This is a genomic window from Staphylococcus condimenti, from assembly GCF_001618885.1.
Lineage (GTDB): Bacteria > Bacillota > Bacilli > Staphylococcales > Staphylococcaceae > Staphylococcus > Staphylococcus condimenti.
This window is the reverse complement of record NZ_CP015114.1, coordinates 1,440,496-1,555,838: the sequence shown is the minus strand read 5'-3', so window position 1 is coordinate 1,555,838 and position 115,343 is coordinate 1,440,496. Positions and strand designations below refer to the sequence as shown.

The window sequence follows — 115,343 nt, the reverse complement described above, 5'->3', positions numbered from 1 at the left end:
TCAGTTCAGTTGTGATCGCTTCGTTTTGTAATCTTGAATAGGCGATAACTCTTGTAAGTGCGCCTTCTAATTCACGAATATTGGATTGAATTTGATTCGCAATATAAGTGAGTGATTCAAGCGGAATATCCACATCTTCTTCTTCTAACTTTTTCTGTAAAATCGCCATTCTTGTTTCATAATCAGGTGGTGTGATGTCTACGATAAGTCCCCATTCAAAACGTGAACGCAGACGATCTTCTAATTTTGCGATTTCTTTTGGTGGTCGATCACTTGAAATGACGATTTGTTTTCCAGTTTGATGCAAGTCATTGAAAGTATGGAAAAACTCTTCTTGTGTTTGTTCTTTGTTTTGGATGAATTGAATATCGTCGATTAGGAGTACATCGATATTACGATATTTTTCACGGAATTGCTCTGTTTCATTGTCACGAATAGATTTAATGAATTCATTTGTAAATTTTTCACTTGATGTATAAATCACTTTTGCATCGTGATTATTTTCTAAGACATAATGTCCGATTGCATGCATCAAATGGGTTTTTCCTAAACCTACGCCTCCATAAATAAAGAGCGGATTGTAGGCTTTAGCTGGCGCTTCAGCTACTGCAAGACTTGCAGCGTGCGGGAAGCGGTTGCCCGGGCCGATGACAAAAGTTTCAAATGTATTATGTACATTAAATTGATCTTCGCTGCTGTTTTGAGGCGTTTGAACATCGGGTTTAGCTTCAGATTTTGCTTTTGCAGAATCTTTCACTTGCTTGTCTTCAGTCAAATCTTTTTGAATTACGAAATTAGGCACCAATTTTGTGCCGATTGCTTTTTCAATTAAATCAGCAATGATATCGGTATATTGCTTCTTTAAAAAATCTTGAACAAAATTTGATTCAACCAAAATAATAGCTGTATTTTCTTGGATATCGATTAATTCCGTTTTTGGCGGCTCAAACCAAGTGATATAGCTAATAGGGGTCAATTCATTCTTTGCTAATTCCAGAACTTTGTCCCAAATTTCTTCTTTAGACATATAAACTCCATCTTTCTATAAAATTTTTTAGACTTATTCACAAAATCACACCCAGTGGATAATCAAGTACACAGTATGTTAATAATTATCCACAAGTTAATCACAATCGGTGGATAACTTTGCTTAAATCTTAATTACACACAGGAAAATTGTTGATAAATAACCATACTAAATTGAGTCCTGCCAAAGTTTAGAGGACTTATCCACATAATTATACTTATTAACAAACTTTCCTGTCAAACCTATGTGGATATGTTGTTTTTATGTGTAAGAGTCTGTGTATCGTAACATATTTATCCACAGAATGTCACGTTTATATTGTGTATAAGTGGATAACTTTATTGAGAGATGACACTTAAAATGTACTTGCTTTATAAGGTTGAATTTGTTATATTTTAGTAGTTGCTTGAAATATGACTAAGATATTTATTAATTTAACTAAGCGAGGAAGAACTTTTAAATGTTCCAACCTCTCAACGACACCGTAGATTCATGCGGAGCAGCTTGGCAGAAAGTCTGTAATATCTCAGTTATATATAAATAGGCTGAAGATGCAGATCTTTTTCCAAGAAATCTCATTAATGTAAATGTGAGAAAGCGACTATAAATGAAAAGAAGAATCAATATGGAGGTGTTTTTACATGGTAAAACGTACTTATCAACCAAATAAACGTAAACACAGTAAAGTTCATGGTTTCAGAAAACGCATGAGCACTAAAAACGGACGTAAAGTATTAGCGCGTCGTCGTCGTAAAGGCCGTAAAGTTTTATCAGCATAAGATCACTGACCTATCAGTGGTCTTTTTTTTGCTTTAAATCATAAAAAAGAAGATTGAGTTGGAACATTTTAAATATGACCCTTAAACTGTAAAGGTGAAATGCAGGGTAGGGGAGTTAAATACGAAAAGAACATATAAGTGAGTGATGGAAGTGGAAAAAGCATACCGTATTAAGAAGAACAGCGATTTCCAAGCGATATATAGAAGAGGAAAGTCGGTAGCAAATCGCCAGTTTGTTATTTATATGATGCCGGATAAGGGATTGACTCATTTTAAATTAGGTATTAGTGTTTCAAAGAAGCTGGGTAATGCTGTGACGCGCAATCGTATCAAAAGAGCGATCAGAGAAAATTTTAAAGTACATAAAGATGATATATTGCCTAGAAATATTATTGTCATTGCCAGACATCCTGCTAAAGACATGACAGTACTCGAAATACAAAAAAGCTTAGAACACGTTTTAAAAGTTGCAAAATTATTCAATAAGAGAATAAAGTAGACATACCGAAGTCTTAGGTTAGACAAACGTAAGACTAACTTAAAGAAATTCGAACACATATGTAGCAATTTACATTAAAAGTCTTTACAATTATATAGTTAGAAAATTAAGCAGAGGAGGCGAAGCAGCATGATGGATTTAGATACAATTACAAGTATCTCCACTCCGATGGGTGAGGGTGCAATCGGTATTGTCAGATTATCTGGTAAAGAAGCTGTTGAAATAACGGATAAGTTATATAAAGGAAAGAAACCATTAGCCGAGGTTGAATCACATACAATTAACTACGGACATATCGTTGATCCTGAAACCAATGAAGTGGTAGAAGAAGTTATGGTATCTGTGCTGCGGGCACCGAAAACATTTACAAGAGAAGATATCGTTGAGATTAATTGCCATGGTGGTATTTTAACAATTAATCATATTCTAGAATTGACGATGTCATATGGCGCAAGATTGGCTGAACCTGGTGAATATACAAAACGTGCTTTCTTAAATGGCAGAATTGATTTATCACAAGCAGAAGCAGTCATGGACTTTATCCGTTCTAAGACAGACCGGGCGTCTAAAGTTGCGATGAATCAAATCGAAGGTCGCTTGAGTGATATGATTAAACGCCAGCGTCAATCTATTTTAGAAATCTTAGCCCAAGTTGAAGTGAACATTGATTATCCGGAATATGATGATGTTGAAGATGCGACAACAGAGTTCTTATTAAAGCAGTCTAAAGAGATTAAAGAAGATATTGATAAGCTTTTAGCAACTGGAACTCAAGGCAAGATTATGCGAGAAGGGTTGTCTACTGTTATTGTAGGTAAGCCGAATGTAGGTAAGTCTTCGATGCTTAATAATTTAATTCAAGATAACAAGGCGATTGTTACAGAAGTAGCCGGTACAACAAGAGATGTTTTAGAAGAATATGTTAATGTACGCGGTGTACCTTTACGTTTAGTAGATACTGCAGGCATTCGCGAAACTGAAGATATCGTAGAAAAAATCGGTGTAGAACGTTCAAGAAAAGCATTGAGCGAAGCAGATTTAATCTTATTTGTACTTAACTATAATGAAAGTCTTACAGAAGAAGACCGCAAATTATATGAAGTCATTAAAAATGAAGATGCGATTATCATTGTAAATAAAACTGACCTTGAACAACATTTAGATTTAGATGAAGTGAAATCTATGGTTGGAGATATGCCAGTGATTGAAACTTCAATGTTGAAACAAGAAGGTATTGATCAATTAGAAGAACAAATTCGCGACTTATTCTTTGGTGGAGAAGTGCAAAACCAAGATATGACATATGTTTCCAATTCAAGACACATTTCTTTATTAAAACAAGCGCGTAATGCGATTCAAGATGCAATAGATGCAGCAGAAGCGGGTGTACCGATGGATATGGTACAAATTGACTTAACAAGAACTTGGCAAATATTAGGAGAAATTATCGGAGAAAGTGCAAGTGACGAATTGATTGATCAATTATTCAGTCAGTTCTGTCTCGGAAAATAATAGGGAGGTCAAAAAATGAGTTTGGATTATGATGTAATTGTCATTGGCGCCGGACATGCCGGAATTGAAGCAGGATTAGCTTCTGCAAGACGCGGTGCTAAAACATTAATGCTGACAATTAACTTAGATAACGTTGGATTTATGCCATGTAACCCATCAGTGGGCGGTCCAGCTAAAGGTATTGTAGTACGTGAAATTGATGCACTTGGCGGCCAAATGGCTAAGACAATTGATAGAACACACATTCAAATGCGTATGCTGAACACAGGTAAAGGTCCAGCAGTCCGTGCATTGAGAGCACAAGCAGATAAAGTGTTATATCAAAAAGAAATGAAACGTGTGTTAGAAGATGAAGAGAACTTGCACATTATGCAAGGGATGGTAGATGATTTAATCATTGAAGATGATGAAATCAAAGGTGTTCGTACAAATATTGGAACGGAATACCGATCTGAAGCAGTAGTTATTACTACAGGTACGTTTTTACGCGGTGAAATCATCTTAGGAAACTTAAAATATTCAAGTGGTCCTAACCATCAATTGCCTTCAGTTACTTTAGCAGATAACTTAAGAGAACTTGGATTTGATATTGTACGTTTCAAAACAGGTACACCTCCGCGTGTTAATGCTAAAACTATTGATTACAGTAAAACTGAAATTCAACCTGGTGACGATGTAGGTCGCGCATTCAGTTTCGAAACAACTGAATTTATTTTAGATCAACTTCCTTGCTGGCTAACTTATACAAATGATAAAACACACCAAGTAATTGATGATAACTTGCATTTATCTGCAATGTATTCAGGTATGATTAAAGGTACAGGCCCTCGTTATTGCCCTTCAATTGAAGATAAATATGTACGTTTCAACGATAAACCACGTCACCAATTGTTCTTAGAACCAGAAGGTCGCGATACTAATGAAGTTTATGTTCAAGGCCTCTCTACAAGCTTGCCTGAACACGTACAACGTGAAATGCTTCAAACGATTGAAGGTCTAGAAAAAGCAGACATGATGCGTGCAGGTTATGCCATTGAATATGATGCGATTGTACCAACGCAATTATGGCCGACTTTAGAAACTAAGAAAATTAAAAACTTATACACAGCGGGTCAAATCAATGGTACATCAGGTTATGAAGAAGCAGCTGGTCAAGGTATTATGGCTGGTATTAATGCTGCCGGCAGAGTGCTTGGTACTGGTGAAAAAGTATTAAGTCGTTCAGATGCTTACATCGGTGTACTTATCGATGATCTTGTAACAAAAGGTACAAACGAACCTTACCGTTTATTAACTTCTCGTGCAGAATACCGTTTATTATTACGTCACGATAATGCTGATTTACGTTTAACTGATTTAGGTCATGAATTAGGTATGATTTCTGATGAACGTTATGCACGTTTCAACGAAAAACGTGATCAAATCGAAGCGGAAATCAATCGTCTTACTAATATTCGTATTAAACCAAACGAACATACACAAGAAGTAATTAAATCACGTAATGGTTCACCGCTTAAAGACGGTATCTTAGCTATCGAATTATTACGCCGTCCTGAAATGGATTACCAAGCTATTTTAGATATTTTAGAAGAAGACCATCAAATTCCAGCAGATGTGGAAGAACAAGTGGAAATTCAAACAAAATATGAAGGCTATATCAATAAATCATTGCAACAAGTTGAAAAAGTAAAACGCATGGAACAGAAAAAAATCCCGCATGATTTGGACTATAGTAAAATTGACAGCTTAGCAAGTGAAGCAAGAGAAAAATTGGCTGAAGTTAAACCGTTGAACATTGCACAAGCTTCACGTATCTCAGGTGTTAACCCTGCAGATATTTCAATTTTACTTGTATATTTAGAACAAGGTAAACTTGAAAGGGTGAAATAGATGAGTGTTGAGTGGCTGGCTGAAAAGCTTCAAGAACATGATATAACATTAAATGATAAACAAAAGCAGCAGTTTCAAACTTACTATGAAATGCTTGTAGAGTGGAATGAAAAGATGAACTTAACAAGTATTACTGATGAAGAAGGCGTTTATTTAAAGCACTTTTATGATTCAATCACAGCAGCATTTTATATTGATATGAATCAGGAATTGAGTATTTGTGATGTCGGCGCAGGTGCCGGCTTCCCAAGTATTCCTTTGAAAATTGTATTTCCACAATTAAAGGTGACGATTGTAGATTCATTAAACAAACGTATTCAATTCTTAAATCATCTTGCTGATGCATTAGATCTGCGCGGAGTCAGTTTTGTTCATGAACGTGCAGAGAACTTCGGCAATACCAGAGGAGACAACCGGGAGTCTTATGACATCGTAACAGCACGAGCTGTAGCGCGCCTTTCAGTATTAAGCGAGTTATGTCTGCCTTTAGTGAAAACAGGCGGCCACTTTATCGCGATGAAATCTTCTAAAGGTGAAGAAGAATTAGAAGAAGCTCGATTTGGTATTGGTGTGTTCGGTGGAAGAGTAGAAGCGGTTGAAACATTTGAATTGCCTGGTGATGCAGGAGAACGTCAAATGATTATTATTGAAAAACGCAGTAAAACACCGAAAAAGTACCCGCGAAAAGCAGGTACACCTAATAAATCTCCTTTACTAAAATAGAAATAAATATTAGTATATAAGTATATTTAGAGGGAGAGAATGGACAATGAAAAAGCCTTTTTCTAAACTTTTCGGTTTAACAAATAAAGACGAAGATATCACAGGCTATACAGAAGAAGAACGTAATAATAATGTTGAATCCATTCAAATTGAGCGCATTGTACCGAATCGATATCAGCCAAGACAAGTTTTTGATCAAAATAAAATTAATGAACTTGCTGAATCCATTCAAGAACATGGACTGCTTCAACCCATTGTCGTGCGTCCGATTGAAGAAGGTATGTTTGAAATCATTGCAGGAGAACGTCGTTTCCGAGCATTGAATGCTAATCAAATGGCATATGCGGATGTTATCATTCGTGAAATGACAGATGAGGAAACTGCTGTTGTAGCATTGATTGAAAATATTCAACGTGAAAATTTATCAGCTGTTGAAGAAGCTGAAGCGTATCAAAAGTTATTAGAACTTGGAGATACAACGCAAAGCGAATTAGCACAAAGTGTCGGAAAAAGCCAAAGTTTTATTGCTAATAAATTACGCTTATTGAAACTTGCTCCTAAAGTAAAGCAGAAACTTTCTGAAGGAAAGATAACAGAACGCCACGCTAGAGCATTACTCAGCTTAACTTTCGAACAACAAGAAGAAATGGTTCAAACGATTATCGATCAGCATTTGAATGTTAAACAAACAGAAGCAAGAGTGAAAACACTGGTTGGTCCTGAAAAGGTAAAAGCCAAACCATTCCAATTTGCTAAAGATCTAACAAATGCACGCGAAACACTTCAAAGCAGCTTAGATAAAATAGAACAAAGCGGTATCCATGTAGAACAAAAAGAACGTGATCATGATGATTACTTAGAAATAAAAATAAGAGTTTATAAACGTTAAAAGTCATTCGCTATTGTGCGAGTGACTTTTTTTAAATTGTTTTAAAAAACTTAAATAGAAGTATACAATATGTCCACCCCTTTATATATAATAAGAGTGTATGTTAATTAAACAAAAAGGGAGAAAAAGGACAAACATGAAAATCAAACACTTATTTTCTGCTACAGCAGCACTTACTATTTTATTAGCAGGTTGCGGTTCACAAGAAAAATCAGACAACGATACTAAGCATGAAGAAAAGACTAAAAAAGACGATAATCAAAAAACTGAGAAAAAAGAATCAAATTCAAATTCAACATCAAACTCAACTAGCAAAAATCAATCTAATGAAAATTCTGAATCGAAAAAAGAATCAAACTCAAATGTTAAACCTGTAAGTCAACTTACGCCTCAAGAAAAAGTCGCTTTGGCATTATATGCACCTAAATCAGCTGAATTTACAGTCACTCCTAGTGAGTTGCTGAATCATAGTTATGTTCATAAAGGGAACGGAGGAGACACTCAACGTTCAATTCAACAACTTTCTTTACCTAAAGCTAGTCCAGATATGATTCCAAATGCACCTTCAAATATGAAGTTTTACGCTACTCCATATGATTCAAGAGGGCCTTTTGCTTTAGTGGTTGGTATCAGTGATACACAAGTATTGATTTCAGGCACACAAGGGATTAACCCGTATCAACATCTAGTAAATATGGGCGGATTATATGATGTTAAAGATCTTTATAACCAATATAAAGATAAAAATTTCCAACAAGTAGCAAATCTTATAACTTTTACAGAATCATCTGAACCTGCACCAAAAGAAAGTGACTCAAGTAATGACAGCGAAAGTGAAAGCAATTCTTCAGATTCTGGAGAAAAAGTAACACGTGCTAATGTGATTGATAAAGTAGAGGATTATGAAGGCCATAATTTAGATACAAGCACTTATACGTACAAAGAGCCTGAACAAAAGAGTGATGGAAGCTGGGGCTTCTCATTTGTGGATAAATCAGGCAATCTTGCAGGATCATATATTGTTCATTCAGATGGATCAGTAGAAAAATTTGATGCTAAAGGCCAACCTGAATAGGAGGACAACAACAGATGAAATTGAAGTATTTGTTTGCTGCTTCTGCAACTTTAACCCTCTTACTTTCAGGATGCGGACATAGTGACAATAAATCATCAGACAGCAAAGAAGACACTAAACAAGAAGCACAGCATAAAGAAAACAAAACTTCTGAAAAGCAAACCGATAAAGAAGGGTTTTCAGAAAAGAATAGCGAAAATGACAATTCCGGATCAGAGAAAACATCTGATAATATCAAAAGCTTTAATCAACTCACTAACAAAGAAAAGATTGCTTTAGCAATGTTTGCAGTGGGACATTCAAAGTATGCAGAAACAACCGTTTCCGCAGAAGAATTATTAAACCATAGTTATGAGAAATGGGATAGTATGAACAAGGTACAAGAATCAATCCAAAATATTAAATTCCAAAGAACATTTGACGGGCAAGTACCAGGACAGCCTTCTAATATGGATGTTTATGAGTCATATGAATCAAAAGGCAACTATCTTACGATGATGGCTATGACAGATTCACAAATCATTATTATGCCTGAAAAAGGAACAAATACGTATCAACAATTATTGGATTACGGTGCAATCTATAACCTTAAAGACTTGTATGAAAAATATAAGGATAATCCAAACTTTTCTAAAGTGGTAAATATGATTTCGATTAGTGAAACACCTGAAGTAGGAACAAGCAGCAAGTCTGCTTCTTCTTCTGAAAGCAACACAAAAGAGAGCACAAGTTCAGGCGGTACAGTAACACGTGCTAATGTGATTGATAAAGTGGAAGACTACGAGGGTCATAAATTAGATACAAGCACTTATACGTATAAAGAACCTGAACAATTAGAAGATGGCAAGTGGGGCTTTTCATTTGTAGATAAGTCTGGCAACCTTGCAGGTTCTTATATCGTTAATTCAGATGGGTCGGTAGAAAAATTCGATGCTAAAGGCCAACCTGAATAATATTTATAAAACTCTGCAGTTTATTTGCTGCGGAGTTTTTTTATAGGTCAGTCCTATAATTGAAAAATGTCAGAATTTTTAGTACAATGAAAGGCGTTAATTACATTAATCAAACTTATCAAGAGAAGCAGAGGGAATTGGCCCTATGAAGCTTCAGCAACAGAAGGTTATTTAGACTGACCTCACTGTGCTTCATCCAACAAGTACAACTTGAAAGATAGGTGCATATACATAGTCAGCTATATGTTGCTTATACAGTGACATATAGCTTTTTTTGAAACAAGTATGATGTATCTATCAAAACAAAGGGGGACTATGAATGGTAATGTCAAGAAGGTTAGCGAAGATACCAGATAGTTATTTTGGAAAAACAATGGGAAGAAAGATTGAACATGGACCGCTTCCTCTCATCAACATGGCAGTAGGTATTCCGGATGGGGAAACGCCTAAAGGAATTGTCGATGAATTTGCAGATGCTTTGCGTGTTCCTGAAAACCAGAAATATGGAGCGTTCCATGGAAAAGAAACATTCAAACAAGCGATTGTCGATTTTTATCAACGTCAATATGGCGTTGAATTAGATAAAGATGATGAAGTATGTATTTTATACGGTACTAAAAATGGTCTGGTAGGCTTACCGAACTGTATTGTAAATCCAGAAGATTATGTGTTGCTGCCTGACCCTGGATATACGGATTATCTGGCGGGCGTTTTATTTGCAGATGCGCATCCCTATGCATTAGAGTTAGAACCTCCGAATTACCAGCCGGATTGGGATAAAGTGCCTGAGGATATCTTGAAACAAACGAAGCTTATCTATTTAACTTATCCGAATAACCCGACAGGCTCTACAGTAACACAAGGAGTGTTCGATGAAGCGATTCAAAAATTCAAAGGAACACAAACTAAAATCGTACATGATTTTGCCTATGCTGCCTTTGGATTTGACCATAAAAATCCGAGCATTTTGCAATCAAAAGATGGAAAGGATGTAGCGATAGAAGTCTACTCACTGTCTAAAGGATATAATATGTCAGGTTATCGTGTCGGATTTGCGGTAGGGAATAAAGATGTTATTCAAGCATTGAAGAAATACCATACACATCACCACGCTGGCATGTTCGGTGCATTACAAGATGCGGCTACTTTTGCTTTAAATAATTATGATGATTTTTTAGAACAACAAAGTGAAGTGTTCAGAAAACGTCGAGATCGCTTGACTGCTATTTTAGATGAAGGTGCTATTCCATATGAACCTATGACAGGCGGTATATTCTTATGGTTAAAGACACCTGAAGGTTATACTGGAGAACAATTTGTGGAATTCCTATTACAAGATCGGTCTATATTAGTTGCGCCAGGTATTCCATTTGGCGATAATGGCAATCATTATGTACGTGTTTCTCTTGCATTAGATGATGAACAATTAGATGAAGCAGCGAAGCGGTTAAAATCACTTAGCACTATGTATAAAAAATAACTGTAAATTAATACCAAACAGTTTAGGCGGTTTAGCCACATATTATAATTATAAGAAGTTACAAAAGGTGCTATTATATAGGTGTAATAAAAAACACTCAGACGTCCTGGTAAAGAAGACTGAGTGTAAAAATGTTAGGCGTATGGTCTGAGCCATATTCTACCTTAGGCTTATTGAAATAGTCGATTATGTTCTCAGCATAATCGGCTATTTTCATTGTCTTCTTTAACAATAAATAAGCAGCGACTGTTAAAGTCACTGTGCAAACTACTTTGAAAGTTACAAAAACACAACGAAAAAATGAGAGGCGAGACAACAAAAGTTGTTTCATCTCTCATTTTTTTTACTACATATAAATTTTAGAAATAATCTTCAAAAAAATAGAACACTGGATTTACGGCTACAACACACACGGGGTGGTGGGAGGTGCTGCCGTATATCCAGTGTCTTCTTTTTATAATTAGTAAAAGGAGTTAGGTTATTGCCGTTTATCGGGAAGTGGCAATAAATGAAATTCAGTATATATCCTTATCGGGTGAAGATATATACCAGATAATGAAAAGAATGTTCTTAATCGGGTTTAAGAACAATGGCGATTCATGCCCCAATTCCTGTGGACCCAGGGCATGTAGCCGATATGTTTATTTTAATCATTTCACTCATAATGGCTGCAGTTAATGGATGATCGCTTGTCCATTACTGCTTTTCTGGAGTGATTGCAAATGCACGGACAGGGAACCCAGGTGCATCTGCAGGTTTAGGGCTGATTGTATAAATCACTGCCCCTCTTTCAGGGAGTTGATCAAGATTTGTTAATAATTCGATTTGGAACGTATCTTGGCCTAATACATAACGCTCTCCGATTAAGTCGCCGTGTTTTGCGACATCCACAGAAGCATCTGTATCAAAAGTTTCATGTCCTACTGATTTAACACCGCGTTCTTCAAGTAAGAATTGTAATGCATCTAATGCCCATCCAGGAGCATGAGGATTGCCCTCAGCATCTTTATTCTCAAATTGTTCAACGTTCGGCCAGCGTTTTGACCAATCACTGCGGAACGCAACGAAGGAATCGGGTTCAATGCGGCCGTGCTGGTCTTCCCACTCTAATAAATCTTGACGTGTAAGACGAAAGTCAGGATTTTCCGCTACTTCTTTAGAATAATCAAGCACGATAAGGGGCAATACGAGTTCTTTTAAATCGAGCTCATGTAAATAACGTTTATGTTCTACAAAGTGGATAGGTGCATCAATATGTGTGCCATATTGTGTCGCAACACTCCATCTTTGAACGAAAAACCCATCTTCAGGTACTGTACTGATCGTATCGATATATGCTTCTTCTAATGCGCTGAAATGTGGACTCTTTGAATCAAATGTATGCGTCAAATCGACCCATTTATTTTCTTTCAAAGTTTTCAGCTGATCCCATAAAGGATAACTCATCATAAACACCTCGCTGCTGCTGCATTGTTGTTTTTGTTAAAAATAATAAATACTTAAAAGATTGATTTTTAAGAGATAAATCGGCGGGATATATCTCATATTATTGAGTTTAGCAGCATGATTAGGGGAAGGAGAGACCTAATCATGCACTGCTCAACTCAATTTCTTTTGGCTTATGCTGTTTCTTGGCCTTGTTCTTGGCGTAATTTTTTAACGGCTGATACTAAGACAGATAATGCTTCTTTTACTTGGTCTTCATTACGTGTTTTCAAGCCGCAGTCTGGGTTTACCCAGAATAATGAACGGTCGATTTCTTGCAATCCGCGGTTGATTGCAACTGTGATTTCTTCTTCAGTCGGGATACGTGGACTGTGAATATCATATACACCTAATCCGATACCTAAATCATACGTAATATCCTCAAAGTCTTTAATTAAAGCACCGTGGCTTCGAGACGTTTCGATTGAGATAACATCTGCATCTAAATCGTGGATAGTATGAATGATTTCGCCGAATTGAGAATAGCACATATGCGTATGGATTTGCGTAGCATCTGCCACTGATGATGTTGCTAATCTGAATGAACGCAATGCTTGTTTCAAGTACTCTTCATGATATTCTTTGCGAAGCGGCAAACCTTCACGTAATGCTGGTTCATCTACTTGAATAACTTTGATACCCGCATCTTCTAATGCTAATACTTCTTCATTAATCGCTAAAGCGATTTGATCTTGTACTTCTTGGCGTGGAATATCTACACGTTCAAATGACCAGTTCAAGATTGTAACTGGACCTGTCAGCATACCTTTTACAGGGTGGTCCGTTAAGCTTTGTGCATAAGCTGTTTCTTCCACTGTGATTGGTTTTGTCCATTTAACATCTCCATAGATAACTGGCGGCTTAACAGCACGAGAACCATAAGATTGTACCCATCCGTATTTAGTAACTAAGAAGCCTTGTAATCTTTCGCCGAAGAATTCAACCATGTCGTTACGTTCGAATTCACCATGTACAAAGACATCTAAGCCGATATCTTCTTGGATTTGAATCCAGCGTGCAATTTCATCTCGCAAGAATTGGTTGTACTCTTCATCGCTGATACGGTGGTTTTTCCAATCTGCACGTTTCTTACGCACTTCTTTTGTTTGTGGGAATGAACCGATTGTTGTTGTTGGCAGCTCAGGTAATTTTAAGCGTGCATCTTGAACTTTTTTACGTTCAGGGAATGCTGATTCACGATGTGTACGTACGCTGTCAAAGTCATATTCAAGATTTTTGAATGCTTGATTTTGGAAATGTTCATATTGTGCTTTCAGTTGATCGTATTTCTCTGAATCTCCATTATTGATAAGACGTTTTAAAGCGTCTAATTCATCTAGTTTTTCAGTCGCAAAGCTTAAACCTTCTTCAATTGTTTCATCTAAAACTTCATCATCTAAAGAAACTGGTACATGAAGTAAAGAAGAAGACGGTTGGATGACTAACTCGTCTGTATATTGTTGTAATTCTTCAATTAAATCTTTTTTAACTTCGATATCTGCAGCCCATACATTACGGCCATCGATAATACCTGCATATAATGCTTTATCTTTAGATAATTTACCGTCTCTGATTTGTTGTAAGTTCACACCGCGGTCATGAACGAAGTCTAAACCAAAGCCTTTAACTGGTAAGCTGTTTACAAATTCTAAATCTACATGTTCGAAGTAAGTTTGGATAACTAATTTGTCTGCTAAGCCTGCTTTTTCGAAGTAGTTGTAGACATGACGTGTAATGTCTTCTAACTCTTTCGCATTGTCTGTAACTAATACAGGTTCATCAATTTGGATATATTCCGCACCAGCATCTACTAATGATTGTAAGACTTCTTTGTATAATGGCAGTAAAGTTTCGACTTTTTCTTCAAATGATTGATCTCCGCCGCGTGATAATTGTACAAATGATACAGGTCCTAAAATCACAGGGTGTGCAGGGACATTAAGTTGTTGTGCAAATTGGAATCTTTCAAGTAATACATTACGATTCAATTTTGGTTGTGCATTATCCCATTCAGGTACGATGTAGTGATAGTTTGTGTTGAACCATTTGATTAAAGCACTTGCGACATGTTCTTTTGTACCGCGTGCGATATCAAATAGTAAGTCATCATTGACTTCTTGACCTTGGAAACGTTCTGGGATGATGTTGAATAATAAAGATGTATCAAGTACATGATCATATAATGAGAAATCTCCAACAGGTACACTGTCGATATTATAGTTCTTTTGTAATAAAAGATTTTCTTTATGCAAGTCGTTTAATGTTTCTGTTAATTCATCATAGTTTGTTTTGCCTGCCCAGTAACTTTCGATTGCTTTCTTCCATTCTCTTTTGCGTCCTAAACGTGGGAATCCGATATTAGCTGTTTTAATTGTCATATTATTGCCTCCTGATTACTTTCGGTTTTAGTTTTAAAATAAGTTGCAAGTTCTAGTGAATAATCTACTTGTTCAAATGGTGTGATGAGATATAAGCCATTAAAGTGTTTTGTGACTTCATCTACTAACCTTCTACAAATTTTTAAGCTCAATTCTTTTGTTTTTTGTTTATCATCTTTAACTGCTTCAAATTGCTCTAATACATCTTCTGGCAAAGTAATACCAGGTACTTCATTGTGTAAAAATTGTGCGTTCCTGTAACTTGTAATCGGCATGATACCGATAAAGAACGGTGAATCTAAATGTGCTGTTTTTTCAGCGATTTCTTGGATTTTCTCAACCGTATAAACAGGTTGAGTGATAAAGTAATTCATACCGCTGTCTAATTTCTTATCCAAACGCCGCACTGCTGCTTCCATCTTGCGGACATTCGGGTTGAATGCGCCAGCGATGTTGAAATTAGTGGTAGTCTTTAATGCGCCGCCGTCGATGTTCAATCCTTGATTGAAACGGACAGCTAATTCTGTTAATCCTTTAGAGTTCACATCGTATACGTTAGTAGCACCTGGCAGGTGACCGACTTTTGAAGGATCGCCTGTAATCGCTAAGATTTCGTTGATGCCTAACAGTGATAAACCTAGTAAGTGGGATTGGAGTCCGATTAAGTTTCTGTCTCGACATGTGATGTGCACTAAAGGTTCGATATTATAATTTTGTTTGATAATACTTGCTGCAGCGATATTGCTGACACGTACTGTGGCTAAAGAATTGTCAGCTAAGGTAATCGCATCTACATTGGCTTTATCAAGTTTTGTTACATTGGCAAAAAATTTAGTTGTATCTAAGTGTTTCGGTGTATCAAGTTCTACAATGACAGTAGGACCTGATTTTACTTTTGTAGTTAAGTTATCTTTTTGAACCGGAATGGAAGGGTGATTGCTTTTGCGTCTGATTGGAATCACTTTCTTCTCATTAATCGGTTCTAATCCTTCGACGGCTTCTTTTATATAATGAATATGCTCTGGTGTGGTACCGCAGCAACCGCCGATCAAGTGCACCCCTTCTTTTACAAGTGACTTCGCAATTTTTCCAAAGTACGATGCATTGTCGCTGTACTTAATAGAAGAATTTTCAAAATCAAGCAAGCTTGCATTCGGATAACATGATAATAATGCATGTTGCGGAAGTTCAATATGTGTAAAAGATTGCTGCATATGATGTGGGCCATGATGGCAATTCAAACCGATGACGTCTGCACCTTCTGCTTCCACTTGTTTGAGTGCTTCGTTAATTTCAGTACCATCTTGCAGATAATTCGTATTTGAAGCGGTAAGTTGTGCGATAACGGGAATATCGTACTTTTTCTTCGTCGCTCTGATGACTTGCAAGAGTTCATTCAAATCATAGTAAGTTTCAAATAATAATGCATCTACGCCTTCATCAATGAGCGTTTCAATTTGAATATCTGTATGATAAAGAATTGTCGATAGCGATAATTCATTTTGTTTAACACCTTTGAAACCACCTACAGTACCTAAAATAAAGGTGTTTTCATTGGCTGCTTTTTTAGCAATTCTTACAGCCGCACGTGTAATGTCTTTCACTTGGTGCTCCAATCCGAATGTTTGGAGTTTTTCAAAGTTCGCACCGTAAGTATTAGTTTGAATGACATCAGCACCTGCTTGAATGTAAGAGCGATGGATTTGTTCGATTTTTTTCGGGTGTGTTATGTTATAAGCTTCGGGACAAGTATCGATCCCTTCGGAGTAAAGAATCGTTCCTATTGCACCGTCAGCTACTAAGACGTTCTCTTTCAAAGTTTGTAGAAATCGGCTCATAGTATGCTTCCTCCAATGCTGCTTCAAAATCTGCAATCAATTCGTCAGGGTCTTCTAATCCAACACTTAATCTCAATAAATCAAATGTAATACCGCGTTCATTACGTACATCTTCAGGAACTGAAGCATGTGACATTGTTGCTGGATGAGAAACAATTGTTTGAATACCGCCTAAGCTGACTGCGATTTGAGGTATTTTCAATGCTCTTGCGAACTCAGGTACTTTTTCAGGGTCGCTTAGTCGGAAGCTTAATACTGCACCGCCATTTTCAGCTTGTTTTTTATTGATTTCATCATTTCCTGGGTAATAAACTTCTGTAATTTCTGGGCGTGTTTTTAAGAATTCAACAATTTTTTGTGTGTTTTGTACGGATTGATTCCAACGTACATGTAATGTTTTCAGATGTTTTGTCAGTGTCCAGCTATCTTGTGCTGATAATCCACTGCCTAACGTATTTTGGATAAATCTTAATTGTTCTGCTGCTTCTGCGTTATTAGTCACCACAATACCTGCGATTAAATCGCTGTGTCCGCTTAAGAATTTAGTAGCACTGTGGCTTACGATATCAGCGCCTAATTCTAAAGGTTTTTGTGATAATGGTGTTAAGAAAGTATTGTCGACAGATAACAATAAGTTATGTGCTTTCGCTACATCTGCGATAGCTTTGATGTCTGTCACTTTAAATAATGGATTTGATGGTGTTTCAATATGGATCAGCTTTGTGTTTTCTTTAATCGCTTTTTCCACTTCTTCAGGTTTTGTGGTATCTACAGTTGTCACTTCAATATTTAATCCTGGTAAAAACTGTGTACATAAACGGTACGTTCCGCCGTAAACATCATTAGGGATGATAAGATGATCTCCGCTTTCTAGTAAGAAGAAAACTGCTGAAATTGCACCGATGCCTGAGTTGTAGGCGATGCCGTATTCTGCACCTTCAAGTGCTGCAATTTTTTCTTCAAGTACTTCACGATTCGGATGACCTGATCTTGCATAATCGTACGATACTTCTGATCCAATTAATTCTGTTGGGAAAGTTGAAGAATCGTATAATGGCGGGTTGGCTGCTAAAATGTGTGGGAATTGATGGTGCTTGATTAAATTTGTTTCTGATGATAGTGACATAAATAAACACTCCTTTAGTTATTGAGATTGCTTTTGGCTGCGGAAGTTCTGGAACTAAGGAGGGAAGCTGACCACGAAAAAAAGCTTCCGTCCTTTAAACCCGAAATAAATCGGATGTAAAGGACGAAAGCTTGTGCTTCGCGGTACCACCTTAATTCGCTGCTTTATTGCTAAAGCAACCTCTTCCAGTACGCTAAATCTGTCTATGGCTCCAATACTGAAATAAGGCCCGCTATTATAATTATCAGCAAGTTGCTGTATGATTTAAAATAACGTTTCGTCATCCAGTACGCCATTGTGCAAAAATGTTAATACTGTAGCGCTGTAACGGGCGCCCCCGTTGATGCCTCATATCGACACCACCACTCCAAGGCCATTTTCAAACTTTCTTTCTGCGCCTCCTTTCAGCGGTCAGAGGCTCTCTGTGCCAGCAGTGTAAGTTCTACTTTCCTTATTATCGTGTTTAGGAACGATATTCAATTGTTCAACTTAGTGTAAAAAGATTTGTTTTTGTTGATGACCACATTGTATATTGCTCTTTATTAGTTTGTCAACAGAATTTTCAGAATAATGCGTAAAAAAGTTTTTTAAAGGTGCTTTGATTCTTAGAGCGCCAAGCAGTACAAGAAATTTAAATTTTTTGAATTTTTTTATTTTGGTGTGACGATTCAGTTTGTTCTTTTTAGCAAGAATAAGAAAAATTGCTTTATTGCAGACCGTATTTTTTTTACAATAAGAGAGGAGTATTGATAAGAAAGGTGGGTTGCGATATGTCTGATAATAAACATGAGCAGCACGCGCAAGTTGAAGAGATTTTACTAAAAGACATTCGTCCAAATCCCTATCAGCCGCGCAAACATTTTGAAGAAGCAAGATTAGAAGACTTAGCTGCGTCTATCAATGAACATGGCGTATTGCAGCCGATTATCTTACGTAAAACTGTAAGAGGATATCATATTGTAGTAGGCGAACGACGTTTCAGGGCTTCGCAAAAAGCAGGTAAAACACATATTCCAGCGATTGTAAAAGAAATGACAGAAGCAGATATGATGGAACTTGCTATTATTGAGAATTTGCAGCGTGAAGATTTGAATGCAGTGGAAGAAGCGGAAAGTTATCGTAAATTGATGGACGATCTGCAACTGACACAAAAAGAAGTTGCGACACGATTAGGTAAGTCTCGTCCATATATTGCAAACATGCTGCGCTTGTTGAATTTACCAACTGACATTACGCAATACATCAAAGAAGGAAAACTATCAGGTGCACATGGCCGTACTTTATTGATGCTGAAAGATGAAAAGATGATGAAACGGACTGCAAAACAAGCCATTCATGAAGCATGGAGTGTGCGGTGCTTAGAAAAGTACGTGAGTGAATTGACTTCTGATGAGAAGAAAGAAAAACCAGAGAAACAACAGACTAAAAAACCGCGTTTGATTCAACGAGAAGAACGTCGTTTGAAAGAGCGCTATGGTACAAACGTAGCTATTACCACCAAACGTAATAAAGGACAGATTACATTTGAGTTTACTTCAGAAGAAGAATTTATGCGCTTAATAGAAGCTTTCAATGGTGAATCGTAAGAAATTGTGCGTAATTCGTGATAAAATGTATATTTGATGTAAAAAAATATGATTAAAACATCATGCAGTTAAGACAGGAGGAAGACGGCTTGAAAACGTTTTGGAATACTTTAAATGGGGTCTTCGATTCATTAATTGAACCTTTTACGAAGTCTGAAACATATGCAGATCTTTTGAACAAGTTGATTATGATATTAATTTATATCATTGTCGCGGTTATTGTTATAAAAATCTTAAATAAATCGATTGAACAATTTTTCAAATTACAAAATCGGAGTAGTCATGGCAGAAAACGTTCTGTGACACTGACTGCTTTAGTGCAAAACGTTGTCCGTTATGTTGTATGGTTCATCGTACTGACAACAATTTTAGGCAAATTCGGTATCAGTGTCACGGGTCTCTTAGCTGGTGCTGGCGTTGTCGGACTGGCAATCGGCTTTGGTGCTCAAACAATTGTTAAAGATATCATTACAGGTTTCTTTATTATCTTTGAAAATCAATTTGATGTCGGAGATTATGTTAAAATCAATATGAACGGAACTCCGATTACAGAGGGAACAGTTCAAACGATTGGTCTGCGTTCGACACGCATTCATGCCTATACTGGCGAACTGACAGTTTTACCTAATAGTGTGATGTCTGAGATTACCAATTTCTCAATTTCAAATGCAAAAGCATTGGTGGAAGTACCGATTGCTATGGATGAAGATGTAGATAAGGTTGAAGAGAAACTCAACGATTTCTTAGCAACATTGCATTCAAATTATTATATTTTTGTTTCTAAACCAGAAATCCTTGGTATTGAGGATTTAACGGGTAATGCCTATGTTTTAAAAGTGGCAGCTGAAACGACGCCGAATAATGCCGTCCCAGGATCTCGTATCTTGCGTAAAGAGATTGCGAACTTCTTGAATAAAGAAGATATCAAGTCTCCTACACCAGTTATGATGCAATATAACGGTCAATTCGGACAAAATGATAAATCATAATGATGGGGGATTGTGTAAATGGCAATTCAGTATGGTCTGAATGATATTGTGGAAATGAAAAAAGCACATGCGTGCGGTGAAAATCGTTTTAAAATTATTCGCATGGGTGCAGATATTAGAATTAAATGTGAAAAGTGCCATCGAAGTATTATGATGCCTCGTACAGAGTTCAATAAAAAATTAAAAAAAGTACTTGTATCAAATGATGCAAAAAAGAAGGAGAATGAATAATGGCTTTAACAGCTGGTATCGTGGGCTTGCCGAACGTCGGAAAGTCTACTCTATTTAACGCAATTACAAAAGCAGGTGCGCTTGCTGCAAACTATCCATTCGCTACAATCGACCCTAACGTAGGTATTGTAGAAGTACCGGATTCACGTTTACAAGCATTATCTGATATCGTAAATCCTAAGAAAGTTATCCCAACTACTTTCGAATTTACTGATATTGCAGGTATTGTAAAAGGGGCTTCTAAAGGCGAAGGTCTTGGTAACAAATTCTTATCACATATCCGTGAAGTAGATGCTATTTGTCAGGTAGTTCGTGCATTTGACGATGATAACATTACACACGTTTCTGGTCGTGTAGATCCTTTAGATGATATTGAAGTCATTAATATGGAACTTGTATTAGCGGATTTAGAATCTGTAGATAAACGTTTACCACGTTTAGAAAAAATGGCACGTCAAAAAGATAAAGATGCAGTGAATGAAGTACGTATTTTAGAACGTATCAAAGAAGCTTTAGAGGCCGGGGACCCTGTCCGCAGTCTTGAATTCAATGAAGAAGATGCAAAATATGTGAAACAAGCACAATTATTAACTTCTAAACCGATGATTTATATCGCTAATGTTGGTGAAGATGAAATTAATGAAGCAGACAATGAAAAGGTAACGGCAATTAGAGAATATGCTGATAAAGAAGGTTCTGAAGTCATTGTAATCAGTGCTAAAATTGAAGAAGAAATTGCGACATTAGATGATGAAGATAAAGAAATGTTCTTAGAAGATTTAGGAATTACAGAACCAGGTCTTGATCGTTTAATCCGCAGCACTTATGACTTACTTGGTCTTGCGACTTACTTTACTGCAGGTGTACAAGAAGTACGCGCTTGGACATTCCGTAAAGGCATGACAGCACCGCAATGTGCGGGTATTATTCATACAGACTTCGAACGCGGCTTCATTCGTGCAGAAGTTACAAGCTTTAAAGACTATGTGGAAAATAATGGTGAGCATGGTGCTAAAGAAGCAGGTAAAATGCGCTTAGAAGGTAAAGATTATATCATGCAAGATGGCGACGTTGTACACTTCAGATTTAACGTGTAAATAAAGCTAATAAATAAACGGAAAAGTTCTTAGATTAACTAAAGAACTTTTCCGTTTTTTATATTAATTTAAATTTTGTAGTATAACCATACGATATCTCCGTCCAATTGTTCAACATGGTGAATTTTATATTTTTGGATGATATCACTTTTATCTTTATCATTATTATCAAATAAATTTGGACGGTTAAAATGATCATCTACTACAGGAGCGATGATGACACTAATTTCATCAACTAATCCTTGTTCAAAGAAAGACCAGTTAACTCCGCCACCGCCTGATAAGGTAAGTTTATCTAAGTTGAATAGTTGATTTAATTTAGAAACAACAGATTTTAAATCTAATTTTTTGTTTGGACCTCCGAAAACATAAGAAATATTTAGGTTTCTTAAATGTTCAAGATAGGCATCAGATACATTTTCTGAAAGTACTTCGATAATATGCATTTTAGGTCGATTACGGAATTTGATGTAATTTTGTTCCCAAGCAGCTTTACCAGAAGGGTCAATAGAAATAACATAATGATCTAAGTCTGTATTTGCGATAAAATCCTCATTTCTTGAATAGGATTTAGGATTTTCTGGTAGGTTAGGCATTTCTTTGCTTGTAAAATTTTCTTCGATAGTTTTGCGCCCTAATATCATTGCTTTTGAATTTATTTTTTCGTCCGCATATTCATATGCTTTTCCTAAGTTTGATCCTGCAGCTTTATTATAAGGGCCTGTGATATTACCGTTGATTGATTCAGACATATGCAAAATTATTTTAGGTCTAGTCATCAAAATACCTCCTATTGTAGTGGAAAGAAATATAATCAACGTACTACTTATTTTTATATAGTTAATGGTAGCACCTTAAAAAGAGGTTACAAACAATAAGTGTCGAAAATAGAGTAATAATACTCAGATACGATAAAAAGAGTTTGATTAGACGGAGGGGTGTCTAACTAAACTCTTTTTATTATGAATTTAACAATATACTAGAGGCTTAATCAACTCCATTTAATTGTTGGAATACAATCTTTAAATGTCTGTCATGTTGTAACGAATCAGTAAATTTCACGAAGTCACCTAACGTAAAATTTAATTCTAAATTTAAAAAAATGCGCTATTTACAATAAAATCGTGTTAAAATAAAAGTAGTAAATAACAACATGAGAAGTGATGAAATATATGACAAAACAACAAAAAAAGAATAACGTTTTTCGACCACAAAGTAAGAACCGATACCGCATTAGGAAGTTCAATGTAGGACTTGCATCTGTTCTCTTTGGAACATTTTTAATTTATGCAAATCCTGCAAATCATGCTGAAGCAGCTGAAACAGAAGCAGCTTCATCTCCTCAAATAGAAAAGGTCAATCAACCAAGTACTGCGACATCTGAAAACATCGACCAAGCATCTAAGAACAATCAACCTGAAACCTCGGAAAATTCTCAATTGCAGAACCAACAGCCAAAAGCAAATGCAACTGATCAACCACTTATTCAAAATGAAACCCAAACTACACCTGAAAACAATGTAGTGACACGAGAAGCACAACCTGAGACACCTACATCAGAAACTACGAATACCCCAAATCAAAATGAAACTCAACAACCAAATTATCATGCATCATCACCGGAAGCTAAAGCGAAACCTATAGAAGCTATTCAAGGTATTAAAGAACAAGTATATAGTAAATCTGTCACTGTATATCCAGCTTCAACCGTTGCTAAAACAGCAAGTGAAAAACGGGGCATTAATCAAGCTCGCGAAAGCCTTGGTTTAATCGTTCCGCAAAATAAAAAACTTTATATTCGCCAAGCAAAAGGAAGTAATGAAGCAGATTTGCGTGTAGATTTAATGACAGATGACAGTAAGCAAATTAAAAACGCAACAATATCTAAAAACGGTGCATGGAATTCGATTTCTACTGGTATCGACAGTGCTGCATTCTTGCGAATACCTGTGGGATTAAATCATAATCCGATTGTTGAATATTATGTAGAAGACGATGCAGGCATTACATTACCGACTTTCCGCAAAGAAGGAGACCAACAAGCTTTTCTTGATGATTGGAAAAAACGTGATACACCTTATGGCTATGTAGATGGAGATAAAATTGCATTTTTAATACCGAAAATCGATTTACCAAGAATTGAGCAATTCGGTGTAAATCCTACGAGTCTAAGTTATAAAAATTTAGATGATATGATTAATTATTATGAAGATATCATCAAGCATTATGATGAGTGGGTGGGACTGAATGATGACATCAATTCTGTGCATTATAATGTGCCGCAAAAGTATTTTACAATTGCTGATAAAAATGGATTCGGTTTAGCATATTACTCTTCTAATTTAATGGGATCAAACAGTCCTTCTATGTACGGCTATTTGGTAAAAGGATGGCTTGCATTGCATGAGGTAGGCCATGGATATGATGGCATTATGGTTAATGATGAAGATATGAATTTGATGGAAGTCGAAAATAATATTTTAGCAAACCAATATCAAACAACAGTGATAGGAATAGATAGCGGTTGGCTATATGAAGGACACCAAGAAAGTACACAACGTAATATTCATAACCGTATAATCGATTCAAACGGTACTTTTAAATTTGGCAATATCGGATATAGAGAACGTCTTGATTTTATGACTAAAATGGTAAGACTTACTGGTATAGATGGATTTACTGAGATGTGGAAAGGTATTAGAGAAGAAGAAGCAGCTGCTGATAAATTACACAACCCATTTATTCAAGATGTACCACGATGGATTAATACGTACTGGTTAGCTGATCAAGGTGTAAATGGCACAGCATATTTTGATTTGTATAATATCGATTTATCGCAAGTTTTGAAAGACAAGCTCGCTTCTTACGATAATAGTTTCGCTTATCCGCTTGCTATGTTGATTCAAGACAAAGCAGAATTAGAACGTATTAAGCAGAAGTTGAGTCTTGCTACTGAATATGAATTAGTAAAATCGTCTGATTTGGCAGATACATCTATTTTTTCAAATGCAGAAATCACTTTGAATTTAAACGGACAAACTTTACCGGATAATGTAAAGGTCAGCCTATTGGAAAATGGAAAAGAAGTAGCACAAGCGACAGTGAAAGACGGGAAGGCAGTCTTCCCTCATATAAGAGCAGGTGTTTATCAAATTGCTGCACCGTTATCACTAGAGAATGCATTGCCTCGAAGTCAATATTTAATTGTGAAAGAAGCGGGTAATAACACTGCAGTTTTAGACTACCCGACGTATGAAGGAACACAGTCGAATGTTGAACAAAGGATCTCTTTGAGAGGTTTGAGCAATAGAGAATTTGCTTTTGTTGATTATTATCCAGAAAAGAAAATGGTTAAATTTGTAGAAAACTCTGGTCAACCTCATTTCTATTTTAATGATGAATATGCACACGTAAAAATTGAAAAAGCAGATGGCACAGTCGTTTTAGATGAATCTTTAGTTGGTAGTCAAAAATTCTCTTACAAAATACAAGAATTCAACTTGGATTATGGTGATAAAATTATTGTTCGACATAGAGAACCTGCTGCGAGACGAAAAGTAGTTCGAAAAGAAACGAATGAAGATCTTGTATTTCCATATGCTAGCAATGAAACAGTAACATACACACTTACAGATAAAGGATTTATCATTAATGATGAAACAGAGGCTGATGCTAACAGAAGATATAGTACAGCTATTACTTCAGATGTAGATAAAATAGCAGCTGATATTAAAGCTAATCCTGATAGAAATTATAGAACACAACTTTTCCATGCCTTACAAGGTACAAAACATGTAAATGATGCTATAAAAACCGAATTAGAAGGTATTTTACAACCTTTAGTTGAAAAATACTTTGTGACAGAACCCATCGTGAATCACATTGAAAAAGGTGCTGCAACAATAACTGGTGAAGGACAGCCTGAAAGTACAATTGTTGTCACTTTTCCAAATCAAATTTCTTCAACGGTTGAGGTTGACACAGAAGGTAAATGGAAAGTCGATGTTCCTGAAGGATTAACTTTAGAACATAACGATGTTACGTTGGTTAAAGCGATAGGAGAATTAGGTTCTATAAGTAATGAAGTAATAGGGAAAGTTGAAGATAGTATTAGTCCTGAGGTACCGCATATCAATGAAATCGAAGCAGGTGCTAATGAAATTAAAGGGACAAGTGAACCCAATAGTATCGTTGTTATTACTCTGCCAGAAGGAACTACAGTTGAAGTAGAAACGGACAACGATGGGAACTGGAAATTGGAAACAAATGATAAATTAAGTTATGGAGCGACCATTGAAGCAGTGGCTAAAGACTTAGTAGGAAACGTTTCGGAAAAAGTAAGCATAATTGTAAAAGATACGATACCACCGACATCGCCTACTGTTAATCTGTTAAAATCCACTGATACTGAACTAACTGGGACAGCAGAACCAAACTCTAAAATTACAATTAAGTTAAATGATCGAATAGTCGCTGTTGAAACAAATGTAGAAGGACAATGGAAATACGTATTAGATGAAACCACCCAATTAAAAGGTGACACAGTCGTAATAGTTGCTGCTACAGATAAAGCTGGCAATCAATCTTTAAACACTGAAGTTACTGTTGAAAATATAATTATTCCAAAACCAACAGAAGAATCAATTGATAATAACCAAATAGAAGAAGATATCTGGGGATTGATCGACGGTAAAGGCAATGCTGAGGCTATAAAAAATAGTAATTTAGATTATGAGTATAATGGAGCAAAAACAGAAGAAACTGCAGGTGATTGTGACATTGAAGAGGAAGAAGAAACAAGTAAAGTGTTAACACCTTTGCCTGAAAGAGAAGATAAACCGCTAGATACACCAACTACTCAAACACAAGACGATGAAAATCATGAATATCATGACACAACCGCTAATAAAGTAGATAACAAAAAAGACAATGAATCGTCTCCAGTGAATACCAATAATCAATATATTCAAGTTGATAACCAACCTTTAAACAGTGAAGGTGTTGTCGATGTAATTGTTCCGATAACAAATAATACTGAAAAGACACCGAAAGTAGCAGAAGAACCAGAAAAAACGGAAAGAACTTATAAAGACAAAGAAGAAGTTACGCATATAATACAACCATTACCGTATGAAAAGACAACGACAGATGAATCTGAAATTACAATGGCACCATCTAATATTGTTCATAAGGAAGAAACTGTTTTGAAAGCAAAACTGAATAAGAATGCAGTTGATTCAACGGCGTTTATCATTAATGAAAGAATTAAAAGCCAACAATTACACATTTCGAATGTTGTAGAGAATGATTATTCTATTTACAAACCGAAAAAAGAAGCCGTCGTTCAATCAAAATTACCAATGACGGGTATTTCAAATAAGGAAGGCATAAGTCCTTTAAAAGGGTTAGTGTTGATTTCTGGTCTCGTGTTATTAGGGATTGCAATTAAACGTAAAGAAAACGAATATTAGGAAGAAAAAAGCATGCTCAAGTTTGTGTTTAAACACAAACTTGAGCATGCTTTCTAATTTGTATTGAATGTTCGTCTTTTCAGAAGTGCATTCTAATATTTTAATTTGGACTAAAATTTAAACGAAAAGCTATAGATATTTTTAATCATAGTCTCCTGATAGATTATTAATAGGATAGAATTGATCTTTTAATTCTAATTTTAATGTTTCAGCATTCACTAGACCGATAGTTTTGTCGCTATCATATAGTTCTAATAAATAAGAAGCCATTTCTTCAGGTGTATTATAATTTTCGACATTACCTTGATATTCAAAGCTATCTTTATCTAAAGAGCGTTGCATGAATTTAGTATCAGTAGGCGCAGGAGCTAATACTTTAGCCCGCATTTTGGCATCTTTGTTTTTTAACAATACATTTAATCCTTCTGTATAAGCAGAGACATAATATTTAGTTGCTGTATAAGTTAATGAAACAGGGAAAATTTCGTAACCAGCAACTGAAGAAAGATTGATAACTTGAGTACCTTCGACATTTTCATAATCTCTGACAAATAAGGAAGTGAGAATTGTCAATGCTTCAACATTTAAGCGAATCATTTTTTCTGTTTTATCAAAATCTTGATCACTGATTTGGTTGAAATCTCCGAAACCAGCGTTATTAATAACAGTTTGAAGTTCATAATCTTTGAGTTCGTCATAAAGTTGATATACTTTTTTAGGTTCTGATAAATCTACTGATTTAATAACTACATCTAATTTAGGGTGTTGCGATTGAATTTTCTCTTTCAACGCTTGTAAGTTTTCTTCATTGCGTGCAATGAGTATAAGGTTGTTTTCTCGATCAGCAAATTTTAAAGCTGTTTCATAGCCGATTCCAGAACTAGCCCCTGTAATTAATGTATATTTCATAACAGATAATCCTCCTTATATCGAATAAAGAAATGATACAACATCTACAAATAATTGTGCAAAATATTTATTTGGACAGATATTAATGTAAACTATATTCAATAGAAAAATAAATACGTCCTTCATAGCTTTACCCTTTTAAGTATCTGGCTATGAAGGACGTTTTCAATATGACATTATAATGTTAATTTTAATGGATTTTAACCAATATCGCCTAAAGTAGCGACCATTACTGCTTTGATAGTGTGCATACGGTTTTCAGCTTCTTGGAATACAACAGAGTGTTTGCCTTCGAAGACTTCGTCTGTAACTTCCATTTCTTTCAAGCTGTATTTGTCATAAATTTCTTTACCGATTTTAGTGTCAGTGTTGTGGAATGATGGCAAGCAGTGTTCGAAGATAACACGTGGGTTGCCTGTTTTTTCAATCATTTCTTGGTTGACTTGGTAAGGTTTCAATAATTTGATACGTTCTTCCCAAACTTCGTCAGGTTCGCCCATAGATACCCAAACGTCTGTGTAAAGTACGTCAGATCCTTTAACACCTTTGTCGATATCATCAGTTACCAAGATTTCGCCGCCGTTTTCTTTAGCTAATTCTTTACAACGATTCAATAATTCATCAGTCGGGTTCAATTCTTGCGGACATACTAAGTGGAAGCGCATACCCATAATTGCAGCACCTGCCATCAATGCGTTCGCAACGTTGTTGCGTCCGTCTCCGACATATGTGAAGTTGATTTCGTGATAAGGTTTTTTCAATGTTTCTTTAGCAGTCAAGAAGTCAGCCAATACTTGAGTCGGGTGATCTTCGTCTGTTAAACCGTTCCATACCGGAACGCCTGATTCTTTAGCCAATGTTTCAACAGTACGTTGAGAGAATCCGCGGTATTCGATACCGTCATACATGCCGCCTAAAACGCGTGCTGTATCTGCTGCTGTTTCTTTTTTGCCCATTTGGCTGCCTGTAGATCCAAGGTAAGTAACGTGAGCACCTTGGTCGTAAGCTGCAACTTCAAATGCGCAACGAGTACGAGTTGAGTCTTTTTCAAAAATTAATGCAATGTTTTTTCCTTTCATCGTCTGCTGCTCAATACCTGCGTATTTCGCTCTTTTCAAATCTTCTGAAAGATTAAGTAAAAATTCGACTTCTTTCTGTGAAAAATCTAATAATGTTAGGAAATTTCTGTTTCTTAAGTTTTGCATTATACATACAACTCCTCTTTGTGATTGATTTCACCTTAATTATAAGCGCTTACAATTTAAAAACCAATTTAAAACATGTTCGTCTACAAAACTTTCACATTTCTGCAACAAATTAACAAAGAATATATATTTTTAATATTTAGTTTTAGATTACACATTGTACGTATACCCTGTTTCACCTTATTAAATAATAAAAAGGAGTGTTTCAACGTAATGAAATTTGTATGAAACTAATTGTCTTTATAAACGTCTTTAAAAAGATTCGATTTTTAAAATATTCGTGATAATATCATCGATTTTATGCATTACTTCATGAGAGACACTATCTACTTCGCGATAATGACGTGTACTTAAATCTAAAGTTCTGATTTGACCTACATCTATTGTGCCTTTAATATGATGTTCCATTGTTTTCAAAGCAACATCAGTAGGATACTTAACAGGGCGGCTCGTAATAGGAGAAACCCATACTAAACTTGTTTTGTTGTTGAAACTTGTACGGCTTAAAACAACGCATGGTCGATACTTTCCTTTTTCACGACCAAGTATCGGATCTAAATTCACATCAATAATTTTGTATTGTTCTACCATTTTTCACGCTCCGATGCTTCGCCCCATTGGTGTGTTTCATAATCATCATAAGTGCCGCCTTGTTCAAAAAATTGATTCCATTCTTCTGAAAAACTTTGATGTTTTTCTTTTTTTAGAATAATTTGGCCATCAACAATTTCTTGTACCAATACATCGCCGGGTTTTAAGTTTAAAGATTTTATTATTGGTTCAGGTAGAATCACAGCATGTTCTTGTCCAGTTTTAAAAATATGTGTTCGATTTTCAGACATAATAAACACCTCGCTATATGCATATTTTAACTTAATACAAAGAAAAGATGTGAATATTAACTATCCGTACCGTCAGAACTAAAAAATCTTCTTTTATTTATTAAAATTATAGTATAATATAGATATAAATAAACAAAAGATAGAGGTGTAATACATAATGCAATTTTTGGGCGGTATATGTTTTATCGTATTTTTTATATTTTTAATTCGTCTAATTTATTTAGCAATTAAAGGAAAACCGAAAAAAACTGCTGCAATCACTTTAGTTGCCAGCCTTTTTCTAGGTTTACTTCTAACTGGTTTAGGTGGTGAAGATGATGAGTCTTCAAACCATGAGCAAAAAACAGCGCATCAAACTAAAGAGAAGGAACAAAAAGCACCTGAAAAAGATTCAGATGCTGAGAATGATAAAGAAAAAGAATTTAAGGCTGCTCCAACAAAAAGTCCTGAATCTGAAGACAAATCAAAAAAGGAACATGAAACAGAAAAATCAGAACCCAAACCTGAAGCTAAAAAAGAAGCTAATGGCTTAGTGAAGGAAGAAGTAACTTATGCGAGGGCAGTTGATGGAGATACAGTGCGTTTAATGTACGATGGGAAAGAGGCTGTTTTCCGTTTGCTATTAATTGATACTCCTGAAACAAAGCACCCTACAAAAGGTGTGCAACCCTATGGTAAAGAAGCTTCAGCTTATACGAAAAATATGTTAGAAAATGCTTCGAAAATTGAAGTTGAATTTGATAAGGGTGGAAAGACTGACAAATATGGGCGTTATTTAGCTTATGTATATGCAGATGGCAAAATGGTTAATGATGCACTTGTACGTCAGGGATTAGCAAAAGTAGCTTATATTTATCCTCCTAGTATTACATACTTGGATCAGTTAAAAGAAAGTCAACGTTTAGCTCAAGAAGAACACTTGAATATTTGGAGTGGAGAAACACCTGCAGGTACAGAATCTCAATCAAGCACACCTCAAGCAACACAAGCACCGCAACAACCACAAAGTCAGTCTGAAGGCAGTGTTCCTTCAGTTAGTGAAACAAACCAAAACACAAGTGGAACAGCAAGTGAAAGCTATCCGAATTGCACTGCTTTGAGACAAGCACACCCAGAGGGTGTTCCACAAGGACATCCTGCTTATCAAGCAAAAATGGATCGTGATAAAGATGGTTATGCTTGTGAGATTAACTAACAAAACGATATGAAAAGTGTTATGAAAATGATTGTAAAAAGTAATTGCGTGTGCTATAATTCTTGATTGTGAGTAATGAAAATTATTCCTTGCTTGCTACACTTGATAGTAAGCCGCATAGACCACAAGGAGGTGCAAATATAAAATGAGAACATATGAAATTATGTACGTTGTTCGTCCGAACATTGAAGACGAAGCGAGAAAAGCATTAGTTGAACGTTTCAACGGTATTTTAACAAACGACGGTGCTGAAATCATCGAAGAGAAAGATTGGGGCAAACGTCGCCTTGCTTACGAAATTGAAGATTTCAAAGAAGGTTACTACAACATTGTACGTATCAACACTGAAAACAGTGAAGCTACAGACGAATTCCAACGTTTAGCTAAAATCAATGACGATATCATTCGTTACATTGTAATCCGCGAAGACGAAGACAAGTAAAAAACAGAATGGGGGCGTTTAAATGCTTAACAGAGTTGTATTGGTAGGACGTTTAACTCGAGATCCTGAATACAGAACGACACCCTCAGGCGTAAGTGTAGCGACTTTTACCCTAGCGGTTAATCGTACGTTTACGAATGCGCAAGGGGAACGTGAAGCAGACTTCATTAACTGTGTTGTTTTTAGAAAACAAGCAGAAAATGTAAACAATTATTTGTTTAAAGGCAGTCTAGCTGGCGTTGACGGTCGCTTGCAATCACGCAGTTACGAAAACCAAGAAGGACGTCGTATTTTTGTGACAGAAGTTGTGTGTGACAGCGTTCAATTCCTTGAACCTAAATCACAAAACCAACGTCATGGCGGCCAACAATCTGGAGGAGGCAATCAATTCCAAGATTACGGTCAAAGTTACGGTGGACAACAACAAGGTCAAAATACGTCATCTTATCAAAACCAAAATTCATCAAAATCTGGACAATTTGATAATCCATTTGCAAATGCAAACGGACCGATTGATATCAGTGATGATGATTTACCATTCTAATAAACGTGTAATGAACGTAGAAATTTGAAAAACTCAATTAAAGGAGGCAGTTAACCATGGCAGGTGGACCAAGAAGAGGCGGACGTCGTCGTAAAAAAGTTTGTTATTTCACAGCAAACGGTATTACACACATCGACTATAAAGATACAGATTTATTAAAACGTTTTATCTCAGAACGCGGTAAAATTTTACCACGTCGTGTAACTGGCACTTCAGCTAAATATCAACGTATGTTGACTACAGCTATCAAACGTGCTCGTCATATGGCTTTATTACCATATGTTAAAGAAGAAAACTAAGATAAAACTTATAGATAAACCCCGTAGGTATAGGCTCTACGGGGTTTTTTTATGTTCAATATAATGAAAGAAGGACAAAAAAGGGCGACTTAAAATAGTTTTGGAATTATATATTAATAACATAGAACAACATGAAAATCACAGTTGAAATCTGAGCTATTAATTTGTTCTTGTCACTTAAACCTCTAAAAAGCCTCTGAATCTCAATGTTTGACCCACTATACATAAAGGTAAATCTACTATTAATAGGATGAATAAAATCTCAGTTATCCCGATATTATATCTATTAAAAATATAGCTTTAGATATCAATTAATGAGGAGATGGATAAGTATGAATGATGAAAGAAGATACGAGTTGTTGAAAATGTTTTTACGACCTACAGAAGATGACGGTGAAACAACATCACAGAAACAATTTGAAGAATTGAAAGATGACATCATTACTTTAAGCCATGAAGGTTATGTAGAGATTGATTATATAGACGGAGAAATAGATTCGTGGAAAGTTACAGATGAAGGTAAGAAGTTCGTAAATGAACACGGAAAATAATGGGAAGCACTCACTTAGCAAGTGGGTGTTTTTAATTTGCCTAAATATTAAAGAATAGATGTATTTTTCTTAGAAAATCTTCTCATAATCTAAAATTTATATTCAAATATAATTCTTAAAAATAGTTAATAATTAAAAATACAATTGAGAATAGTTATCATTAGTGGTAATTTATTATCAAAGTCTTAAGCTACGTATTTGTATAGATATTTTAAGTGGAGGAGATAGAAATGCAGCAAGATAAGTTAGAAATTAAAGATTTAATCAACATTGGACTTTTCACAGCCATCTTTTTTGTGCTTATCACACCTGTTGGTATCGCGGGAATTGTGCCGATAATTATGTTTTTCTTACCTGCATTGATTGCATTGATAGGCAGTGTTCCTATTATGCTGCTTGTCGCAAAAACACAAAAGTTCGGTGCTTTAAGTCTCTGCGGAATTATTGTGAGTTTAGTTCTTTTTATAATGGGGCATCCAGGATTTGCCTTGATTACAGGGATACCGTTACCAATCTTAGCTGATTTAATTATGAAAATTGGTAAATACCAGCATTGGCTTTCTCTAAGTTTAGGTTATATTGTATTCTCTTTTTGGTCACTCGGCAGTCTGCTTCCATTTTATTTTACGCGACAATCTTACTTTTCATATTTACAAGAGAAAAGAGGCAGTGATTATATATATGTTTTAGAAAAGTTATTTACACTGCAAACATTGCCAATCATTGTGATTTCATGTGCAATTGGTGCTTTGCTCGGTATTCTTATAGCTAAATTATTATTTAAAAAGCATTTTGTACGTGCAGGTATTGTTTAATGAAAAGTAAAAAAATCGATCCAAGGGTAAAATTATTGAGTTTATTTTTGATTTCTTTTATTGCTATGACAGGTACAACAGTTGGAAATCAAATTTATCCGCGATTACTTATTATTATCATACCGGCTTTTTGTTTGGTTTATTTAGGATTTAATAAATTGGGCAGTTTATGTTTGATACTTCTGTTTGCGGGCTGGTATGGAGAGTCTTTTCCTTTTGGAAACCAGTATTCTGCAACTAACAGTCTTATTTTTATTACTGCTAATTTGATAACACGTTTTCTTCCTCCAGCACTTATGGGTTATATCTTAATAAAAACAACATCAGTGGAAGAATTTATCAGAGCACTTGAAAAATTGAGAGTTCCTAATACATTAACGATACCAATTGCAGTCATGTTTCGCTTTTTGCCAGTCGTTTTTCAAGAATCAAGAAATATCAAATATGCGATGCGTATGCGAGGGGTAACGCTAGGACAATCTTTGGTGCATCCTATCCGCTATACTGAAATGCGCATTGTGCCGCTTATCAACAGTATGGTAAAAATTTCAACTGAACTCACTGCTGCTTCTTTAACAAGAGGACTGTCAGCAAAGACTGCGCGTACTTCTATTATTCAACTCAAATTAACAAATGAGGATAAGATCTTCGCTATCTTAATTTTAGTGTTGGCTATCATCTATTACGGTATATAAGGAGCAGTATTTATGATTAGGTTTGAAAATGTGACTTTTAAATATAATACTGCCGATAAAGCGGCATTAACTGATTTCAATATACATATTAATCCAGGAACAGTAGTTTGTTTAACTGGTCTATCCGGTTGCGGCAAATCGACAGTTTTAAGGTTGATCAATGGATTGATACCCCACTTTTTCCCGGGAAATATTTCAGGGAACATTTATATAGATAAGCAAAATAGCAATCGATATACATTCGAAGATTCAGCTCGAAAGATAGGCAGTGTTTTTCAAAACCCGAGAACGCAATTCTTCTGTACGAATGTTGTAAATGAATTAGCTTTTGAATTAGAAAATAATCAAGTAAACCCTGAAGTAATTCAATCTCGTATTGACGCTGTAGTGGAACGTTATCAATTAAAGCATTTAATTTACCGAGATGTTTTTCATTTATCAGGTGGTGAGCAACAAATCATTGCTTGTGCGTGTATGGAAATTGCAGGACACGAAATCATTATCATGGATGAGCCTTCTTCAAACTTAGATTTTAAAGCAATAGAAAAGTTATCTGCAATGATTGAAAATTGGAAGCAGCAAGGGAAGACAATCGTTATCGCAGAACATCGGCTGCATTATCTCATAGACATTGCTGACAAATTTGTGTTGATGCGAGAAGGACAAGTATTTAAAGAATGGGATAACCAGAGTTTTAAACAGCTCAACCAAGAAAAAATAAGAGAATACGGGTTGAGAGCACCGCATTTATCGAAGATTCAAATTCCATATAAAAAGCAGGTCGCTAAAGACGTTATTTATTTATATGAATGGCACTATCGCTATCAAAAAAAGACTGATCTGGCCTTAAATATTAATACATTTGCAATGAATAAAGGCGCGATTACTGCAATTATTGGTAATAACGGAGCAGGAAAATCAACGTTTGCGAAGTGCATGATAGGTGCATTGAAACTCAATTCAGAAGCGGTGTTCTTTCATAGAAGCGCAAAAAAGAGTCAAAAACAATGGAAACATTGCTTTTATCAAGTATTCCAAAATGTTCAAGCACAATTGTTTGGTGAAACAGTGGAAGAAGAGCTTCGTTTTAGCAATTCAGTCATGAATGAAGAAGATTTGATAAAAACATTAAAATCAATAGATCTTGAGAAGCATCGAAATAAGCATCCATTAGCATTATCAAATGGCGAGATGCAGCGTTTAGCTATTGCCAGTGCAATAGAAAGCCGAAGGCCTATTCTGATTTTTGATGAACCGTCTAGCGGTTTAGATGGAAAAAGAATGTTGGCATTTGCAGAAGAACTAAAAAAGATTAAAAAACAAGGATATACCATCTTAGTAATTTCTCATGATTATGAGTTAATCATGAATTGTGCTGATGACATTGTAGAATTTGATCAAGGAAGAATAAAGCATCACTATACTTTGGATCGAGAAAGGGTCTTTCTGCTTCGAAAGTTTTTTAATATCAACACAAACTAAATATAAAAAATTATACAATAAAGGTATTTTGAATATATTAGAACAAAACGAAAAATAATAATGACATTTTAAAATTATGTGATATACTACACCTATACAAGTCGATGAGAATGATTATCATTTGGATTTGTAAATATTTATTAGGAGCGTTATCAACGTGAAAAACAACAAAGAGAGAACAGTTAAGAATCAAGCCAACCAGAAAACGTACCAATATTCTATTCGCAAATTTACAGTCGGAGCAGCATCTATAGCCGTTGGGGCGGCTATCTTTATGGGCGGACAAGCTCAAGCAGCTGAACAAGAAGGAAACAAAGAAGTTGCAGTCACAGAACAAGCAGCACCATTAGCAGATGCAGGTGAGAAAGCAGCAGATACAAACGTTGCAGAAAAAGTTGAAGAAAACAAAGCAATAGCACCGCAACCTGCACCAGCACCTGTTGCAAACGAAGCAGCAACTCCTGAAAACGAAGCAGCACCTGTTGCTGAAAAAGAAGTTAAACCTGTTTCAGAAGCGGCATCGGCTCCTGTAAAGGTAGATGAGAAAGCAGATGTTCCTGTTAAAGTAGCACCTGAGAAAAAAGCTTATTACTCAGTAAAAGAAGAAATTAATAAGCCGTTATCACCAGACGCTCATGAAAAAGATCAACGTTTCCCAGTTGAATTTAAAGCAGTAAAAAAAGGAACAGATAATGAAGCCTTTTACCATGAAACAAACATTAAGCATCCTGCTCAAATAATCAAAGGTGATAAAGAATCAACAGTTGAATTGACTTTAGATGCTGCGTCAACATGGGATAAATTTGAAATATATAATAATGATCAAAAATTAGATACAAAGATGACTTCATATGATGCAGCTAAGGCTTTAGCGAAATTACAATTCTTAGTACCGAATGGTACAGAAAAGGTAACAGTTAAATCATCAATGGACTCAAAAATTCTTAGATTGCATGAAGATTTTGGAGATGTAGAACTACAATTTGCTCAACCGATTAATGGTAAAAATTCAAATCATATATCTGAAGAAGATTATAAGAAATTAAAAGAAACAGAAGCTTTCAGAAATGCAATTACGTTAGAAGATAAGATTTATCAATATAAAAAATTAATCAATAAAGACAGAGTACCAACACAGGAAGAAAAAGCGTATTTAGCAGATTTAGAGAAAGATTTGGCTGAAGAAATTGAATCAGCTAAAACAGAATTTAAAAATGCGCCTATTGAAAAAGTGGAAATTTCAAACCCTACACCACATAACTTTGAAGTTTTGCATAGTAAGAAAAACGAGCCATCCCATATGAACTTTGAAGTGGTAAAACCAATGCAAGTTTTCGAAAAAGATGGGCAAAAATTTGTTGCGATGACAATTAAGTCAGACAAAATCTGGGATGACTTTATGGTTGCAGGAGAAACGGGCTATGAGCGTGTGAAAACAATTGCACGTGATGCTCAAAAAGACCAAAGAACTGTCATTTTTCCATATCAAGAAGGTGTTGAGCAATACAACGCGATTGTTAAAGTCAGCTTAAAAGATTTGGATTACCAAGGTGCATATCATGTGAGAATCAAAGATTTAGGCGAAGTTAAAGGGGATTCTAAACTTCCAGATGCTGATAAACAAGAAAAACCAGCTCCAAAACCAGCGCCGGCTCCAGACCGTCAAGGAGATAAAGTCGCACCTGATAAGGAAGAAATGAATACAGCGCCAATTTCAAAAGAATTGAACTTTGTAGTGAAGAAAGATGGCGAAGACAAAAAATCAGTGATGGATGACTATATGGAACATCCTGCCAAAGTAATTAAGGAGAACAATAAAACTTATGTTCAATTTACAATTAAAAATCCAACTTGGTGGAAATCATTCGAATTATTTGACGGCAAACAAAAATTAAACACAAAAGTAGTATCAGAATCAGATACACAAAAAGTGATTAATGTTGAAGTGAAACCAGGTACTAAAATGCTGACTTCTAAAGTTCATATTGTAGTTCCGGGCATTAACTATGACAACAAATATACAACGCAAATTGTCTTTGCAGAACCTGTCAGCGATTTAAAAGTACCTGATAAGCAAGACAATAAGCTACAACCAAAACCTATGCCGCAACCAAAACCAGATCATCAAGATAAATCTGAAGAAAAAACTCCAAAACATGATGATGCAGTAAAACCGTCACCTAAAAAGCCGGATGCATCAGAATCAATGGATAAAGAAAAAGCACCGAAGCATGAAGAAGCAGTAAAACCAGAGCCAAACAAACCGAATACAACACCATCTGAAAAATCAGAGGTTAAACCGATGGGTGCTCAAACAGATAAAGAGCATGTACAAGATGCTGCGGTATTAGAACCAAGCATGAAAGAAATGTCGTCATTGAAACTTCAACCTTTAGGTACAGCTAAAGCAGAAACAATGAAATCTAAAGCTGATGCACAAAGTAAAACAGCAAATAAACATGTTGAAGCTCAAAAACCTAAAGCAAAATCATTACCGAAAACAGGTAACCAACAAGAGTCTACTACAACATTCGGTATTTTATCAGTATTCCTAGGAAGCATCGCTTTATTCTGGAACAGACGTGTTAAATCAAAGAAAAATAACTTGTAATCAGTCCAAAGCATAGTAAAAAAGAGGTTGTGTTCAGTCAGCACAACCTCTCATCATAGAAAGAAGAGGTTGATAACCATGACAACAATTAAGAAAGTAATCGCAATGAGTACGGTATTAGTTATTTTAACTTGGGCTATTTTTTCAATTGCTGCTTCAGCTGCAGATAAAGACCTTAGTTATGATGTCTTGAAACATAAAACCCAAGATATTTCGATGGCAAATGATTATTTTAATAAACCTGCTAAATTAGTCGATAAAAACGGCAAACAGTATATTCAATTAACTGTCAATCATAGTCATTGGATTGTAAATTTCACATTTAATGGGCACAAAGAGAACATTGTGAATGAAGATAAAGCAAAAGATGAACGTACTTCTGAATTTCCAATAGACAAAACATCAGGAGAAGTTGCAGGTACAATCAAAGTTTTCATTGATGAAGAAGTAAATGGCAAACCTTTTAAATATGATCATAACTATAACATTACATATCTTTTAAAAGGTGATGCTAACAACAGTCAAGATACAGCAGCAACGCCAGTTGCAGACAAAGGTGATGCTAGCAAAGGCGGAACAAGTCAATCTGACAGCCGACCAACTTCACCAGACGGCAAAACATCATCTCCTGACCAGACCACTGTTAATCCTCAAACAGGTGCAGGCGAATCAATATGGTTATACGCAGCATTAGCTGGTGGTACATTATTGTTGGTCGGCTCTGTTATTTTAAGCAAACGTTTACGTCAAGGAAGTAAGTAACATGAAGGTATCTGTTAAGTGTATGACTGTATTATTGTGCAGCTGTATGCTGTACGCTTTACCAGCAGAAGCAGATACGCACATCAATACACCGATTCAAAATACAGACGTCTCACAATCTATTTCTACAACACAAGAGACATTACAAATCCCCTTTAAAGTTCATAAAGATGGGATGCAAGAGACATCAGTGATGGATGGTTATATGGATCATCCGGCACAACTTATTTTAAAAAATGGTAAATGGCACCTGCAATTTAAATTGCAGCACCCGAACTGGTGGAAATCTTTTGAGCTTTTTGATAATGGTAGAAAGCTGACAACAAGAGTTGTAAATGAAACGGCAGAAGAGCGTGAGGTAGAGGTTGAAATAGCACAAGGTACAAAACAACTAACTTCTAAAGTGCACATTGTAGTTCCGGATATTCAATATAATAACCGTTACACAACTCAAATACATTTAGAAAAAGAAGTACCTCCCGTACCTTCTAAAGTTGAGCCCGTTCCACAACCTAAGCCTAATCCACACCCTAAAGCGCAACCAAAAACACAACCAGAGCCTGAACAGAAACCGATAATGCCTTCACCCCAAAAACCACAACCGGATTCTAAAAAGGAAAGTCATGTTGATAAAAGAAATTTAGTATTTAAAGTGTTAAAGAATCAGACACAACAAATTTCAGTCATGGATCAGTATATGGTGCATCCTGCAAAAGTAACCTATCAAAATCAACAAGCAGAAGTACAAATGACTTTGAAAAATGCTTCTTGGTGGAAATCCTTTGAATTATTTGAGGGCGGCAGACGGATTCCGATACGTATCATCAAAGAAGATACACAAAACGATCAACGTATCATTCAATTTGTCATGCCGAAGCAAACACAGATGTTGACATCTAAAGTGCATATCGTCGTTCCGCATTTAAATTATGACAACCATTATACAACGCAAATAGTATTTGGAAATACTGGACAGGCACCAGAAAAACCAACAAGTCAGACTGCGGACAGTCATCAAGAGCACAATAATAATCAAGCTCCTAGTCAGGTTGCTGATGACAAGACTACATCTGTAGTATCACCTGAAGTGCAGTCTGCGGATATAAATACAGAAGAAAAGTCTATTAGAACTCAAACAACTGAAAATCAAGCTGACAGCGGGGCAACACCTTCGTCGCATATTATACCGAATGCTGGTGTGGATAATGCAGCTCCATTTATTACCCAACAGGCAAGTACGCCGCAACCTATTCAATTAGAACAAGTAAAAGCAGACAACCAGCTGGAAGTACCGCCGTTACCTGAAATCATGCCAAAGTTTAATCGGGATGCTGATAAGAAAACGCCGACTAAAATAGTGAAGACAGAAACAGGATCTGATGGGAATTCAGAACAACTGAATAAAATTTATTTGGGTATCATTATCGCTTTGGCGAGTGCATTGTTAATCATTTCAGTACTTTATTCAAGAAAGGATGGTAAACAATCCAAATGAAAAGTGTAATGAAACAACTCGCTGTTTTTACAATTTGTACATCGGTATTGCTTAGTGGGTGTAGCGCACAAGACAAACAACAATCTAATTCAGATACCAATACGAGGATTGTCCCTACTACTGTTGCGCTAACACAAACGTTAGATGCTTTAGATTTGGATATTGCAGGGAAACCGGATTCTTATAAAACATTGCCGAAGCGTTATGATTATGTCCCTAAAGTCGGACAGCCGATGGAACCGGATATGGAAAAAGTTCAAGCAGTCAATCCGACTCATATTTTAGGTGTATCCACAATTAAAGACGAAACAGAGCCAAAATTCAAACTGATTAAAGCAAAATCTATTTTTTATGATTATGACAGTTTGAAAGGCATGAAGCATTCTATTTCTGAAATGGGCAAGGAATTTAATCGAGAAAAAGAAGCAAAAAAATTAAATCATAAATTGACGCAAGCTGAAAAAGATGTCCGTGAAAAAGCGGCCGATAAAAAGCATCCTAAAGTGCTCATTTTAATGGGTGTACCTGGCAGTTACTTAGTTGCAACTGATAAATCGTATATTGGCAACCTCGTTGAAATTGCAGGTGGTGATAATGTCATTAAAGAAGATTCTAAGCAGTATTTAGCTTCTAACACCGAATATTTATATGACGTTAACCCTGACATTATATTGCGTTTACCGCATGGTATGCCGGAAGAAGTTAAAAAGATGTTTGATAAAGAATTTGCTGAAAATGATATTTGGAAACATTTTAAAGCAGTTAAAACAGACCGTGTATATGATTTGGAAGAAATTCCCTTCGGTATTACTGCAAATGTAGATGCAGATCAAGCTATGAAGCAGCTTTACGAGATTTTTTATGGTAAAGAATGAGGTGTCATATGAAATTCAAATTTCGTAATGTAATGATGTCAGCAGCAATATTGCTTATCTGTGTCATCTGTTTTGCGATGTTTTATGGAAAGCTGAATGTCACTCCAGATCAGATTTGGAATAAGATTGCTACTGGTCATGATCAAACGCTTGATGCTGTCATTGATTTGCGAATGCCGAGAATTATCGTTGCACTTTGTGCAGGAGCTAGTTTGTCTGTAGCTGGTGCATATTTGCAAGCTGTATTGAAAAACCCTTTGGCAGATGCAAGCATTATTGGAGTCAGTTCAGGTGCATTAGTCATGAAAACATTGGTAATGTTATTTATTCCGACTTGGTTCTTTTACATTCCGTTAATCAGTTTTATTGGCGGTATTTTGCCGTTTTTATTGTTGCTTTTTTTGCAAGCACGTTATCGATTGAACCCCGTTCGCATGATATTAGTAGGCGTTTCTATGTATGCGATGTTAAACGGGTTATTAGAATATTTAACTGCAAATCCAGCGGTCAGACTGCCTTCAGGCTTGGCCTTTAAAGTATGGAAGGATTCAGGACAAATTTCAATGACTACATTAATAGGTTTGCTAATTGCAGTGCTCTTTATTTCTCAAGCTAATATGCTAGCTTTTGATGAGTGTCAAGCGCATAATATCGGATTTAATATTCAAAGATACCGTATGATAATAGGAATCATTGCTGTATTTTTAGCAAGCAGCAGTGTAGCTGTAGCAGGGCCAATGGCGTTTGTGGGATTGATTGTTCCGCACATTGCACGCCGGCTTGTTGGAAGTAATTATCAAAAAGTAATACCATGTTGTGTTTTGTTTGGTGCGATTGCTGTGCTTGCAGCAGATACTATCGGCAGGTCAGCAACACAACATGAAATACCTGCACATATTATTACCGTTATCATCGGCGGCCCATTCCTCATATATTTAATCTGTAAAGGAGCTTATCGCAGTGAAAGTCGACAAAGTGGATTATAGATATGACAACAAAATAATTTTTAAAGCGTTAAGTTTATCCATTAAACAACATGCTATAACAACGATTATCGGACCTAATGGTTCTGGTAAAAGCACATTCTTGCAGCTTTTAGCAGGTTATTTAACTCCCCGCAACGGTGCAATCTATTTAGATGGAATGATATTGAAAGATTATAAAAAGAAAGTTCTGGCGAAAAAATTATCGGCAGTCCATCAAAAAAGTACAGCACCTATGGATTTTTCGGTAAGAGAAGTCGTTAGCTATGGTCGATACAGCTATCGGCAACCATTTGAAAAAGATGTTGATGGAGAAGCGGTTATTGAGCGCGTACTTCAACAATTGAATTTAAACCAATATGCGGATACAGCGGTTCATGCACTGTCTGGTGGAGAAATGCAACGTGTTTTTATTGCGATGTCTCTGGTCCAAGAACCGGAAGTTTTGTTGCTAGACGAGCCTACTACATTTTTAGATCTTCAATACCAATATCAGGTACTCGATATGATTAAAGAATTGAAAGAAAAGCAGAACTTAACAATCATTATGGTTTTGCATGATATCAATCAGGCATTGATGTATAGTGATGAAATTGTATGCATTGAGTCAGGTGAAATAGTGGCACAAGGCCCGCCTGAAAAAGTGGTAACACAAAAGTTATTGAAGGATGTCTATCACATTGATGCCAAAATTATTCATGATCAAGAATGTGGTTTATTGATTGGGAAATTTGATAGAAGGTGACACGGATGCAAAAAATTATGAGAATCCTTCAAATCATTTTAGTAATTATTATTGCATCGGCTATTTACCTTATTGTGCAACATAAATCAGAAAATCATGCTGAGCAAAAGCAATATGAAACATTGCAGACAAATTATGTACAAAATGGTATACGTCCACAATTTGAAGCATTAAATGAAATTAATCCAGATATTCATGGTTGGATTAAAGTGAAAAATACAAGTTTGAATTATCCTGTATTACAGTCGAAAGATAATCAAGATTATTTAATGACAAATTTTAAAAATCAAAAGTCGCGAAAGGGAAGCATCTTTGCAGACTATCGTAATAATTTAAATGATTTATCAACGAATACCATTCTTTATGGCCATCGAATCGGTGATCAAACTATGTTTGATGTTTTAGGTGATTATTTAAATCAAGATTTTTATGAACGGCATCCTAAGATGGAGTTTGATACACAAGCACATGCGTATACCATTAAAGTCATCAGCGCGTATAAAACAAGTACAAAAGATAATTACATACAAACTCATTTTAAAAATAAAGGTGATTATCAAAAGTTCTTATCTGATACAAAAGAAAAATCAAAAATTCATACTCAAACTTCCGTTAATACGGATGATAAAATTATTACACTTTCAACTTGTGAAGATGCATTTTCACAATCTGATAAAAGAGTAGTAGTTGTCGGTAAATTAATTAAAGAAAGATAAAGGAGAATCAGTTATCATGTTCATGGCAGAAAATAAATTGAAATTAGATAAAGGTACAGCAGAAGGAATTGTAGAACGTTTCTATAAACGACAAGGTATTGAAACGATTGATGGATTTAAAGAAATGTTCGTTACTAAAACAAATGATGTAGATGGTTATGATGAAGTGAAAATTTTAACGGTTTGGGATGCAGAATCTTGTTTTAAAAATTGGTTGAAGTCAGACGTGTTCAAGAATGCACACAAAAACGTGCGTCATCAATCGGAAGATGAAGCAAGTCCGATCCAAAATAATGAAGTAGTTACATATTCGGTTGGATATCATTATGTAAATCAGTAGAACAATGAAGCGGTTGTGTGAAACAGCCGCTTTTATTTTTTAAGCTATAAAAAATACGCTCATTAGCGAGCGTATTTACAATCATATTTAAGTAATTATTAGTTTTTAGGTTTGAAAGTGTCTACTAAGCTCACGATTACTTTGATAATACCGCCGATAATATCTGCTACCATCATGATAAGTAACCTCCTTCGTTTTAACTTACTTCTATCGTAAAGGAATAGCATGCATATTTGGTTAATATTCCTTAACTCGTTGTTTAATATTCCAGAGTGTTGATACTTGTCAATTATATTGCAGTCCGCGTTTATAGGGTTTTACTGAGGGTATACTTTCTTTGAGATGTATCCATATACATTGGACAACTGAATAAACTCGATATATAAAGGAGTTTCAAATTATGAGCAAAGAAAATATTAAAAAAAATGACCAAAATTATTATGACCATTTAGATCAAAGTGAACATGACGAAAGTCATTTTGACTTACACAAAGCTAAAAACTTACTTCAAGAATATAAAGACAATCGCGATAAATGGAATAAAGAAGAGCGTACTAAGGAACTGGAATTGATTGAAGAAGAAATAAAAAAACAAAAAGAACTGGTAAAAGATAGAGTAAAACCTGATAACATTCCTGAAAAAGAAAGATTGTCTAATATCTCTGAAAAAGTAACAGATCAAGTATTCGGTATTTTCGAACATACTAATAGTTTTGATGAAGCTAAAAATTTCTTAGAATCTTATTACCAACGCGGCAAAGTGGATATGACATATGGTCGTGCATTTATTTTAGTTTGTGAAGATTCATTGCTTTCACAAGCGAAAGATGAATATGGCAATAATGAAGAAAATGAGAAATTAATCGACTTTATTTCTGAGAAAAATATTGAATTAAGTAAAGAAGTTATGTCAGACGACTATGTACATTTACTTGAAGTAGAACGTGAGTTTTTACTTATCTTGATGAAAAGTAATAAGTTAGATTTATTATAATTTGTTTTATAGAGCTGGGCGTAATGACGCTTGGCTTTTTATTTTTCTATAAAATTTAAGAATATTAAAATTACATAACAAAAGGACAAAAATATAAATATATTGAATAAAATCGTGTTATCATATTGTTGAATAAAATATTTAGCGGTGCCTATAACTTTAAAAAATATCAGTAAAGTAACTGGCCAAGAAAGTAAGTAATAATTGGAGTGAAACAACTTGGAGATTTATTTAATTCGACACGGAGAATCGACAGCAAATTATGATAATAAACATGGGCAAGATTACTTTAGCGGTCAACTAAATGTTGCTTTGACTGAAACAGGTATCAAGTCAGCAAAAAAATTGAAAGAATACTTTTCAGATATTCCTATTGACCATATTTATGTTTCAGATTTAAAAAGAACTGTACAGACCTATGAAAATGGTTTTGATAACACCATTCCTGTTACTATTACAGCTTTATTAAGAGAACGCTCATTAGGAAAATTTGAGGGACATTCACAAAAGGAGTTAATACAAAACCCTGAGTACCGTCCTTATTTTGAGGACCCGCTCATGTCTGATTTCAGGCATAGTTTTACACAGCGTGCACCTGGAGGCGACAATTATAATGATGTATTAGCTAGAGTGGATCAATTCTTCAATGAAATATTCGATAAAAAAGATGGTGTTGTCGTTATTGTTGCGCACATCATTTGGATTCGCTGCTGCTTATATTATTTAGGAATCATAACAGAAGAAGAATTGTTTACTAAAAAAATTCCGAATACGACACCTATTTTAGTAAATACAGAATATGAAAGCTATTAAACGAAAGGCAGGTTTACCGATTATAGGTAAGCCTGCCTTTTGTAATGTTACTTGTTATAATCTAGGTATTCTGTTAATAGGTCTTCAAATAAATCAATGAAGTTTAAATAATCCTCTTTATTCACATACTCATCAATAACATGTGCTTGGCTTGTTTCTCCAGGTCCGAACATGATAAATGAGAAATCCTCTCCCTTATCAACTACTAAGTCAGAAGCATCTGTTACACCAGGTGAAGCTTTTTTGGGTACTTCTTTGCCTAAATATTTTTTACTTAAAGACTGGGCGATGTCAACTAAACGATTATCTCCTTTAGTAAAAACAGGAGGACGTGACATATAGGTGTCGATATTTAAATCGCTGTCTGGTGCATCTACTTTTACATTTTTAGCAATTTGTTCGAAGAGTTTTTGATAGCTGTCATTGTCTGCTTCAGGAATCGTTCTCACATTGAATTCAGCTTCTGCATAATCTGGAATTGAATTAACTTGTGAACCGCCATTGAAGATTGTTGCGCTAACAACTGAGTCGCCTAATAAGTCATTATTTTCTGTGATAGAATTATAAGCTTGATTGATACGGTTAACAAAATCAACGAGAGGGTTAATTGCATTGTAGCCTAGGCTCGGCATAGAGCTATGAACAGATTTTCCATTTGAAGTGACGCGGATATCCATAGAACCCTTATGTGCATAAATAATTTTATCTTTAGAAGGTTCTGCGATAACTAATGCATCAACATCATCCATGTAGCCATCTTTATAAAAAGCTTTTGCGCCGTGTCCTTCGATTTCTTCACCTGCTGTCGCTAATAAACGAACCGTACCATTTTTAGGTAATCCTTGTTCATGGAGTTCAATCATACTGATTACAAACGCAGCAAGACCTGATTTCATATCTGAAGTACCACGACCATGCAAACGTCCTTCTTCATCTTCAGTTAATTTGAAAGGCGGTGTCTGCCATTTTGAAGGATCTCCAGGAGATACGACATCCATATGGCCTGAAACTGCTAGAACAGGACTGCCGTTCCCTATTTCAGCTACCAAATTAGCACGTGTGTCAGTAAGTTTTATCACTTTTGAATCGATATGATGTTTTTGGAGTAAGTCATGTAAGTAATTCGCCACTTCTAATTCATTATCATTTACAGATTCAATGCCTACTATGTCTGCTAATATTTCAACTTTTTCTTCAGAACTTAATTTTCCCATTATCCACAACCCCTTACTTTTTGTACTTATCTATAATAGTATTAGTCAAAATTTAATAATTCAAACAAACCACTTTCTCGATAAACAACTTATTTAATGTTTAAATTTTTAGATGTTATAATAATAAAAAGCACGAACTTTAAAAACGAGGAGAAACAAGCTCTTGAAAAACGAACTTTAAGTATATTTGCTTTCTTTAAAGTTCGATTAATATTTGAAGTATCTTACAATGGGTAAACGAAAACTATAAATCATATATTGGAGGCTTATTTATTATGGATAATCGTATTGCTTATAATGAAGTGGCACCTGAAGAAATTGAATTAATGTATCAAATGGAAAAACAACTGAAAAAATCAAAGGTAGATAGACGTTTACGTGAATTAATCAAAATTCGTGCTTCACAAATTAATGGTTGTGCTTATTGTCTCTCGATGCACACAAGCGATGCACGAAAATTGGGTGTCAGCGAAGAAGAAATTTTTCTATTAAATGCATGGGAAGATACAAATATTTATTCAAAAAAAGATAAACTTGCTTTAGAACTGACAGAAGCGATTACACTAATTGCTTCTGCAGGTGTACCAGATGCATTATATGAAAGCGTTAGAGAAGAATTTTCTGAAGAAGAATATACAGATTTAGTATTAACAATCAATCAAATTAATATGTGGAACCGCCTTTCTATTTCAATGGGCAACCAACATAATGTATAAATAATAAAAGACCCGCTTCACTTATTTTTAATGTGAAGCGGGTCTTTTATTTTGTTATTTATCAATAGGTTTAGTATCTAAATGATGCGCTTTTAAGAAAGCTTTAATTTTATTTTGTTGTTTATGATTAACGTCGCCGGCATAGTTAGTCGGAACATCAACAACATTTACCGTATTATTAGGGCTGTAACTTAAAGATTCAAGTTGTTGATCGGCTTGTGCGGCTTTGTGGTTAACAGCTTTAAAATATTTGCTGATACGTGTGATATCTTCTTTTTCTTTTGCAGGTACTTCGTTATCTTCGATAAAGCTTTCAAAATTCAATTGATTCTTTGTCGCAATATTTGCGAGTTCTCGCAAATCAGAATCTAATTTTTTTGAAACTTTTTGATTGCCATCATATTGATCATCTAAACGGTGTTGCAATACGTATTTATTATCAATAATATCATTGTTGGCTTTCAAGTATGCTTTTAAATGCGCATCCATTTCTTTTTCAGTGAGCTTTTTGTTTTTCTCATCTGATTTGAAAATTTGTATTTTTGAAAGGGGAGTGGCATTTTTAGGTGCATATTTTCCGTTGTGTTTTTGCTGCCCATCTTGATTTTGTCCACAAGCACTTAATACCAAAGCTAGAACTAAAACCAAGGCAACACTGATAAACTGCTTTAATTTCATGAGATTGAATCTCCTTTAAATATCTACTTTCTCTAATCTACTCTTACATTATAGCTTATATTTAAATAAGATGTTAAACATCCGGTCGTTTCTGTCGTGGATGACTTAAGTAAGTTGTAAAAGGAATGTCTAAATTATATTTTGCTAAATAATGGTGTGTTACTTGTAAACAAAGTACTTCAAATACAATGCTGGCGACAGTATCTGAAAAATAATGTGCATGTAAATAGATGCGTGAAATCATCATGATAAAGACCATCAAATAAACAAGAATATGCCAATAAAATCGTCGAAACAACATTAAAAAGACAACACCAGCTATAGCTATTGTTAATGTATGAAGACTAGGAAAACTATATCCTGAAATATAATCTACTGGTCTTGGACGGTGAATGAAATATTTCAAACCAATTCCGAGCAATAGGGTAGAAGTTGCCCAAATAGCTGTAATATAAGCGAGACGACGATCTTTGAATAAGAGAATTGTTAAAATAACAACCATTACACCAACCATATGCCAGGGTGAAAAAATATCTGAGTAACAAGACAAAAAAGTATTGGCAAATGGGATGTTATGGAGCAATCTCACTAAGCGATATACCGGCTCATCTATGAAAAGAATCAGGTTCGATTTCACGAGCACCATTAAAGCGATTAATATGATTAAAGTAGAGGCAATATATTTTCTGTGGATTGCTGACATATTAAAAACCTGACTTTCTAATTTAATAACTTAAATTATAGCGGATTAAATGTCTGCTGCCATCCTACTTTGGAACGAACTCACTAACTTTAGAATAGGTAACCAACTATTTTCCTTTGTGTGTAATATAATGTTCTACTTTTTTAGATAACAAGATAAGTGTTAGGAAGTAAATACATAATTCTACAAGGATTAACCAAGCATTGCGGTATTTCAGTAAAGTCATCACATCAATCAATGTGAAAAGAATACTGATATATAAAAGACGCTTGAAGTATTTTGATTCAAGTGATTGATAAAAGTGTTGAATTTCATTCCAGCTGATATTCTGGTAAGTGCGATGGCTGCGAAACCCGATAAAAAGATTACGCGTATTTGCAGAGGATTTGGAAGCTTGACTGATATGAACAATAGAAATAAGTAACAAAAGCATGACAAAGTCTAAGCTCCTTTTGCTATAAGATAATATAATATAACTATTTTAACACATTTAAAATGCAAAAAAAGAACGGAATCCTACTTGTTTTAGGATTCCGTCTCGTTTTTTCCGTAGTAATCAAAATGATAGGGAGAGATTAGTTACGGATAATATAATCGAATGCATTCAATGCAGCATCTGCACCTGAACCCATCGCAATAATAATTTGTTTGAAACGATCGTCTGTAACATCGCCTGCAGCAAATACGCCTGGCATACTTGTAGATTGTTTGCGGTCTACAATGATTTCGCCGCCGTCATTCGTATCAATAGCACCTTCTAGCCATTCTGTGTTCGGTAATAAACCGATTTGTACGAAGACACCTTCAACATCAATTTGATTTGTTTCGCCAGTTTTATTGTCTGTATATTTAAGGCCTGTTACGTGATCGTCACCAAGAATTTCTGAAGACTGTGCATTTTTCAAGATGGTTACGTTTGGTAATTCTTGCAAACGTTCTTGTAAAATTTCATCAGCACGTAAAAAGTCTTTATATTCTACTAATGTCACGTGTTTTACAATTCCTGCTAAGTCGATAGCTGCTTCAGCACCAGAGTTGCCGCCTCCGACTACTGCAACATCTTTACCTTCAAATAAAGGACCATCACAGTGAGGACAATATGCGACACCTTTGTTACGCAATTCATCTTCACCAGGAATGTTTAAGTTTTTAAAACGTGCACCAGTTGAAATAATCACTGTTTTACTTTTTAGTTTTGCATCGTTATCTAATGTTACAACGATACCGTCTTCTGTTTTTTTGATGTTAGTCGCACGCATGCCATCCATCACATCAATATCATATTCATTAATGTGTTGTTCTAAAGCAGATGAGAATTCCGGTCCTGTTGTTTCTTTAACAGTAATAAAGTTTTCGATACCTGCAGTTTCATTTACTTGACCGCCGATACGGTCTGCAACAATACCTGTACGTAAGCCTTTACGTGCAGTGTAGATTGCTGCTGTACCACTTGCAGGGCCTCCGCCGATGACTAATACATCAAAAGGCTCTTTATTATCGAATTCAGCTGAATCTGCTTTACTTCCTAACATATTAAGAATATCAGAAATACTCATGCGTCCGTTGCCGAATTCTTCACCATTTAAGAATACAGCTGGAACTGCCATGATATCTTTAGATTCTTCTTTGAATACTGCGCCATCAATCATTGTGTGTGAAATATTCGGATTGAGTACACTCATTAAGTTTAAAGCTTGAACCACATCAGGACATTTATGACAGCTTAAGCTAATAAATGTTTCGAAATGAAGCGGTTTATCTAAAGCTTTAATTTGATCGATAACACTTTGCTCTTCTTTAGGAGGGCGTCCGCTAACTTGTAATAAAGCTAGAACAAGTGAGTTGAATTCATGACCTAACGGCACACCGGCAAAAACTACGCCAGTGTGCTCATCAGGGCGGTCTACACTAAAACTAGGTGTGCGTTCAAGTGTATCCTCTTTAACAGTGATATGAGATGACATATCAGCAATTTCATCTAACAGGTCTTTCAACTCTTTAGATTTTTCGCTGTCATCATAGCTCGCTGTTAAAACCACGTCGCCTTCCATTAATTTAAGAAGTTGGGATAATTGTGATTTTAACTCTTTTTCAGCATTTAAATGAATGCCTCCTTAAATTTTACCTACTAAGTCAAGACCTGGTTCTAAAGTTTCTCCGCCTTCTTCCCATTTAGCAGGGCAAACTTCGCCTGGATGTTGACGTACATATTGTGCAGCTTTGATTTTGTGTACTAATGTGCTAGCGTCACGGCCGATTCCGTCAGCGTTGATTTCAGCAGCTTGAACTACGCCGTCTGGGTCAACGATGAAAGTACCACGTTGTGCTAAGCCTTTTTCTTCATCTAATACGTCAAAGTTGCGAGTGATTGTTTGAGAAGGATCACCAATCATTGTATATTGCAATTTGCTGATTGCATCTGAATGGTCATGCCAAGCTTTGTGTACGAAATGAGTATCAGTTGATACTGAGTAAACATTCACGCCTAATTTTTGTAATTCATCATATTGGTTTTGAACGTCTTCTAATTCAGTTGGACAAACGAATGAGAAGTCAGCTGGATAGAATACGATAACGTTCCAAGCACCACGTAATGTTTCGTCTGAAACTTCGATAAATTCATCTTCTTTAGGGTTATATGCGTCTGCTGTGAATGGTAAAATTTCTTTGTTAATCAATGACATAAAATACATCCTCCTAGATTATAAGTAGTTATTTTAGATTAGAAGTTAATTAGAATGTCTACATTATCCTAATTATTTAATTATAATAATTCTAATCTCTTCGAAACCTATTATCACATTTACGTTATAAATAGTCAATATAAGAAACTCAATTTGACAGAACCTTATTTTTCAAGTCGAATCTCTTGATTTTCAAAGGTTTTAGGACTGTTAACGTATACTTGATAGAAATAGATTCGAGTATGTTTCATAAAATTCACGTAATATCAATTAGCTTTTAATTTTCTCAATAAAGAATAGTGATTATTAATTGCAATCCCATTCCATTATCATTATACCCAATACACAAAAGGGTATGTGTAAAGAAACATGTTTCAGTAAATCAGTTTATGGCTTGAACGTTACTTGGATAGAACCAGGGTAGCTGTATTCTGCTTTGTAAGTACCTTCTTTTGCTGGGACAGGTGGTACAAATGTGCCAGATGACACAATTTCTCCTTTATGAAGCTGCTTGCCTTGTGTATCTAGTTTACGGATTAACCATTTTAAAGATTCAATAGGGTTGTCTAAGACATCTGAAGAAACGCCTGTCGCAATTTCTTCATCATTATGAGAAAGCTTCAAAGTGATATTTTCAAAGTCCTTGTAAGATACAGGGTCGGCTGCTTCACCGACTGCTACTAATCCGGAAGCAGTATTATCTGAAATCAAGTCACCTAAAGTAAAGTTAGGGAACCAGTCGATATAACGTGCATCTGGTATTTCGATACCTGGTGCGACTTTTATACTTTTTAAAATCTCTTCATCTGAAGCATCGACTGTTAAATCTTCAGTCAGAATAAAGACTAATTCTAGTTCAATCAGTGGTGCGAAGAGTTGAGAAAATGAAACAGTATCGCCTGATTCCACCACTTTGTCAGATAAAATAGTACCGTATGCTGGTTCGTCTGTATCAGCATAAGCTTGTGTTTCATCACTGGTCATGCTCACTTTATAACCAGCTATTTCGCTATTATTTGCTTTTTTAAATTCTGAAATCAATTCGTCCTGTATATGATATGCGACAGGTTCTTCAACCTCATAAGTTTTTGAAATAAACTCAACAGGTTCATGATTTTGTTGTGCTTTAAACAATGTATTGATAATTTCTTTTTTATATTGCGTCATAAAAAACACTCCTTTTTCCGAATATTTCTATTATTAGGATAACTTTAATTGGACAAACTTTCAAAGCGTTTATTTTCATATTTGATTAAAGAGGTTGTAGAATAGGAAACAGTATTATAACTTTACTTATTTAAAGCTAATAATTGGAGGGAATAGGATTATGTCAGACGTAATAGAGCAATTAATGAATCGACATCATTCAGTAAGAAAATTCAAACAAGAACCTTTAAGTAAAGAAACGGTAAAACAACTCGTGCAAGCTGGACAAAGTGCTTCAACTTCAAGTTATTTGCAAACATATTCAATTATCGGAATTACAGATCCTGAAATTAAAAAAGCATTGCGTGAAGTTTCTGGCCAAGCTTATGTAGAAGAAAATGGTTACTTATTTATGTTTGTAATGGATTACCATCGCCATGAATTAATTAATGAACAAATTGATGGCGACATGGAAAAATCATTCCAATCTGCTGAAGGATTACTTGTAGGTACAATCGATGTAGCTTTACTTGCTCAAAATGTCGCAGTAGCTGCTGAAAGCTTAGGTTTAGGTATTGTTTATTTAGGATCAATGAGAAATGATGTAGCTCGCGTGAAAGAACTCTTGAAATTACCTGAATATACTTTCCCATTATTCGGTATGGCAGTCGGTGTGCCAGCGGATGATGAAAATGGTGCGCCAAAACCACGTCTGCCATTTGAAAGTGTCTTCCATGAAAATGAATACAATCAAGATAAAGCAGAAGAATTAGCATACTTGAAAGAATTTGATAATGAAGTCAGTGAATATTACAACAAACGTACTGGCGGTAAACGCAGTGAAACTTGGTCTCAACAAATTGCTGGTTTCTTAAGTTCAAAACAACGTGAAGATATGTTGGATGAATTGCATAAATCAGGATTTATTGAAAGATAAGATGGATTGAACTGAGCAGGGATTCTCATAAATGAGGACCTTGCTCTTTTTTTATTAAAAAAGCACTGACGATGAGCTTGATGCTCATGTCAGTGCTTTAGGTTAATACTATTTAATAATCTGTACTCAAATCACCGTATTGGTTTGAATTGAATTTTTCTTTATCAAGATTCTTTGTAAGTTTTGCTGTACCTGCGCCAGCTAACATTGAATCATTTACGTTCAGCGCTGTACGACCCATATCGATAAGGGGTTCTACTGAGATTAAGACACCCGCCAATGCAACTGGCAAGTTTAATGTTGATAGTACTAAAATCGCTGCGAATGTGGCACCGCCACCAACACCTGCTACACCGAATGAACAGATCACAACGACTGCGATTAATGTAATGATGAACTGGAAGTCTACTTGAACATGGGCAACAGGTGCAACCATTACTGCAAGCATGGCAGGGTATATTCCAGCACAACCATTTTGACCGATTGAAAGACCGAATGAAGCGGATAAGTTTGCGATTCCTTCTGGTACGCCTAAGCGTGATTTTTGAGTTTGTACGTTTAATGGCAATGCACCTGCACTTGAACGTGAAGTGAAAGCAAAAATAAGTACTTCTGCAGTTTTTCTTAAATAACGCCAAGGGTTTAAACCGAGTAATCCAACGATGATCAAGTGAATGATAAACATAGTGATTAATGCAGCATAAGAAGCTAAGACGAATTTTCCTAATGTCCAAATTGCGCCGAAATCACTCGTCGCAATTGTAGAGGCCATAATCGCTAAGATACCATAAGGTGTTAAGCGTAAAACAAATGTAACGACTGACATAATTACAGCATAAACAGCTTCGATTGCACGTTTAATAATATGACCGTTATCTGGTTGTTTGCGTGCAACGCGTAAATAAGCGAACCCGATAAATGTTGCAAAGATAACAACAGCAATTGTAGAAGTTGTACGTTGGCCTGTGAAATCTAAGAATGGATTTGAAGGTAATAGTTCTAAAATTTGCTGTGGTAATGTACTTGCAGTCATTTCTTTCGCTTTTTGTGAAATTTCTGTTCCACGCGCATGTTCTGCACTGCCTAAATCAATAGATGAAGCATCTAGACCGAATACAAGTGCTGAAATAATACCGATAATAGCAGCTACAGCAACAGTACCAATTAAAAATACGAAAATGAAGAAACCAATTTTCGCAAATTTTTCACCTAATTGAATTTTAGTGAAAGCAGCGACAATACTGATGAAAATCAAGGGCATGACAATCATTTGCAGTAAAGCGACATAACCGTCTCCAACAATGCTGAACCAGTCAGTTGTTGTTGTAATGATTTTAGAGTCAGAGCCATAAGCAAGGTGTAAAATAGTACCCAACACGATGCCGATACCTAATGCGGCAAAAACGCGTTTAGAGAACGCAACATGTTTTTTCGCCATGAAAAATAAACCTATAATAAGAAGTAAAAATACAATGATGTTAAGTATGATGAAACCCAAATGAATCGAAACTTCCTTTCTTTGAATAATGTAATGTGAAATTTGTAAGAAGCACAATTACGAACTTTAAATAGTAGTTATGTAGATAATGCTTATATTCTTCAATCAACTGCTGACGTCACACATTGCAAAGAATAATTAGTGATTAGATAACCATTGTTAAAAAATTATTAATACTATTTAAATCCTTAGTAAATATATCGTATTTATCAATAAGGGTCAATGGCGGTTTTGAAAAGGGTATATTATTATATAAAAGGGGCTGGGACATAATTCCAGTCTCAAATAAAAGCCGGTGAAAACTTTAAAAGTTTTCACCGGCTTTTTTATATAAAATATACATATTATTTCAAAAAAATAAAGGCCTCGCTTATAATTAGAGAATAACCACAAACCCAAATCATAGGAGGACCTTTATGTATAAAAATTATAACATGTCTCAAATCTCTCTGCCACTGACAACAGAATTTACGTTTTCCGAAAGTGATACTGCCAGCATAGTTAATGAAATTGTCGAAAAAATCCCTGAAACAGCTTTCGACAGCTATAAAAATCACAGAGGCGCCCCTTCTCACAATCCACGCATGATGCTTAAAATAATATTGTATGCTTATAGTAATTCGATATTTTCCGGACGGAAAATAGAATTTGCATTAAAAGACAGTATTAGGTTTATGTGGTTGGCACAAGAACAGCAACCTTCTTATCGAACAATCAACCGTTTTCGTTCTGACTCCAGAACAAATAAGTTAATAAAAGATTGTTTTGTAGTTTTCAGAACTTTTTTAGTCGAAAATCAATATATTGATGAAGAAGCTATTTATATAGATGGTACTAAAATCGAAGCTGATGCCAATAAGTATACGTTTGTTTGGAGAGCGAATACTGAACGCTATAGCAATGCCAACTTGGAAAAGTCGGAAGCTGCGTATGAAGAATTATTACAAAAGGAAATCATACCGAATATAAAAGAAGAGTCTTCAAAGGAAATACAATCTCATGAATTAGAAGCAATCGAAGATTGTTTGAATAAGAAGGTTGAAGAACTGACTGATGATATTGAATCCAGCAATGATACTGAACAAAGAAAAATATTGAGATCAGAACGCACTGAATTAAAAAAGCATAAGAAAGTAATTACAGAATGTAAAGAGAAAAAAGAAAAGTACGAGGAACAAAAGAAGATTTTAGGTACAAGAAATAGTTATTCCAAAACTGATAATGATGCCACCTTTATGCGAATGAAAGATGATCATATGAGAAACGGTCAATTAAAACCGGCATACAATATTCAAGTAGGCACAAATAATCAATTTGCTTTGGCAGTAGGTGTATATCAAAATCCGACGGATACAAGAACTTTAGAAAATTTTTTAAACAGGATTCAAGAAGTTAATAGTGACATTCCTGAGTATATAGTATGTGATGCAGGGTATGGCAGCGAAAGCAATTATGGAATAGTTATAGATATATTTAACAGAACTCCTGTAATGCCGTACGGCATGTTTTTAAAAGAACAAAAAAGAAAATATAAAAATAACCCATTCAATTCATTAAATTGGAATTACGACGAAAAAGATGACAAGTATATATGCCCGAACAATAAAATTCTATTCTTCTCTGGATACAGATACAGTACTGATAAATATGGATATCAGAGACAATTCAAAGAATATAAATGTTATGACTGCATAGATTGTCCGCTTAGACAAGAATGTATGAATCCAAAAGCCAAACCGGATACATTAAAAACAATTCGTCGAAATATGGTTTGGGAATTTTATAAGCAGTTCACTAGAGAAAAGCTTTCAGATCCGAAAACATCATCAATTTACAGCAAAAGAAAAATTGATGTTGAAACATTTTTCGGTAATTTGAAGGCTAATTTGGGTTTCACTCGAATGTCTGTAAGGGGCATTGAAAAAGTTGAAACCGAAGTTAGTATTGCTTGTATGGCAACAAACTTAAAGAAATTAACAGCTCTACGAGCTGATTTTTTCTTTAAATTATATAAAAAAAGGACGATTTCATTTTCAATTGTGAAAATCGTCCTTTTTTCGGGATTCTAGAACATTAATGTCCCAGCCCCTTGATAGTTTTTTATTTACATCCCGAATAAACGAGCGAAGAAACCTTTTTTCTCTTGTTTATGTTGAGCTGTTGGTTGGTGTTCGTTTCTTGGTGCATCCACAGGAATTTCTGGTTCCGGCGTAGTTGTCTCTGGTGTTTCTTGCATTTCAGCTGCAGAAACGCTTTTTTGTTCTTTTTGATCTGATTTATCAGATGCAGTTTTATTTTCAGTACTTGCTGAATCTTCTTTATTAGAAGCAGTTGTTGCTGATGCTTCTGGTTTAGCTTCTGATTGAACAGCAGAAGCCGATTTGTTCTCTTCTTTTTTCTCAGGTTGAGCTGAAACAGCAGCTCCTTTGAAGTCAGCTGTTGAATTTTGTTTGTCGTTTGAACTTGTTGTTTTAGCTGGTTCGTTTTTCGCAGATTCAGCAGAAGGTGTTTTCTGTTCTTCTTTTTTAGTCTCTTTTGGTTGAGCAAGCACTTTAGCTGTATTAGATTCTACAGCTTTCGTGTTGTCAGCAACTGCTTTTGCATGTTCTTGTTGAGCAGTTTCAATTGCTTTTAATGTTTCAGCATGTTGATCTAATTTATCAGTCATTTGCTGCTGCAATGTTTGTAAGTCTTTTTGTTGCTGATGAACTTGAGAAATCATTTGACCAAGCATTTGACGTTCTTCGCGCATTTTTGAAATGTCATTATGCAAGTCATTTAAAATTTTTGCGAAGTTTTGATCGCTTGGAAGTTTTTCATTGTCTTCTTTAACTACGATTTGTAAGAAGTCATTTTCTTTTTCCAGTTCTTCAAAAGCTAATTCATAGCTATTTGTTTTTTTAACTTTATCAGCAATTTCTTTAAACAGTTCAATATCTTCTTCTTGGAAGTCAGTCGCTTCACGGCCGCGATATTCTGTTTTATTTAAATGATATCCACGTTCCTCTAAGTGTTGAACAATTTTACGTACTTGTTTTTCGCTCAAATCGACGCGTTGGGCAAATTCTTTTGTTAGCATCTGATCTGTATCCTTTCGCTCTATATTGTTTTAGTAAGACGTCTGTCTTCCGTCACACAAACGTCAGTCTAACCTCTATGTTAGTTTACCGTGATTATTACAATATTTCAAGCGGACTTATGATTTTCGCAGATCCATTTCCTCTAGTAAAGGGTAGACTCTTTTTCGTGAAAGATGGTTAGCAAAAACGTATTTTAAGATATAACAAGATTTGACACTTGTTGCGTAAATATCTTTAGTGAGAGGAATACGTGTATGCAAAAATAAATTTAACGCAATAGGCGGCATTTCTTTATCTAGACCAGGACGTTTATAATCGATTTCTGTTTGTTCTTCAAAACCATGATCATTTAAAAAGCGGTGTCTTTTGAAGAGTAGGTCAGCATCTTTTTCTTCAGTCGATTCTGGTAACGGTAAGGCTTCCATCATAAAGAAATTCACTTCGCGATTATGTACTCGCTCGGCTAAATGATCTAATTCGTTTTGTACTTGCGCTAAAGTATCAGTTAAATATTGCTCACGCTCAGGAGTATCAATTGCTACAAGATAAATAATGAATGCTGAATTTGTTGTGGCTTCATAATGTGCAGTTGCTAAGCTTACAACTTCATCGTTGTCTAATCCAACAATGAAGACATAATCATTTTTAGTGCGCTTGTTTTCAAGGGATTGTTTGAATACATGGTGTTGCTGCCTCACATTACCGAACTGATAATTATCATATAAATTCAAGGCAGCTTCGTATAACGGATCAGAAGTTTGTTTGATTAGTTTAAATTCCACAGGCTTGCCCTCCCATACTTTTCTTATCATTATAGCATAGTGCAAAAAGTACTTTAGAAACAAAAAAATCGGCAGTTAGACTGCCGACTTCGTACCCTCATTATAGATTAAATTTCATACTCTTTTTCAGGCTTTTTTTCATCATATTCATTTTTAAATTCTTTTCTGCTGTGAGGATGTTTACCAGCTAAAATAATGATGTTGCCATTTAAGATTTCACGTTTGCACACTTTTTTCTCTGTATCAGTTAAGTCATAGTGTGCAAGTACTGCTTCTTCTCCATCTTCTCCGGTAAGGAGGCGGGCTACTCGGTCACTAAATGTACCGCTTGTTGATTGTACTTTCATATCTGTACTTTCAACGCTGTCAATGTGCAATTTGTTTTTGCTGATAACCGATAGCTCGTCTTTTGTATAACCCTCATCTAACTTGCGTTTTAATGCGTCGAAAATCTCATCTTGTGATGTAAGAATAAGAATATCTGCCATAGTAAAGCTCCCCCTCCGTAATTAATACTAATATAAAACAATATACCCTACACTTTAGTAATGTAAACGGTTCATTTATTATGTTACGTCTAAGAGAGGGTGTTTTCAAGAAAAATAGTAGCGAAAATTCAGAAAAGTTTTAAAACAGAACGCTTTATTTTTGATGAAAATAGAATTCTTAGAAAATAATAATAACTATTTGTTGAATATTGAAAAATAGCCTCAAATTGTGGTATTATCAGTAAATAATTTAACTAACTCATATAATCTAGAGAATTAGGCTTTAGAAGTTTCTACCATGTCGCCTTAACGACATGACTATGAGTCACTTAAACAATACAACACAATGGTGCTTCCGATAATGCGGGAAATGCATGTTGCTTATTGATGGATATGTAAGGACTATTTGGGGAAATGGGACATCTCTTTCAATATAAAACATGAAATGCATTACTATTTGCGAAGTGGAACACTATAGCTTCTCAAATCATCATACTTCATATTTTTGCTTTGGCACCTAGCTGCAAGGGGTTTTTGGCTAGAGCTGATATGAAAAGACAGTACAGTAACTGTCGGTTTATATGGAGATTAAAAACGGGTTATATCTCAATAACCTCCTTAATCCGAGCAATAATATAATGATGTGTATTGCCTGTGCAACTCATAGATCCTGAAACTAAGTTAGTAGTTTGGGATTTTTTTTATACACAAATTGAGGAGGTTGTTTTTACGTGGAAGCGTTAAGACAGAAAGTCAAAGAAGATGGTGTAGTCATCGGAGAAAAGATTTTAAAAGTTGATGGATTTTTAAACCATCAAATTGATGCACAGCTTATGTACGATATTGGGGAAACATTTTATGAACAGTTCAAAGATCAGAAGGTCACTAAGATTTTAACTGTTGAAGCTTCAGGTATCGCACCTGCAATTATGGTTGCTTATAAGTTTGGAGTACCTTGTCTTTTTGCGAAAAAGGCTAAACCGAATACTTTAAATAAAGGCTTTTACCAAACAGATATTCACTCTTTTACAAAAAATAAAACGAACAGCGTGATTATTTCTGAAGAATTTTTAGGTGAGCACGATCGTGTACTGATTATTGATGATTTCTTAGCAAATGGAGATGCGTCCCTTGGATTAAACCGTTTAGTCCATCAAGCGGGTGCAGAAACAGTCGGTGTCGGCATTGTGGTTGAAAAAAGTTTCCAACAAGGTCGTACAAGATTGGAAGAAGCTGGGTTAAAAGTGTCTTCATTATGTGAAGTTGCTTCTCTTTCTGGTAACAAAGTGACGTTGGTTGGAGAAGAATAATATGAAGAATTTCGTTTTAAGTCTACAACATTTACTTGCAATGTATGCAGGTGCTATACTTGTTCCAATTATCGTAGGGACTAGTCTTAAATTCACCCCAGAAGAAATTGCATACTTAGTTACAGTTGATATATTTATGTGCGGTGTCGCAACGTTTTTAGAAGCAAACAAAATCACAGGTACTGGGTTGCCGATTGTTTTAGGGTGTACATTTACAGCTGTCGCTCCGATGATATTAATAGGACAGACAAAAGGATTAGACGTACTTTACGGATCCTTGTTTATTTCTGGGATTCTTGTTGTATTAATCGCTCCAGTCTTCTCTTTTGTCGTGAAGTTCTTTCCTCCTGTTGTAACAGGAAGTGTTGTGACAATTATCGGAATCAACTTGATGCCGGTCGCAATGAATTATGTTGCTGGGGGACAAGGTTCTAAAGATTATGGAGATATGAAAAATATCATCTTAGGTTTTGCAACTTTGCTAATTATCTTAATCTTACAACGCTTTACACGCGGCTTTTTGAAATCAATTGCGATTTTAATTGGATTGTTTGCCGGAACAGCTTTAGCAGGTGTGTTTGGAGTAGTAGATTTAAATCAAGTAGGCACAGCGCATTGGTTTGAATTACCAAGACCATTCCGTTTTGCTGGTTTTGGCTTTGATCTTGGCGCAACACTAGTGTTCTTCATTGTAGCTTTAGTCAGCTTGATTGAATCAACAGGTGTGTATACAGCATTAAGTAAAATTACAGGAAGAACGCTGGAACGTAAAGACTATCGCAAAGGTTACACTGCGGAAGGTCTTGCGATTATTTTAGGTTCTATCTTTAATGCATTTCCATACACTGCTTATTCGCAAAATGTCGGTTTGGTTTCTCTTTCCGGCGTGAAAAAGAATAATGTCATCTATGGAATGGTCATACTCCTGCTAATTTGTGGATGTATTCCTAAATTAGGTGCTTTAGCGAATGTGATTCCATTGTCAGTTCTTGGAGGCGCAATGATTGCGATGTTCGGTATGGTAATGGCATATGGCGTAAGTATTTTAGGTGGTATCGACTTTAAAAATCAAAATAATTTGTTGATTATCGCAGTGTCAGTTGGACTTGGAACAGGCATCAGTGCTGTCCCAGAAGCTTTTAAAGCAATGGGTGAACAGTTTGCTTGGTTAACACAAAATGGAATTGTACTTGGTGCAATTTCTGCAATTATTCTTAATTTCTTTTTTAACGGCTTAAAGTATCAACAAAACGAGGAAAATGTGAAATAATGTAATTATTAAAATAAATGGAGGCTGTAATCAATGTGGGAAAATAAATTTGCTAAAGAATCTTTGACGTTCGATGATGTACTATTAATTCCAGCGGAGTCTAATGTATTACCGAAGGAAGTTGATTTAAGTGTTGAATTATCAGACAGAATCAAATTAAACATTCCAGTAGTCTCAGCAGGTATGGATACGGTTACTGAATCAAAAATGGCAATTGCAATGGCAAGACAAGGCGGTTTAGGTGTTGTTCATAAGAATATGAACATCGAAGACCAAGCGGACGAAGTACAAAAAGTAAAACGTTCAGAAAATGGCGTTATCTCTAATCCATTCTTCTTAACTCCTGAAGAAAAAGTTTATGAAGCAGAAGCATTAATGGGTAAATACCGTATTTCTGGTGTGCCTATCGTAGATAACAAAGAAGACCGCAACTTAGTTGGTATTCTCACAAATCGTGACCTACGTTTTATTGAAGATTTCTCAATTAAAATTTCAGATGTCATGACGAAAGAAGATTTAATCACAGCTCCAGTCGGAACAACTTTGGATGAAGCGGAAGCCATTTTACAAAAACATAAAATTGAAAAATTACCATTAACTGAAAACGGTAAATTAAAAGGTCTTATCACTATTAAAGATATTGAAAAAGTACATGAATATCCTTTTGCAGCGAAAGACTCATTAGGACGTTTATTATGTGCAGCAGCCATCGGTATTTCTAAAGATACTGATATCCGTGCTGAAAAATTAGTTGAAGCAGGTGTTGATGCATTAGTTATTGATACAGCACACGGTCATTCACAAGGTGTTATTGATCAAGTTAAACATATCAAACAAACATATCCTGAAGTTACAGTTATTGCAGGTAATGTTGCAACAGGTGAAGCAACTAAAGCTTTATTTGAAGCTGGTGCTGATGTTGTTAAAGTAGGTATCGGTCCTGGTTCAATTTGTACAACACGTATTGTAGCAGGTGTTGGTGTTCCTCAAATTACTGCAGTTTACGATTGTGCAACTGAAGCACGTAAACAAGGTAAAGCAATTATTGCTGATGGCGGAATTAAATTCTCTGGTGATATTGTTAAAGCATTAGCAGCTGGCGGACATGCAGTTATGTTAGGAAGCTTGCTTGCAGGTACTGAAGAAAGCCCAGGAGAAACTGAAATCTTCCAAGGCAGACAATATAAAACTTATCGCGGAATGGGTTCATTAGGCGCTATGGAAAGTGGTTCAAATGATCGTTACTTCCAAGAAGATAAAGTACCTAAAAAATATGTGCCTGAAGGTATTGAAGGCCGTATTGCTTATAAAGGTTTATTACAAGACAACATCTATCAATTGATGGGTGGCGTGAGAAGCGGTATGGGTTATACAGGTTCTCACAACTTGAAAGAATTGCGTGAAGAAGCTATGTTTACTCGTATGGGACCAGCAGGTCTAGCAGAGAGCCATCCGCATAACATCCAAATTACAAAAGAATCACCAAACTACTCAAGATAAAAGGAGAAAAAGATTTATGGAAATGGCGAAAGAACAAGAGTTAATTCTTGTATTAGATTTTGGTAGCCAATATAACCAATTGATAACACGTCGTATTCGTGAAATGGGCGTTTATAGTGAGTTGCATGATCACGAAATTTCTATTGAAGAAATTAAAAAGATGAATCCAAAAGGTATCATCTTATCTGGTGGCCCTAACTCGGTATATGAAGAAGGCTCATACACAATCGACCCTGAAATTTACAATTTAGGTGTACCTGTTCTTGGTATTTGCTACGGTATGCAATTAACGACTAAATTATTAGGCGGTAAGGTAGAACGTGCAAATGAAAGAGAATATGGTAAAGCTATCATCCATGCTAAAGCAGATGAGTTATTCTTCGGATTACCTGAAGAACAAACAGTATGGATGAGCCATTCTGATAAAGTTATTGAAATTCCAGAAGGCTTTGAATCAATTGCAGATAGTCCAAGTACGCCATATGCTGCAATTGAAGATAAAGAGCGTCGCATTTACGGTGTTCAATTCCATCCAGAAGTACGTCATACAGAATATGGTAACGATATCTTACGTAATTTTGTACGTCGTATCTGTGATTGTACAGGTGAATGGACTATGGAAAACTTCATTGACTTAGAAATCGAAAAAATCCGCGAACAAGTTGGAGACCGCAAAGTATTATGCGCAATGAGCGGTGGTGTAGATTCATCAGTAGTTGCTGTATTATTGCATAAAGCAATCGGTGACCAATTAACTTGTATCTTTGTTGACCATGGTTTGCTTCGTAAAGGCGAAGGCGACATGGTAATGGAACAATTCGGTGAAGGTTTCAACATGAACATTATCCGTGTAAATGCGAAAGATCGCTTCATGGATAAATTAAAAGGTGTTTCTGACCCTGAACAAAAACGTAAAATTATTGGTAATGAATTTGTTTATGTATTTGATGATGAAGCATCTAAATTAAAAGGTGTAGACTTCCTTGCTCAAGGTACGCTTTACACTGACGTTATTGAATCAGGCACAAAAACTGCACAAACAATTAAATCTCACCACAATGTTGGTGGATTACCTGAAGACATGCAGTTTGAATTAATCGAACCTATCAATACTTTATTCAAAGATGAAGTGCGTGCTTTAGGTATTGAATTAGGTATTCCTGAACACTTAGTATGGAGACAGCCATTCCCAGGTCCAGGACTTGGTATCCGTGTATTAGGCGAAATTACTGAAGAAAAATTAGAAATCGTCCGCGAATCAGATGCGATTTTACGCGAAGTGATTCGTGAAGAAGGATTAGAACGTGAAATTTGGCAATACTTCACAGTATTACCAGGCATGCGTTCAGTAGGTGTAATGGGTGACTATCGTACTTATGATTACACGATTGGTATCCGTGCCGTAACTTCTATTGATGGTATGACAAGTGACTTTGCGCGTATCGACTGGGAAGTATTACAAAAAATCTCAAGTCGTATTGTAAATGAAGTTGATCACGTAAACCGCGTTGTTTATGATGTAACTTCTAAGCCGCCAAGTACAATAGAATGGGAATAATGATATAACTGATATATGAGGCTAGAAACGCTGGTATAATGCGTTTTCTAGCCTTTTCTTTATGCTTTTGAATACGTTCTGCTTAAAAATTGATATGTTCCGCAAATTTATCAGCCACTTGATCACGTTGTTTTTCAGTTACGTGAGCATAAATAACCATAGTTGTTTTAATGTCTTCGTGATTTAATCTATCTTGTACTTCTCGAATAGAAAGGCCAGCCTCAAATAAAAGAGAACAATGAGTGTTCCTAAAACCATAATCTTTAATTCTCTTAAAATTATTCTTCCCACAAATTAAGAACAATGCTTTATTACAATGTTCTGGGTATAATGGTTTATTATCACTTACAGTAGTGAAAACATATTGATGTTTATCAGAGGTATTGTGACAATATTTAAGTGACTCCACTCTTTGATGAGTGCGCCATGATTTCAATACATTTGCAGTTTTATCATCAATACTTATTGTTCTATGAGATGATTTAGTTTTAGGTTCTTGTATTACCAGTTTATAATTTGCACCTCTTGCACAAGTTTTTTAATAGATATGTTTTGTTTAGTAAAATTAATATCGTTCCATGTTAAAGCCATTAATTCCCCGCGTCTAAACCCAGTAAAAGCTAATGTTCGAAAAAATAGCGTAATATAATGGGCCATCTTCAACAAAAGTTAAAAACTGTTTCAATTCATCACTTGAATAATACTTCATAGACGCTTCTTGTTGCGTTTCTTTCTTTCGTGGTTGTGGTATGTGTAAACGGATTATCAGCGATTATCTTAAGGTCTACGGCATATTTAAACACATTAGATGCATATATTTCGTGTAGCTTAAATATCAGAGTACTTTTTATTCCATTTGTTTATCACTTTTTGACAATAAGGAATAGTTATCTTTTTAATTGGTACATTTTTAAAATGTTCTAAAATGGCTGTATCAAATAAAGTTAAAACACGCTGATATGTACTTTCCCTTACAGTATTTTGATGCTGTGCAAGCCACAGCTCATATACTTCTTTAAACGTCGTTATATCGTTGTTTAGAAAGCCGTTTTGACTTACCTCTGTTTGAAGTTTTGCCTCTGCAATTTTAGCTTCTCTTTCAGTCTTAAATCCTCGTCTAGTGGTTCTTTTTTGCTTACCTGTAACTGGGTCAGTCCCTGAATATGCAACAAACATATAGGCAATGGAACTGTCTTTCTTTTTGTATTTCTTAATCATGCAAATCAATCCTTTCTATTGCCTGCAACGCGTGAAAGTGGATTGGCACGCCATTAAGGAATAGCTACCTTGTGGTGTGATGAATAATTGAATTAAAAATCTTCGTCTTCATATTCATCGGTGGGTAATTGTCTTATATATTCCATCAATTTTTTAGTATGTTCATAGCCAATTCGTTCACTTTGATGTAAGAATTCAAGTACTTGTTCAACACTTGCACCATAGAACTCTCTTTCTAGCAATATATCATCAATTTCGTCAACAATCTTAAATTGTTTTTTTCGCATTTCTGAGTAATGTTGCAAAATTTTATTTTCACTGATTGTACTTTTTACCAAAAAAGATGCAGTATATAGCAGATTAGGATGCTGTTCTTTAATGTAATCCATGTTATTGATAATCCACAAACTAAGATTAAGAGCAGTATTTTTTGATATATGCGAATAGTTAAATTCTTTTTCATTTGCTATTTTCTCAAGTAACTCAATGGCACTGGAGTTATCTACTATTGGATAATCTCTCTTGTCAGTAGCTTTTAAAATATATTCCATTGATACGCCAAAAAAATTTGCGATTTCTTGTAGCAACCCACTTTGGGGATTCCTTTTTCCAGTTTCATATTGGCTTAAAGTATTATCGCGTATATTTAATTCTTCAGCTAATTGTTTTAGAGTCATATTTTTTTCTTTTCTCAATTCGGCTATTCTATTTTCCATTTTGATAACTCCTTTCACATAGATATTATATCCGAGATTTTGTAGTACATCTATATTAAATTCACAAAATGAGAATAAAGTTGTTGGCACTCACATTTTGTGAGTGATATTATATTCATGTATCGTGAGTGAAAGGTAATTGAATGTCTAGTATAGATGAAAAATTGTCCTCTAAATTAAGAGAGAAAAAAGCAAGGGAAAATATTACTTTGCAACAAGTATCTAAAGAAATTGGGATATGAATATAATTCAACTAACCAACATTGGTTAAGAAAAGTGATTAATTCATTAGTTTATGATTATGGATATCCAATTGATTGTTGCTATAAAAAACATGAACGTGGTTACTATCATCACGACTGAAGATGAGAAACTTCAAGCAATGCGAAGTGTTAAGAATTTAGGAGACGGCAGGATGAAACGTTATGAGGTTTTAAACAAATTAAACTATAAAAAGAAAGGAGGGGTATATGAATATGACGACAACAACCAAGATACATGGAGTGTATTCTTTGATGATAGGAAATATAGAAAATTATTAGGAGATTTAGATAATCTCCTTAACGAAACGTAAAGACACTACACACTTTATTTAAGCAATTTTGTAATATAACTTTATTAGGATTTATAAAGATACCCCATCTATCAGTTCATGTGTTAGTGAGTAGTTTTTTGAGAATAATAAATATGTGATTATAAATAATAAAGCTTATGATAAAATTAAAAGCAAAAATAGCAATGAGTTTTTGAAGCGAAATTTTAAAACCTCTAGAAAACCTCTAGAGAAAATCTAGGAAAATCTAGGAAAATCTAGGAAAAATCTAGAAAACCTCTAGAAAACCTCTAGAAAACTGAAAGGAAAATAAATATGGAACAAGAGTTTTTAAATGAAGGGACAACAATTGAATATAAAAAGGCACAAGATGGTGTGCCCAAGTCATTTTGGGAAACGTATTCTTCTTTTTCTAATACAGAAGGTGGTACTATTTATTTAGGTGTAAGTGAGGAAAAACAAGGTTGTGTAGTTACTGGAGTGAAGAATGCTAATCAATACATCCAAACCATTGTTGATACAGCTAATGATAAAAAATTTACAAATTTTAATAATATTTATAATAGTAATATAAAAGTATTGAAAGAAGATGGATTGGAATATATAAAAATATACATTCCTGAAGTGAAGAGTGAAAATAAGCCTTTACATGTAAAGAATAATATCAATAACAGTTACATTAGAAGAAATGATAGTGATCATAAAATGAGCGGAGAGGAAATAAGGCGTTTCTTGAGAGATGCTGATCCTAAAAGTGATAGCGAATTATTATCTAATTTTAATATTGATGATTTAGATTTAGATGCTGTTAAAAAATATAAGAATTTAATTCATGAGCGAAATTCTGATATGGATATTTTATCTATGGACAACTGGGAGTTTTTAAAACGGTATGGAGCTGTTGGTAAAGATAGAATTGAGAATGAATTTAAATTAAAAAAAGGAGCATTGCTATTTTTTGGGAAGGAACAAGCAATTTTAGATGTTTTTTCCAAATTTCCATTTAGACTATCGTAATAGAACACATTATTCTGAAGATGAGAGATGGATAGATAGAGTAGCGTCAGGAGAAGTTGGAAATGAAGAAGTTAATCTGTTTAATTTTTACAATACCGTTTTAAATAGGTTGGTTAATACAGTATTAGATGGTTTTGCTTTGAATCCAGAAACGCAAGTCCGACAAGGTGTTAAAACAGATGTAGAAGTTTCTTTAAGAGAAGCACTAGCTAATTTACTGATACATGCTGATTATGAAGATAATTCATCTATTATTGTAGAAGCTTATAAAAATAATTATGTTTTTATAAATCCCGGTGAGTTGTTAGTTACGAAAGAGGAATTTGCTAGAGGTGGAGAGTCTAATCCTAGAAATTCTACAATAGTAACTTTGTTTAGGAAAGCTGGTTATAGTGAACGTGCTGGATCAGGAGGTATGAAGATTTTTAGAGCTGCGCTTAAAAATAAATTTCGTATGCCTGAAATCCATAGTAGCGAGGGTAAAACAAAATTAAAAATTTGGAAAATTGATTTAGTAGACAGCTACGAAAACTTAATTGAGCAAGAGAAAACTATACTTCGATATATAGTAAAGGAAAATAGAAAAATTAAAATGAAAGAAATAGAAGCTTTAGAAGGTTTTACAGAATACATTGCTAAGACTAATGTAAATAGTCTAATAGATAAAGGAATAGTTAAGAAGTTTGGAAAAAGTAGGTCAACAACCTATGGATTAAAACCAAATTCTAGTGAGATGATTGCTAATATTGAACATAATATGAGGAATATGCAGGAATCCATCATAAATGAAAATCGTTAAATTAATAAACTTGTAAATAATGAAAAGATCAAAAAGAGCATGATTTTGAAATAAAGCTCAAGTGTACGTCTATTTTCACAAATAAACCCTATTTTTAAACTTTAATATATAACACTTAATGTATTAATTATATATTTTCCCACACACTGCAGGCAGTGAATACGTTAATTATGAAGTGATGCGAACTAATGAGAAGTATATAGTTATTAAGATACTGTAATATCAACTGTTACAGGTTGGTGTGGATTAATGAAAAATTACCCTTTCATCGAATGGGAATAATGATATAAAAATAATAAAACTTACAACTAAAAATGTAGTGAACTGAAAAGTTTGAACTTTTGAGTAAGCTAATTTTCTAAGGCGAGATTTCTGTATTTAATAGGAATCTTGCTTTTTAAATTGTCTATTCATAATTAAAGTCCTTTAAAGTTGAATTCTTTGTGTTCAACTTTAAGGGAAGCCACATTATTTAGTGGGTGGTTTTTAATGGTTACAAATCGAAAAATGAAATATAATAAGCATAATGTACCTTTAAGCTAGCGAGCAGACTCACACAAAATTCTGTTTTCTATATCATAGTATTACTTTTAATTGCTGAGACAGCCTTCACTGCCTCCAAAGGTGTAGGCCAATTTTTGTGATTAAATCTGTAAAATAAATTATGTGAAACTTAGATTTGTGTAAAAATGTTTACGAAATGATAGAGAAGGTTGGTTGTTGTCTTAAATGCATATTAATTAAATAATTCTGTTTCTAGCATGCTTAAAAAATGTTTATAGGCGCCTCTACCTAACTAGCCTCTAGAAAACCTCTAGAAAACCTCTAGAAAACCTCTCGCGAAATTAAGGATATAGTTTGATGAATAATTAAAAACCTCTAGAAAACCTCTAAAAATTAGATGCTTAAAAAGTCAAAAATTCATACCTGACCAAGTTGCATATTAGTATCAAAATGAAATTAAGAAAGGTTTCTCTTTTTCAGAAAAACACAAATGTATACGTTCAGTAAAGTTTCCCCATGTTACTTTTTCCATTACCTCTGTATATATGAAAAAACCGACTTCTAAACTTTCATCACTTGTTGTTAATTTACCTCCAATATATTCACCTTTAAATAGATTATTAATAATAGAATGCTCTGTATTTTGAAAGACACCGCAGAACTCAGTCAGCTCAACATCAATACCTGACTCTTCTTTGACTTCTCGTATAACGCCTTCTCGAATAGTTTCTCCGTTTTCAATTTGACCGCCAGGGATTTCCCAACCGCGCAATGGACTTTTAATTAATAAAATATTATTTTCGTCGTTTAATACAACACATGAAGCAGAGACAATATGTTTTGGTGGCATTGCAATTTCTCCTTTCGTTGCTTTTCATCTATACCCGTTGATTATATAAGTACATCATCTGTTCATTGTATAAAATAATTAATATTTAATAATTGGTTAATTCAATAAAAGCTATTTCTGTCTTATAATTTGTGTATGTAAATTAAAGGAGACAACAACTATGAATTTTAAACAATTTTTACTCTCAGGATTAGCAGTAGCTTTACTTGGATCAGCAGGAGCAAACGTATTTTCAAATCAAGCTGAAGCTGCTTCTTATGGCGCATATGAATTCCGTGACTACGATGTAACAGCTAAAGAAAACTTAAAAAACTTACTTAACGCAAGTTCATATTATAAAGCAATGGCGAAAGAATCAGGGGCAAGATTTTATCAAAATAAATTGAATCAAGAGTTGCACTTTGCTAAAAAACAACAAAATGCTTCAAATGATTCACAAGTTGTAACAGCGATTAATAGATTATCAGCTGTCTATAACGAAGTATTCCAAATCCACTTGCAAACTGAAAAAGGTAGTTCAGATGTTCAAAGTAAAAAAACAGAACTACAAAATTTAATTATTAAAGCAAACAGTTTGTTAACTGAAAGCCATCATTCAATGAACCAAGATGAAGCACAATTGAAAAAAACAGTAGAACAAGCAAAAACTGTATTGAACCAAGCGCAACCAGGCTATGAATTAGTTAATGCGATTAGCTCAGTACAACAAGGCATTAAAAACGTAGAGCAATACAAAGCATTCGTAAACCATCGTTAATAGTATAAAGATAAGCAGTCTTTCTCATGTACATTGATATACATAGGGAGGCTGTTTTTTTAGTATATGGAACATGATTTTAAAATTAATGGTAAAAGCACTACATAAAATCTATACAAATAGATGAAAAGCCAATTCTATAGGAATATATGAATAAAATATGTAGCGATGTTAGTAGAGGTTGATGATTTTGGAAATCGTGAGTAGTCATCAAAAGCTATAGAGAGAAAATGTATCGAAAGGTTGATCAATATTCAAAAAATTGAAGAATAGGGCTCATAATTTTACGGTATGCTAAAAATAATCGAAACAAAATATAAGAATGTCCATAAATATAAATTAGATTACGATAACGCAATGAATATGTTTAAATGACTTAAAAAGGTTAATGCACACAGGGTTTTTAGTGCCTGCATACTCGAGGAAATTGAACCACATTTTTGGAAGTATGAGAATAAATATATGATCACTCTCCTAAGAACACTGTTTAATTATTTCAATATAATAAAACCTTATATAACTAATTGTTATACAAATGTTTAGCGTGTAATTGTAAATACAAAATTATAAAACCTTTAATGATTATTATGCTTATTTCATAAAAAATAATAGTTCACAATTTGTTCATAATAGAATCAATAAAATAAAATATTTTATGGTACAATAATATTGATTTGAAAGGAAAGGGGGATATTAAGAAGAACAAAGATGTACAGATCCAAAAAAAAGATAAAAAAGATGCAATGAAAAACCTGGAATTCAAAAATTTAGTTAATGATTCTGAAAAATTAGCAAAAGTTAATGATTTATGGTACTTCGTTAAATCAAAATCTCATCGATGGATAGTTGGTAGCGGGCATTAGCAATTAAATAAACGGAGAGCCTGCTCTCCGTTTATTTAATTTTAAGGGGATAATAACTATGTATAATAAAAGTGTATCAATAAATTTAGTTTCTAAATGTAATGCTGCGTGTGCACACTGTTGTTTTTCTTGTTCACCACAAGCTTCCATTAAAATGGATGATTCATATATAAAAGAAACAGTATTAGAATTTTCTAAAAATCCGAATATAGAAGTTATTTCATTTACGGGTGGAGAAATATTTTTAAACTATAAGTTTTTAGAGGAGCTACTAATTATTACAAAATCATATAATAAAAAAGTAACTTTGATATCTAATGGTTTTTGGGGAAGTAGTAGAAAATTATTAAAGAAATATTTTTCTGACTTTAAAAAATATAACGTAATTGCTTTAACTATTAGCTATGATGAATATCATGCGCCATTCGTCAAACTTGAAAGTATCAAAAATATATTCAAATTTAGAATGAAGTATCCAGAAATAGACGTTTCATTAAATATGGCAGTAACAAAAGATAAAATGTCAAATACTATTTTAAGTGAACTTGGAAGCTCTGTAATAGGCGTGAAAATCACTAAATTTCCAATAATTACCGTTGGAGCTGCTAAAGATAAAATATCAAAAAATAATATTCATAATTTTTATAATATAGAAAAAGATAGAGATGTACTATATTGTCCGGGCTATGAAATCGTTTATCATCATGATGGAGAAATATATCCTTGTTGCTCTCCTGCGATTTTTGAAACCCAAATATCTCTTAGAGAAGAAAAATACCAAACTCTAGAAAGAACTATCGAAAAGTTAAATTCTAATATATTGTTATATATAATTAGGAGGGAAGGGTTTAATTGGTTTTTAGATATTTTAAAAGAACAGAAATTATTAAATGATTTTGGGATACCTTTAGATTTTCCATCTGTATGCAGTGTATGTGGCAGTTTGTTTAATGACCAATATAAAATCAACTTTTTTAAACCATATATGGAAAAATATTACTATGAGACCATTAAAATATGAAGATTAAAATTATGAAATATTAATTCAAAAACATGTTTTTATAAAAGATAAAAAAAATAAAGTGTATTATCGTAATAGTGTTGGAGCGATAGAGCCTAATATAATAAATATGCTTACAGACTATCCAGAAAAAGTTAATAAATGTTCATTTTATACGTATATATTTTTTCTTGTTGTTATGGTTTTTATAAATAATATTTATGTTTTAAATTTACAAGAGAATATTGAACCTAAAATAAATAATAGTATTTTATTGTTCGTTATTTTATATTTTTTAATGAATATCATTTTTCACGAATTAGGGCATATATATTCATTAAAGTTTTTTGGTCGTAAAATTGACAAAGTAGGTTTTAAGTTGAATTTTTATGTTTTCCCTGCGTTTTATGTACAAATGAACGAAACCTACATGCTATCTCAAATAGACAAGATTATAGTTCATTCATTCGGATTATTTGTTAATTTTGCTTTAATCAATTTTATTCAATTACTTAATATACTGATTATCAATAATATATCTTTAACATTGTCTTATATGCTTTTTTCATCAACAATGATATGGAATTTAGTACCGATGTTGAATTCAGATGGCTATAAAATTATGCTAGCTTTATTGTCTTTAGATGAATTTAGTAATTTCACTAAAAACCATTGGTTAGTTTTAATTTTTCAAATAATTGGAGTTTCTATTGCTTTAAATACTTTAATACATTGGGTCATTTATTGGAGTGAATATTTGTTTCTATAATAAGGAGTTGTAAAAATGAAAATAAATAACTATTCGTTAAAAGTCAAAGGAAAAAAATTAGTTGAAAATTGTGATTTGAATTTTTATCCCGGACAAATAAATCATATAGTTGGAAAAAATGGTGTAGGAAAATCACAATTAGCGAAAGATTTTATGCTGAATAATAGTCGTAACATTCCTAAGTCTATATCTGACAATACAACTTTAATTTCCAGTTTTTCCAATATTCCTAATGATATTACAAAAGAATTTTTATTAGTACTATTAAAAGCAAAATTTCCAAATTCCTCTCCAACTTTTTCTGAAATTAATAAGATTCTTAAAATTGAAGAGATACCATCTAAAGTGTTAATAAAAAATATGAGTGATGGTCAAAAACAAAAGTTGAAATTGTTAAGCTTTCTATTAGAAGATAATTCGTTAATTATACTTGATGAAATAACTAACGCGTTAGATAAAAAAACAGTTAATGAAATCTATTTGTTTATAAATGATTTTATTAAAAATAATCCGTCTAAAACTATTGTTAATATAACTCATAACTTGTCAGACCTTAGTAGCATACCAGGAAAGTACTTTATTTTCAAAGATTACAGAATTGAAGAATATTTATCTAAAGAAGAAGTAATAAACGATTATATTAATCTATAAAAAGAGGTGTGGATCTTGAAGTTAGAATTTAGAAAAAGTATAGCAAACAAAATAGTATTAACACTAGGGCCTTTATTTATTTTTCTTTTCTTATTAGGCTATTTTTTGCCAGTAGGTATAGATAAAGTTAAAAGTTTAAGCTATGGACAATATTTCTTTAGTGCCTATACGGTCTTAACAGAATTCGGATTTTTATTATTCTCTTTTATTATCTCATATTTTATAAATAAAGAATACTCGAATAAAAACACTCTTTTTTATAAGTTGATAGGCGAAAATATCTTTTCTTTTTTTATAAAAAAGTAGCAATACTCTTTTTAGAATGCTTGATTTTCATATTTTTAGGTATTACGGTTGTTTCTTTGATTTTCTCTAATTTTTCTCATTTTATATTACTTATAATATTATTTTCATTAGTTGTCCTCCAATACATATTAATAGTAGGGACAATAAGCATACTTTCTCCTAACGTATTAATAAGTATTGGATTTAGTATTATTTATTGGATTGTTTCCATCATCTTAGTAGCTGTTAATAAAAAAATATTTGGCATACTAGCTCCATTTGAAGCTAGCAACTCTATGTATCTATCTGTAGAAAAAATATTGAAGAACAAAGAGGGATTAATTAATTTGAATGATATTACTATTATAATAATATTTTTTATGCTTATATTTATAGTTAATTTCATCATATTAGCATTGTCTAAAAAGAGATGGTTGAAGTTGGGTATGTGAGTTTTATATCGTATAGCGGCTATCAATTAATCACTGTTTTTTCTTCAGTCGCTCAAATAAGCTTAATATTTCACATATAAATAATTACGTGTTTTAAGAAGTCTTTAGCTAATCAGGCGTCTATTTTTAAGCAATTAAATACTTAATTAAGCATCAATGAATTATTAAGAATAAATTATAGCAAGCACAAGCTGTATTGAACCAAGCGCAACCAGGCATTAAAAATGTTGAACAATACAAAGCATTCGTAAACCATCGTTAATAGTATAAAGATAAGCAGTCTTTCTCATGTACATTGTTGCATATAGGAGGCTGCTTTTTACTTTATATGTTTTGACAAAACTCAGCAAAAAATCTATAAAACTGAGTGTAAAATTGGATGCACTATCATCTGCAAACATGAATTTAAATGGAGCGGGTAAAATATAAATAATATGTTTTAGAAGAAATGTAGATGAGGAGGAACTTTTGTGACTAAAGACTTAGCAATCATTGTTCCAGTTTACAATAAAGAATTATTTTTAGATGATACTATGAAATCAATTGATAACCTAGATATCGATAAATCTGAAATTGAAGTGATTTTTATAGATGATGTCTCTACAGATCAATCTTTAGAAAAATTAAAAGTATACGAAAATGAATATGACTATGTAAAAGTAGTGGAATTAGAAGAAAATACAGGCAGCCCTTCAACACCTCGAAATGTTGGAGTGGAAGTATCAGATAGTAAATATATTACTTTTTTAGATGCTGATGATTGGTTGGATGCAGAAGGTTTTCCTAAGCTGCTGCAACAAGCATTAGACACACAAAATGATATTTTATTTGGTCAAAGTTTACGCCATAAAGATCATTCGATTAGTAAAATTGCACGTTTTTCTTCTTATGAAACAGCGTATTACCTTGTACCTTATGAGATTGATAAAATATTCAGAGCAGTAGGACCGCCTGGAAAAATCATTAGAGCATCTGTCATTAAAGAGAATGATATTCAATTTGAACATATGAAATACGGCGAAGATAAATTATTCTTTACAGAAGTAATAGCAAAAGCACAATCAGCTGGTATGAATGATGCTGTTGCATATCATGTCAATCGCTATGGGGTGAATCAATCATTAATCAGCGAAACAGATATCTTTGAAAAAACGTCCTGTAATCTAGAAGTATTGAAAAAGCTGTTTGAATTAGACATCCCTGAGACAGCACGCCATAATGCTATCAGTCGTATTATAGAGATGGATTATTTATCACGATTGTTTATGAATAAGCGTTTTTTAAAAAGCGAAGATAAACAATTATTTTATGATGCTTTTGCTGAAATGGAAACGATATTAGATAGACATCATCTCAATATTAAAGATTACCTTACTGAGGATAAATATGAAAAAGTCTATCAACTACTTAGTCAGTCTGATAAAGAAAAAGCGGTGAAACTTATTGAAATTCTCGTTAAAGGCGAACGTGCGCCACGTTATGTTTCAAATGGATTAGTCCACTTTGTATTGCCTGAAACATTACAAGAAATCGCACCGCTGACAGAAGAATTTTTTGCTGTTTACAGCGGTACAGAAGAAGCGGATGGCCAATTTTACGAGGTGATTCAACTTTATAAAAAAATGGCGGCACAAATCAGTCGTGTGCAGTTGGTGAAATTAGGAGATGAATCAGTAACAAAAGATGTTGGATATCAAGTCAGAGGAGGAAGATTGCGCGTTCCGACAAAAGAATTGGAAGAGGCAGATTTCAATTTTAATATTCAAATTACTTATGATTATTATCGTCCATGTACAGTTAATATGAATTTACCGAGTGCGATTAAGCATCATGCGTTAAAACGTCAGCAATTTAAAGCTGAGTTTGAGGATAAACGGTTTAAGAACGAAACAAATCAACCTAAATTTGTTGATACGACTAAGTATTATGATGAAAACCCAGGAAAGGTATTCGCAGCTAAGCAATTTAAAGTATATGAAGATGTAGAGTTTCAAAAAGAAGCTCCACGCGAAATTGAAGTCGGCGAGTTGTTTACGGTCGAAGATATTCAGTATACAGAAAAAGGAACACCACGTTTGACTTTAAAAGATGGCTCAGTTGTTACTGCAAATAAAAAGTTCGTATCCGTGTTAGATGAAGCAAAGGGTAAAGATTATTTAATTGAACCTCCTCGTAAAGTACAGGTATTAAAAGTATGTAAAGCTTATAACGACCGTAATTTTAAAGATGAAGCGGGCGCGAAGTTTGCAAAAGACGATATTGAGAATATCACTAAGATTGTATTTTCTTCTAATGGCACTCCACGTTTGAAGACAGATAAAGGCATTTATATGACCGCTAACCGTAATTTTGTAGAACCGATTCAATAAAATAATATGTATAACATGTGAACATTATCAGGGTCCCTTTTAGGGGCTCTTTTTTTATGTGCTTAAATATTAAATCTATTTAACAAATATTAATTTTTAATTATATGTTTTGAATAATTTAAAGGAATATAATAGAAGCGGAAGAAGTCATCAATAGACCTATGAGGAGTGAGACATCATGAAATGGAAAGAAATGTTAGTCACATTAATTCCTGCATCTGTATTAATCTTAGGAACAATCATGCCAAGCGAAGTTATTGCACGAGATATCAAACAAGATGAAATCGGTAAAGATGGGCAAGTCACGAAACGCACACAGGTTGGTTCGGACATTAATGGTGGATTTACGCAAATTTTGAATTTTGATTTTATCGATGATCCGAAATATGACAAAGATGCCTTAGTCTTAAGCACTAAGGGTAATATCGCATCTCAATTAGAGTATGGAAAATTCAGAGAGAACCCCTTATTTTTTAGTCAAATGAGATTTCCTGGTGAATTTGGTGTACGTATCCATGTGAAAGATAATCCGAAAACAGAAATATTGGATTATTTACCTAAAAATAATATTGAAAGTGTCGATGTATCAGAAACATTTGGTTATAACATCGGCGGTTCTATTTCATCTAACGAATCTGGCAGTATTACTGGAGGTGTCAACTATAGTAAAACAATCAACTATAAACAAAATAACTATCGAACGCTTTTAAGCAGTGATACAAGTAATCAAAGTGTGGGTTGGAATGTAATCGCAAGTAGTTTGTTTTATAACGGACATACAAATGTGCGTGGTGATTTAAATTTATTCCGTAATGATGCAGGCGATCGTATCGAACATGACCCTCGTACATTCTTAGCTGGTAAATCTACTTTACCGTCATTAGTGAGAAGCGGATTTACACCAGATTTCTTAACATATCTATCAAATGATAAGCAAAATACTAAGACTCAAATTACAGTGAGATACCAACGTCTGAATGATGAAATTGATGCGGCGTTTTACAGTTCCAACTTTGCTATAGTTCCACAAATGGGTCGTTACTATATGAATATATCTGGAAATGCCTTTACAGCAACTTATGAAATTGATTGGAAAAATAAAAAGGTGAAAATGTTGAAACAAGAATCAGAACAGATTGGCAAATCACCTTTAGAGAAGGCAGGTGAATAAGATGAGAAGCGGTATTTTAAAAATTATCACGTTAAGTACGTTATTAGCATTAACGACAGGTACAGCAGCTTCACTTACAGATCAAGCAAAGGCGAATTCTAATTTCATTACTGAAGTAAAAAATAATGGGACAGAAAAAGTTGCTTCAGATTCAATGATATATAAAAGAACAGCGACAGCGAGCGATTTAAACAAACATATCACACAAAGCCTGCAATTCAATTTTATTAAAGATGAGAGTTACGATAAAGAAACAGTGGTGTTGAAGACGGCAGGTAATATTGCAAGTAATGCTCGTATTTTAGACCCTTATGCAGTGTATACAAGTACAAAGCGTTGGCCAGGAGAATATAAAGTATCTGTCAATTTACCTGAAACAGATTCAACGGCAATTATCGATTACGCACCACGTAATCATGACGAAACACGTGAAGTTTCTGATACAGTCGGTTTTAACATCGGCGGTGGACTCAATATCAAAAAAGGCGGCGATGCGAATATCAATGCTAAATATAATTTCAGTGAAACGATAAAATATAAACAAGATGCTTATCGAACGTTTTTAGAAACACCGACTACAGGCAAAGATATTACGTGGGGTGTAGTAGAAGCGTATAACATTAATGTTAGAGGATACGGTCCTTATAACAGGGAAAAAGAAAATGATAAACTCGGTTTATATGGAAATGAGTTGTTTTTAAACGGCAGAAAAAGCAGTAAAAATGCAGGTAAAAACTTTGTGGACCAGAATCAACTTCCTGCTTTGATTGCAAGTTCATTTAATCCGGAGTTTCTCACAGTATTTTCTCATGACTATGATGACAAAGGTAAATCTATCATAAAAGTAAAATATGAAAGAGTTATGGATGACTACTTAATCACTTGGAAAACTTTCTATTGGAAAGGTTTTAATAATAAAAATGTCGCAAAAGAATCTATCACAGTTGCATACGAAATTGATTGGGATAACCATAATGTTAAAGTGATAGGTGCAGTATAAACGTATATCGATAGTTCTTAAGAGATATCATGCTTAAGAACTATCGATATTTTTATATCTAATTTTAGAAGAGTATTAAATTTATTGATTATTTTATCTAGTTAGCTCAGGCTATGCATGATTCCTTGACGTACTTGAGGGAGTTAAGGATTATAAATTTTGTAAATGTTCCGATAATTCATTGACATGTACAAAAGAACGCGGTATGATTCATAACATAATTATTTTCAGACAATTCGTACATCACTACTATTTGAATTGTTGCTAACAGAATTTATATAATATGAGGGGAGAGTATTTATTTGGATTCTAAAATCACTTATACAAACTTCGCCTCAAATCCTTTTGATTCATTGAATATTTTTGATGAAACAAAGGGTGCGTATCATGTCTTGAAGTGGGCTTATGATACTTACGGAGATGAAATTGTATATGCTTGCAGTTTCGGAGCTGAAGGCATCGTCTTGATTGATTTAATTTCACAAGTGAAACCTGATGCAAGAATTGTATTTCTCGATACAGGTTTGCATTTTGAAGAGACTTATGACTTAATCGATCGTGTTAAAGCAAAGTATCCAGAATTGAACATTGAATTGAAAAAACCAGACTTAACTGTAGACGAACAAGCAGAGCATTATGGTGACAACCTTTGGAGAAGAGACCCGAACCAATGTTGTTATATTCGTAAAGTGAAACCATTAGAGGAAGTATTAACAGGGCAGATAGCTTGGGTTTCCGGACTCAGAAGAGAACAGTCGCCGACAAGAGCCAACACAGACTTCTTAAACAAAGATGAACGTTTCCAATCCGTTAAAGTTTGCCCTTTGATTCATTGGACTTGGGATAATGTTTGGGACTACATTAAATCAAATGAACTACCGTATAATACGCTTCATGATCAAAACTATCCGAGTATCGGATGTGCTCCTTGTACTTCACCTGTAGCAGCTGGAGGAGATTCAAGAGAGGGCAGATGGTCGAACAACATGAAGACAGAATGCGGACTGCATGTAGGCCGTAAGTCTTAAGTTAAGCCGCGGCAAAATTTTTTGTTGTTAATTCTTAGTAAACCTATTGGAATTAAACAAACCTATTAGTGACTTACGTTTAGGTTCCGTAAAATATATTTTTTTAAGCATAATTCCTACTAAAAAACTAAGAATAAAAATTAATATATGGAGGGAAGACACTTGAGTTTATCATCAACAAACAGTCCGTTCAACGATGAACAGGCACAACTTATTAATCAAGCTTTATCAACCTTATCTAATGACCAAAAACTTTGGTTAAGCGGTTATTTAACTGCAAATATGCAAGGCAGCGAAGCAGGCACAGTTCCAACAGCTGGTGCTGTACAAGTACCTGAAACAGCAGGCGCACAAGCTGCACAACCGCAAGTGATTGAACCGAGAAAAATCACAGTATTATTCGGTTCTGAATCAGGTAATGCCCAATGGGTAGCAGAACTATTAGAAAGCAAACTAAAAGAAAAAGATTTTGATGTAACATTGTCTGAAATGGATCAATATAAAACGAAAGATTTGAAAAAAGTAGAAGATTTACTCATTGTAACCTCTACTCACGGTGAAGGAGATCCACCTGATAATGCAGTTGAATTCTATGATTTCTTGTATGGGCGTAAAGCACCTAACCTTGAAGGTGCACGTTTCTCAGTATTAGCTTTAGGTGATCAATCATACGAATTCTTCTGTCAAACTGGTAAAGATTTCGACGCGCGTTTAGAAGAATTAGATGCAGATCGCATCTTGCCTCGTGTCGATTGCGATATTGACTTTGAAGAATTGGCGAATGAATGGATCGACAATATTATCAATGAATTAGGTGACCAAGAAGTAAAGCAAGTGGTTCAAGATGCACAGAATGAACCGATTCAAAATGATGTAGCTGCGCCAGTTTATTCTCGTACTAATCCTTATGAAGCAGAAGTATTGGAAAACGAAAAAATCACAGGTCGCGATTCTAACAAAGAAGTACGTCATCTTGAACTTTCACTAGAAGGATACGGCGATGAGTATGCACCTGGAGATTCTATTAATATCTTGCCTGAAAATGATCCAGAACTTGTAAATGAATTAATCGATATGCTTGATTGGGATTCAGAACAAGAAATTGAAGTAGATACACAAGGTACAAAAATGACGTTATCTGATGCATTAACTTCTTATTTTGAAATTACTAAATTAACGAAACCATTACTTGAAAGTGCGGCACAAATTTTTGATAACGAAGAATTGATGGACCGTCTTTCAGACAATGCATGGGTTAAAGATTATGTATACGGCAGAGACTTGCTCGATTTATTGGATGATTTCCCTACGGAATCATTACAACCTGACCAATTGCATCAAATCTTAAGAAAAATTCCAGCGCGCAGTTATTCTATTTCCAGTAGTAATCAAGCTAATCCGGACGAAGTGCATATCACAGTATGTGCAGTACGTTATGAAGCACATGACCGTGACCGCTCTGGTGTATGCAGTGTTCAATTAGCAGAACGTGTTGAACCAGGGGACAAATTAAAAGTGTATTTGAAGAAAAATCCAAACTTCAAATTTCCATTTGATGAAACAACACCAGTGATTATGATTGGACCAGGTACTGGCATTGCACCATTCCGCGCAGTATTGCAAGAACGTGAAGAATTAGATTTAACAGGTAAAACATGGTTGTTCTTCGGTAACCAACATTTCACAACAGATTTCCTTTATCAAACAGAAATCAAAGATTGGTTAGATAGCGGCGTTTTAGAAAAAGCAGATGTTGCCTTTTCAAGAGACCAAGAAGAAAAACGCTATGTGCAACATTTAATTGATGAGAAAAGCGAAGAATTCTATGACTGGCTAAGAAACGGTGCAGCTGTTTATGTCTGCGGTGATGAAAAAAACATGGCAAAAGACGTACATCAAGCGATTGTGCATGTCCTTGAAAAAGAAGGCGGCTTAACTGAAGAAGAATCAGAAAACTATTTAGCAGAATTGAAAAAAGAAAAACGCTATCAACGTGACGTTTATTAATTTCTAAGGGGGGATAGTCCACGATGGCGAAAAATGACAACGAATTATATAAAGGTTTAGATGATTTAGAACGTAATAAAGGGGAGAGTAATTATCTCCGCGGAACGATTGTGGAAGGGTTGAATGACCCTATCACAGGTGCTATTGCAGAAGACGATACCAAATTACTGAAATTCCACGGAAGTTATATGCAAGATGATCGCGACTTGCGTCAAGAACGTCGCAAACAAAAATTAGAACCGCTTTATGCATTTATGATTCGTGTACGTATTCCTGGCGGTAAAGTCTCTACAGATCAATGGTTGAAATTAGATGCACTTGCTGATAACTATGCGGGTAAACAAATCCGTTTAACAACCCGTCAAACAATGCAGTATCACGGTATTTTGAAGCGTAATTTGAAAAAATCAATGCAAAGTATTCATGATGCAGTACTTGATTCTATAGCAGCATGCGGCGACGTGACGCGTAACGTAATGTGTAATCCTAATCCATATCAATCAGATATTTATGCAGAAGTTAATCAAACTGCTGACAGTATCAGTCAACACTTGCTTCCGAAAACAACGGCTTATCATGAAATTTGGCTAGATGGCGAAAAAATTGTAGATACGAAAAAAGAAGACCATGAACCGATGTATGGCAAAACGTATTTACCACGTAAATTTAAAATCGGTATTGCAGTTCCGCCTTCAAATGATATCGATGTATACTCTCAAGATATTGGTTTGATTGGTATTGTAGAGAATGACGAGCTGATCGGATACAACGTCTCTGTCGGTGGCGGAATGGGCATGAAACACGATGATTTGAGAACTTATCCGCAAGTGGGTAAAGTCATTGGTTTCATTCCGAAAGATAAAGCAGAAGAAGTTTGCGAAAAAATCTTAACAATCCAACGTGATTATGGTGACCGTTCAGATCGTATGCAAGCACGTTTTAAATATACAGTTGACCGTAAAGGTCTTGATTGGATTAAACAAGAATTGAATGACCGATTAGGATGGGATTTAGAAGAAGCCAAACCATTCGAATTTGAAGATAATGGAGATCGTTTAGGCTGGACAGAAGGTTCAGGCAAACATCATTACACATTATTCATTCAAAATGGACGTATCAAAGATACTGAAGATTTCAAATTAAAAACTGCAATTAAAGAATTGGCTAAGGTGCATAAAGGCGACTTTAGAATGACGCCAAACCAAAACTTGATTATTGCAAACGTAGATGAAAAAGATAAACCTGAAATTCAGAAAATTATTGAAAATTATGGACTGACAGATGGTAAAAACTATAGTGGATTGCGCCGTAATTCTATGGCATGTGTAGCTTTCCCAACTTGTGGTTTGGCAATGGCTGAATCTGAACGTTATTTACCTTCATTAGTCAATAAAATTGAAGATTTATTAGATGAATTCGGTTTGAGTGAAGAAGAAATTACAATTCGAATGACAGGTTGTCCTAATGGATGTGCGCGTCCAGCTTTAGCTGAAATTTCATTTATCGGTAAAGCACCAGGTAAATACAATTTCTATCTTGGCGGCAGCTTCAAGGGCGACCGTTTGAATAAGTTGTATAAAGAAAATATCGGCGAAAAAGAAATCTTAGAAAGTCTAAAACCTATCTTAGAACAATACAGTAAAGAACGTGAAAAGGACGAGCATTTCGGTGACTTCGTTGTACGTAAAGGTATTGTTGAAAAAGTGACAGACGGACGTGATTTCCGCGGTTAATATTTAAATCAATGAGGTGATCAGATGGGAAAAGTATATATAGTTGGAGCAGGCCCGGGCGATCCGGATTTAATCACCGTCAAGGGTATGAAAGCCATTGAGAAAGCAGATGTGATTCTATATGATCGCCTCGTTAATAAAGCATTATTAGAATATGCTAAACCAAATACACGATTAATTTATTGCGGCAAAGATCCGAATGGTCCTTCTATTCCGCAAGCAGAAATTAATAACTTACTGGTTAGCCTAGCAAGCAAAGGGCATATTGTCACACGCTTAAAAGGCGGTGACCCTTTCTTGTTCGGCAGAGGTGCAGAAGAAGCAGAAGTACTAGCAGACCAAGATTTGCCATTTGAAATTGTACCAGGTATTACATCAGGCATTGCAGCACCTGCGTATGCTGGTATTCCTGTTACACATCGAGATTATAGTTCATCTGTTGCTTTTGTAACAGGCGTGAACAAGTCTAAAACTTTTAAACAAGATTATTGGAAGCATTTAGCAAGGGGACCTGAAACGTTGTGTATTTATATGGGTGTTAGTCGATTGCCTGAAATCAGTCGTTTATTAATAGAAAACGGCAGAGCAGCAGAAACACCTGTAGCACTTGTGTATCAAGGCACTTCAGAAGTTCAAGAAACTGCAGTCGGCACATTAGAAACAATTGTTGAAGATGCAAAGCATTTTAAAAATCCTTCTATGATTATAGTAGGTGAAGTGGTGCGTATGAATCGTAAAATCAACTGGTTCCAAGAATACGCACAGCACCAGCAATTAACAGAAGCAGCATTGCAGTAGTATATTAATTCCTAGCAGTGAAAGGGTTGAAATTGAAGAAACTTCGCCCTTCTTTAACATTAAATCCTTGTAAACCTATAAGAATAATATAATTAAAGGCTTGCAAGTTAGATAAAATAAAGTGAAAATTTTGAAATCATTTATTTGAAGAAAGGAGCAGAGACAATGAAAAAATTATTGGTTATCGCTTTTGTCGGTTTCTTTGCACAATTGATTGACGGTTCCCTCGGCATGGGGTTCGGTGTAACTTCATCATCAATTTTATTAACACTCGGACTCACTCCTGCCATTGTTTCAGCGACAATTCATTTTTCTGAAATTGCAACAACAGCAGCATCAGGTATTTCGCATATGTCATTTGCAAATGCGGACAAAAAACTCATTCTAAGATTGGCGGTGCCGGGATCCATGTTCGCTTTCATTGGCGCAGCATTAGTCAGTCATCTGCATGCAAGTATCGTCAAACCAGCCGTTGCTTTGTTCCTGATTTCAATCGGTATATATATTTTGTATCAATTTGCATTTAAAGGAAAGAAAAGTTATACCGACGGTCCCCCGCCTAGTAATAAATTATTAATTCCGCTCAGTTCAGTAGCTGGATTCTTAACTGCTGTAGGCGGAGGAGGTTGGGGACCTGTAAATACTTCTGTTTTGGTTTCAAGACGCAATGCGAATGTGAGACACGTAATTGGAAGTGTTTCTGTCAGTGAATTCTTTGTCACAATCGCAGCATCTGTCAGTTTCTTGATTTTCTTAGGATTAGATCAAATCAATTGGGGATTAGTAGCAGCACTAAGTATCGGCGGTGTGGCAGCAGCACCATTTGCAGCATGGATGGTTAAAGCGATTCCAGTTGAAGTGCTCGGTATTTTTGTCGGTGGATTAATTATTTTTACGAACAGTAATACATTGATGAGTGCTTTTGGAGCTGACGCATCAATGTCAACTTTTGTAAGAATTACAGTGGTAGTCGCATGGTTAGTACTATTGTTCTATACGTTAAACAAAGCAGGAAAATTACCCAATTTTTTTCAAAAAAAGCAAACGCACAAAGTAGGAAAAAACTAAACAAGGGAGATGGATAGTATGGCAACAGCAACTCAAATTATTAATTATACAAGTACACCTCACGGCGGTGAATTAATTAATCGTCAACTTGAAGGTGCGGAGAGAGAAGCGTTAATTAAAGAAGCTGAAGCATTCCCAAAATTAACGTTAAATGCATGGAGTTTATCTGACTTAGAGTTAATCGCAATTGGTGGTTTCAGTCCATTGACTGGGTTTATGGGAGAAGCAGATTATACGAATGTTGTAGAAAACTTGCACTTAGCTGACGGTACATTATGGAGTATTCCGATTACATTACCTGTAACAGAGGAACAGGCTGATGAATATGAATTAGGTTCTAAAATTGCGCTATACGGAGAAGACGACAAGCTTTATGGCGTTTTAGATTTACAAGAAAAGTTCACATACGATAAAGAAAAAGAAGCTAAAAATGTTTACGGTACAACTGAAGAAGCACACCCAGGTGTGAAAAAAGTATATGAAAAAGGAAATGTTTATTTAGCTGGACCTATTCAATTAGTGAATCGTCCTGACCACAGTGAGTTTGAAGAATTTGAATTAGATCCGATTGAAGTAAGACAAATGTTTCATGATTTAGGTTGGAAAACAGTAGTTGGTTTCCAAACACGTAATCCAGTTCATCGTGCGCATGAATATATTCAAAAGAGTGCTTTAGAAACGGTTGATGGATTGTTGTTGAATCCTTTAGTAGGTGAAACAAAAGCAGATGATATCCCAGCAGATGTACGTATGGAAAGCTATCAAGTGATTTTGAAAAATTATTTCCCGGAAAATCGCGCACGTTTAGCAATATACCCTGCTGCAATGCGTTATGCAGGACCGCGTGAAGCTATCTTGCATGCGATTGTACGGTTGAATTATGGATGTACACATTTCATCGTAGGTCGTGACCATGCTGGTGTAGGTGATTACTATGGTACATACGAAGCGCAAGAACTTATTTCTCAATACGAGGATGAATTAGGTATTAATATTTTGAAATTTGAACATGCATTTTACTGCACGAAATGTGAAAACATGGCAACGGCTAAAACTTGCCCGCATGATAAAAAATATCATGTACATTTAAGCGGAACAAAAGTACGTGAAAAATTACGTAACGGTGAACCATTGCCGAAAGAATTCTCAAGACCTGAAGTAGCAGAAGTGCTGATTCGCGGTTTACGCAGACATAGAGAACAAAATGGGGAGGCTTAAAGTAAATGGTTAAATCACAAAATATCACATGGCACGATTCAGAAGTAACAAAAAGCGAACGCCAAGAAAAAAATGGCCATAAGAGTGTAGTGCTCTGGTTTACAGGTTTATCAGGTTCTGGGAAATCTACCATCAGTGTCGCTTTAGAAAATGCATTATTTGAGCGAGGCGTCCGTTCTTATCGTTTAGATGGTGATAATATCCGCCATGGGTTGAATAATAATTTAGGATTCAGCCCCGAAGATCGAAAAGAAAATATCCGTCGTATTGGAGAAGTAAGCAAACTTTTATCAGATGCAGGATTAATCACTTTGACGGCCTTTATCTCACCATATCGTGAAGACCGTGATCATGTGCGTGAAATTTTAGAAGATGGCGAATTTATAGAAGTGTACACTAAAGCGAGTGTAGCGGCATGTGAAGAAAGAGACCCTAAGCAATTGTATAAAAAAGCGCGCGCAGGAGAAATTAAAAATTTTACAGGTATCGATGCACCTTACGAAGCACCTGAAAATCCAGAAATTATCGTGGATACAGAAGAAAATTCAGTAGAAGAAGCGGTAGAACAAATTATCCAATATTTAGAAGACCAAAAAGTAATATAAATTTTTAAAATAGAAGTACATACAGTAATGAGGGGCTGTATGTGCTTATTTTTTTAGCCTTATTTTGCGATTATTCAGAAAATAAACTATAATATAAGTGTAAATTCATATTTCGTACAACAAGGAGTGGGCATCAAGATGACAAAAGTAGAAGGACAAGTAGCATTAGTAACAGGCGGAGGCCAAGGTATCGGAGAAGCCATTTGCCGAAGATTAGCAGAAGATGGATTTAAAGTCGGTGTTGCAGATTATAATATTGAAACTGCTGAAAATGTTGCGCAAAGTTTACGTGATGCAGGACATGAAGCAGTTGCTGTAAAAGTAGATGTGGCTGATCGTGACCAAGTATTTGCGGCTGTAAAAGAAGTGAAAGATAAGTTTGGTGATTTTAATGTCATTGTGAACAATGCTGGTTTAGGACCACAAACACCATTAGATACGATTACGTATGAGCAATATCGTCAAGTTTTTGATGTAAACGTAGGCAGTATTTTCTGGGGTATCCAAGCAGCGGTTGAAGCGTTTGAGTCTTTAGGACATGGCGGTAAAATTATTAGTGCTTCTTCACAAGCAGGTCAAGTCGGCAATCCAGGTTTAGCTTTATACGGCGCTACTAAATTCGCAATCCGCGGTATTACACAAACTGCAGCGCGCGATTTAGCAGACAAAGGTATTACAGTTAACGCGTATTGTCCAGGTATCGTAAAAACACCAATGATGGAAGATATCGCGCAAAAAACTGCGGATGAAGCAGGAAAACCTTATGAATGGGGTATGGAACAATTCTCTAAAAACATTGCTTTGAAACGCTTATCAGAACCATCTGATGTGGCAGCATGTGTATCATATTTAGCAGGACCAGATAGTGATTATATGACTGGACAAGCTTTAATTATTGATGGTGGTATGGTATTTAATTAATCAACAACATAAAATGAAAGGCAAGCGAACTTTACAGCTCACTTGCCTTGTTTTTATTTTTTACGTCTAATTCCAATCTGATGACCTAGTTGTTTCGGTATTTCAAAATCCCCTTGTTCTTTGTAATATTTTTCGATGTTTCCATATACAAATTCTGGAAACTCAGCACTGCGACGCTCCTTATTGTTAATACACATCATAATGACTTCATATGCTGCTGTTTGTACCCCATCTTGATTAAACATTTTTAAGAAAAAATGTACGCGTTTATGGTCGAAGTCGTAAACATAAACATCTACTTTAAATGATTCATCTAAAACCATTTCTTTTAAGAAAGTAATATGCGCCTCTAAATTAAAAATAGTCGTATCATGATTTTGACGATAATCAATTGAGAAACCTAAACTTGCGAAAAAACCTACCACAGCATCGCTGAATATTGAAAAGTATTGCGCATCATGTAAATGATGATTATGATCAATCCAAGAAGGATGGACCTTATCTTCGTATGTATAAATTGAACTCATATCAAACATCTCCCTTTATTTGAATATATTTGAAGTTTAACATAATTCTAAATGATTATTAGTTTAGATGGTTTATTAATAAAATAATCAACTTTTTTGGATTTTTGTAGTGAATAAGTTGAAAAAGTACAGGAATACGGTATCATTATATATGAATAAAATAGTTCTTATTAAGAGTGAGTGGAGGGACTTGGCCCTGTGAAGCTCCAGCAGCAACCGCGTTGCGGTATCGTGCTAAATCCAACAAGTTGATGACTTGAAAGATAAGAAGATGTGTTGAAGCGCTTCTTCTTGTAAGAAGGGCTATTTTATTTATCCAAAAAAGATAAAGGTGGTAAATAAAATGAAACAATTCAGCAAACAGCAAATCAGAGAAAAAATGGACGAACTTGAGCACTGGGAAAATTATAAACCAATGAATATGGCTAGTAGTATGGGAAGAAAGGCGCAAATTAATAACCTCAAAGCTACAATTAGAGAAATGGTTCCTATTGAAGTGGTAAAAGAATGGTTGGAGGAGTAATTTTTATTGACGCACCTAACGCTAAATATTAGGTGCGTTTATTTATATAATTCTTAGTTACTTTTTATAGATTTAAATGTATAATTAATGGCAATAGATTAAATTATTTCATCAAAAAGAAGGGGACAACTATGAGAAAACTAGCAATGATGATAAGTATAATGATAATTTTATTAGCGGCTTGTGGGAACAAAGAGGAAAACAAAGAAGAGAACAAAGATTCAAATCAGTTAGATGCTAAAAAAGTAGAAAAGAAAAAAATTGGGAAGATCCATAATAATACTGTTGAAGCAAACGGTGTAAGAGTGAAGGTAATAAAAACAGAAATCATCCCATTAGGTAAAGAAGAGTTTCAAAAAAACCACTACTAGTTATTAACTACGAGGTTACTAATAATAGCGATAGAGAAGTTACTTCTTCTAGTGGTTGGTATGATATATTTCAAGCGTACCAAGACAGTGAAAACTCACAAAAGATGTTGAATATCGGAGTGTCGATGAATGAGGAAATTCAAAAGGAATGGGATAAACAAAATGACATTATTAAAAAAGGTTCAACTGTAAGTTCAAATATTGTCTATGAGTTGGAAAATAACACTAATGTTGTTTTATTAAAAGCAAAAAATATATATACCAATACTGATTTAGGCGAAATCAAAGTAAATATCAAAAAGTAATGTTAGATAAGAAAGGGCAACTTATATGATAGCTATCAGTGCATGTTTAATTGGAGATAATGTGCGTTACAACGGAACAAATAAATTAAATCATGAACTACGAGAGTTAATTAAACAAAACAAAGCTATCAGTATTTGTCCAGAAGTATTAGGTGGATTATCTACGCCCAGACCCCCTGCAGAAATTGTAAATGGTGATGGTCGTGATGTATGGAATAATAAAGCAAAAGTCCTTACGAACACTGGAGAAGATGTAACAGAGCGATTTAAACAAGGAGCTTTAAAAGCACTAAAACTACTCCAAGAATATGAATGTAAGGCTGTTGTTCTTAAAGCAGGAAGCCCGAGTTGCAGTTCAAAAGCAATTTATGACGCACTTTTTCAGGTGAGTTAAAAGAAGGATTAGGAGTTACTTCTGCTTTACTTGAAGCACATCATATCCGTATTGTAGATGAAAATAATTGGGAAACTTTATTCTGAAATTAGAAATAACGAAGAGTTTGTTGAAAAAAGCAAACTCTTTTATTATTTTAAAGTTGACAGAATATTCTTTTAAATATAGAATGAGCATTAATCAAATAATTCGAAAAGATAAAGATGAGTAAAGTATATATTTAAAAATCTTCAGAGAGCTTTTGTGTGGTGTGAAAAAGCGATTTGAGAATGTAGAAAATGGACTCTGAATCTGTTGGCTGAATGATTAAGTTAACACGTAGTGGCGCACGTTATGACCGCCGGAAGTACTTGATTATGAGTGCTTTTTTGAGATGTGCTTCAACATGCACAAATTCGGGTGGTACCGCGTGAAAATAGATTCTTCGCCCCTATAGAGCCAAAGCTCTATAGGGGTTTTTTGAGTTGTTTGGAAAAGATAAATAAAACAGGGAGATGTTTAATATGACTGAATTATTAAGATATGATATTGTGGGAAGTTTTTTAAGACCAGAAGCATTGAAAAAAGCACGTGCACAATTTGAACAAGGGACGATTAATCAAGCAGCGCTTTCGAAAGTGGAAGATGAAGAGATTAAAAAGCTCATCGCAAAACAAGTAGAAAATGGTTTGAAATCTATTACCGATGGAGAATTTCGTCGCAGTTGGTGGCATTTAGATTTCTTTTGGGGATTAAACGGTGTAGAAGCAATTAAAGATGCGGGAGGTTTTGAATTTGAAAATGTACAATCTCGTTTTGAAACAGCAAGATTAAACAACTACATAAGCGGGGAAAATCATCCGTTCGTCGAGCATTATAAGTTTTTAAAAGCACATACACCATAAGGCATTGAAGCACGTCAAACTGTACCAGCACCTGCCCGTTTGTTCTCTGAACTAACACGTAAAGAAAACATCGAAGCCACTAAAAGCTTTTATCCGACAGAAGATGAATTGATTGATGCAATTGCGAAAGCATATCAAACTGTCATCCAAGATTTATATAATGAGGGATTACGTACTATACAATTCGATGATACAACTTGGGGCAGATTAGTAGGAGATCAAACAGAAATTAATGGTAAAAATGGTGATGCGAAAGAGAAAGAACGTTTGAAAGAAATATTTGTTAAAGCAAATAATAAAGCAATTGAAGGATTACCTGAAGATTTAACAGTACAAACGCATGTCTGCCGCGGAAATTATCGCTCCACATGGTTTGCTGAAGGGGCTTATGATTCTGTAGCTTCACCACTGTTTGATAGAGAAAATGTTGATAATTATCTCTTAGAATATGATACAGACCGTTCTGGAGGGTTTGAACCTTTAGCCCATGTATCTGAAGGGAAAAATGTTGTTTTAGGACTCATTACTTCAAAAGATGGAAAACTTGAAGATCGTGATGAAGTGATTGCACGTATCAAAGAAGCAAGCCAATACATCCCGTTAGAGAATTTAGCGTTAAGTACACAATGCGGATTTGCTTCTACAGAAGAAGGAAATAATCTGACAGAAGAAGAGCAATGGGCTAAAATACGTTTAGTAAAAAGCATTGCTGAAGAAGTATGGAAGACTGAAAAAGTTGAAGGTTAGCTGAAAAACGCCGTTGTTTTGGTTTTATAACAATCAAAACAACGGTATTTTTATGTCTTCTAAAAGCGTAACAATAGGGTTTACGGAATTTTATAATATTGAAAGTGAAAATTGTCACAACTTCTACAATTATTTATTATTTACTACCTTGTATTGTTTAGTACCGCGTGCTATATTATAGATAACAACTAGTAAACATTACACAGTACTGATTAATGTATATGGAGGTAATGCGATGAATATACAATTTAAAAAGGGGGCTTTGGAATTCCTAGTACTACTCATTATTAAAGGTGAAGATCAATATGGTTATTCCTTAGTTCAAAAAATCACACCTCGTATTTCAATTGCAGAGGGCACAGTTTATCCACTCATGCGCCGCCTAGTAAAAGAAGGCTATTTGACCACATATTTTAAACCTTCAACAGAAGGGCCGGCACGCAAATACTACAAAATCACAGAAGAAGGTCGAGAACGTCTAAAATCACTTTTAGCAGAATGGAAAGATTTTACAGATGCTGTCAATTTGTTTATAGAGGAGAGTGAAGTTGATGAATAAACAAGAATATTTAAGACTACTAGATCGCTATTTAACTAGAGTCACTCCTGAAGAACGACGCGATATCTTGAATGAATATGAAACACATTTTATTAGCGGTAAAGAAGCTGGTAAGACAGAAGAAGAAATTTCTAAAGAGCTCGGCAATCCTAAGTCTATCGGACGTGAGATGAGTGCGACTTCAGCAATGGATAAAGTTGAAGATTCTAAAAACCCTAATAATGTTACAAATGCCATCATAGCAGTTATGGGACTCAGTATTCTTAACTTCTTTGTAGTCTTTGTAATTTTAACAACACTGCTTGGTATCCTCTTTGGACTTATTACAGCAACTGCTACACTTCTTGTCTCACCTGTTTTACTCTTAGTGAAAGGTTTTGTAGATGGGTTCAGCATGATTATACCAGTAGAAACTTATACAGTCTTTGCCATGTTCGGTGTCGGTTTAATGTTGCTTGTTATCACATATTTGGCTTGTAAATGGAGCTTCATTTTATTCATGAAGTATCTCAGATGGAATATCAATGTTGTGAAGGGAAGTGCACGCTCATGAAAAAAGTATTGATTATATTATTTACAATCGGACTGCTCATGTTTATCGGCTTCGGATTAGCGACGTATTTTGAAATTAAAAAAGGTTCAAACACACCTTCGCATCCTTTGAATTACGAAAAAGTTTATCAAAAAGAAGATACTTCAATTAAAAAGTTGAAAGTAAATAGTCAATTGGCAGATGTCAAAGTGAAACGTGGAAAGCACTTTAGCGTTAAAGCGAAAAGTGGGGATAAAGAACATACAGAAATAACAAGTAAAATTAAAAATGGTACACTTTTTGTAAAAGAAGCACATAAGGGTTCTAAGATTAATTTTAATGTTCAGGGTATCAAACCAACAGATATCACGATTACTGTGCCAAACCGTATGTTAGAAAAAGCAGAATTATATAATGACACGAGTGATATCACAATCGAAGGATTAAAAGCCAAACAAGTTGAAGCTGTAACGAATACAGGAGATATTCAATTTAAAAATAGTGAAAGTAAGCAATTAGACTTAACAAGCGATACCGGTGATATTGAGCTGCTTAAAACAGAGTTTAAAGATGTATCTGCCCAAAGTGATACAGGAGATGTTATTATCAAATCTATTAATGGAGATGCTGATATCGATACAAGCACAGATACAGGAGATATTGAGTTAGATTATGCCAAAGCACCTAAAAACACTAAACTCATTAATAAAACTGATGAAGATAATGGCAGTGAAATAAGAGTGAATCAACCTCAATTAAAAAATGAAAAATATGGACAAGGTAATTTTAAGGTTCAAGTAGATACAGATACGGGTAAAGTAGTAATAAATTAATCGTACTATCTTATGCACAGTTATATCGCAGTTTCAAAAAAAGGCTTCAGAATGCGGGTTCTGGGGCCTTTTTTGAGTAGAGAAACATAAAGCTTGCAAAAATCCATAAGTAGCATTATTATATTAAGTATAAAATATATACCTATAAAGCACACGGCTTAGATAGCTTTTTAATTAAAAGGAGATGAAATGAAGATGCAAAACTTAAAAGGTATGCACCACGTTACAGCAATTACAAGTGATGCTGTTAAAATTTACGATTTCTATACAGATGTATTGGGCTTACGTTTAGTGAAAAAAACAGTGAACCAAGATGATATTCATACGTATCATTTATTCTTCGCAGATGATGAAGGTAATGCAGGCACAGATGTGACATTCTTTGATTTCCCTGGAATTCCAAAAGGAACACACGGAACAGATGAAATCGCACGAATTTCTTTACGTGTACCGTCAGATGCTGCTATTGAATATTGGGCAGATCGTTTTGATAAATTAAATATTGATCATTCAGATGTTGAAACATTATTAGGTAAAAAAATAATCCGTTATGAAGATTTCGACGGACAACAATATAATCTTATCTCAGATGAAACTGATAAAGAAGGCAGTGTTGAACCAGGCGTTGCTTGGAAAAATGGTCCGGTGCCAGAAGAATATGCCATTGTAGGTCTAGGTCCAATCGAGTTGAATGTCAGCCGTTATGAAGCATTTAAAGCAGTCTTCGAAGAAGTGTATGGTTATAAAGAAGTAGATTCAGAAGGAGATTATCATCTTTTCGAAACAGGACAAGGCGGAAATGGCGGCCAAGTGATTGTTCATAAACAAGGCGGTAATCCTGGTATGCAAGGTTACGGCACAATTCACCATACTGCATTCCGTGTTAATGATAAAGAAGGGCTGGATGAATGGATTGAGCGTTTGAATTCATATAATATCGGCAACTCAGGTTTTGTTGAACGTTATTACTTCAAATCACTTTATTCAAAATTCTATCCAGGCATCTTAGTTGAAATTGCGACAGACGGACCAGGCTTCACTGGCGATGAACCTTATGAAACATTAGGTGAAATTCTTTCATTACCACCATTCTTAGAACCAAAACGTGAAGCTATCGAAGGTGAAGTACGTCATATAGACACAACGCGTCATAACCAACCTGATCGCAAAGCACAACAATAATTTGAAGGAGGAAAGATATCAATGGATATGAAACACATTTTCCGAAAAGGAAAAGATAACAATCAACCAACATTCATCATGTTTCACGGTACTGGCGGAGATGAAACTGACTTAATTCCGGTAGCACTCCGTCTAAATCCTGATTACAATGTATTAAGTGTAAAAGGAAATGTCTCTGAAGGTGGCATGGCACGTTTCTTTAAACGTGTCGGAGAAGGACAATATGACTGGGAAGATTTAGCAGAACGTAGTGATGAATTGAATGCTTTCTTGAAAGAAGCGGCAGAGCATTATAACTTCGACTTAGATAAAGCAGTTCTTGTCGGTTTCTCAAATGGTTCTAATATGGCTATCAATTTATTATTGAGAGAGGATACAACATTTGCGAAAGCCTTACTCTTTGCACCGTTATATCCAACAGATATTGAAAATGTGAGAGACTTGAGCAACATGACTATTTTCCTTTCAATGGGCACACAAGATCCAATCGTCCCTGTATCAGAAAGTGAACGTGTCATTGATATCTTCAAACGTTCAGGTGCGAAAGTAGAAACACACTGGACTGTATCTCACGGTATTACAGAAGCTGCTTTAAATGACGCTGCAAAAGCTTTAGAAGATTAAAAAAAGAGACCTAGGAAAGTGGGAAGATTGAAATCCCGCTATTCCTAGGTTTTTTATTTTTGTTTAATTTTCAAGTTCACTTCGACTGAAGTTATAAACATGATCGTCATTTTTCAAGTCATCTTTAGATAGTTGAACTAACTTTTGGCCTTTCTCCAGTAAAGTAGTAAAACTTATTGTTCTTTCTGCATCATCATTGCCAGTTATGATAGATGGATCGAAGGTAAATGTACCATAAGTTTTAGGTTTGTCTGTAGGATATTGAGTTCCGCCGCTGCTTGTTTCAGAATACATGACGTGTGCTTCGGTATTGCCCAAATCCTCCATGACACGATCTACAGATTTTTTATCATGGTCTTTCATACCTTTTTTGTTGTTGATGACCATAGTGACAAGCGGTTTTTCCTCGCTATTTTCAATCACAATATATGCAGGATCTTGCCATTTTGCTTCTTTATATTCAGGAGGACCATCTTTTTTCATCTTATCTTCTAATTCAGAAGGAGTATTGCTTTCAATAAAGCTTGTTGGTACTTCAGCTGATTGATCGATTGGGATAGACTTGATTTTGCCGTTTTTTGTAAAAATAATTTGTGAAACATAGCCTGCATCTTCACCGCCACCGCCTGTCGCCCAAATAACATGTTCTTTTTCATCGTTGATAATATCTTTAATAGATACTTCTTTTTTATCTTTGAAATCTTTTTCACACCCTGTTAAGGCAGTAATTAAAATACATGCGAACAAAATGATAAATGCTTTTTTCATGGTTAGATACTCTCCTTTGATGGTGAAATTAAAATGATGGAATTGTAGATGAATAGACCAATTGTGACGAAAAGGAGTAACGATGAGATAGGACTACCTGTACCGTTGACGATTTCCATAATAGGGTCTATAGGTAAAATAAGATTTGCCCAAATACTCCATTTGCGTTTCTTTGCATCATTGAAACGACGATATGTGATTGCGAGTTGAGGACAGAAGGTCACAATGATAAAGAGAATTGCTATATATAATATTGGAGAAGCCTGTCCTGTTAATTCATCTTTTCCTGTAATACCGATAATCAATAATACGGTTGTAATAATGATGTTTAAAATGGTACTCACCCAAAAAGGTGTCCGTTTTGCTATATCTTTAAAGTTTATGAAATTTTGCCAAAAGGCTTGGTAATTCTGCCAAATATTTAATTGGTTAGTAACGTTGGCAGATTTTGTTGTATTGGAATTTGAAGCAACCGGTTTTCCGCAGCACGCACAAAAAGCATCTTTTGGATTTAATTCAGCACCACATTTACTGCAATACATGACAAGTAACCTCCTTATAAGTTATCAAAATCTTTCTTTTTTTCTTCAGCTTCCTTTTGTCCGCTTTCAGAGTCTTTGTAATCAATGACATGCATGTCTTTATCTTTTTTAGTATCTAATTCTATTTCAGTGTCTGCAGGTACTTCAGTGATTAAAATTTCGCCATCATATGGAGAGATACCTGCATAAGTTTTGCCTTTGTATTTAAAAGGTTTAACTTTAGCTGTGAAATCAGGTTTGAACTCTTTAGTACGTAATTTTAAGTTGGGGTTTTCTGGGTTGATTTCTAATGTGCCATCTGTTGCTGGAGAAAAGTTATAGCCAGTTCCTTCGATTTTATGATTTTTTTGATAGATGAACTTTTCAATATTGGTAAAATTATCGGTTGTAGTCATTGAGGGATTCATATTGTCGCCCTCTTTTTCCTGTATTTCAGCTAAGTGATTCATTTTCTTTAAGATTTCATCAGGACTTATTTTTAAGAACTTTCCTAATCTTAAATCGTCGTTACTGTAGATGAAAAATTGACGTGCTTGATTGTTTTTTACATAAATCACTTGGCTGACTGAAGCATCATCAATTGAATTATCCACTACTTTAACAGGTTGATGTTTGTTATCTTCTCCGCCATTTTCGACCATTGGGCTTATCCGATAGAGGATATGCGGTTTACCATCAGCAAAAATATCTGAAAGTGTGATATCTTTATAATTTTGTTCTGAAGTGGTTTCTTTTGATTTTGTTGTACTTTCAGTATTATCGGTGTGCTTTGTTTCATTTTTGTCCTCATTATTTTGACCGCAACCTGCTAACAGCAGCGGAGTTGCGATCAATAGTGCAGGGATTATTTTTTTCAAGTTGTTCCTCCTAGATTTGTTTTAATTTCTTGTTTTAAATATGTTTTTTGCATCTCCAACATGTCATCTATTACTTTTTGTAAGAGATTCTCGGGTTCGATGACACGAATTTTGGAGCGGTAAATAAAAGCAAGAGTACGTGCATTTTGTTCTGAAATATCCATGCGCACATGAATAATTTCGGGGGTAATATTTTGTATAATCTCAGAAGTATAATAAGGGTGAAGTAAACGAAATACTTCTTGCATCATCTCAAAGGTGACTGAAATTTTCTTTTGGTTATAGAAAGTTTTGGGATTGATTAGATTGGGGAGATTAAGGTAATAACTTTCAGTTTTGGTGTCATATAAAATCTGGGTATGCCAAGAACCATTTTCATATAAATAATTTCTTAAATTATCGATATCACGTTGAATCGTACGCTTATTGACATTAAAGCGTTCTGCTAAATCAGATTTGTTGACTGTTTGTTGTTGTACTAACCTAGTGTAGATATTCAATATTCTATATGCTTGTTCCATCATCTCCACCTCAATCCGTTAACACTATGATACAAAAGAGATATAGGCACCTAGCGTCATTTTGGCGGGGATTTTGAAATTCACTATAATGACTACTGCAATAGGGTTTCAGACAATTTACTTTAATTTTTTTCTTTCGATATAGACATCTCATGTCTAACCGACCTCCTTTATTTAAATTCATGGTCGGTCCTACACGTTGGACCTTAGGACAACGTGTTTTTAATCATTACAATTGTTGAAAACACAAAAAGAGGAGGTCTTACCAATGTTGAGAGAGGAATTTTTTTCTGAGGTTTTGTAAGGGTTTTGATGATAAAAAAACGGCAGGTCTCAAAACGAAAGTTTTGAGACCTGCCGGCGCCTATTTTTAAAAATGAAGTTACTTATTTCACATTTAGTAAGTAGAGTACTTTTTCTGCGACGCCTTTAGGCGATTGAGGATTTTGTCCAGTTACTAAATGACCATCTTCTACAACGTAAGGGCGGAATGGTAAAAAGGCTCTGCTGTAATCTGCGCCTTCTTCTTTTAATTTATCTTCAAGCATAAATGGAACTAATTTTTTTCGATTTGCTAATTTTTCTTCTAAATTTGAAAAGCCTGTTAAGCGTTTGCCATCAACATAATAGCGACCATCTAAGCCTTTGAAGTCTACGAATGCGCAAATGCCATGACAGACAGCTGAAACAACACCGCCATTTTCTCTCACTGCCGAAATGACACGTTGAATATCTGGATTTCCTGGGAAATCATACATTACACCATGACCGCCAGTAAAATAAACGGCATTGTAATCAGTAGGTGTGATTTCTTTAATAGAAGGAGAGTTTTTCAATAACGTCATAAATGTATCGTCATTTAAATACTTTTTAGTTAATTTGTCGAGCATAAAACGTGAGGTACTGACTGGGTCGATTGGAGTCAAGCCGCCTTTGGTATTTACGATATCAATTTGTACGTGGTTTTGGTGCATTAAATCATAGAAGTGTACGAGTTCTCCTAACCATAATCCTGTTGGAACATCTGAATCTGCGAAATAATCTGTGCTTGTGTTAACAATTAAAACTTTCTTAACCACTTTTATCCCTCCATACTTTCAAATAAATGCATATAATTATACATTATAAATACCCCAATCCATATGTGATATGCAATTCATTGGTTGCATAAAGGATATTAATCTGCTCGGAATAGTTGGTTTAAAATTTAAATTATTAACTATATTTAATTTTTTATTTAACTTTAATTAATGGGCAATGATACGGATTCACAGTAAAATTAGTTGTGTTGATAAGCAAAGTTAAACATCCGTATACTTAGAATTCATCATGAAATTAACATTCGACGAGACAACAGAAAACGAAGTCATACATCTTTTGAATTTACTACACACCTAGAATTTAACATCAGTGTTTTCATCTGTATCAGAATTAAAAACGCATTATCGACAGCGTAAGTATTATATAGATATTATTCCTTCACTTCCTAAAGAAATCGAGATAATACTCGATTACAGTCACAATATTCTCCTAACAGAATAGTATCTCTCATAGTATTGAGAATGGCTTGTACAAACTCCCAAGACATTACTGTTAAACAATTCTCAATCATTCACCGTATGCCCTTATGATGAATTCTATCCCTGTCTTCATAAGTACATACGGTTTTTTAATTTTCACAACTAGAATAATCACCGGAGGCCACTATGATTACTTTTATATTATTGATGTTTTTTGCGATCAGATTATATACACTTTATATTTCAATTCAACACGAACGTGTCTTGAAAACTGAAGGCGCAAAGCAATATGGTGTTAAAAATTCAAAATATCTTGCGATAACACACACTTTAATTTATGTTTCAGCAATCATTACAGCGATAATAGAACATCCAAAATTCGATTTTATTTCTTTAGTAGGATTGATTTTATTAGTTTTCAGTTATATCGTACTTTTCATGGTTATTCGTACTTTAGGATCTATTTGGACTTTGAAAATATACATTTTGAAACAGCATCGTATTATAGACCAAGGTATTTTTAAATATGTAAAACACCCTAATTATTTTTTGAATATTATTCCTGAACTTATAGGAGTAGTTTTATTGACACATGCTTTTACTACAGCTTTATTGTTTATTCCTTATGCACTTTTCTTATATATACGTATTCAACAAGAAGAGCAAGCAATGGCTCATCTTTATTAAAATTGAGAGTATCTGTTAAACGTCTATTCGTTTTCCAGATACTCTTTTTATTGATACAAACATAAATGGAGGAATTTGACAAAAGGTTGTACAATTAACATATAGGAATACTCAGGAGTGAATTTTATGTTGAAAGTTAAAGCGCCAAAAAACCTTTATTTGAAAGGCGGAGAGCGTGCAATTTTATTACTGCATTCATTTACGGGGACTATCCAAGATGTTAAAGAGGTTGCAGAAACTTTGAATGAAGAAGGTTTTACTTGTTATGCACCTTGTTACACTGGACACGGTCTGCCCGTTTCTGAATTTGTAAAATATGACATTCAAGATTGGTGGAGAGATGTAGAAGCAGCGTACAATTTTTTACAAGCTGAAGGTTATCAAAAGATTGATGTAATCGGTGTGTCGTTAGGTGGCATTTTTTCTCTTAAGCTTGCAGAACAATATGAGGTGGACCGTATTGTAGGAATGTCCATTCCTTATGAAAAAAGAGAAAAAGGTGTAATAGGGCGTTTGAATACTTACGGAGAACGATTGCAGCATTATATTTTATGTACAGATGATGAACAAGCAGAAGAAATGGCATGCATCCGTGATTATAAAGCAGGTGCGCAACGCTTTGAGACTTTTACAGATGAAACGATGAAAGCGTTAGGACAAATTACTGCACCGACTTTATTGATGTATGGAAATCAAGATGAACCTTCTTATCGAAAAAGTGCTTTTAAAATAGAAGCAGGTTTAACAAACGTTGAGGATAAAGAAGTGGAACGTTTTGAAAATGCCGGTCATCTCATGCCACGCAGTGAAGATAAAGCAGCAATTATAGAAAGAATTGTAGATTTTATGTGTAAAGCGTAAGTATTACGTAAAAATAATTTACAAACATATTTAGAATGGCGTAAGATATAAAAAAGGTAATAAACAACCTATTTTTTAAATGTAATGAATATATGTTATTATACAATGCAAAGGTATAGTTACGAAAATATTGACTAAAGTAAATAGGCAATTTAAAAATATTTTATTTTAATTATTGTTTTATAATAGTAGTATTTTTGTGCGAACAGGTTAACTTAGGCTAAACGAATTTCGTAGTAAGAAAAGAAGAGTGGAGGAATATGTATTGAAAAGTGAAATTATAGACAATGCAATTGAATTGTTTGCGCAAAAAAGCTATTACGGTTGTACTTTAGACGAACTTGCTAAAAGCGTAGATATTAAGAAAGCAAGCTTGTATTATTATTTTCCAAGCAAGGCAGCAATTTACCGTGAGTGTGCACAACGTTGTGTAGGTTATTTTGAACGTGTGATTGAAATCGAAAATAAAAAGAGCTCAGATACACTTAGTTTAGGAAACTTGAAAGAATTTATTCTTAAAACTGTATTCGATACGGATATTAATTATCTGCGTTTATATCTGCAGTTCACGCAAGCACCGGATGAATTTAAAGAAGAATTGTATGACGGTGTAGCAAGTTTGCATAAGGATTTGGATGTTACTTTCAAACGTTATTATGATGCAAATGATATAGAGATCTCATTTGAGAGCTTCCGTGAGTTAGTTTTAGGTGTTATGGAAAGCGGTTTCATCCGTACTACATTCATTAACTATTTTGATGAATTGAGTTATAGACGTAAGACGTTACAACTGGATGTTGCGAATATGCTGGATTCATTATTTGAATTGAAAGAAGCAGCAAAAGGACATTAATAAATAAAAATGATACAAACCATTTTAATATAGATTAACTTTTGAGGTTGACCGACTTGAATGCGGTGCAATCTCTTTTTATTTTATCCAAAATTACAATCGAAAGAGATTAGAGCACGTCAGTAAAGCTACTTCTGTTGATGAAAAACAAAAATTGTGTTATAGTTTACTTAATTACTTAAACGCTTTAAAGTAAATAATTCATTTGTTGTTATAACAATTATTTAAAACCAGGCTGTTCTTAATAGTGAACAGTCTCATTTAATGTTTGTTTCTTAAAATGATACGGATCTTATAGATAGAAAAGGATGAACGATGTGTCTAAACAATCACAATGGAAAACGTCAACAGGTTTTATTTTAGCGAGCGCAGGCTCTGCAATCGGACTCGGTGCAATGTGGAAGTTCCCATACATGGCCGGCGTATACGGCGGAGGCGCGTTCTTGCTTATGTTTTTAGTATTTACAATTTTTATCGGCTTACCCTTATTGATTATGGAATTTACAATAGGTAAACTTGGCCGTACTTATACCACCGCAATTTTCGGCAAACTTTCTGGAAAAAAATGGACAAACATCATAGGATGGAGCGGAAATCTTGCGGTATTTGTACTGTTTGGATTTTACAGTGTCGTCGGCGGATGGATTATTATTTATATTGCGCAAGTAGCTATGCAGCTTGTCGGATTAGGAAGCGGAACACTTGGAAGTATTCACTTTGATCAAGTTATCAGCAATTCTGTGTATACAATTATAGGACAAGGTGTCTTTATTTTAATTACAATGATCATCGTAATGCTGGGTGTGGAACATGGTTTAGAGAAAGCTTCTAAAGTAATGATGCCATTACTTTTTGTTTTTCTTATTCTCATCGTTATCAAATCTCTCTCATTAGACGGTGCAGCAGAAGGCGTGCGTTTTATTTTAGAACCGCGTATGGAGGACCTTTCTATGCAAGGTGTCTTGTTTGCTTTAGGCCAATCTTTCTTTGCATTATCACTCGGCACAACAGGGATGATTACTTATGCGAGTTATGCACCGAAAGAAATGACGATTAAAACATCTGCATTATCTATTGTAATTATGAATATTATTGTGTCATTGCTTGCTGGACTTGCTATTTTCCCAGCAATTAATGCATTCGGATATAAACCAGAAGAAGGACCAGGATTATTATTTAAAGTTTTACCGCGCGTTTTTGAACAAATGAGCTTTGGCTCAGGTTTCTATTTGATTTTCCTTATCTTATTCTTATTTGCAGCACTCACTTCATCTATTTCATTGCTTGAATTGAATGTTTCCAACTTTACTAAGAATGATAACCGTAAACGTAAGAAAGTAGCAGTTATCGGCAGCGTGCTGGTATTTTTAATCAGCATACCCGCGACACTTTCATTCAGCAGTTTAAGTGGTCTCCATTTTGGTGCAGGAAGTATTTTCGATAATATGGATTTTCTAGTTTCTAATATTTTAATGCCTTTAGGTGCATTTGCTACAACGCTCTTTGTAGGTCAGTTGTTGAATATGAAAGATTTAGAAAAGGTCTTTGGTCGAGATCCTCTTAAACTATTTGTACCTTGGTATTACTTAGTGAAGTTTGTTTTACCAGCAGTAATTTTATTAGTCTTTGTGATGCAATTATTTAAATAGAAGAAACAGAGCAGGACAAGAAACGATTTTATAAGTTTTTTGTCCTGCTCTTTTTTTGGAGTTAAGATAAAAAGAAATAGCATAATTGCAATATATGTGCTAATGGTTTATAATCCATATCAGTATAGTAGGAATAAAGGGAGAAGTTCAGGAAAGAAATGGAATCGGGCCATTCAAACTGAGATTCTCGGGGAGGAAACCAATGATTGCATTTGATTTAATCGGCAATACGCCTCTTGTCAAATTGGAATCGTTCAGCGATGATAACGTTGAAATCTATGCGAAGTTAGAACAGTATAACCCTGGCGGCAGTGTGAAAGATCGTTTGGGCAAATATCTGATTGAACAAGCATTAGAACGTGGACAAATTAAACGCGGCGATACGATTGTAGAAGCTTCAGCCGGCAATACAGGAATCGGCTTAGCAATTGCAGCAAATCATTACGGATTGCGTTGTGTGATTTATGCACCTGAAGGATTTGCGGCCGAAAAAATATCGATTATGGAAGCACTAGGTGCAGAAGTTATCCGAACACCGCAAAATGGCGGCATGATAGGTGCACAAAATGCTGCGAAAGCATATGCAGATGAGCACGGTGCATATTACACGAACCAATTCGAAACAGAGGATAACCCAGGTGCTTATCGCGAAACGTTAGCACAAGAAATTTTAAACGAATTACCAGAAATTGACTATTTCGTAGCAGGCGTTGGTTCTGGCGGTACTTTTACAGGAACAGCAGAAGGATTAGCAGAACGTCATGCTAAAAATATTTTAATAGAGCCTGAAGGTTCTATTTTGAATGGCGGACCTAGACATTTGCATGATACAGAAGGTATTGGCTCTGAAAAATGGCCAGGTTTCTTAGAAAAAGATGTCGTTTCAGAAATTTTAACTATCAGTGATGCAGAAGCATTTAAAAATGTAAAACGTCTTGCGTTGCAAGAAGGTATTTTAGCAGGCAGTTCATCGGGAGCTGCATTGCAGGGTGCTTTAGAAATGAAAGCACGTCTAGACAAGGGAGTTATCGTAACAATTTTCCCAGACGGCAGCGACCGTTACATGTCTAAATCTATTTTTAATTATCAAAGCAAGTAAAGCAGATTTCAAACCTAACAAATAAAGGAGTCGAATGAGATAATGAAAAAGAAAACACAAATGGTTCATGGCGGACATACTACTGACGATTATACTGGTGCGGTAACAACACCTATTTATCAAACAAGCACTTATTTACAAGATGATATCGGTGACTTGCGTGAAGGTTATGAATACTCACGAAGCGGCAACCCAACACGTACTGCTTTAGAAAGCACAATTGCTGATTTAGAAGGCGGACGTTTCGGTTTCGCATTCGGTTCAGGTGTTGCAGCAATTTCAGCAGTCGTGATGTTATTAGACAAAGGTGATCACATCGTAGTGAATTCAGATGTTTATGGCGGAACATTCCGCGTGTTAACTAAAGTATTTAAACGTTTAGGCATTGATGCTGATTTCGTTGATACAACATATACTGAAAACATTGAAAATGCGATTAAACCAGAAACTAAAATGTTATTTATCGAAACACCATCAAATCCATTGTTGCGTGTAACTGATATTCAAGCTTCAGCTGATATCGCACGTAAACACAATTTGATTTCAGTAGTAGATAACACATTCATGTCACCTTACTTCCAAAACCCTCTAGCTTTAGGCGCTGACATCGTATTGCACTCAGCTTCTAAATATATTGGCGGACACAGTGATGTTATTGCTGGTTTAGTTGTAACTGATAACGAAGAATTAGCTGAACGTATTGGTTTTATTCAAAACTCAACAGGTGGTATTTTAGGACCACAAGACAGCTACTTGTTAATTCGCGGTATTAAAACATTAGCATTGCGTATGGATCAAGTTAGCCGTAATGCTGTTGCAGTAACTGAAATGTTATCAGAACATCCAAATGTTGAAGCAGTCTTTCACCCAAGTTTGAAAGATCATTTGAACCATGATGTTCAAGAACGCCAAGCGTCAGGCCACACAGGTGTAGTATCATTTGTGGTTAAAGATGTAGATGCTGCTAAAGCTGTTATTCGTGAAACAGAATATTTCACACTAGCAGAAAGCTTAGGAGCTGTAGAAAGTTTAATCTCTGTTCCAGCACTTATGACACATGCATCTATTCCTAAAGATGTACGTGAAAAAGAAGGTATTGCTGACGGCTTAATTCGTTTGTCAGTTGGTATTGAAGATACAGATGATTTAGTTGCAGACTTGAAACAAGCTTTAGATAAATTAAATTAATAGTATAGATATGATATTGATAGGCGCTTACCATATGGGTAGGCGCCTTTTTTATATGCAATTATTCGGTGTCGCAATATTTCAGAAAGTTATCTTGCGAATAATATGAAGGTAATGGATAATAGATAACAATTCATGAATGAGAGGAGCATCTATCATGTTACAACCGGTGATACATGGCTTTTTATTAGCGTTAGGTCTAATATTACCCTTAGGTGCACAAAATGTATTCGTATTTAATCAGGGTGCAAACCAGAAAAAATTGATAGGTGCGCTGCCAGTCATTATTACAGCAGGATTATGTGATACATTGCTGATTGTTCTTGCTATTTTGGGTGTGTCGCTCATTTTAATGTCATTGCCGATATTACAGCTGATTATTTATATTATAGGTTTGGTATTTTTGCTTTATATGGCATGGTCATTATGGAAAGAAAAACCTGATAATCTTCAGAATTTTGAGCCGATGAGTGCAAAAAAGCAAATTGGGTTTGCTTTATCTGTTTCATTGTTGAATCCGCACGCTATTATGGATACAATCGGCGTAATTGGTACGAGTGCTTCTGTATATAATGGTTTAGATAAAGTGTTGTTTGCGGTCGCAACTGTTTCTGTGTCTTGGTTATGGTTTATATTTTTAGCAATTGCAGGACGATTATTGGGATCTGTAGATAAAACAGGAAAAAATATTGTGATATTGAATAAGGTATCTAGTATTATTATTTTAATCGTGAGTTTCGTAATCATAAAAAATATCATTAAAATATTAACCCAATAAAAATGATAGATTTTTAGACTGTGCTCCAATATTGCAGACTTGAGGTATCTTGAATATATACAAAACGTCGATGCTCGCACCAGCATCGACGTTTTTGGGGTTCTGATTTATTGTTATTTATGTTTGATGCCGATTTGACGCCCAAGCTCTTTAGGATTTTCAGCACTTTCTTCTAACTTTGATTCTTCTTCCACTTTTTTCATTATATTACCTGGGAAAGGAGCAGGGCGTCCGCTTGTTGTATCTATTCCCATTAACATCACTTCATAAGTCGCACAAATATCTTCTTTTGAGTCAGATAATTCCATGAAGACATGACAGCGTTTGGCATCATAGTCTACCAAACGCACTTTTACAGAAAGTTGCTCTTTTTGAGGTACCTCTTTTTTATAAATCAAATGATTTTCCAAAGTGAAAACAGTATAACCGATTTCTGAAATGGTTTCTGTATCTAAACCAAGATGAGCGAGCCACACGTCTGTTGCATCACTGAAGACACGATTGTATTCAGCATCGTTCATATGCTGGTTATGATCAAGCCAAGCATCTTGAACGGTTACATTGTAAGTGAAATGTTCAGACATCAATCAAACCTCCGCATAGCCAGCAGTACGTTTTTTCATATATGCGCTGTTTTCTGGCCAATACTCTTGTGCAAGTTCTTTAACACGGACTAAGAATTCGTTACGTTTTTGGTCAAGTTCAGACATTGTATGGCCTGCTGATGATTGTTCGCAACCTTCAACAACTGCATTATAAAGATCAGTTGTAAGTTCAGGTGCAATTAATTTTGTCCATGGTTTTTTCAATGCTGGTCCGAATTGTTTCAACATGTGACGCATACCGCCATTTCCGCCAGCAAGGTGGAAAGTCATGAATGGGCCATATTGTGCATAACGCAAACCAGCAGCATGAGTAAAGGCTTTGTCGACTTCTTCTGTTGTTGCAATACCTTCATTGACAATATGCAATGATTCACGCCATAAAGCTTCCATCAAGCGGTCTGCAATGTGACCTTCGATTTCATTGCGGACATGTAATACGTCACTGCCGATAGACTCATAAATTTCTTCTGCTTTTGCGACAGTAGATTCACTTGTTTGTGCACCAGGTACAATTTCTACAAGCGGCAAAATGTAAACCGGATGGAATGGATGTGCCACGACAAGACGTTCTGGATGTTTAAGGTTTTGTTGTAATTCTGTAGGCATGATACCTGATGTACTAGAACCGATAATAGCATCTGGTTTTGCGTAAAAATCTATTTCAGTAAGCACTTTATCTTTGATTTTTTCAACTTCCGGTACATTTTCTTGGATTAATTCGGCATCTTTTACAGCTTCCTCCAAATGAGGTGTAAAAGTCAGGTTATCGATAGAAGCGTCAGGTGCTAACCCCATACGTTCAGCATAAGGCCAGTTTTGTTTAACTTGTGATAACATTGCTTCATAAGCACCTTCGCCAGGATCTGTTGCGACTACTTCATGCCCATGTGCAAGCATGCGTGTAATCCAGCCACTACCGATGACACCTGTTCCAACCACTGCAAATTTCATTTTAGTTTTGTCCTCCTTTGGGGTCTCTTAAGTTATATTTCTTACGTGCTTCTGCAGGTGTCATTGGTTCTATATCAAGACCTTTTAAAATTTCAACTGCTTTTTCAACAAGCTGTTCATTCGTTGCTTTAACACCTTTAGAGAGATAAATATTGTCTTCCAAACCAACACGTACATTTCCGCCGCGTTTTGCAACTTCTTCTACAGTAGGTAATTGCATTCTGCCAATACCGAAACCTGACCAATGCGCATTTTCAGGTAAACGCGTTTTAAAATATTCAATGGTTTCTGGATCATTATCTGCACCCCACGGAATACCTAAACAAAATTGGAACATAGGCTCGTCATCAATTAATCCTTCTTCAATTAATTGTCTAGCAAAACGGATATGACCGCTGTCGAAGCATTCTAATTCTGGTTTAACACCTGCTTTTTGAACTAACTTCGCTTGTTCACGCAACCAGTCAGCTGGACTGATATATACCATATCTCCAAAGTTTGTACTACCACAATCTAATGTGCACATTTCAGGAAGTAATGCACCAATTGGTTCATGGCGTTCTGCAGGTGTCTGCATATCAGAACCTTCACCTGCTCTATAAGGGTCTGCTTGGTTCGGTATAAAGTCGCCGCCGCCACCAGACGTAATATTAATAACGATATCTTCTTCTGCTTCACGAATTAAGCGTACTGCTTCACGGAACATTTCAGTATCATGGCTGATGCCGCCAGTTTCAGGATCACGTGCGTGCAAGTGCACTACAGTTGCTCCAGCACGTGCGCATTTTATTGCTGAATCGGCCATTTCTTCAGGTGTGACAGGCACGCTCTTATTTTTTTCAGTTGTATCACCTGCACCTGTAATTGCTGCAGTTAACATTACTTTTTTCATTATTGAATTTGCCTCCTCAACCTAATAATTTTTTCAACGTTGATTAGTGTACCAACTAGACGGTATTTTTTCAACACAAAAATAAAACTTGTTTTGGAAAGACCCAAAACAAGCTTATTATTTGCGTGTATATTCAATTAATCGATCTAATACGGCTTCACGTGTTTTCTCATCAATTGCATCTAACCCAAAAATTTCTGACAACCACAATCCATCAATTGCTAACCGTATAATTGTCGCATCTACATTATCTTGTTGATCAGCAGCAATTTCTGATTGCCATTCTTGGTATGTTTCCTGCAATGGAGAGAGAAGTGCTTTGTTATTGCTGTGCGCTGCTAAAATTGCTGAAGTCACTGCGGCGTTTTCATCGCGGTGTTTTCGAGTTGCTTCGATATATCCTCGCAAAAGTGCGCCTGAACTTTCAGATTCTGTAACGCTTTTATCTACATTTTCACGATATAGTGTGTTCGCATAATCAACAAGCCCTTGAATCAACGCCTGTTTACTTTCGAAATGATATAGTAAACCGCCTTTGCTTACGCCTGCTCTTTTTGCAACGGCATCTAATGTTAGATAATTAGTGCCTTGTTCATTTACAATATCAATCGCTGCTTGTAATAAATCTGCACGTTTTTTACTTTTGTCCATGCCTGCTCCAACCTTTCTTTTTATAATCTTATTTTAATACACTCATGTTTTTCGTCCAATATGCCTTTTAATTGTATTTTAATATTTAATTCAGCAGAAGTCATAAGATTCCTTTTTACCTTATTCTTGTTTGTCCGTGATATAGTTGAAGAAAAGGAGGCGTTGAAATGGCTGATTTTCAAAGATTAGACCAATATTTAGAAGTGGATACAGAGAAAGAAGCAGTAGATTTAACTACACTTAACTATTTGATTCGCCATTATATGCTGCATGTACCATTTGAAAATATCAACGTTCAAAATGGTTGGCCATTAGCATTAACAGATGATACGATGATGCACAAAGTAGTGGAAGAACGTCGCGGAGGTTTCTGTTATGAAATGAATTATTTTTTCAAACATTATTTAGAATATAAAGGATTTAAAGCAGAAGCGATGTCGGCAACAGTCATGAGTCCGAATGGTTGGGCATTAGAAGGTTCGCATATGTCATTAATTGTGACAATCGATAAAGTAGAGTATGTCGTTGATATTGGTTTTGGAGATATGCCTAAATTTGCACTTCCGTTACATGACTGCCCAACAAAAGGAATGCATGATGTAACCGGTGATTACCGAGTGGTGTTCGCAGATGACTTGCATTACGATGTAGAAAAATGGTCGGAAGTTGAGGGTGAGTGGAAAATTCAGTACCGCGCACTGTATAAGCCGAAAACATTGGACGATTTTGCGGAAGGGATTGATTTTAATCAACACAATCCCGATTCACCATTTGTGAAAGGGCTGCTTATTACTAAAGCGACTGAAACAGGACGTCATACAATGACAGAACGACATCTTACAGTTTTATCTGAAGGGAAGAAAACAATTTTAGAAGTTAATGCTGGCAATTATGAAACGTTTCTTCCAAAATATTTTGGGATTCCTAAGATGAAAATTGCGACATTTGGTGCTTAGGGTATTGAATTATAAATAAATTAAAAACACAAGCGAATCCCATATTAAGTAAGGATCGCTTGTGTAAACGTGTATTAAGCTGCTTTATCTTTTTTACGGTTATAGTACAATGTACCAGCACCTAATAAGATAAGTGACATTGGTACGATAGGTGAATTGTGAGGTTCAGAATGTCCTGAATTTGGCAATTCACTATTTTTATGTTCTTTTTGTTGAGATGGGAATGCAATTACTTTGTTATTTGAAATATATTGCTGAGCTTGATTTGCAGATTCTGTTATCTTTGTCTCATTATCACTTAATTTATTAGTTTGTTTGATATCTGACATATCATAATATTGAGTGTTTGCTGTCTGTACATGACTTTGGTTACTGATGTCGCTATAAACGTTAGTATCAATTTCTTTATTAACATTGCCTGATAAGTTAGTGTACATTGTTTCAGATTGGTCGAGTGTAGTATTGTTATTAACCATAACGTTATCTGTAGCCATGTCAGTGTGTTTGTGCGACACAAGTTTACTATCTTCTGCAAGTGAGCTGCTGCCATTGTTTGAAACAACATTTTCTCCAACCGCTGCTTCGTTAGGAATGTTAATCGGATTATTTTTTGGTGAATCTACATTAGTGTCTTCAGTAGTATTACTTGTTTCGCTATTAGCTGTATTTGACTCTGGTTTCTCTTCAGTTTCTGAAACAGGAGGGTTTCCATTAATAATGCGACTGATATCATTTGATGCATATTGTGATAAATCTGCTTGTTTCAAGTAGTCTGCAAAAACTTTATCTAAAGAAACGCCTTCTTCTCGTGGACCTCCGAGCATATCATAACCGTCGCCACCAGAAGCAGTGAAGTCGTTTGTTGTCATATAATATGTGCGTTCAGGGTCTAAGGCTTCAAATTGATTTGTCTTCTTATTCAAAACTTCAATTTTTAATACGCGTGAACCTGGTTCTTTATTCATATCATAGTAAACACGGATGGATTTAGAAATGTGCAAGAAACCGCCATTTGCACCTAATTTTCCATCTTGAACAGGTGCACTTAAGCTATGTTCGAACATCTTTTGAACATTCGTACCTTTGACTTGTATTTGAGAAATTGTATTGCCGAATGGTAAAACTGTGATGATATCACCTAAAGTGACATCTTTGCCTTTATCAATCGAAGCACGGATGCCTCCGCCATTTGTAACTGCAAAGTCAGCAGGGTGAGAAAAACCGTTTTGGCTGTATGCTTCCATTGCGTCTGTAATCGCGTTACCTAAATTAGTTTCGTGAGAACGGACATCGTCGCGTTCACCTTCAAATTGTACAGGATTATTTGGAATCACAACTTCTGAAACTTGATCATCAAACTTCGCTTTTGCTTCATCCATCATCTTTTGTAATTCAGCATCAGGTTGTACGTCTGCTGTATCTTTTACATTAATTAATGAATCTTGAACATTTTCAACTTTGCCGTTTGCATAATCGAAAGTTATTTCACCAATATTTTCTAAAGCTGTTCCGGTTTGTGCGAGTAGTGTATTTTGGTTGATTTTACCGTTTTGGATGACTGTGTGTGAATGGCCATCTAACACGAAAATCTCTTTGTCTTTAAAGCGTGGATCTTGTGCTAATGTATTTGCCAATGTATCTCCGCGCCAAGCTGTTTGGGTGGATGGATCTACACCTAAATGTGATAAAACAATAAAGACATCAGCTTGATTATTAATTTGATTTAGAATATTTTGTACTGCTGGAATAGGTTCAGTGAATGTCACACCTTTAATGTTGTCAAGGTGTGTCTTCACTGCTGTTTCAGGTGTTGTTACACCTACAATGCCATAACGGATACCATTTTTCTTCACGATTGTATAAGGGTCAAAGAGCAATTTATTGTCCTTATATGTATTCGCTGAAAGAATCGGGAAATTTAATTGGTCCTTGTATTTCATCGCTTGATCTAAACCGAAGTCGAATTCATGATTGCCGACTGCCATTGCATCGTAACCGACGCTATTCATCGCTTTCGCCATATCTGCGCCTTTTGTATTGTTTGAAATCGGCAGACCTTGGAAAGCATCTCCAGAATCTAACATTAAATCTGGATTTTCTTGTTCTTTAATTGCCTTCAATTTAGACATTCCGATAACACGTCCATCTTCACCTAAGATACGGCCGTGCATATCGTTGGTATGCAGTATCTTTGCTTGCTGAGGTGCCTGCTGTGTCTGTGCAGATG

107 protein-coding genes, 5 pseudogenes, 3 riboswitches and 2 other annotated features (2 of these 117 only partly in view) are annotated in these 115,343 nt (G+C 35.0%); of the genes and pseudogenes, 77 read left to right on the top strand and 35 right to left on the bottom strand.

Features of this window, described 5'->3' with window-relative positions; translation table 11 throughout:
* A protein-coding gene (gene dnaA / locus A4G25_RS07820; protein ID WP_047131985.1) for a chromosomal replication initiator protein DnaA crosses the window boundary here: on the bottom strand, nt 1-1,027 show its 5' portion. 335 nt of this gene lie to the left of the window's left edge; only the first 1,027 of its 1,362 coding nucleotides appear in the window; its start codon is at nt 1,025-1,027; the stop codon falls past the left edge of the window.
* A gap of 641 nt (nt 1,028-1,668) precedes the next feature.
* Between dnaA and rpmH the strand changes: the two genes are divergently transcribed.
* The 9 genes from rpmH (at nt 1,669) to A4G25_RS07775 (ending at nt 10,827) form a co-directional block, all read left to right on the top strand.
* Complete coding sequence (gene rpmH, locus A4G25_RS07815) at nt 1,669-1,806, top strand: 50S ribosomal protein L34 (RefSeq protein WP_000240855.1); 138 nt, start codon at nt 1,669-1,671, stop codon at nt 1,804-1,806.
* Between the two features lie 151 nt (nt 1,807-1,957).
* On the top strand, nt 1,958-2,305 hold the full coding sequence (gene rnpA / locus A4G25_RS07810; protein WP_047132150.1) for a ribonuclease P protein component: 348 nt from the start codon (nt 1,958-1,960) through the stop codon (nt 2,303-2,305).
* Nucleotides 2,306-2,437: 132 nt separating this feature from the next.
* Complete coding sequence (gene mnmE, locus A4G25_RS07805) at nt 2,438-3,817, top strand: tRNA uridine-5-carboxymethylaminomethyl(34) synthesis GTPase MnmE (protein ID WP_103163114.1); 1,380 nt, start codon at nt 2,438-2,440, stop codon at nt 3,815-3,817.
* A gap of 15 nt (nt 3,818-3,832) precedes the next feature.
* Complete coding sequence (gene mnmG / locus A4G25_RS07800; protein WP_047131983.1) at nt 3,833-5,707, top strand: tRNA uridine-5-carboxymethylaminomethyl(34) synthesis enzyme MnmG; 1,875 nt, start codon at nt 3,833-3,835, stop codon at nt 5,705-5,707.
* Nucleotides 5,708-6,430: a 16S rRNA (guanine(527)-N(7))-methyltransferase RsmG gene (gene rsmG / locus A4G25_RS07795; RefSeq protein WP_047131982.1), complete on the top strand. Its 723-nt coding sequence runs from the start codon at nt 5,708-5,710 to the stop codon at nt 6,428-6,430. It abuts the gene before it with no gap.
* 46 nt (nt 6,431-6,476) lie between these two features.
* The gene (gene noc / locus A4G25_RS07790) at nt 6,477-7,319 is read left to right on the top strand and encodes a nucleoid occlusion protein (RefSeq protein WP_047131981.1); all 843 of its coding nucleotides are present in this window, start codon (nt 6,477-6,479) and stop codon (nt 7,317-7,319) included.
* Between the two features lie 136 nt (nt 7,320-7,455).
* Nucleotides 7,456-8,394, top strand: coding sequence for a hypothetical protein (locus A4G25_RS07785; RefSeq protein WP_047131980.1), 939 nt, complete (start codon nt 7,456-7,458; stop codon nt 8,392-8,394).
* Between the two features lie 14 nt (nt 8,395-8,408).
* Entirely contained in the window at nt 8,409-9,347 is a 939-nt protein-coding gene (locus A4G25_RS07780; protein WP_047131979.1) for a hypothetical protein, read from the top strand.
* Between the two features lie 112 nt (nt 9,348-9,459).
* Nucleotides 9,460-9,571, top strand: a riboswitch (SAM riboswitch).
* Between the two features lie 95 nt (nt 9,572-9,666).
* On the top strand, nt 9,667-10,827 hold the full coding sequence (locus tag A4G25_RS07775) for an aminotransferase class I/II-fold pyridoxal phosphate-dependent enzyme (RefSeq protein ID WP_047131978.1): 1,161 nt from the start codon (nt 9,667-9,669) through the stop codon (nt 10,825-10,827).
* 696 nt (nt 10,828-11,523) lie between these two features.
* Here the strand turns inward: A4G25_RS07775 and A4G25_RS07770 are convergent.
* The 4 genes from A4G25_RS07770 to A4G25_RS07755 form a co-directional block, all read right to left on the bottom strand.
* Nucleotides 11,524-12,276, bottom strand: coding sequence for a cyclase family protein (locus A4G25_RS07770; protein WP_047131977.1), 753 nt, complete (start codon nt 12,274-12,276; stop codon nt 11,524-11,526).
* A 170-nt stretch (nt 12,277-12,446) separates the two neighbouring features.
* Nucleotides 12,447-14,690 carry a 5-methyltetrahydropteroyltriglutamate--homocysteine S-methyltransferase gene (metE, locus tag A4G25_RS07765; protein ID WP_047131976.1) on the bottom strand — a complete coding sequence of 748 codons (2,244 nt, stop codon included), beginning with the start codon at nt 14,688-14,690 and terminating at the stop codon, nt 12,447-12,449.
* Nucleotides 14,687-16,528 (bottom strand): bifunctional homocysteine S-methyltransferase/methylenetetrahydrofolate reductase, encoded by a 1,842-nt coding sequence (locus tag A4G25_RS07760; RefSeq protein ID WP_047131975.1) that lies wholly within the window; start codon nt 16,526-16,528, stop codon nt 14,687-14,689. The genes metE and A4G25_RS07760 overlap by 4 nt, the downstream gene beginning before the upstream one ends.
* Complete coding sequence (locus A4G25_RS07755; RefSeq protein ID WP_047131974.1) at nt 16,482-17,654, bottom strand: trans-sulfuration enzyme family protein; 1,173 nt, start codon at nt 17,652-17,654, stop codon at nt 16,482-16,484. Before A4G25_RS07755 ends, A4G25_RS07760 begins: the two co-directional genes overlap by 47 nt.
* A gap of 116 nt (nt 17,655-17,770) precedes the next feature.
* Nucleotides 17,771-18,121: a binding site (T-box leader), on the bottom strand.
* A gap of 303 nt (nt 18,122-18,424) precedes the next feature.
* On the opposite strand from A4G25_RS07755, the gene A4G25_RS07750 reads away from it, so the two are divergent.
* The 4 genes from A4G25_RS07750 to ychF all read left to right on the top strand — a co-directional run bounded on the left by A4G25_RS07750 (nt 18,425) and on the right by ychF (nt 21,557).
* Entirely contained in the window at nt 18,425-19,240 is an 816-nt protein-coding gene (locus A4G25_RS07750) for a ParB/RepB/Spo0J family partition protein (RefSeq protein ID WP_047131973.1), read from the top strand.
* Between the two features lie 89 nt (nt 19,241-19,329).
* Nucleotides 19,330-20,229: a mechanosensitive ion channel family protein gene (locus A4G25_RS07745; RefSeq protein ID WP_047131972.1), complete on the top strand. Its 900-nt coding sequence runs from the start codon at nt 19,330-19,332 to the stop codon at nt 20,227-20,229.
* Nucleotides 20,230-20,247: 18 nt separating this feature from the next.
* Nucleotides 20,248-20,460, top strand: coding sequence for a DUF951 domain-containing protein (locus A4G25_RS07740; RefSeq protein ID WP_012664047.1), 213 nt, complete (start codon nt 20,248-20,250; stop codon nt 20,458-20,460).
* Nucleotides 20,460-21,557, top strand: a complete 1,098-nt coding sequence (gene ychF / locus A4G25_RS07735) for a redox-regulated ATPase YchF (RefSeq protein ID WP_047131971.1) — start codon at nt 20,460-20,462, stop codon at nt 21,555-21,557. Before A4G25_RS07740 ends, ychF begins: the two co-directional genes overlap by 1 nt.
* Nucleotides 21,558-21,625: 68 nt before the next feature.
* Here the strand turns inward: ychF and A4G25_RS07730 are convergent, their stop codons facing one another.
* Nucleotides 21,626-22,336: a dihydrofolate reductase family protein gene (locus A4G25_RS07730; protein ID WP_047131970.1), complete on the bottom strand. Its 711-nt coding sequence runs from the start codon at nt 22,334-22,336 to the stop codon at nt 21,626-21,628.
* 393 nt (nt 22,337-22,729) lie between these two features.
* Here A4G25_RS07730 and A4G25_RS07725 point away from each other — a divergent pair, with 393 nt between their 5' ends.
* Entirely contained in the window at nt 22,730-27,028 is a 4,299-nt protein-coding gene (locus tag A4G25_RS07725; protein WP_047131969.1) for an Ig-like domain-containing protein, read from the top strand.
* A gap of 141 nt (nt 27,029-27,169) precedes the next feature.
* On the opposite strand, the gene A4G25_RS07720 is transcribed toward A4G25_RS07725, so the two are convergent.
* The 4 genes from A4G25_RS07720 to A4G25_RS07705 all read right to left on the bottom strand — a co-directional run bounded on the left by A4G25_RS07720 (nt 27,170) and on the right by A4G25_RS07705 (nt 29,984).
* Nucleotides 27,170-27,937: an SDR family NAD(P)-dependent oxidoreductase gene (locus tag A4G25_RS07720; RefSeq protein ID WP_047131968.1), complete on the bottom strand. Its 768-nt coding sequence runs from the start codon at nt 27,935-27,937 to the stop codon at nt 27,170-27,172.
* A 200-nt stretch (nt 27,938-28,137) separates the two neighbouring features.
* Nucleotides 28,138-29,142, bottom strand: coding sequence for an ornithine carbamoyltransferase (gene argF, locus A4G25_RS07715; RefSeq protein WP_063164631.1), 1,005 nt, complete (start codon nt 29,140-29,142; stop codon nt 28,138-28,140).
* 252 nt (nt 29,143-29,394) lie between these two features.
* On the bottom strand, nt 29,395-29,733 hold the full coding sequence (locus A4G25_RS07710) for a type II toxin-antitoxin system PemK/MazF family toxin (protein ID WP_047132294.1): 339 nt from the start codon (nt 29,731-29,733) through the stop codon (nt 29,395-29,397).
* Nucleotides 29,727-29,984, bottom strand: coding sequence for an AbrB/MazE/SpoVT family DNA-binding domain-containing protein (locus tag A4G25_RS07705; protein WP_047132293.1), 258 nt, complete (start codon nt 29,982-29,984; stop codon nt 29,727-29,729). The genes A4G25_RS07710 and A4G25_RS07705 overlap by 7 nt, the downstream gene beginning before the upstream one ends.
* 157 nt (nt 29,985-30,141) lie before the next feature.
* Here A4G25_RS07705 and A4G25_RS07700 point away from each other — a divergent pair, with 157 nt between their 5' ends.
* From A4G25_RS07700 to A4G25_RS07615, 18 genes are all read left to right on the top strand, one after another.
* Nucleotides 30,142-31,179 (top strand): thermonuclease family protein, encoded by a 1,038-nt coding sequence (locus tag A4G25_RS07700; protein ID WP_052766760.1) that lies wholly within the window; start codon nt 30,142-30,144, stop codon nt 31,177-31,179.
* 145 nt (nt 31,180-31,324) lie between these two features.
* Nucleotides 31,325-31,621, top strand: coding sequence for a 30S ribosomal protein S6 (gene rpsF, locus A4G25_RS07695; RefSeq protein ID WP_047132292.1), 297 nt, complete (start codon nt 31,325-31,327; stop codon nt 31,619-31,621).
* Nucleotides 31,622-31,643: 22 nt separating this feature from the next.
* Nucleotides 31,644-32,165, top strand: coding sequence for a single-stranded DNA-binding protein (gene ssb, locus A4G25_RS07690; RefSeq protein ID WP_047132291.1), 522 nt, complete (start codon nt 31,644-31,646; stop codon nt 32,163-32,165).
* 56 nt (nt 32,166-32,221) lie between these two features.
* On the top strand, nt 32,222-32,464 hold the full coding sequence (gene rpsR, locus A4G25_RS07685; RefSeq protein WP_012664058.1) for a 30S ribosomal protein S18: 243 nt from the start codon (nt 32,222-32,224) through the stop codon (nt 32,462-32,464).
* 332 nt (nt 32,465-32,796) lie between these two features.
* Complete coding sequence (locus tag A4G25_RS07680) at nt 32,797-33,015, top strand: hypothetical protein (protein WP_047132290.1); 219 nt, start codon at nt 32,797-32,799, stop codon at nt 33,013-33,015.
* Nucleotides 33,016-33,245: 230 nt separating this feature from the next.
* Complete coding sequence (locus A4G25_RS07675) at nt 33,246-33,830, top strand: MptD family putative ECF transporter S component (protein WP_047132289.1); 585 nt, start codon at nt 33,246-33,248, stop codon at nt 33,828-33,830.
* Nucleotides 33,830-34,525, top strand: coding sequence for an energy-coupling factor transporter transmembrane component T (locus A4G25_RS07670; RefSeq protein WP_047132288.1), 696 nt, complete (start codon nt 33,830-33,832; stop codon nt 34,523-34,525). Before A4G25_RS07675 ends, A4G25_RS07670 begins: the two co-directional genes overlap by 1 nt.
* A gap of 12 nt (nt 34,526-34,537) precedes the next feature.
* Nucleotides 34,538-36,007 carry an ABC transporter ATP-binding protein gene (locus A4G25_RS07665; protein WP_047132287.1) on the top strand — a complete coding sequence of 490 codons (1,470 nt, stop codon included), beginning with the start codon at nt 34,538-34,540 and terminating at the stop codon, nt 36,005-36,007.
* Between the two features lie 157 nt (nt 36,008-36,164).
* Nucleotides 36,165-38,618 carry an NEAT domain-containing protein gene (locus tag A4G25_RS07660; protein ID WP_047132286.1) on the top strand — a complete coding sequence of 818 codons (2,454 nt, stop codon included), beginning with the start codon at nt 36,165-36,167 and terminating at the stop codon, nt 38,616-38,618.
* 78 nt (nt 38,619-38,696) lie between these two features.
* Nucleotides 38,697-39,380 (top strand): heme uptake protein IsdC, encoded by a 684-nt coding sequence (gene isdC, locus A4G25_RS07655; protein ID WP_047132285.1) that lies wholly within the window; start codon nt 38,697-38,699, stop codon nt 39,378-39,380.
* Between the two features lies 1 nt (nt 39,381).
* Complete coding sequence (locus tag A4G25_RS07650; protein WP_047132284.1) at nt 39,382-40,875, top strand: NEAT domain-containing protein; 1,494 nt, start codon at nt 39,382-39,384, stop codon at nt 40,873-40,875.
* Entirely contained in the window at nt 40,872-41,750 is an 879-nt protein-coding gene (gene isdE / locus A4G25_RS07645) for a heme ABC transporter substrate-binding protein IsdE (RefSeq protein WP_082107869.1), read from the top strand. The genes A4G25_RS07650 and isdE overlap by 4 nt, the downstream gene beginning before the upstream one ends.
* A gap of 8 nt (nt 41,751-41,758) precedes the next feature.
* On the top strand, nt 41,759-42,736 hold the full coding sequence (locus A4G25_RS07640) for a FecCD family ABC transporter permease (protein WP_103163115.1): 978 nt from the start codon (nt 41,759-41,761) through the stop codon (nt 42,734-42,736).
* A complete protein-coding gene (locus A4G25_RS07635; RefSeq protein WP_047132282.1) occupies nt 42,711-43,478 on the top strand; it encodes an ABC transporter ATP-binding protein in 768 nt (255 codons plus the stop codon). Before A4G25_RS07640 ends, A4G25_RS07635 begins: the two co-directional genes overlap by 26 nt.
* A 5-nt stretch (nt 43,479-43,483) precedes the next feature.
* Complete coding sequence (gene srtB, locus A4G25_RS07630) at nt 43,484-44,194, top strand: class B sortase (RefSeq protein ID WP_047132281.1); 711 nt, start codon at nt 43,484-43,486, stop codon at nt 44,192-44,194.
* Nucleotides 44,195-44,210: 16 nt separating this feature from the next.
* Nucleotides 44,211-44,534 (top strand): antibiotic biosynthesis monooxygenase, encoded by a 324-nt coding sequence (locus A4G25_RS07625; RefSeq protein ID WP_047132280.1) that lies wholly within the window; start codon nt 44,211-44,213, stop codon nt 44,532-44,534.
* A gap of 400 nt (nt 44,535-44,934) precedes the next feature.
* Entirely contained in the window at nt 44,935-45,528 is a 594-nt protein-coding gene (locus tag A4G25_RS07620; RefSeq protein ID WP_047132279.1) for a hypothetical protein, read from the top strand.
* A 219-nt stretch (nt 45,529-45,747) separates the two neighbouring features.
* Nucleotides 45,748-46,341, top strand: a complete 594-nt coding sequence (locus tag A4G25_RS07615) for a histidine phosphatase family protein (protein WP_047132278.1) — start codon at nt 45,748-45,750, stop codon at nt 46,339-46,341.
* A gap of 47 nt (nt 46,342-46,388) precedes the next feature.
* Here the strand turns inward: A4G25_RS07615 and A4G25_RS07610 are convergent, their stop codons facing one another.
* Nucleotides 46,389-47,555 carry an ArgE/DapE family deacylase gene (locus A4G25_RS07610; protein WP_047132277.1) on the bottom strand — a complete coding sequence of 389 codons (1,167 nt, stop codon included), beginning with the start codon at nt 47,553-47,555 and terminating at the stop codon, nt 46,389-46,391.
* Nucleotides 47,556-47,830: 275 nt separating this feature from the next.
* On the opposite strand from A4G25_RS07610, the gene A4G25_RS07605 reads away from it, so the two are divergent.
* Nucleotides 47,831-48,271, top strand: a complete 441-nt coding sequence (locus A4G25_RS07605; protein WP_047132276.1) for a carboxymuconolactone decarboxylase family protein — start codon at nt 47,831-47,833, stop codon at nt 48,269-48,271.
* Between the two features lie 54 nt (nt 48,272-48,325).
* Here A4G25_RS07605 and A4G25_RS07600 read toward each other — a convergent pair whose 3' ends face one another.
* The 6 genes from A4G25_RS07600 to A4G25_RS07575 all read right to left on the bottom strand — a co-directional run bounded on the left by A4G25_RS07600 (nt 48,326) and on the right by A4G25_RS07575 (nt 53,503).
* Entirely contained in the window at nt 48,326-48,949 is a 624-nt protein-coding gene (locus tag A4G25_RS07600) for an NDxxF motif lipoprotein (RefSeq protein WP_047132275.1), read from the bottom strand.
* Between the two features lie 73 nt (nt 48,950-49,022).
* Nucleotides 49,023-49,652: a phosphatase PAP2 family protein gene (locus A4G25_RS07595; RefSeq protein ID WP_047132274.1), complete on the bottom strand. Its 630-nt coding sequence runs from the start codon at nt 49,650-49,652 to the stop codon at nt 49,023-49,025.
* A 106-nt stretch (nt 49,653-49,758) separates the two neighbouring features.
* A complete protein-coding gene (locus tag A4G25_RS07590; RefSeq protein ID WP_047132273.1) occupies nt 49,759-50,085 on the bottom strand; it encodes a hypothetical protein in 327 nt (108 codons plus the stop codon).
* Nucleotides 50,086-50,227: 142 nt separating this feature from the next.
* Nucleotides 50,228-51,703, bottom strand: coding sequence for an alkyl hydroperoxide reductase subunit F (ahpF, locus tag A4G25_RS07585; RefSeq protein WP_063164630.1), 1,476 nt, complete (start codon nt 51,701-51,703; stop codon nt 50,228-50,230).
* A gap of 63 nt (nt 51,704-51,766) precedes the next feature.
* Nucleotides 51,767-52,336: an alkyl hydroperoxide reductase subunit C gene (gene ahpC / locus A4G25_RS07580; protein ID WP_012664069.1), complete on the bottom strand. Its 570-nt coding sequence runs from the start codon at nt 52,334-52,336 to the stop codon at nt 51,767-51,769.
* Between the two features lie 387 nt (nt 52,337-52,723).
* Nucleotides 52,724-53,503, bottom strand: a complete 780-nt coding sequence (locus tag A4G25_RS07575) for a 2-keto-4-pentenoate hydratase (RefSeq protein ID WP_047132271.1) — start codon at nt 53,501-53,503, stop codon at nt 52,724-52,726.
* 160 nt (nt 53,504-53,663) lie between these two features.
* On the opposite strand from A4G25_RS07575, the gene nfsA reads away from it, so the two are divergent.
* Nucleotides 53,664-54,419 (top strand): oxygen-insensitive NADPH nitroreductase, encoded by a 756-nt coding sequence (nfsA, locus tag A4G25_RS07570; protein ID WP_047132270.1) that lies wholly within the window; start codon nt 53,664-53,666, stop codon nt 54,417-54,419.
* A 112-nt stretch (nt 54,420-54,531) separates the two neighbouring features.
* Here the strand turns inward: nfsA and A4G25_RS07565 are convergent, their stop codons facing one another.
* On the bottom strand, nt 54,532-55,857 hold the full coding sequence (locus A4G25_RS07565; protein WP_169746296.1) for an L-cystine transporter: 1,326 nt from the start codon (nt 55,855-55,857) through the stop codon (nt 54,532-54,534).
* Nucleotides 55,858-56,333: 476 nt separating this feature from the next.
* On the opposite strand from A4G25_RS07565, the gene A4G25_RS07560 reads away from it, so the two are divergent.
* A complete protein-coding gene (locus A4G25_RS07560) occupies nt 56,334-57,986 on the top strand; it encodes an IS1182 family transposase (RefSeq protein WP_063164623.1) in 1,653 nt (550 codons plus the stop codon).
* Nucleotides 57,987-58,021: 35 nt separating this feature from the next.
* Here the strand turns inward: A4G25_RS07560 and A4G25_RS07555 are convergent, their stop codons facing one another.
* The 3 genes from A4G25_RS07555 to A4G25_RS07545 all read right to left on the bottom strand — a co-directional run bounded on the left by A4G25_RS07555 (nt 58,022) and on the right by A4G25_RS07545 (nt 60,267).
* The gene (locus A4G25_RS07555) at nt 58,022-58,996 is read right to left on the bottom strand and encodes a prolipoprotein diacylglyceryl transferase (protein ID WP_047132265.1); all 975 of its coding nucleotides are present in this window, start codon (nt 58,994-58,996) and stop codon (nt 58,022-58,024) included.
* Nucleotides 58,997-59,113: 117 nt separating this feature from the next.
* Nucleotides 59,114-59,779, bottom strand: coding sequence for a hypothetical protein (locus tag A4G25_RS07550; RefSeq protein WP_047132264.1), 666 nt, complete (start codon nt 59,777-59,779; stop codon nt 59,114-59,116).
* A 107-nt stretch (nt 59,780-59,886) separates the two neighbouring features.
* Nucleotides 59,887-60,267 carry a general stress protein gene (locus tag A4G25_RS07545; protein ID WP_047132263.1) on the bottom strand — a complete coding sequence of 127 codons (381 nt, stop codon included), beginning with the start codon at nt 60,265-60,267 and terminating at the stop codon, nt 59,887-59,889.
* 239 nt (nt 60,268-60,506) lie between these two features.
* A riboswitch (purine riboswitch) is annotated at nt 60,507-60,608 on the top strand.
* 390 nt (nt 60,609-60,998) lie between these two features.
* On the opposite strand from A4G25_RS07545, the gene xpt reads away from it, so the two are divergent.
* From xpt to guaA, 4 genes are read left to right on the top strand one after another with little or no spacing between them, the layout of a single operon-like run.
* Nucleotides 60,999-61,577, top strand: coding sequence for a xanthine phosphoribosyltransferase (gene xpt / locus A4G25_RS07540; RefSeq protein WP_047132262.1), 579 nt, complete (start codon nt 60,999-61,001; stop codon nt 61,575-61,577).
* Nucleotide 61,578: 1 nt separating this feature from the next.
* On the top strand, nt 61,579-62,847 hold the full coding sequence (gene pbuX / locus A4G25_RS07535) for a xanthine permease PbuX (RefSeq protein ID WP_047132261.1): 1,269 nt from the start codon (nt 61,579-61,581) through the stop codon (nt 62,845-62,847).
* Between the two features lie 33 nt (nt 62,848-62,880).
* Nucleotides 62,881-64,347, top strand: a complete 1,467-nt coding sequence (guaB, locus tag A4G25_RS07530; RefSeq protein ID WP_047132260.1) for an IMP dehydrogenase — start codon at nt 62,881-62,883, stop codon at nt 64,345-64,347.
* 16 nt (nt 64,348-64,363) lie between these two features.
* On the top strand, nt 64,364-65,905 hold the full coding sequence (guaA, locus tag A4G25_RS07525) for a glutamine-hydrolyzing GMP synthase (protein ID WP_047132259.1): 1,542 nt from the start codon (nt 64,364-64,366) through the stop codon (nt 65,903-65,905).
* 82 nt (nt 65,906-65,987) lie between these two features.
* Here the strand turns inward: guaA and A4G25_RS13335 are convergent.
* Nucleotides 65,988-67,123 (bottom strand): annotated as a pseudogene (locus A4G25_RS13335) (site-specific integrase).
* A gap of 92 nt (nt 67,124-67,215) precedes the next feature.
* Nucleotides 67,216-67,839 carry a helix-turn-helix domain-containing protein gene (locus A4G25_RS07515; protein ID WP_047132257.1) on the bottom strand — a complete coding sequence of 208 codons (624 nt, stop codon included), beginning with the start codon at nt 67,837-67,839 and terminating at the stop codon, nt 67,216-67,218.
* A 222-nt stretch (nt 67,840-68,061) separates the two neighbouring features.
* Between A4G25_RS07515 and A4G25_RS07510 the strand changes: the two are divergent.
* The 3 genes and pseudogenes from A4G25_RS07510 to A4G25_RS07500 form a co-directional block, all read left to right on the top strand.
* A pseudogene (locus A4G25_RS07510) lies at nt 68,062-68,284 on the top strand (pathogenicity island protein); the annotation flags it as partial.
* 423 nt (nt 68,285-68,707) lie between these two features.
* Nucleotides 68,708-69,409: an AlbA family DNA-binding domain-containing protein gene (locus tag A4G25_RS07505; protein WP_052766759.1), complete on the top strand. Its 702-nt coding sequence runs from the start codon at nt 68,708-68,710 to the stop codon at nt 69,407-69,409.
* Nucleotides 69,375-70,208 carry an ATP-binding protein gene (locus A4G25_RS07500; protein WP_052766758.1) on the top strand — a complete coding sequence of 278 codons (834 nt, stop codon included), beginning with the start codon at nt 69,375-69,377 and terminating at the stop codon, nt 70,206-70,208. The genes A4G25_RS07505 and A4G25_RS07500 overlap by 35 nt, the downstream gene beginning before the upstream one ends.
* A 949-nt stretch (nt 70,209-71,157) precedes the next feature.
* Here the strand turns inward: A4G25_RS07500 and A4G25_RS07495 are convergent.
* On the bottom strand, nt 71,158-71,562 hold the full coding sequence (locus A4G25_RS07495; protein WP_047132256.1) for an NUDIX hydrolase: 405 nt from the start codon (nt 71,560-71,562) through the stop codon (nt 71,158-71,160).
* Between the two features lie 160 nt (nt 71,563-71,722).
* On the opposite strand from A4G25_RS07495, the gene A4G25_RS07490 reads away from it, so the two are divergent.
* From A4G25_RS07490 to A4G25_RS07410, 17 genes and pseudogenes are all read left to right on the top strand, one after another.
* Complete coding sequence (locus tag A4G25_RS07490) at nt 71,723-72,319, top strand: complement inhibitor SCIN family protein (protein ID WP_047132255.1); 597 nt, start codon at nt 71,723-71,725, stop codon at nt 72,317-72,319.
* A 743-nt stretch (nt 72,320-73,062) separates the two neighbouring features.
* Nucleotides 73,063-73,182, top strand: a complete 120-nt coding sequence (locus tag A4G25_RS07485) for an epipeptide YydF family RiPP (protein WP_063164644.1) — start codon at nt 73,063-73,065, stop codon at nt 73,180-73,182.
* Between the two features lie 58 nt (nt 73,183-73,240).
* A complete protein-coding gene (locus tag A4G25_RS07480) occupies nt 73,241-74,203 on the top strand; it encodes a YydG family radical SAM peptide epimerase (protein WP_047132253.1) in 963 nt (320 codons plus the stop codon).
* A 61-nt stretch (nt 74,204-74,264) separates the two neighbouring features.
* The gene (locus tag A4G25_RS07475; protein WP_232011935.1) at nt 74,265-74,951 is read left to right on the top strand and encodes a peptidase; all 687 of its coding nucleotides are present in this window, start codon (nt 74,265-74,267) and stop codon (nt 74,949-74,951) included.
* 15 nt (nt 74,952-74,966) lie between these two features.
* Complete coding sequence (locus tag A4G25_RS07470; protein ID WP_047132252.1) at nt 74,967-75,602, top strand: ATP-binding cassette domain-containing protein; 636 nt, start codon at nt 74,967-74,969, stop codon at nt 75,600-75,602.
* A 15-nt stretch (nt 75,603-75,617) separates the two neighbouring features.
* Nucleotides 75,618-76,339 (top strand): annotated as a pseudogene (locus tag A4G25_RS07465) (peptide ABC transporter permease).
* Between the two features lie 470 nt (nt 76,340-76,809).
* Nucleotides 76,810-78,708 (top strand): glycosyltransferase family 2 protein, encoded by a 1,899-nt coding sequence (locus A4G25_RS07460; protein ID WP_047132250.1) that lies wholly within the window; start codon nt 76,810-76,812, stop codon nt 78,706-78,708.
* A 178-nt stretch (nt 78,709-78,886) separates the two neighbouring features.
* Nucleotides 78,887-79,879 carry a leukocidin family pore-forming toxin gene (locus A4G25_RS07455; protein ID WP_052766757.1) on the top strand — a complete coding sequence of 331 codons (993 nt, stop codon included), beginning with the start codon at nt 78,887-78,889 and terminating at the stop codon, nt 79,877-79,879.
* Between the two features lies 1 nt (nt 79,880).
* Nucleotides 79,881-80,879: a beta-channel forming cytolysin gene (locus tag A4G25_RS07450; RefSeq protein WP_047132249.1), complete on the top strand. Its 999-nt coding sequence runs from the start codon at nt 79,881-79,883 to the stop codon at nt 80,877-80,879.
* A 302-nt stretch (nt 80,880-81,181) separates the two neighbouring features.
* A complete protein-coding gene (locus A4G25_RS07445; RefSeq protein WP_047132248.1) occupies nt 81,182-81,907 on the top strand; it encodes a phosphoadenylyl-sulfate reductase in 726 nt (241 codons plus the stop codon).
* A 162-nt stretch (nt 81,908-82,069) separates the two neighbouring features.
* A complete protein-coding gene (locus A4G25_RS07440; RefSeq protein ID WP_047132247.1) occupies nt 82,070-83,914 on the top strand; it encodes an assimilatory sulfite reductase (NADPH) flavoprotein subunit in 1,845 nt (614 codons plus the stop codon).
* Between the two features lie 23 nt (nt 83,915-83,937).
* Complete coding sequence (locus A4G25_RS07435) at nt 83,938-85,647, top strand: NADPH-dependent assimilatory sulfite reductase hemoprotein subunit (protein ID WP_047132246.1); 1,710 nt, start codon at nt 83,938-83,940, stop codon at nt 85,645-85,647.
* Between the two features lie 24 nt (nt 85,648-85,671).
* Nucleotides 85,672-86,445 carry a uroporphyrinogen-III C-methyltransferase gene (cobA, locus tag A4G25_RS07430; RefSeq protein ID WP_047132245.1) on the top strand — a complete coding sequence of 258 codons (774 nt, stop codon included), beginning with the start codon at nt 85,672-85,674 and terminating at the stop codon, nt 86,443-86,445.
* A gap of 165 nt (nt 86,446-86,610) precedes the next feature.
* Nucleotides 86,611-87,513: a sulfite exporter TauE/SafE family protein gene (locus A4G25_RS07425; protein ID WP_047132244.1), complete on the top strand. Its 903-nt coding sequence runs from the start codon at nt 86,611-86,613 to the stop codon at nt 87,511-87,513.
* 18 nt (nt 87,514-87,531) lie between these two features.
* On the top strand, nt 87,532-88,731 hold the full coding sequence (gene sat, locus A4G25_RS07420; protein WP_047132243.1) for a sulfate adenylyltransferase: 1,200 nt from the start codon (nt 87,532-87,534) through the stop codon (nt 88,729-88,731).
* Between the two features lie 5 nt (nt 88,732-88,736).
* Nucleotides 88,737-89,336: an adenylyl-sulfate kinase gene (gene cysC / locus A4G25_RS07415; protein WP_047132242.1), complete on the top strand. Its 600-nt coding sequence runs from the start codon at nt 88,737-88,739 to the stop codon at nt 89,334-89,336.
* A 138-nt stretch (nt 89,337-89,474) separates the two neighbouring features.
* Nucleotides 89,475-90,257 carry a (S)-acetoin forming diacetyl reductase gene (locus A4G25_RS07410; protein WP_012664094.1) on the top strand — a complete coding sequence of 261 codons (783 nt, stop codon included), beginning with the start codon at nt 89,475-89,477 and terminating at the stop codon, nt 90,255-90,257.
* A gap of 53 nt (nt 90,258-90,310) precedes the next feature.
* On the opposite strand, the gene A4G25_RS07405 is transcribed toward A4G25_RS07410, so the two are convergent.
* On the bottom strand, nt 90,311-90,784 hold the full coding sequence (locus A4G25_RS07405; RefSeq protein WP_047132241.1) for a thioesterase family protein: 474 nt from the start codon (nt 90,782-90,784) through the stop codon (nt 90,311-90,313).
* A gap of 164 nt (nt 90,785-90,948) precedes the next feature.
* Nucleotides 90,949-91,054: riboswitch (SAM riboswitch) on the top strand.
* A 73-nt stretch (nt 91,055-91,127) separates the two neighbouring features.
* On the opposite strand from A4G25_RS07405, the gene A4G25_RS07400 reads away from it, so the two are divergent.
* The 10 genes and pseudogenes from A4G25_RS07400 to A4G25_RS07355 all read left to right on the top strand — a co-directional run bounded on the left by A4G25_RS07400 (nt 91,128) and on the right by A4G25_RS07355 (nt 97,738).
* The gene (locus A4G25_RS07400) at nt 91,128-91,307 is read left to right on the top strand and encodes a hypothetical protein (RefSeq protein WP_047132240.1); all 180 of its coding nucleotides are present in this window, start codon (nt 91,128-91,130) and stop codon (nt 91,305-91,307) included.
* Between the two features lie 131 nt (nt 91,308-91,438).
* On the top strand, nt 91,439-91,678 hold the full coding sequence (locus tag A4G25_RS07395; protein ID WP_047132239.1) for a hypothetical protein: 240 nt from the start codon (nt 91,439-91,441) through the stop codon (nt 91,676-91,678).
* A 2-nt stretch (nt 91,679-91,680) separates the two neighbouring features.
* Complete coding sequence (locus A4G25_RS12855) at nt 91,681-91,983, top strand: DUF5067 domain-containing protein (RefSeq protein WP_082107868.1); 303 nt, start codon at nt 91,681-91,683, stop codon at nt 91,981-91,983.
* A gap of 25 nt (nt 91,984-92,008) precedes the next feature.
* Nucleotides 92,009-92,463 (top strand): annotated as a pseudogene (locus A4G25_RS07385) (2-thiouracil desulfurase family protein).
* A gap of 105 nt (nt 92,464-92,568) precedes the next feature.
* Nucleotides 92,569-92,812 (top strand) — a binding site (T-box leader).
* 68 nt (nt 92,813-92,880) lie between these two features.
* Nucleotides 92,881-94,008 (top strand): annotated as a pseudogene (locus A4G25_RS07380) (5-methyltetrahydropteroyltriglutamate--homocysteine S-methyltransferase).
* Nucleotides 94,009-94,243: 235 nt separating this feature from the next.
* On the top strand, nt 94,244-94,567 hold the full coding sequence (locus tag A4G25_RS07375; protein ID WP_012664099.1) for a PadR family transcriptional regulator: 324 nt from the start codon (nt 94,244-94,246) through the stop codon (nt 94,565-94,567).
* Entirely contained in the window at nt 94,560-95,120 is a 561-nt protein-coding gene (locus A4G25_RS07370; RefSeq protein ID WP_047132236.1) for an HAAS signaling domain-containing protein, read from the top strand. The genes A4G25_RS07375 and A4G25_RS07370 overlap by 8 nt, the downstream gene beginning before the upstream one ends.
* Nucleotides 95,117-95,932: a DUF4097 family beta strand repeat-containing protein gene (locus A4G25_RS07365; protein ID WP_047132235.1), complete on the top strand. Its 816-nt coding sequence runs from the start codon at nt 95,117-95,119 to the stop codon at nt 95,930-95,932. Before A4G25_RS07370 ends, A4G25_RS07365 begins: the two co-directional genes overlap by 4 nt.
* Nucleotides 95,933-96,127: 195 nt before the next feature.
* Entirely contained in the window at nt 96,128-97,114 is a 987-nt protein-coding gene (locus tag A4G25_RS07360; RefSeq protein WP_047132234.1) for a ring-cleaving dioxygenase, read from the top strand.
* A gap of 27 nt (nt 97,115-97,141) precedes the next feature.
* Nucleotides 97,142-97,738 (top strand): alpha/beta hydrolase, encoded by a 597-nt coding sequence (locus A4G25_RS07355; RefSeq protein WP_047132266.1) that lies wholly within the window; start codon nt 97,142-97,144, stop codon nt 97,736-97,738.
* A 63-nt stretch (nt 97,739-97,801) separates the two neighbouring features.
* Here A4G25_RS07355 and A4G25_RS07350 read toward each other — a convergent pair whose 3' ends face one another.
* The 5 genes from A4G25_RS07350 to A4G25_RS07330 form a co-directional block, all read right to left on the bottom strand.
* On the bottom strand, nt 97,802-98,506 hold the full coding sequence (locus A4G25_RS07350) for a hypothetical protein (RefSeq protein ID WP_047132233.1): 705 nt from the start codon (nt 98,504-98,506) through the stop codon (nt 97,802-97,804).
* A gap of 2 nt (nt 98,507-98,508) precedes the next feature.
* Nucleotides 98,509-99,048 (bottom strand): DUF805 domain-containing protein, encoded by a 540-nt coding sequence (locus A4G25_RS07345; RefSeq protein ID WP_047132232.1) that lies wholly within the window; start codon nt 99,046-99,048, stop codon nt 98,509-98,511.
* A 14-nt stretch (nt 99,049-99,062) separates the two neighbouring features.
* Nucleotides 99,063-99,905 (bottom strand): hypothetical protein, encoded by an 843-nt coding sequence (locus tag A4G25_RS07340; protein ID WP_047132231.1) that lies wholly within the window; start codon nt 99,903-99,905, stop codon nt 99,063-99,065.
* On the bottom strand, nt 99,902-100,426 hold the full coding sequence (locus tag A4G25_RS07335) for an HTH domain-containing protein (protein ID WP_047132230.1): 525 nt from the start codon (nt 100,424-100,426) through the stop codon (nt 99,902-99,904). The genes A4G25_RS07340 and A4G25_RS07335 overlap by 4 nt, the downstream gene beginning before the upstream one ends.
* A 386-nt stretch (nt 100,427-100,812) precedes the next feature.
* Nucleotides 100,813-101,505 carry a type 1 glutamine amidotransferase domain-containing protein gene (locus A4G25_RS07330; protein WP_047132935.1) on the bottom strand — a complete coding sequence of 231 codons (693 nt, stop codon included), beginning with the start codon at nt 101,503-101,505 and terminating at the stop codon, nt 100,813-100,815.
* 627 nt (nt 101,506-102,132) lie between these two features.
* On the opposite strand from A4G25_RS07330, the gene A4G25_RS07325 reads away from it, so the two are divergent.
* The 7 genes from A4G25_RS07325 to A4G25_RS07295 all read left to right on the top strand — a co-directional run bounded on the left by A4G25_RS07325 (nt 102,133) and on the right by A4G25_RS07295 (nt 109,061).
* Nucleotides 102,133-102,633 carry an isoprenylcysteine carboxyl methyltransferase family protein gene (locus A4G25_RS07325; RefSeq protein ID WP_047132936.1) on the top strand — a complete coding sequence of 167 codons (501 nt, stop codon included), beginning with the start codon at nt 102,133-102,135 and terminating at the stop codon, nt 102,631-102,633.
* Between the two features lie 126 nt (nt 102,634-102,759).
* On the top strand, nt 102,760-103,494 hold the full coding sequence (locus A4G25_RS07320; protein ID WP_052766782.1) for an alpha/beta hydrolase: 735 nt from the start codon (nt 102,760-102,762) through the stop codon (nt 103,492-103,494).
* Between the two features lie 265 nt (nt 103,495-103,759).
* Nucleotides 103,760-104,347, top strand: coding sequence for a TetR/AcrR family transcriptional regulator (locus tag A4G25_RS07315; RefSeq protein ID WP_047132937.1), 588 nt, complete (start codon nt 103,760-103,762; stop codon nt 104,345-104,347).
* A gap of 317 nt (nt 104,348-104,664) precedes the next feature.
* Nucleotides 104,665-105,996, top strand: a complete 1,332-nt coding sequence (locus A4G25_RS07310; RefSeq protein ID WP_047132938.1) for a sodium-dependent transporter — start codon at nt 104,665-104,667, stop codon at nt 105,994-105,996.
* Between the two features lie 202 nt (nt 105,997-106,198).
* The gene (locus tag A4G25_RS07305) at nt 106,199-107,095 is read left to right on the top strand and encodes a PLP-dependent cysteine synthase family protein (protein ID WP_047132939.1); all 897 of its coding nucleotides are present in this window, start codon (nt 106,199-106,201) and stop codon (nt 107,093-107,095) included.
* Between the two features lie 42 nt (nt 107,096-107,137).
* Nucleotides 107,138-108,283 (top strand): bifunctional cystathionine gamma-lyase/homocysteine desulfhydrase, encoded by a 1,146-nt coding sequence (locus A4G25_RS07300; RefSeq protein ID WP_047132940.1) that lies wholly within the window; start codon nt 107,138-107,140, stop codon nt 108,281-108,283.
* 157 nt (nt 108,284-108,440) lie between these two features.
* Nucleotides 108,441-109,061 (top strand): LysE/ArgO family amino acid transporter, encoded by a 621-nt coding sequence (locus A4G25_RS07295; RefSeq protein WP_047132941.1) that lies wholly within the window; start codon nt 108,441-108,443, stop codon nt 109,059-109,061.
* Nucleotides 109,062-109,174: 113 nt separating this feature from the next.
* On the opposite strand, the gene A4G25_RS07290 is transcribed toward A4G25_RS07295, so the two are convergent.
* The 4 genes from A4G25_RS07290 to A4G25_RS07275 all read right to left on the bottom strand — a co-directional run bounded on the left by A4G25_RS07290 (nt 109,175) and on the right by A4G25_RS07275 (nt 112,160).
* Complete coding sequence (locus A4G25_RS07290) at nt 109,175-109,645, bottom strand: thioesterase family protein (RefSeq protein WP_047132942.1); 471 nt, start codon at nt 109,643-109,645, stop codon at nt 109,175-109,177.
* A gap of 3 nt (nt 109,646-109,648) precedes the next feature.
* The gene (locus tag A4G25_RS07285) at nt 109,649-110,617 is read right to left on the bottom strand and encodes a 3-hydroxyacyl-CoA dehydrogenase NAD-binding domain-containing protein (RefSeq protein ID WP_047132943.1); all 969 of its coding nucleotides are present in this window, start codon (nt 110,615-110,617) and stop codon (nt 109,649-109,651) included.
* Between the two features lies 1 nt (nt 110,618).
* A complete protein-coding gene (locus A4G25_RS07280; protein ID WP_047132944.1) occupies nt 110,619-111,509 on the bottom strand; it encodes a beta-keto acid cleavage family enzyme in 891 nt (296 codons plus the stop codon).
* 117 nt (nt 111,510-111,626) lie between these two features.
* Nucleotides 111,627-112,160: a TetR/AcrR family transcriptional regulator gene (locus A4G25_RS07275; protein ID WP_047132945.1), complete on the bottom strand. Its 534-nt coding sequence runs from the start codon at nt 112,158-112,160 to the stop codon at nt 111,627-111,629.
* 167 nt (nt 112,161-112,327) lie between these two features.
* Between A4G25_RS07275 and A4G25_RS07270 the strand changes: the two genes are divergently transcribed.
* Complete coding sequence (locus A4G25_RS07270; protein WP_047132946.1) at nt 112,328-113,116, top strand: arylamine N-acetyltransferase family protein; 789 nt, start codon at nt 112,328-112,330, stop codon at nt 113,114-113,116.
* Between the two features lie 74 nt (nt 113,117-113,190).
* Here A4G25_RS07270 and A4G25_RS07265 read toward each other — a convergent pair whose 3' ends face one another.
* Nucleotides 113,191-115,343 carry the 3' portion of a 5'-nucleotidase C-terminal domain-containing protein gene (locus A4G25_RS07265; protein ID WP_047132947.1) on the bottom strand. Its footprint extends 535 nt past the window's final position, so the window shows 2,153 of its 2,688 coding nt (coding positions 536-2,688); the start codon falls outside the window, past its right edge; it ends in the stop codon at nt 113,191-113,193.

Bases quoted from the DNA above. Each gene is read 5' to 3' on its own strand.
- rpmH (WP_000240855.1), top strand. From the start codon at position 1,669: ATGGTAAAACGTACTTATCAACCAAATAAACGTAAACACAGTAAAGTT.
- mnmE (WP_103163114.1), top strand. From the start codon at position 2,438: ATGGATTTAGATACAATTACAAGTATCTCCACTCCGATGGGTGAGGGT.
- mnmG (WP_047131983.1), top strand. From the start codon at position 3,833: ATGAGTTTGGATTATGATGTAATTGTCATTGGCGCCGGACATGCCGGA.
- rsmG (WP_047131982.1), top strand. From the start codon at position 5,708: ATGAGTGTTGAGTGGCTGGCTGAAAAGCTTCAAGAACATGATATAACA.
- noc (WP_047131981.1), top strand. From the start codon at position 6,477: ATGAAAAAGCCTTTTTCTAAACTTTTCGGTTTAACAAATAAAGACGAA.
- A4G25_RS07785 (WP_047131980.1), top strand. From the start codon at position 7,456: ATGAAAATCAAACACTTATTTTCTGCTACAGCAGCACTTACTATTTTA.
- A4G25_RS07780 (WP_047131979.1), top strand. From the start codon at position 8,409: ATGAAATTGAAGTATTTGTTTGCTGCTTCTGCAACTTTAACCCTCTTA.
- A4G25_RS07775 (WP_047131978.1), top strand. From the start codon at position 9,667: ATGGTAATGTCAAGAAGGTTAGCGAAGATACCAGATAGTTATTTTGGA.
- A4G25_RS07770 (WP_047131977.1), bottom strand. From the start codon at position 12,276: ATGATGAGTTATCCTTTATGGGATCAGCTGAAAACTTTGAAAGAAAAT.
- metE (WP_047131976.1), bottom strand. From the start codon at position 14,690: ATGACAATTAAAACAGCTAATATCGGATTCCCACGTTTAGGACGCAAA.
- A4G25_RS07760 (WP_047131975.1), bottom strand. From the start codon at position 16,528: ATGAGCCGATTTCTACAAACTTTGAAAGAGAACGTCTTAGTAGCTGAC.
- A4G25_RS07755 (WP_047131974.1), bottom strand. From the start codon at position 17,654: ATGTCACTATCATCAGAAACAAATTTAATCAAGCACCATCAATTCCCA.
- A4G25_RS07750 (WP_047131973.1), top strand. From the start codon at position 18,425: ATGTCTGATAATAAACATGAGCAGCACGCGCAAGTTGAAGAGATTTTA.
- A4G25_RS07740 (WP_012664047.1), top strand. From the start codon at position 20,248: ATGGCAATTCAGTATGGTCTGAATGATATTGTGGAAATGAAAAAAGCA.
- ychF (WP_047131971.1), top strand. From the start codon at position 20,460: ATGGCTTTAACAGCTGGTATCGTGGGCTTGCCGAACGTCGGAAAGTCT.
- A4G25_RS07730 (WP_047131970.1), bottom strand. From the start codon at position 22,336: ATGACTAGACCTAAAATAATTTTGCATATGTCTGAATCAATCAACGGT.
- A4G25_RS07725 (WP_047131969.1), top strand. From the start codon at position 22,730: ATGACAAAACAACAAAAAAAGAATAACGTTTTTCGACCACAAAGTAAG.
- A4G25_RS07720 (WP_047131968.1), bottom strand. From the start codon at position 27,937: ATGAAATATACATTAATTACAGGGGCTAGTTCTGGAATCGGCTATGAA.
- argF (WP_063164631.1), bottom strand. From the start codon at position 29,142: ATGCAAAACTTAAGAAACAGAAATTTCCTAACATTATTAGATTTTTCA.
- A4G25_RS07710 (WP_047132294.1), bottom strand. From the start codon at position 29,733: ATGGTAGAACAATACAAAATTATTGATGTGAATTTAGATCCGATACTT.
- A4G25_RS07705 (WP_047132293.1), bottom strand. From the start codon at position 29,984: ATGTCTGAAAATCGAACACATATTTTTAAAACTGGACAAGAACATGCT.
- A4G25_RS07700 (WP_052766760.1), top strand. From the start codon at position 30,142: ATGCAATTTTTGGGCGGTATATGTTTTATCGTATTTTTTATATTTTTA.
- rpsF (WP_047132292.1), top strand. From the start codon at position 31,325: ATGAGAACATATGAAATTATGTACGTTGTTCGTCCGAACATTGAAGAC.
- ssb (WP_047132291.1), top strand. From the start codon at position 31,644: ATGCTTAACAGAGTTGTATTGGTAGGACGTTTAACTCGAGATCCTGAA.
- rpsR (WP_012664058.1), top strand. From the start codon at position 32,222: ATGGCAGGTGGACCAAGAAGAGGCGGACGTCGTCGTAAAAAAGTTTGT.
- A4G25_RS07680 (WP_047132290.1), top strand. From the start codon at position 32,797: ATGAATGATGAAAGAAGATACGAGTTGTTGAAAATGTTTTTACGACCT.
- A4G25_RS07675 (WP_047132289.1), top strand. From the start codon at position 33,246: ATGCAGCAAGATAAGTTAGAAATTAAAGATTTAATCAACATTGGACTT.
- A4G25_RS07670 (WP_047132288.1), top strand. From the start codon at position 33,830: ATGAAAAGTAAAAAAATCGATCCAAGGGTAAAATTATTGAGTTTATTT.
- A4G25_RS07665 (WP_047132287.1), top strand. From the start codon at position 34,538: ATGATTAGGTTTGAAAATGTGACTTTTAAATATAATACTGCCGATAAA.
- isdC (WP_047132285.1), top strand. From the start codon at position 38,697: ATGACAACAATTAAGAAAGTAATCGCAATGAGTACGGTATTAGTTATT.
- A4G25_RS07650 (WP_047132284.1), top strand. From the start codon at position 39,382: ATGAAGGTATCTGTTAAGTGTATGACTGTATTATTGTGCAGCTGTATG.
- isdE (WP_082107869.1), top strand. From the start codon at position 40,872: ATGAAAAGTGTAATGAAACAACTCGCTGTTTTTACAATTTGTACATCG.
- A4G25_RS07640 (WP_103163115.1), top strand. From the start codon at position 41,759: ATGAAATTCAAATTTCGTAATGTAATGATGTCAGCAGCAATATTGCTT.
- srtB (WP_047132281.1), top strand. From the start codon at position 43,484: ATGCAAAAAATTATGAGAATCCTTCAAATCATTTTAGTAATTATTATT.
- A4G25_RS07625 (WP_047132280.1), top strand. From the start codon at position 44,211: ATGTTCATGGCAGAAAATAAATTGAAATTAGATAAAGGTACAGCAGAA.
- A4G25_RS07620 (WP_047132279.1), top strand. From the start codon at position 44,935: ATGAGCAAAGAAAATATTAAAAAAAATGACCAAAATTATTATGACCAT.
- A4G25_RS07610 (WP_047132277.1), bottom strand. From the start codon at position 47,555: ATGGGAAAATTAAGTTCTGAAGAAAAAGTTGAAATATTAGCAGACATA.
- A4G25_RS07605 (WP_047132276.1), top strand. From the start codon at position 47,831: ATGGATAATCGTATTGCTTATAATGAAGTGGCACCTGAAGAAATTGAA.
- A4G25_RS07600 (WP_047132275.1), bottom strand. From the start codon at position 48,949: ATGAAATTAAAGCAGTTTATCAGTGTTGCCTTGGTTTTAGTTCTAGCT.
- A4G25_RS07595 (WP_047132274.1), bottom strand. From the start codon at position 49,652: ATGTCAGCAATCCACAGAAAATATATTGCCTCTACTTTAATCATATTA.
- A4G25_RS07590 (WP_047132273.1), bottom strand. From the start codon at position 50,085: ATGCTTTTGTTACTTATTTCTATTGTTCATATCAGTCAAGCTTCCAAA.
- ahpF (WP_063164630.1), bottom strand. From the start codon at position 51,703: ATGGAAGGCGACGTGGTTTTAACAGCGAGCTATGATGACAGCGAAAAA.
- ahpC (WP_012664069.1), bottom strand. From the start codon at position 52,336: ATGTCATTGATTAACAAAGAAATTTTACCATTCACAGCAGACGCATAT.
- A4G25_RS07575 (WP_047132271.1), bottom strand. From the start codon at position 53,503: ATGACGCAATATAAAAAAGAAATTATCAATACATTGTTTAAAGCACAA.
- nfsA (WP_047132270.1), top strand. From the start codon at position 53,664: ATGTCAGACGTAATAGAGCAATTAATGAATCGACATCATTCAGTAAGA.
- A4G25_RS07565 (WP_169746296.1), bottom strand. From the start codon at position 55,857: ATGGCGAAAAAACATGTTGCGTTCTCTAAACGCGTTTTTGCCGCATTA.
- A4G25_RS07560 (WP_063164623.1), top strand. From the start codon at position 56,334: ATGTATAAAAATTATAACATGTCTCAAATCTCTCTGCCACTGACAACA.
- A4G25_RS07555 (WP_047132265.1), bottom strand. From the start codon at position 58,996: ATGCTAACAAAAGAATTTGCCCAACGCGTCGATTTGAGCGAAAAACAA.
- A4G25_RS07545 (WP_047132263.1), bottom strand. From the start codon at position 60,267: ATGGCAGATATTCTTATTCTTACATCACAAGATGAGATTTTCGACGCA.
- pbuX (WP_047132261.1), top strand. From the start codon at position 61,579: ATGAAGAATTTCGTTTTAAGTCTACAACATTTACTTGCAATGTATGCA.
- guaB (WP_047132260.1), top strand. From the start codon at position 62,881: ATGTGGGAAAATAAATTTGCTAAAGAATCTTTGACGTTCGATGATGTA.
- guaA (WP_047132259.1), top strand. From the start codon at position 64,364: ATGGAAATGGCGAAAGAACAAGAGTTAATTCTTGTATTAGATTTTGGT.
- A4G25_RS07515 (WP_047132257.1), bottom strand. From the start codon at position 67,839: ATGGAAAATAGAATAGCCGAATTGAGAAAAGAAAAAAATATGACTCTA.
- A4G25_RS07505 (WP_052766759.1), top strand. From the start codon at position 68,708: ATGGAACAAGAGTTTTTAAATGAAGGGACAACAATTGAATATAAAAAG.
- A4G25_RS07500 (WP_052766758.1), top strand. From the start codon at position 69,375: ATGTTTTTTCCAAATTTCCATTTAGACTATCGTAATAGAACACATTAT.
- A4G25_RS07495 (WP_047132256.1), bottom strand. From the start codon at position 71,562: ATGCCACCAAAACATATTGTCTCTGCTTCATGTGTTGTATTAAACGAC.
- A4G25_RS07490 (WP_047132255.1), top strand. From the start codon at position 71,723: ATGAATTTTAAACAATTTTTACTCTCAGGATTAGCAGTAGCTTTACTT.
- A4G25_RS07485 (WP_063164644.1), top strand. From the start codon at position 73,063: ATGAAAAACCTGGAATTCAAAAATTTAGTTAATGATTCTGAAAAATTA.
- A4G25_RS07480 (WP_047132253.1), top strand. From the start codon at position 73,241: ATGTATAATAAAAGTGTATCAATAAATTTAGTTTCTAAATGTAATGCT.
- A4G25_RS07470 (WP_047132252.1), top strand. From the start codon at position 74,967: ATGAAAATAAATAACTATTCGTTAAAAGTCAAAGGAAAAAAATTAGTT.
- A4G25_RS07455 (WP_052766757.1), top strand. From the start codon at position 78,887: ATGAAATGGAAAGAAATGTTAGTCACATTAATTCCTGCATCTGTATTA.
- A4G25_RS07450 (WP_047132249.1), top strand. From the start codon at position 79,881: ATGAGAAGCGGTATTTTAAAAATTATCACGTTAAGTACGTTATTAGCA.
- A4G25_RS07435 (WP_047132246.1), top strand. From the start codon at position 83,938: ATGGCGAAAAATGACAACGAATTATATAAAGGTTTAGATGATTTAGAA.
- cobA (WP_047132245.1), top strand. From the start codon at position 85,672: ATGGGAAAAGTATATATAGTTGGAGCAGGCCCGGGCGATCCGGATTTA.
- A4G25_RS07425 (WP_047132244.1), top strand. From the start codon at position 86,611: ATGAAAAAATTATTGGTTATCGCTTTTGTCGGTTTCTTTGCACAATTG.
- sat (WP_047132243.1), top strand. From the start codon at position 87,532: ATGGCAACAGCAACTCAAATTATTAATTATACAAGTACACCTCACGGC.
- cysC (WP_047132242.1), top strand. From the start codon at position 88,737: ATGGTTAAATCACAAAATATCACATGGCACGATTCAGAAGTAACAAAA.
- A4G25_RS07410 (WP_012664094.1), top strand. From the start codon at position 89,475: ATGACAAAAGTAGAAGGACAAGTAGCATTAGTAACAGGCGGAGGCCAA.
- A4G25_RS07405 (WP_047132241.1), bottom strand. From the start codon at position 90,784: ATGAGTTCAATTTATACATACGAAGATAAGGTCCATCCTTCTTGGATT.
- A4G25_RS07400 (WP_047132240.1), top strand. From the start codon at position 91,128: ATGAAACAATTCAGCAAACAGCAAATCAGAGAAAAAATGGACGAACTT.
- A4G25_RS07395 (WP_047132239.1), top strand. From the start codon at position 91,439: ATGAGAAAACTAGCAATGATGATAAGTATAATGATAATTTTATTAGCG.
- A4G25_RS07375 (WP_012664099.1), top strand. From the start codon at position 94,244: ATGAATATACAATTTAAAAAGGGGGCTTTGGAATTCCTAGTACTACTC.
- A4G25_RS07370 (WP_047132236.1), top strand. From the start codon at position 94,560: ATGAATAAACAAGAATATTTAAGACTACTAGATCGCTATTTAACTAGA.
- A4G25_RS07365 (WP_047132235.1), top strand. From the start codon at position 95,117: ATGAAAAAAGTATTGATTATATTATTTACAATCGGACTGCTCATGTTT.
- A4G25_RS07360 (WP_047132234.1), top strand. From the start codon at position 96,128: ATGCAAAACTTAAAAGGTATGCACCACGTTACAGCAATTACAAGTGAT.
- A4G25_RS07355 (WP_047132266.1), top strand. From the start codon at position 97,142: ATGAAACACATTTTCCGAAAAGGAAAAGATAACAATCAACCAACATTC.
- A4G25_RS07350 (WP_047132233.1), bottom strand. From the start codon at position 98,506: ATGAAAAAAGCATTTATCATTTTGTTCGCATGTATTTTAATTACTGCC.
- A4G25_RS07345 (WP_047132232.1), bottom strand. From the start codon at position 99,048: ATGTATTGCAGTAAATGTGGTGCTGAATTAAATCCAAAAGATGCTTTT.
- A4G25_RS07335 (WP_047132230.1), bottom strand. From the start codon at position 100,426: ATGGAACAAGCATATAGAATATTGAATATCTACACTAGGTTAGTACAA.
- A4G25_RS07325 (WP_047132936.1), top strand. From the start codon at position 102,133: ATGATTACTTTTATATTATTGATGTTTTTTGCGATCAGATTATATACA.
- A4G25_RS07320 (WP_052766782.1), top strand. From the start codon at position 102,760: ATGTTGAAAGTTAAAGCGCCAAAAAACCTTTATTTGAAAGGCGGAGAG.
- A4G25_RS07305 (WP_047132939.1), top strand. From the start codon at position 106,199: ATGATTGCATTTGATTTAATCGGCAATACGCCTCTTGTCAAATTGGAA.
- A4G25_RS07300 (WP_047132940.1), top strand. From the start codon at position 107,138: ATGAAAAAGAAAACACAAATGGTTCATGGCGGACATACTACTGACGAT.
- A4G25_RS07295 (WP_047132941.1), top strand. From the start codon at position 108,441: ATGTTACAACCGGTGATACATGGCTTTTTATTAGCGTTAGGTCTAATA.
- A4G25_RS07290 (WP_047132942.1), bottom strand. From the start codon at position 109,645: ATGTCTGAACATTTCACTTACAATGTAACCGTTCAAGATGCTTGGCTT.
- A4G25_RS07285 (WP_047132943.1), bottom strand. From the start codon at position 110,617: ATGAAATTTGCAGTGGTTGGAACAGGTGTCATCGGTAGTGGCTGGATT.
- A4G25_RS07280 (WP_047132944.1), bottom strand. From the start codon at position 111,509: ATGAAAAAAGTAATGTTAACTGCAGCAATTACAGGTGCAGGTGATACA.
- A4G25_RS07275 (WP_047132945.1), bottom strand. From the start codon at position 112,160: ATGGACAAAAGTAAAAAACGTGCAGATTTATTACAAGCAGCGATTGAT.
- A4G25_RS07270 (WP_047132946.1), top strand. From the start codon at position 112,328: ATGGCTGATTTTCAAAGATTAGACCAATATTTAGAAGTGGATACAGAG.